This is a genomic window from Enterococcus sp. LJL99 (genome assembly GCF_054871725.1).
The window spans coordinates 1-115,343 of record NZ_JBTXLT010000001.1; the positions used below are offsets into that span (position 1 = coordinate 1).

Annotated in this window: 104 protein-coding genes and 3 tRNA genes (1 of these 107 running past the window's edge); 12 read left to right on the forward strand and 95 right to left on the reverse strand. The window is 34.0% G+C overall.

All coding sequences use genetic code 11. The features are described 5' to 3' along the window. Window positions 1–339 precede the first annotated feature (339 nt). The 14 genes from ACYSNW_RS00005 to tyrS all read right to left on the reverse strand — a co-directional run bounded on the left by ACYSNW_RS00005 (window position 340) and on the right by tyrS (window position 19,467). Complete coding sequence (locus ACYSNW_RS00005; RefSeq protein ID WP_461742165.1) at window positions 340–987, reverse strand: CPBP family intramembrane glutamic endopeptidase; 648 nt, start codon at window positions 985–987, stop codon at window positions 340–342. A gap of 259 nt (window positions 988–1,246) precedes the next feature. Beyond that, window positions 1,247–2,653: a dihydrolipoyl dehydrogenase gene (lpdA, locus tag ACYSNW_RS00010; RefSeq protein WP_461742166.1), complete on the reverse strand. Its 1,407-nt coding sequence runs from the start codon at window positions 2,651–2,653 to the stop codon at window positions 1,247–1,249. 7 nt (window positions 2,654–2,660) lie between these two features. Next, window positions 2,661–4,310 (reverse strand): dihydrolipoyllysine-residue acetyltransferase, encoded by a 1,650-nt coding sequence (locus ACYSNW_RS00015; protein WP_461742167.1) that lies wholly within the window; start codon window positions 4,308–4,310, stop codon window positions 2,661–2,663. A gap of 378 nt (window positions 4,311–4,688) precedes the next feature. Further along, window positions 4,689–5,666 (reverse strand): alpha-ketoacid dehydrogenase subunit beta, encoded by a 978-nt coding sequence (locus ACYSNW_RS00020; protein ID WP_461742168.1) that lies wholly within the window; start codon window positions 5,664–5,666, stop codon window positions 4,689–4,691. Between the two features lies 1 nt (window position 5,667). Continuing rightward, on the reverse strand, window positions 5,668–6,777 hold the full coding sequence (pdhA, locus tag ACYSNW_RS00025) for a pyruvate dehydrogenase (acetyl-transferring) E1 component subunit alpha (RefSeq protein WP_461742169.1): 1,110 nt from the start codon (window positions 6,775–6,777) through the stop codon (window positions 5,668–5,670). 390 nt (window positions 6,778–7,167) lie between these two features. Then, a complete protein-coding gene (gene mgtA / locus ACYSNW_RS00030; RefSeq protein WP_461742171.1) occupies window positions 7,168–9,780 on the reverse strand; it encodes a magnesium-translocating P-type ATPase in 2,613 nt (870 codons plus the stop codon). Between the two features lie 524 nt (window positions 9,781–10,304). Continuing rightward, complete coding sequence (locus ACYSNW_RS00035) at window positions 10,305–10,610, reverse strand: nucleoside triphosphate pyrophosphohydrolase family protein (protein WP_461742172.1); 306 nt, start codon at window positions 10,608–10,610, stop codon at window positions 10,305–10,307. 139 nt (window positions 10,611–10,749) lie between these two features. Next, complete coding sequence (locus ACYSNW_RS00040; protein WP_461742173.1) at window positions 10,750–11,466, reverse strand: potassium channel family protein; 717 nt, start codon at window positions 11,464–11,466, stop codon at window positions 10,750–10,752. A gap of 298 nt (window positions 11,467–11,764) precedes the next feature. Then, a complete protein-coding gene (trxB, locus tag ACYSNW_RS00045) occupies window positions 11,765–12,706 on the reverse strand; it encodes a thioredoxin-disulfide reductase (protein WP_461742980.1) in 942 nt (313 codons plus the stop codon). 131 nt (window positions 12,707–12,837) lie between these two features. Continuing rightward, a complete protein-coding gene (locus ACYSNW_RS00050) occupies window positions 12,838–14,619 on the reverse strand; it encodes an ABC transporter ATP-binding protein (RefSeq protein ID WP_461742175.1) in 1,782 nt (593 codons plus the stop codon). Next, on the reverse strand, window positions 14,619–16,370 hold the full coding sequence (locus ACYSNW_RS00055) for an ABC transporter ATP-binding protein (RefSeq protein WP_461742176.1): 1,752 nt from the start codon (window positions 16,368–16,370) through the stop codon (window positions 14,619–14,621). The genes ACYSNW_RS00050 and ACYSNW_RS00055 overlap by 1 nt, the downstream gene beginning before the upstream one ends. Window positions 16,371–16,519: 149 nt before the next feature. Beyond that, on the reverse strand, window positions 16,520–16,741 hold the full coding sequence (locus ACYSNW_RS00060; protein ID WP_461742178.1) for a YneF family protein: 222 nt from the start codon (window positions 16,739–16,741) through the stop codon (window positions 16,520–16,522). A 216-nt stretch (window positions 16,742–16,957) separates the two neighbouring features. Further along, the gene (locus ACYSNW_RS00065; protein ID WP_461742180.1) at window positions 16,958–17,848 is read right to left on the reverse strand and encodes a deoxyribonuclease IV; all 891 of its coding nucleotides are present in this window, start codon (window positions 17,846–17,848) and stop codon (window positions 16,958–16,960) included. Between the two features lie 356 nt (window positions 17,849–18,204). Next, window positions 18,205–19,467, reverse strand: coding sequence for a tyrosine--tRNA ligase (tyrS, locus tag ACYSNW_RS00070; protein WP_461742181.1), 1,263 nt, complete (start codon window positions 19,465–19,467; stop codon window positions 18,205–18,207). A gap of 212 nt (window positions 19,468–19,679) precedes the next feature. On the opposite strand from tyrS, the gene ACYSNW_RS00075 reads away from it, so the two are divergent. Next, window positions 19,680–22,181, forward strand: a complete 2,502-nt coding sequence (locus ACYSNW_RS00075; protein WP_461742182.1) for a transglycosylase domain-containing protein — start codon at window positions 19,680–19,682, stop codon at window positions 22,179–22,181. Window positions 22,182–22,259: 78 nt separating this feature from the next. On the opposite strand, the gene ccpA is transcribed toward ACYSNW_RS00075, so the two are convergent. Next, window positions 22,260–23,261 (reverse strand): catabolite control protein A, encoded by a 1,002-nt coding sequence (gene ccpA / locus ACYSNW_RS00080; protein ID WP_461742184.1) that lies wholly within the window; start codon window positions 23,259–23,261, stop codon window positions 22,260–22,262. Between the two features lie 534 nt (window positions 23,262–23,795). Here ccpA and ACYSNW_RS00085 point away from each other — a divergent pair. Continuing rightward, window positions 23,796–24,896 carry an aminopeptidase P family protein gene (locus tag ACYSNW_RS00085; RefSeq protein WP_461742186.1) on the forward strand — a complete coding sequence of 367 codons (1,101 nt, stop codon included), beginning with the start codon at window positions 23,796–23,798 and terminating at the stop codon, window positions 24,894–24,896. Between the two features lie 73 nt (window positions 24,897–24,969). Here ACYSNW_RS00085 and ACYSNW_RS00090 read toward each other — a convergent pair whose 3' ends face one another. The 6 genes from ACYSNW_RS00090 to hprK form a co-directional block, all read right to left on the reverse strand. Beyond that, window positions 24,970–25,560: a YtxH domain-containing protein gene (locus ACYSNW_RS00090; RefSeq protein ID WP_461742188.1), complete on the reverse strand. Its 591-nt coding sequence runs from the start codon at window positions 25,558–25,560 to the stop codon at window positions 24,970–24,972. 30 nt (window positions 25,561–25,590) lie between these two features. After that, window positions 25,591–26,019 carry a DUF948 domain-containing protein gene (locus tag ACYSNW_RS00095; RefSeq protein ID WP_461742189.1) on the reverse strand — a complete coding sequence of 143 codons (429 nt, stop codon included), beginning with the start codon at window positions 26,017–26,019 and terminating at the stop codon, window positions 25,591–25,593. A 320-nt stretch (window positions 26,020–26,339) separates the two neighbouring features. Then, entirely contained in the window at window positions 26,340–27,230 is an 891-nt protein-coding gene (gene galU / locus ACYSNW_RS00100; protein ID WP_461742190.1) for a UTP--glucose-1-phosphate uridylyltransferase GalU, read from the reverse strand. A 17-nt stretch (window positions 27,231–27,247) separates the two neighbouring features. After that, window positions 27,248–28,264 carry an NAD(P)H-dependent glycerol-3-phosphate dehydrogenase gene (locus ACYSNW_RS00105; protein WP_461742191.1) on the reverse strand — a complete coding sequence of 339 codons (1,017 nt, stop codon included), beginning with the start codon at window positions 28,262–28,264 and terminating at the stop codon, window positions 27,248–27,250. Between the two features lie 487 nt (window positions 28,265–28,751). After that, complete coding sequence (gene lgt, locus ACYSNW_RS00110) at window positions 28,752–29,573, reverse strand: prolipoprotein diacylglyceryl transferase (RefSeq protein ID WP_461742192.1); 822 nt, start codon at window positions 29,571–29,573, stop codon at window positions 28,752–28,754. Between the two features lie 12 nt (window positions 29,574–29,585). Next, window positions 29,586–30,521, reverse strand: a complete 936-nt coding sequence (hprK, locus tag ACYSNW_RS00115; RefSeq protein ID WP_461742194.1) for an HPr(Ser) kinase/phosphatase — start codon at window positions 30,519–30,521, stop codon at window positions 29,586–29,588. Window positions 30,522–30,844: 323 nt separating this feature from the next. On the opposite strand from hprK, the gene ACYSNW_RS00120 reads away from it, so the two are divergent. Next, window positions 30,845–31,810, forward strand: a complete 966-nt coding sequence (locus ACYSNW_RS00120; RefSeq protein ID WP_461742196.1) for a GIY-YIG nuclease family protein — start codon at window positions 30,845–30,847, stop codon at window positions 31,808–31,810. A gap of 174 nt (window positions 31,811–31,984) precedes the next feature. On the opposite strand, the gene ACYSNW_RS00125 is transcribed toward ACYSNW_RS00120, so the two are convergent. The 17 genes from ACYSNW_RS00125 to ACYSNW_RS00205 form a co-directional block, all read right to left on the reverse strand. Next, window positions 31,985–32,344: a phage holin family protein gene (locus tag ACYSNW_RS00125; protein WP_461742198.1), complete on the reverse strand. Its 360-nt coding sequence runs from the start codon at window positions 32,342–32,344 to the stop codon at window positions 31,985–31,987. Continuing rightward, window positions 32,344–32,664, reverse strand: coding sequence for a PspC domain-containing protein (locus ACYSNW_RS00130; RefSeq protein ID WP_461742199.1), 321 nt, complete (start codon window positions 32,662–32,664; stop codon window positions 32,344–32,346). The genes ACYSNW_RS00125 and ACYSNW_RS00130 overlap by 1 nt, the downstream gene beginning before the upstream one ends. Window positions 32,665–32,786: 122 nt before the next feature. After that, the gene (gene liaX, locus ACYSNW_RS00135) at window positions 32,787–34,373 is read right to left on the reverse strand and encodes a daptomycin-sensing surface protein LiaX (protein WP_461742201.1); all 1,587 of its coding nucleotides are present in this window, start codon (window positions 34,371–34,373) and stop codon (window positions 32,787–32,789) included. 218 nt (window positions 34,374–34,591) lie between these two features. Continuing rightward, window positions 34,592–35,269 carry a phosphate signaling complex protein PhoU gene (gene phoU, locus ACYSNW_RS00140; protein WP_461742203.1) on the reverse strand — a complete coding sequence of 226 codons (678 nt, stop codon included), beginning with the start codon at window positions 35,267–35,269 and terminating at the stop codon, window positions 34,592–34,594. 17 nt (window positions 35,270–35,286) lie between these two features. Next, window positions 35,287–36,045 carry a phosphate ABC transporter ATP-binding protein PstB gene (gene pstB / locus ACYSNW_RS00145; protein WP_461742205.1) on the reverse strand — a complete coding sequence of 253 codons (759 nt, stop codon included), beginning with the start codon at window positions 36,043–36,045 and terminating at the stop codon, window positions 35,287–35,289. A 16-nt stretch (window positions 36,046–36,061) separates the two neighbouring features. Next, window positions 36,062–36,862: a phosphate ABC transporter ATP-binding protein PstB gene (pstB, locus tag ACYSNW_RS00150; protein WP_461742207.1), complete on the reverse strand. Its 801-nt coding sequence runs from the start codon at window positions 36,860–36,862 to the stop codon at window positions 36,062–36,064. A 16-nt stretch (window positions 36,863–36,878) separates the two neighbouring features. After that, a complete protein-coding gene (pstA, locus tag ACYSNW_RS00155) occupies window positions 36,879–37,763 on the reverse strand; it encodes a phosphate ABC transporter permease PstA (protein ID WP_461742209.1) in 885 nt (294 codons plus the stop codon). Then, entirely contained in the window at window positions 37,763–38,683 is a 921-nt protein-coding gene (gene pstC, locus ACYSNW_RS00160) for a phosphate ABC transporter permease subunit PstC (RefSeq protein ID WP_461742211.1), read from the reverse strand. The genes pstA and pstC overlap by 1 nt, the downstream gene beginning before the upstream one ends. A 169-nt stretch (window positions 38,684–38,852) precedes the next feature. Beyond that, window positions 38,853–39,707, reverse strand: a complete 855-nt coding sequence (locus ACYSNW_RS00165) for a phosphate ABC transporter substrate-binding protein PstS (protein WP_461742213.1) — start codon at window positions 39,705–39,707, stop codon at window positions 38,853–38,855. A 339-nt stretch (window positions 39,708–40,046) separates the two neighbouring features. Next, complete coding sequence (gene cls, locus ACYSNW_RS00170; protein WP_461742215.1) at window positions 40,047–41,495, reverse strand: cardiolipin synthase; 1,449 nt, start codon at window positions 41,493–41,495, stop codon at window positions 40,047–40,049. A gap of 198 nt (window positions 41,496–41,693) precedes the next feature. Beyond that, a complete protein-coding gene (ftsX, locus tag ACYSNW_RS00175) occupies window positions 41,694–42,578 on the reverse strand; it encodes a permease-like cell division protein FtsX (RefSeq protein ID WP_461742217.1) in 885 nt (294 codons plus the stop codon). Further along, window positions 42,571–43,257, reverse strand: coding sequence for a cell division ATP-binding protein FtsE (gene ftsE, locus ACYSNW_RS00180; protein ID WP_461742219.1), 687 nt, complete (start codon window positions 43,255–43,257; stop codon window positions 42,571–42,573). The genes ftsX and ftsE overlap by 8 nt, the downstream gene beginning before the upstream one ends. Before the next feature lie 107 nt (window positions 43,258–43,364). Beyond that, a protein-coding gene (prfB, locus tag ACYSNW_RS00185) for a peptide chain release factor 2 (protein WP_461742221.1) occupies window positions 43,365–44,466 on the reverse strand; the annotation gives its coding sequence in 2 pieces (ribosomal slippage) (window positions 43,365–44,393 and window positions 44,395–44,466; 1,101 coding nt in all). A gap of 265 nt (window positions 44,467–44,731) precedes the next feature. Beyond that, entirely contained in the window at window positions 44,732–47,248 is a 2,517-nt protein-coding gene (secA, locus tag ACYSNW_RS00190; RefSeq protein WP_461742223.1) for a preprotein translocase subunit SecA, read from the reverse strand. A gap of 228 nt (window positions 47,249–47,476) precedes the next feature. Then, entirely contained in the window at window positions 47,477–48,031 is a 555-nt protein-coding gene (gene hpf, locus ACYSNW_RS00195) for a ribosome hibernation-promoting factor, HPF/YfiA family (RefSeq protein WP_461742225.1), read from the reverse strand. A gap of 138 nt (window positions 48,032–48,169) precedes the next feature. Further along, entirely contained in the window at window positions 48,170–48,856 is a 687-nt protein-coding gene (locus tag ACYSNW_RS00200; protein ID WP_461742227.1) for a ComF family protein, read from the reverse strand. Continuing rightward, entirely contained in the window at window positions 48,846–50,171 is a 1,326-nt protein-coding gene (locus ACYSNW_RS00205) for a DEAD/DEAH box helicase (protein WP_461742229.1), read from the reverse strand. Before ACYSNW_RS00205 ends, ACYSNW_RS00200 begins: the two co-directional genes overlap by 11 nt. 308 nt (window positions 50,172–50,479) lie before the next feature. Between ACYSNW_RS00205 and ACYSNW_RS00210 the strand changes: the two genes are divergently transcribed. Beyond that, window positions 50,480–51,121, forward strand: coding sequence for a YigZ family protein (locus tag ACYSNW_RS00210; protein ID WP_461742230.1), 642 nt, complete (start codon window positions 50,480–50,482; stop codon window positions 51,119–51,121). Window positions 51,122–51,237: 116 nt separating this feature from the next. Here ACYSNW_RS00210 and ACYSNW_RS00215 read toward each other — a convergent pair whose 3' ends face one another. From ACYSNW_RS00215 to ACYSNW_RS00335, 25 genes are all read right to left on the reverse strand, one after another. Then, a complete protein-coding gene (locus ACYSNW_RS00215; protein WP_461742231.1) occupies window positions 51,238–51,969 on the reverse strand; it encodes a hypothetical protein in 732 nt (243 codons plus the stop codon). Then, complete coding sequence (locus ACYSNW_RS00220) at window positions 51,969–52,931, reverse strand: DUF5067 domain-containing protein (protein ID WP_461742232.1); 963 nt, start codon at window positions 52,929–52,931, stop codon at window positions 51,969–51,971. Before ACYSNW_RS00220 ends, ACYSNW_RS00215 begins: the two co-directional genes overlap by 1 nt. Continuing rightward, complete coding sequence (locus ACYSNW_RS00225) at window positions 52,928–55,516, reverse strand: YfhO family protein (protein ID WP_461742233.1); 2,589 nt, start codon at window positions 55,514–55,516, stop codon at window positions 52,928–52,930. The genes ACYSNW_RS00220 and ACYSNW_RS00225 overlap by 4 nt, the downstream gene beginning before the upstream one ends. A 24-nt stretch (window positions 55,517–55,540) precedes the next feature. Continuing rightward, a complete protein-coding gene (gene lepB / locus ACYSNW_RS00230) occupies window positions 55,541–56,107 on the reverse strand; it encodes a signal peptidase I (RefSeq protein ID WP_461742234.1) in 567 nt (188 codons plus the stop codon). A gap of 17 nt (window positions 56,108–56,124) precedes the next feature. Further along, window positions 56,125–56,886 carry a signal peptidase I gene (lepB, locus tag ACYSNW_RS00235; protein WP_461742235.1) on the reverse strand — a complete coding sequence of 254 codons (762 nt, stop codon included), beginning with the start codon at window positions 56,884–56,886 and terminating at the stop codon, window positions 56,125–56,127. 9 nt (window positions 56,887–56,895) lie between these two features. Beyond that, a complete protein-coding gene (locus ACYSNW_RS00240; protein ID WP_461742236.1) occupies window positions 56,896–57,567 on the reverse strand; it encodes a hypothetical protein in 672 nt (223 codons plus the stop codon). Between the two features lie 15 nt (window positions 57,568–57,582). Next, complete coding sequence (locus ACYSNW_RS00245; RefSeq protein ID WP_461742237.1) at window positions 57,583–58,626, reverse strand: DUF916 and DUF3324 domain-containing protein; 1,044 nt, start codon at window positions 58,624–58,626, stop codon at window positions 57,583–57,585. A gap of 113 nt (window positions 58,627–58,739) precedes the next feature. After that, window positions 58,740–59,540, reverse strand: a complete 801-nt coding sequence (locus tag ACYSNW_RS00250; RefSeq protein WP_461742238.1) for a WxL domain-containing protein — start codon at window positions 59,538–59,540, stop codon at window positions 58,740–58,742. Between the two features lie 33 nt (window positions 59,541–59,573). Then, a complete protein-coding gene (locus ACYSNW_RS00255) occupies window positions 59,574–60,374 on the reverse strand; it encodes a WxL domain-containing protein (RefSeq protein ID WP_461742240.1) in 801 nt (266 codons plus the stop codon). Window positions 60,375–60,381: 7 nt separating this feature from the next. Then, window positions 60,382–60,741, reverse strand: a complete 360-nt coding sequence (locus tag ACYSNW_RS00260; protein WP_461742242.1) for an LPXTG cell wall anchor domain-containing protein — start codon at window positions 60,739–60,741, stop codon at window positions 60,382–60,384. A 21-nt stretch (window positions 60,742–60,762) separates the two neighbouring features. Next, the gene (locus tag ACYSNW_RS00265) at window positions 60,763–64,827 is read right to left on the reverse strand and encodes a hypothetical protein (protein ID WP_461742244.1); all 4,065 of its coding nucleotides are present in this window, start codon (window positions 64,825–64,827) and stop codon (window positions 60,763–60,765) included. A gap of 1,071 nt (window positions 64,828–65,898) precedes the next feature. Further along, on the reverse strand, window positions 65,899–67,050 hold the full coding sequence (locus ACYSNW_RS00270) for a mannitol-1-phosphate 5-dehydrogenase (RefSeq protein ID WP_461742246.1): 1,152 nt from the start codon (window positions 67,048–67,050) through the stop codon (window positions 65,899–65,901). Between the two features lie 10 nt (window positions 67,051–67,060). Continuing rightward, window positions 67,061–67,498 carry a PTS sugar transporter subunit IIA gene (locus ACYSNW_RS00275; RefSeq protein WP_461742248.1) on the reverse strand — a complete coding sequence of 146 codons (438 nt, stop codon included), beginning with the start codon at window positions 67,496–67,498 and terminating at the stop codon, window positions 67,061–67,063. A gap of 22 nt (window positions 67,499–67,520) precedes the next feature. After that, the gene (locus ACYSNW_RS00280) at window positions 67,521–69,281 is read right to left on the reverse strand and encodes a PTS mannitol transporter subunit IICBA (protein WP_461742250.1); all 1,761 of its coding nucleotides are present in this window, start codon (window positions 69,279–69,281) and stop codon (window positions 67,521–67,523) included. A 355-nt stretch (window positions 69,282–69,636) separates the two neighbouring features. Next, on the reverse strand, window positions 69,637–71,325 hold the full coding sequence (locus ACYSNW_RS00285; RefSeq protein WP_461742252.1) for a SpaH/EbpB family LPXTG-anchored major pilin: 1,689 nt from the start codon (window positions 71,323–71,325) through the stop codon (window positions 69,637–69,639). Window positions 71,326–71,345: 20 nt separating this feature from the next. Further along, window positions 71,346–72,191 (reverse strand): Cna B-type domain-containing protein, encoded by an 846-nt coding sequence (locus ACYSNW_RS00290; RefSeq protein WP_461742981.1) that lies wholly within the window; start codon window positions 72,189–72,191, stop codon window positions 71,346–71,348. 27 nt (window positions 72,192–72,218) lie between these two features. Then, complete coding sequence (locus ACYSNW_RS00295; RefSeq protein WP_461742254.1) at window positions 72,219–72,428, reverse strand: Cna B-type domain-containing protein; 210 nt, start codon at window positions 72,426–72,428, stop codon at window positions 72,219–72,221. Between the two features lie 15 nt (window positions 72,429–72,443). Beyond that, complete coding sequence (locus ACYSNW_RS00300) at window positions 72,444–72,629, reverse strand: hypothetical protein (RefSeq protein WP_461742256.1); 186 nt, start codon at window positions 72,627–72,629, stop codon at window positions 72,444–72,446. Between the two features lie 58 nt (window positions 72,630–72,687). After that, window positions 72,688–72,840 (reverse strand): hypothetical protein, encoded by a 153-nt coding sequence (locus ACYSNW_RS00305; protein ID WP_461742258.1) that lies wholly within the window; start codon window positions 72,838–72,840, stop codon window positions 72,688–72,690. A 245-nt stretch (window positions 72,841–73,085) separates the two neighbouring features. Next, window positions 73,086–73,229: a hypothetical protein gene (locus tag ACYSNW_RS00310; protein WP_461742259.1), complete on the reverse strand. Its 144-nt coding sequence runs from the start codon at window positions 73,227–73,229 to the stop codon at window positions 73,086–73,088. Window positions 73,230–74,077: 848 nt separating this feature from the next. Then, window positions 74,078–74,509: a PTS sugar transporter subunit IIA gene (locus ACYSNW_RS00315; RefSeq protein WP_461742261.1), complete on the reverse strand. Its 432-nt coding sequence runs from the start codon at window positions 74,507–74,509 to the stop codon at window positions 74,078–74,080. A gap of 4 nt (window positions 74,510–74,513) precedes the next feature. Further along, on the reverse strand, window positions 74,514–76,541 hold the full coding sequence (locus ACYSNW_RS00320) for a BglG family transcription antiterminator (protein ID WP_461742263.1): 2,028 nt from the start codon (window positions 76,539–76,541) through the stop codon (window positions 74,514–74,516). Further along, window positions 76,522–78,213 carry a PTS sugar transporter gene (locus tag ACYSNW_RS00325; RefSeq protein WP_461742265.1) on the reverse strand — a complete coding sequence of 564 codons (1,692 nt, stop codon included), beginning with the start codon at window positions 78,211–78,213 and terminating at the stop codon, window positions 76,522–76,524. Before ACYSNW_RS00325 ends, ACYSNW_RS00320 begins: the two co-directional genes overlap by 20 nt. Before the next feature lie 73 nt (window positions 78,214–78,286). Then, window positions 78,287–78,994, reverse strand: a complete 708-nt coding sequence (locus ACYSNW_RS00330; RefSeq protein ID WP_461742266.1) for a GntR family transcriptional regulator — start codon at window positions 78,992–78,994, stop codon at window positions 78,287–78,289. 200 nt (window positions 78,995–79,194) lie between these two features. Continuing rightward, complete coding sequence (locus ACYSNW_RS00335) at window positions 79,195–83,442, reverse strand: acyl-CoA dehydratase activase-related protein (protein ID WP_461742268.1); 4,248 nt, start codon at window positions 83,440–83,442, stop codon at window positions 79,195–79,197. 189 nt (window positions 83,443–83,631) lie between these two features. Between ACYSNW_RS00335 and ACYSNW_RS00340 the strand changes: the two genes are divergently transcribed. After that, the gene (locus tag ACYSNW_RS00340; RefSeq protein ID WP_461742269.1) at window positions 83,632–84,240 is read left to right on the forward strand and encodes a TetR/AcrR family transcriptional regulator; all 609 of its coding nucleotides are present in this window, start codon (window positions 83,632–83,634) and stop codon (window positions 84,238–84,240) included. Window positions 84,241–84,332: 92 nt separating this feature from the next. Here the strand turns inward: ACYSNW_RS00340 and ACYSNW_RS00345 are convergent, their stop codons facing one another. The 16 genes from ACYSNW_RS00345 to yidD form a co-directional block, all read right to left on the reverse strand. Beyond that, window positions 84,333–84,962, reverse strand: a complete 630-nt coding sequence (locus ACYSNW_RS00345) for an SEC-C metal-binding domain-containing protein (protein ID WP_461742270.1) — start codon at window positions 84,960–84,962, stop codon at window positions 84,333–84,335. 333 nt (window positions 84,963–85,295) lie between these two features. Next, window positions 85,296–85,463, reverse strand: a complete 168-nt coding sequence (locus tag ACYSNW_RS00350) for a hypothetical protein (protein WP_461742272.1) — start codon at window positions 85,461–85,463, stop codon at window positions 85,296–85,298. 116 nt (window positions 85,464–85,579) lie between these two features. Next, window positions 85,580–85,651: transfer RNA gene (locus tag ACYSNW_RS00355), tRNA-Gln, on the reverse strand. 9 nt (window positions 85,652–85,660) lie between these two features. Continuing rightward, window positions 85,661–85,741, reverse strand: a tRNA-Tyr gene (locus ACYSNW_RS00360). Between the two features lie 93 nt (window positions 85,742–85,834). Continuing rightward, on the reverse strand, window positions 85,835–86,065 hold the full coding sequence (locus tag ACYSNW_RS00365; RefSeq protein WP_461742273.1) for a DUF2969 domain-containing protein: 231 nt from the start codon (window positions 86,063–86,065) through the stop codon (window positions 85,835–85,837). A gap of 86 nt (window positions 86,066–86,151) precedes the next feature. Further along, window positions 86,152–87,006, reverse strand: coding sequence for a hypothetical protein (locus tag ACYSNW_RS00370; RefSeq protein ID WP_461742275.1), 855 nt, complete (start codon window positions 87,004–87,006; stop codon window positions 86,152–86,154). Between the two features lie 20 nt (window positions 87,007–87,026). After that, window positions 87,027–87,761 (reverse strand): class D sortase, encoded by a 735-nt coding sequence (locus ACYSNW_RS00375; protein ID WP_461742276.1) that lies wholly within the window; start codon window positions 87,759–87,761, stop codon window positions 87,027–87,029. Then, entirely contained in the window at window positions 87,762–88,340 is a 579-nt protein-coding gene (locus tag ACYSNW_RS00380; protein ID WP_461742278.1) for a hypothetical protein, read from the reverse strand. A 232-nt stretch (window positions 88,341–88,572) separates the two neighbouring features. Further along, window positions 88,573–89,226: a CBS domain-containing protein gene (locus tag ACYSNW_RS00385; protein WP_461742280.1), complete on the reverse strand. Its 654-nt coding sequence runs from the start codon at window positions 89,224–89,226 to the stop codon at window positions 88,573–88,575. A gap of 4 nt (window positions 89,227–89,230) precedes the next feature. Further along, complete coding sequence (locus ACYSNW_RS00390; RefSeq protein ID WP_461742281.1) at window positions 89,231–89,932, reverse strand: ABC transporter ATP-binding protein; 702 nt, start codon at window positions 89,930–89,932, stop codon at window positions 89,231–89,233. Beyond that, on the reverse strand, window positions 89,932–90,708 hold the full coding sequence (locus ACYSNW_RS00395; RefSeq protein WP_461742282.1) for an ABC transporter ATP-binding protein: 777 nt from the start codon (window positions 90,706–90,708) through the stop codon (window positions 89,932–89,934). Before ACYSNW_RS00395 ends, ACYSNW_RS00390 begins: the two co-directional genes overlap by 1 nt. After that, window positions 90,689–91,666 carry a branched-chain amino acid ABC transporter permease gene (locus tag ACYSNW_RS00400; protein ID WP_461742283.1) on the reverse strand — a complete coding sequence of 326 codons (978 nt, stop codon included), beginning with the start codon at window positions 91,664–91,666 and terminating at the stop codon, window positions 90,689–90,691. Before ACYSNW_RS00400 ends, ACYSNW_RS00395 begins: the two co-directional genes overlap by 20 nt. A 9-nt stretch (window positions 91,667–91,675) precedes the next feature. Continuing rightward, complete coding sequence (locus ACYSNW_RS00405) at window positions 91,676–92,554, reverse strand: branched-chain amino acid ABC transporter permease (RefSeq protein WP_461742284.1); 879 nt, start codon at window positions 92,552–92,554, stop codon at window positions 91,676–91,678. Between the two features lie 111 nt (window positions 92,555–92,665). Further along, entirely contained in the window at window positions 92,666–93,829 is a 1,164-nt protein-coding gene (locus ACYSNW_RS00410) for an ABC transporter substrate-binding protein (protein WP_461742285.1), read from the reverse strand. Window positions 93,830–94,017: 188 nt separating this feature from the next. Continuing rightward, complete coding sequence (locus ACYSNW_RS00415) at window positions 94,018–94,884, reverse strand: ROK family protein (RefSeq protein ID WP_461742286.1); 867 nt, start codon at window positions 94,882–94,884, stop codon at window positions 94,018–94,020. Window positions 94,885–94,898: 14 nt separating this feature from the next. Continuing rightward, the gene (gene yidD / locus ACYSNW_RS00420) at window positions 94,899–95,183 is read right to left on the reverse strand and encodes a membrane protein insertion efficiency factor YidD (RefSeq protein WP_461742287.1); all 285 of its coding nucleotides are present in this window, start codon (window positions 95,181–95,183) and stop codon (window positions 94,899–94,901) included. A gap of 279 nt (window positions 95,184–95,462) precedes the next feature. Here yidD and ACYSNW_RS00425 point away from each other — a divergent pair, with 279 nt between their 5' ends. Next, on the forward strand, window positions 95,463–95,612 hold the full coding sequence (locus ACYSNW_RS00425) for an SPJ_0845 family protein (protein WP_461742289.1): 150 nt from the start codon (window positions 95,463–95,465) through the stop codon (window positions 95,610–95,612). Window positions 95,613–95,815: 203 nt separating this feature from the next. Here ACYSNW_RS00425 and yihA read toward each other — a convergent pair whose 3' ends face one another. After that, window positions 95,816–96,397 (reverse strand): ribosome biogenesis GTP-binding protein YihA/YsxC, encoded by a 582-nt coding sequence (gene yihA / locus ACYSNW_RS00430; protein ID WP_461742291.1) that lies wholly within the window; start codon window positions 96,395–96,397, stop codon window positions 95,816–95,818. A 104-nt stretch (window positions 96,398–96,501) separates the two neighbouring features. After that, window positions 96,502–97,752 carry an ATP-dependent Clp protease ATP-binding subunit ClpX gene (clpX, locus tag ACYSNW_RS00435; protein WP_461742292.1) on the reverse strand — a complete coding sequence of 417 codons (1,251 nt, stop codon included), beginning with the start codon at window positions 97,750–97,752 and terminating at the stop codon, window positions 96,502–96,504. A gap of 187 nt (window positions 97,753–97,939) precedes the next feature. Here clpX and ACYSNW_RS00440 point away from each other — a divergent pair, with 187 nt between their 5' ends. Continuing rightward, window positions 97,940–98,968 carry a lactonase family protein gene (locus tag ACYSNW_RS00440; protein ID WP_461742293.1) on the forward strand — a complete coding sequence of 343 codons (1,029 nt, stop codon included), beginning with the start codon at window positions 97,940–97,942 and terminating at the stop codon, window positions 98,966–98,968. Window positions 98,969–99,221: 253 nt separating this feature from the next. Next, window positions 99,222–99,722 carry a P-loop NTPase family protein gene (locus tag ACYSNW_RS00445; protein WP_461742982.1) on the forward strand — a complete coding sequence of 167 codons (501 nt, stop codon included), beginning with the start codon at window positions 99,222–99,224 and terminating at the stop codon, window positions 99,720–99,722. A 299-nt stretch (window positions 99,723–100,021) separates the two neighbouring features. Here ACYSNW_RS00445 and ACYSNW_RS00450 read toward each other — a convergent pair whose 3' ends face one another. From ACYSNW_RS00450 to ACYSNW_RS00460, 3 genes are all read right to left on the reverse strand, one after another. After that, window positions 100,022–100,528 carry a Cna B-type domain-containing protein gene (locus ACYSNW_RS00450; protein WP_461742294.1) on the reverse strand — a complete coding sequence of 169 codons (507 nt, stop codon included), beginning with the start codon at window positions 100,526–100,528 and terminating at the stop codon, window positions 100,022–100,024. Window positions 100,529–101,638: 1,110 nt separating this feature from the next. Further along, a complete protein-coding gene (locus tag ACYSNW_RS00455; RefSeq protein WP_461742295.1) occupies window positions 101,639–102,142 on the reverse strand; it encodes a hypothetical protein in 504 nt (167 codons plus the stop codon). A gap of 22 nt (window positions 102,143–102,164) precedes the next feature. Then, window positions 102,165–103,028 carry a hypothetical protein gene (locus tag ACYSNW_RS00460; protein ID WP_461742296.1) on the reverse strand — a complete coding sequence of 288 codons (864 nt, stop codon included), beginning with the start codon at window positions 103,026–103,028 and terminating at the stop codon, window positions 102,165–102,167. A gap of 265 nt (window positions 103,029–103,293) precedes the next feature. Here ACYSNW_RS00460 and ACYSNW_RS00465 point away from each other — a divergent pair, with 265 nt between their 5' ends. Next, on the forward strand, window positions 103,294–103,836 hold the full coding sequence (locus ACYSNW_RS00465; protein ID WP_461742298.1) for a DUF3267 domain-containing protein: 543 nt from the start codon (window positions 103,294–103,296) through the stop codon (window positions 103,834–103,836). A gap of 130 nt (window positions 103,837–103,966) precedes the next feature. Here ACYSNW_RS00465 and ACYSNW_RS00470 read toward each other — a convergent pair whose 3' ends face one another. From ACYSNW_RS00470 to ACYSNW_RS00480, 3 genes are all read right to left on the reverse strand, one after another. Continuing rightward, on the reverse strand, window positions 103,967–104,158 hold the full coding sequence (locus ACYSNW_RS00470) for a hypothetical protein (RefSeq protein ID WP_461742299.1): 192 nt from the start codon (window positions 104,156–104,158) through the stop codon (window positions 103,967–103,969). Window positions 104,159–104,306: 148 nt separating this feature from the next. Beyond that, window positions 104,307–104,528, reverse strand: coding sequence for a DUF6483 family protein (locus ACYSNW_RS00475; protein WP_461742300.1), 222 nt, complete (start codon window positions 104,526–104,528; stop codon window positions 104,307–104,309). Window positions 104,529–104,615: 87 nt separating this feature from the next. Beyond that, the gene (locus ACYSNW_RS00480; RefSeq protein WP_461742301.1) at window positions 104,616–105,431 is read right to left on the reverse strand and encodes a YwqG family protein; all 816 of its coding nucleotides are present in this window, start codon (window positions 105,429–105,431) and stop codon (window positions 104,616–104,618) included. Window positions 105,432–105,662: 231 nt separating this feature from the next. Here ACYSNW_RS00480 and ACYSNW_RS00485 point away from each other — a divergent pair, with 231 nt between their 5' ends. Then, entirely contained in the window at window positions 105,663–106,127 is a 465-nt protein-coding gene (locus ACYSNW_RS00485) for a DUF1307 domain-containing protein (protein ID WP_461742302.1), read from the forward strand. Between the two features lie 585 nt (window positions 106,128–106,712). On the opposite strand, the gene ACYSNW_RS00490 is transcribed toward ACYSNW_RS00485, so the two are convergent. Both ACYSNW_RS00490 and ACYSNW_RS00495 read right to left on the reverse strand, forming a co-directional pair. Next, window positions 106,713–106,886: a DUF6440 family protein gene (locus ACYSNW_RS00490; RefSeq protein ID WP_461742303.1), complete on the reverse strand. Its 174-nt coding sequence runs from the start codon at window positions 106,884–106,886 to the stop codon at window positions 106,713–106,715. A 713-nt stretch (window positions 106,887–107,599) separates the two neighbouring features. Continuing rightward, on the reverse strand, window positions 107,600–108,139 hold the full coding sequence (locus tag ACYSNW_RS00495; protein ID WP_461742304.1) for a hypothetical protein: 540 nt from the start codon (window positions 108,137–108,139) through the stop codon (window positions 107,600–107,602). A 211-nt stretch (window positions 108,140–108,350) separates the two neighbouring features. Between ACYSNW_RS00495 and ACYSNW_RS00500 the strand changes: the two genes are divergently transcribed. Further along, entirely contained in the window at window positions 108,351–108,893 is a 543-nt protein-coding gene (locus tag ACYSNW_RS00500; protein ID WP_461742305.1) for a CDP-alcohol phosphatidyltransferase family protein, read from the forward strand. A gap of 114 nt (window positions 108,894–109,007) precedes the next feature. Here ACYSNW_RS00500 and ACYSNW_RS00505 read toward each other — a convergent pair. Together ACYSNW_RS00505 and ACYSNW_RS00510 are read right to left on the reverse strand one after the other, a co-directional pair. After that, window positions 109,008–109,079, reverse strand: a tRNA-Arg gene (locus ACYSNW_RS00505). A 125-nt stretch (window positions 109,080–109,204) separates the two neighbouring features. Continuing rightward, window positions 109,205–109,663 carry a hypothetical protein gene (locus ACYSNW_RS00510; protein ID WP_461742306.1) on the reverse strand — a complete coding sequence of 153 codons (459 nt, stop codon included), beginning with the start codon at window positions 109,661–109,663 and terminating at the stop codon, window positions 109,205–109,207. A 497-nt stretch (window positions 109,664–110,160) separates the two neighbouring features. On the opposite strand from ACYSNW_RS00510, the gene ACYSNW_RS00515 reads away from it, so the two are divergent. Next, window positions 110,161–110,304 (forward strand): hypothetical protein, encoded by a 144-nt coding sequence (locus ACYSNW_RS00515; RefSeq protein ID WP_461742307.1) that lies wholly within the window; start codon window positions 110,161–110,163, stop codon window positions 110,302–110,304. A gap of 47 nt (window positions 110,305–110,351) precedes the next feature. Here ACYSNW_RS00515 and ACYSNW_RS00520 read toward each other — a convergent pair whose 3' ends face one another. The 4 genes from ACYSNW_RS00520 to ACYSNW_RS00535 form a co-directional block, all read right to left on the reverse strand. Next, window positions 110,352–111,548 carry a GNAT family N-acetyltransferase gene (locus ACYSNW_RS00520; protein ID WP_461742309.1) on the reverse strand — a complete coding sequence of 399 codons (1,197 nt, stop codon included), beginning with the start codon at window positions 111,546–111,548 and terminating at the stop codon, window positions 110,352–110,354. Window positions 111,549–111,809: 261 nt separating this feature from the next. After that, window positions 111,810–112,130, reverse strand: coding sequence for a PTS lactose/cellobiose transporter subunit IIA (locus tag ACYSNW_RS00525; RefSeq protein WP_461742311.1), 321 nt, complete (start codon window positions 112,128–112,130; stop codon window positions 111,810–111,812). 36 nt (window positions 112,131–112,166) lie between these two features. Continuing rightward, entirely contained in the window at window positions 112,167–112,487 is a 321-nt protein-coding gene (locus ACYSNW_RS00530) for a PTS sugar transporter subunit IIB (RefSeq protein WP_461742312.1), read from the reverse strand. A gap of 279 nt (window positions 112,488–112,766) precedes the next feature. Continuing rightward, on the reverse strand, window positions 112,767–115,343 hold the 3' portion of the coding sequence (locus ACYSNW_RS00535; RefSeq protein WP_461742314.1) for a sigma 54-interacting transcriptional regulator. It continues 144 nt past the right edge of the window; the window shows 2,577 of its 2,721 coding nt (coding positions 145–2,721); its start codon lies beyond the right edge, outside the window; its stop codon occupies window positions 112,767–112,769.

The following is a 115,343-nucleotide window of genomic DNA, read 5'->3' on the forward strand; positions in this document are numbered from 1 at the left end:
AATTTTCTGGTATTCTTATCCATAGGGAACAACCTTTCTGATAATTTGTGGTTTTGGTCGATTTCATTTTATCAGTTTGTTGTTCCTTTTTTGTGTTTGAACACTCAAAAAAGTGTTGATGGGTTTTTCTTTAGGAATATCCACCAACACAAATTATTATAGAGCCATAAATAATAGTAATACAAAAATAGGCACGAATTTACAAAGATAAAAAATCTACTTTTATCTTTGTAAATTCGTGCCTATTATCTTTTAAGATTATTTCTACTTTCACAATTTTAAAAGATAGTTCAAAGAAAGTTTTTTTCAACTCTGTAATTAAGTATATCGTCACTTTTACTATGAAAAAAGAGTCGGAATAACAATTGGAATATTTATTAAAAAATGCAATAAAATCGTTGACCATAAGTTTCTACGCCACACATATAAAACATAAAGCAAACTACTTCCAAAGGCATGATAGATAAGCCACTCATAACCAAAAACTTGAATATGAGGGATAATAAAAATGACAAAACTAATACTAGCACCTAGCCATATATATCCCGTTAATTCATAGATTCTTTCCATTAGGAAACCTCGCCAAATCACTTCTTCACAAAAAGCTGTGGTTATAACCAAAAGAAGGACTAGCGGAAGTGTTAGGCTTGTTATGGTTGATATCCCCTCATTTAATTCAGATTGTGGAAAGAAAAAATTCAATACTACGTACCAAACATTTGACATTCCCCAGAAATAGAAAGCCCATTTCAAATCATCACCAGTAGGCTTTTTTAATCCAATTGATGCCACAGTTCTTTTCTCAACTCGAAAAATATAAAAAAATAGTAGCGCTACAATAAACCAATTCCAGATTATATTACCAATCATTCCGTTAATGAGTGGGGGTACATTAATAATCGTTAGAAAATCATTAAAAAAAGACAAAACTAAAATTACTAACACACCTAAAAATGACTTAATTTTCTCCTTACGTTTTTTCGCCATAAAAATCCCCTTTCACATTACATTTATATAATTTATCTTAACATATTTAACGCTTAATAAAAAAATGTGACAAAAGAAAAAGTGAAAATCATTTTTCTCCTAAACTTATTCATTGTTTTTAATTGAATAGTACCTTCCATTATTTTTCTAACTAAATACTAAAAATTCTGAATCATCTATAAAGTAAAATAGTAACAAATTCAAAACAAAAGACCGAGCTTGGCTAGCTCGGTCTTCCTTTGTGTGACAAAACATGCTATTAGATATGAATTGGCAAACCTAAAGCCAATTCAGAAGCATCCATCGTAATTTCTCCTAGAGAAGGATGTGGGTGGATTGTTAAAGCAATATCTTCGGCATTCATACCAGATTCAATCGCAAGTGCTAATTCTGAAATCATATCACTTGCACCAACTCCAGCAATTTGAGCGCCAATAATTACGTTATCTTCTTTAGTTGTTACTAGACGAACAAAGCCTTCTGTTTTACCTAAAGAAATCGCACGTCCATTTCCAGCGAATGGGAATTTATATCCTGTTGCTTCTAATCCAGCTTCTTTTGCTTCTGCAACAGTCATTCCTACACTAGCTAATTCTGGATCAGTAAAAGCAACTGCAGGCATTGCCTTATAATCGACTTCTACTTTTTTACCAGAAATTGCTTCTGCAGCAATTTTCGCTTCGTAGCTTGCTTTATGAGCCAAAGCAGCACCAGGAACGATATCACCGATAGCGAAAATATTCGATACGTTGGTTCTACCTTGTTTATCCACTGGTACTAAGCCACGTTCCCCAACTTCTACACCTGCTTGTTCTAAGCCAAGATCATCAGTATTTGGACGACGACCAACTGTTACCATTACATAATCAGCAGTCACAGATTCTTCTTTCCCATCCACTTCATACTTAACTGTAATGCTGTTCCCATTGTCGATGGCTTCTTTTGCCATTGCTTTTGTCACAACAGTTACATTTTTCTTCGCAAAGTCATCTGTAACTAATTTAACCATATCTTTTTCATATGTTGGTAAAATTGAAGGTGAACCTTCTAAAATGGTTACTTCTGAGCCAAGATTCGCATACGCTCCACCAAGTTCAGCACCGATGACACCGCCACCGATAATAACAAATTTTTTCGGTACTTCTTTCAAGTTTAAACCACCAGTAGAATCTAAGACACGTCCACCAAATTTAAACCCTGGGATTTCAATTGGTCGAGAACCAGTTGCTACGATTGCATTATTGAATGAGTATGTTTGAGCAGAATCTGGATGAATTACACGCAACGTGTTTTCATCAACAAAAAATGCTTCTCCTTCTATAATTTCAACTTTGTGTTTTTTAAGCAGCATTCCTACGCCGCCAGTCAACGTTTTAACAACTTTATTGTCTTTCCAATCTTGGGTTTTACTAAAATCTAATTCTACTTCTTTCGTTGTCACACCAAACATTGTTGAATCTAAAGCTTCTTGATAGTGATGTCCTGCAGCGATTAATGCTTTCGAAGGAATACAACCAACGTTTAAACAAACACCGCCGATAAATTCACGTTCAATGATGGCAACTTTTTGACCCATTTCCGCAGCACGAATCGCTGCAACATAGCCACCAGGGCCTGAACCAATAACTACTGTATCTAATTCAATGGCGAAATCTCCTACTACCATTTGATAATCATCCTTCCATTAATAATAATTCTGGATCAGCTAATAAACGTTTGATGTTGTTCATTGCTTTTTGAGCAGTCGCGCCATCAACAATACGATGATCAAAGCTTAATGAAAGCTTCATAACGCGGCCTACAACGATTTCACCATCTTCGTTTACAACTGGTTGTTGAGCAATTGTCCCTACACCTAAAATCGCAACTTCAGGGTAATTGATAACTGGTGTAAACCAGCCGCCACCAACTGAACCAATATTACTAATTGTAATTGAGCCATCACGCATATCTTGAGCACTCAATTTTCCTTCTACTGCAAGCGCTGCTTTTTCATTGATTTCATCCGCAATCGCAAACATGCTCTTCGTATTCGCATTTTTAACATTTGGTACATATAAACCATGATCTGTATCAGTTGCAATACCAATGTTATAGTAATTTTTATAAACAATTTCTTGTGCTGCATCATCAATAGACGCATTCAAGATTGGGAATTTTTGAACAGTTGTCGTTAATGCTTTAACAACATATGGTAAGAAAGTCAATTTTGTTCCATTAGCTGCCGCAACATCTTTAAATTTCTTACGGTGATCCCATAATTTAGAAACTTCAACTTCATCATGCAATGTAACATGTGGTGCAGTATGTTTACTATTAACCATTGCTTTAGCAATTGCTTTACGTGTTGGTGTCATTTTTTCACGTGTTTCAGCTTCACCTAAGTCAGAGATAAATGGTTTAGCTGGTGCTTTAGGAGCTGCTGGTTCATTTGTTTGAGTTGAAGCTGCTACTTCACTTACTTGTTCTGTTGCTGTTGAAGTTGCTACTTGACCTCCACCAGAAATAAATGTTTCAATATCAGCTTTTGTTACACGACCGCCTTTTCCAGATGGTGTTACTTGTGTAATATCAACATCTTTTTCACGAGCAAATTGACGAACAGAAGGCATAGCTAATACTCGTTTATTTGGATCAGCCGCTACCACTACTCCTGTTGACGCTTGTGGTGCTGGAGCAGCTTGTTCTGTTTGAGCTGGTGTACTTTCTGGAGCTGAAGCAGCTGAATCATTATGACCCGGTGCATCAATTTCAATTAGCACATCACCTACATTAGCAACTGTCCCTTCTGGAACCACAATATTTTTTACAGTTCCTGTTACTGGTGATGGAATTTCTTCTACTGATTTATCGTTTTGAACTTCCAATAATGTATCATCTTCGTTGATTGTATCGCCAGCTTTAACAAACCATTTTACGATTTCACCTTCTGCAATACCTTCACCGATATCTGGTAATTTAAATTGGAATACACCGCCATCAGAAGCAGCTGGTGTTGCTGCAGGTTGTGCTGGTGTTGCTGCAGGTTGTGCTGGTGTTTGCTCTTGTGCAGCTACACCTGAGTCACCTTCATTTCCTTCATGTCCTGGTGCATCGATTTCAATCAACACATCACCTACATTAGCAACTGTTCCTTCTGGAACCACAATGCTTTTCACAGTTCCTGTTACTGGTGATGGAATTTCTTCTACTGATTTATCATTTTGAACTTCTAATAATGTATCGTCTTCATTAATTGTATCGCCAGGCTTAACAAACCATTTTACGATTTCACCTTCTGCAATACCTTCACCAATATCTGGTAATTTAAATTGATAGGCCATTTTTTAGTCTTCCCTTCCCATAAATAATATCTTTGTTTCATTTGATAGTTACTATTTCAGTAATCGATTTTCAGATAAATACCTAATGTTAATTGAACGAATAGTTGAAGAAATCAGCTAAAGTTGAACTTCAAACTTTTCTTAATAAAGAGGTTGGTACAAAAGTGGTTAGCTCTGAGAAATAAGAAGGAATTTCCGAAAATTGTTCTTCAAATTTTTGGTGAATTTCGGCTTATTTCCGAAAGAGCTACTTTTGCACCACCGTTTGTTCGATTTTGAGAGATAAAACAAAAGTAGTCTTTACTTTTGTCTCACCCACGATTTCTTTATCTATTCTCTCTTTTTTATCTAATCCATACTCACTAAATAGTTCTATATTTAAAATCCTGCGATTTCTCTAGCTTTTGCTTCGATATCCTTAGCATTTGGCAACCAAATGTTTTCTGCTTGACCAAATGGGAAGATAGTATCTGGCGCAGATACACGACCAATTGGTGCTTCTAATGATAAAACAGCACGTTCAGAAATTTCTGAAACAACCATGGCTCCTACACCTGCTTGTTTTTGCGCTTCTTGGACTACAACTACGCGTCCTGTTTTTTCTACCGATTTAATGATTGTTTCTACATCTAAAGGAGCAACTGTACGCAAGTCAATAATTTCTGCTGAAATATTATCTTTCGCTAAATTGTCTGCTGCTTTGATTGCTTCACGAACCATTGCACCATAAGTAATGATTGAAATATCCGTTCCTTCACGAGTAACAGCTGCTTTATCTAACGGTACTTCATAAGACTCATCTGGCACTTCCTCACGGAATGAACGATATAATTTCATATGTTCTAAAAAGACTACTGGATCATTACTTCTAATAGATGAAATCAATAATCCTTTTGCATCATAAGGATTTGAAGGAATTACGACACGAATACCTGGTGATTGCGCAATTAATCCTTCTAAATTATCTGAGTGAAGTTCTGGTGTATGAACCCCACCACCAAATGGCGCACGAACAGTAATCGGCATATTGCGTGTTCCACCCATACGGTAACGAGTACGAGCCATTTGACCAACGATTTCGTCAAACACTTCAAAGACGAAGCCAAAGAATTGAATTTCAGGAACTGGACGATATCCTTCTAATGCTAACCCAAAAGCTAAACCGCCAATTCCAGATTCTGCTAAAGGAGTATCGAAGACGCGATCTTCGCCATATTTTTCTTGTAAACCTTCTGTCGCACGGAACACACCACCGTTTTTACCAACATCTTCACCGAAGACTAAGACATTTTCATCTTGCCCTAATTCAAGAGCTAAGGCATCTGTAATTGCTTGGATCATTGTTTTTTGTGCCATCTTATTTCGACTCCTTTGCTTCATAGAATGCAATTTGTTCTTTGATATTTTGTGGTTGTACTTCAAACATATTCTTTAAGAAATCAGAAACTTTTTGCTTAGGCGCTTTATCCGCTGCAGCAATTGCTACTTTAATTTCTTCTTTTGTTTTTTCGATAACTTCATTTTCTTTTTCTTCAGACCATAAACCTTTATCTTCTAGGTATTTACGGAAACGAATCAATGGATCTTTTAATGTCCATTCGTCATCCATGTCTTTAGAACGGTAACGAGTTGGATCATCACCAGATAATGTATGTGGACCATAACGGTAAGTCAATGTCTCGATTAAAACAGGACCATTTCCTGCCGCAGACCATTCACGAGCTTCTTTAGCAATAGCATAAACTGCCAATGGATCCATTCCATCTACTTGAATTCCAGGAATTCCAGCTGCAACTGCTTTTTGTGCTAACGTTTTAGCCGCTGTTTGTTTTTCACGTGGAGTTGAAATCGCAAAACCATTATTTTGAATGATAAATACACCGTTTGCTTTATAGGCTCCAGCAAAGTTGATTGCTTCATAGAAATCACCTTGTGAAGAACCACCATCACCTGTATAAGTGAAGACAACGTTCTTTTTACCACGTTTTTTCATTCCTAAAGCAACACCTGCTGCTTGAATGAACTGAGCACCAATTATGATTTGAGGTGGTAATGCATTAAGTTCTGGTGCATAATAATTCCCTGCTACATGTCCACGAGACCATAAAAATGCTTCAGCTAACGGTAAACCATGTTGAACTAATTGAGGTACATCACGGTAACCAGGTAATAAGTAATCTTCTTTATCCATCGCAAATTGACTTGCTAATTGACTTGCTTCTTGTCCTGCTGTTGGAGCGAAAAAGCCAAGGCGTCCTTGACGATTTAATGCTGTTGAACGTTGATCCAAAACACGTGACCAAACCATACGAGTCATCAAATCAACTAATTCTTCATCTGATAAATCTGGTACAGCATCTTTGTTTACAATTTTTCCATCTTGATCCAAAACTTGGAATGTTGGAAAATCAGCGTCGATTTTTTCCATAAGTGCGTTAAAATCAATAGGTTTTTTCTTCTTTGCCATTTTGTCACACAATCCTCTCTATTACTCTTCTTTAAATTTCAACTAAAAATAAAACAGCAACTGAAACTGTATTACTTTTTATTGACTACACTAACAAATTATCATTTCTCACGTAAAAGAGCAAGTAAAAAGTTTTAAATTTATATTTTTTCTCATAAACTTGGAAAACCTACTAAAACAAAGATTCGTGATTAAAATCACAAATAAGAAAACGTTTTATTTTCCAAATAAGAAAAGGATTTCAAAAGAACTACCAGCTGTTATACTACGTAATAAGCAATTTCTATTACAGATAATTTAATTTTGACATAAAAAAAGAAAGGTCTTTAGGATAGAAAACACGAAGAATTCCACCTTAAAGATCTTTCTATAATTTTAACTACTTTTTACTTAAATCCATTCTTTAGTTATACGGATATACAGACGTTTAGCAACTTCTACCGTAATCAAATACAAGACGATGATCAAAATAAACCAGGGCCAATAATTAGCAGGAAGTTTCACAAAGTCGAAATATCCGCGGATTGGTGTCAAGACAATAATCAAGCCCATAATCACAGCTCCAGCACTTGAAAGTAAAACTTGAGGAGAAGCTATACTTTGAATAAATGGTATTTTTCGTGTTCGAACCATTTGAACAACTAAAGTTTGACTAACTAAACCGACAACAAACCAACCTGTTTGGAAAAGTGCTTGTGAGCCTACTGTATTCGCATGAAATACAAACCACATGACTAGATAGGTCATGATATCAAAAATACTACTAACAGGACCGATGCAAACAGTAAACTTCGTTAAACCACTGGTTTCCCAATGAACAGGTTTGATTAAATCCTCTTCATCAACATTATCCCAAGGAATAGCTAATTGAGCAATATCGTAAATCAAATTTTGAATCAACAATTGAATCGAAAGCATTGGTAAGAAAGGTAAAAAGGCACTTGCCACTAAAATTGAAAAAACATTCCCAAAATTTGAACTGATTGTAATTTTAATATATTTCATCATATTACTAAATACTTTACGTCCTTCGATTACACCAGCTTCCAACACATTCAAACTTTTCTCTAACAAAATAATTGAGCTAGCATCTTTGGTGATATCGGCTGCTGTATCAACAGAGATTCCAACATCAGCTTTTCTAAGCGCTGGTGCGTCATTAATTCCATCTCCCATAAACCCAACAGTATGTCCGTTTTTCTGTAAAGTTTCGATAATACGAGATTTTTGCATCGGATTTAATTTAGCAAATAGATTTGTTTGCTCTACTTCTTTCGCCATTTGTTCATCTGTCATCTGTTCAATTTGTGAGCCTAATAACACATTATCGACTTCGATTCCAACATCTGCACAAACTTTTTTCGCCACGATATCATTATCACCTGTCAAAACTTTTACATTAACACCATGTTCGTGCAACGATTTAATCGCTGTAATTGCAGACTCTTTTGCGGGATCTAAGAAGCCCATAAAACCGATTAAAGTCATTTCTTGTTCATCAGCAATTGAATAAATTGCATCACTATGAACATCTTTTTTGACAGCTACAGCCAAAGCACGCATTCCTTGTTGATTCATTTTCACGTTAACTTCACGCATTTTTTGTTGGAGTTCTGGGGTTAACGGAACAATTTCGCCATTAATTTCCGCATGGGTACAGACTGCTTCCATTTCTTCTACGGCACCTTTTGTAATCATAAATTGATGTCCATCTGCATTTACCACGACAGTTAATCGTCTACGAGAAAAATCAAAAGGAATTTCATCTAATTTGGTTACTTGTTTAAACGGACTTTTTGTTTTACTTTCTTCATAAAAATTAATCACAGCAATATCCATCAGGTTTTTCCAACCAGTTTGATAGTGAGAATTTAAGAACGCCATATCTAAAACTTGATCATTCACTTCGCCTAACGGATTTAAATGTTGAACTAGTACAACTCGATCTTCTGTAATAGTTCCTGTTTTATCTGTACATAATACGTCCATACTTCCTAGATTTTGAATTGAGGGTAGCTCTTTAACGATTACTTTATGTTTTGATAAAGATAACGCTCCCTTAGCTAAGTTACTAGTCACAATCATAGGTAACATTTCAGGTGTTAAACCAACCGCTACAGCGATTGCAAAGAAGAATGCATCTGCCCAGTCCCCTTTTGTCAAGCCATTAATCAAGAATACAACTGGAAATAAGATCATTACCATCCGCAATAAAAGCTTACTTACCCTTGTCAAGCCAATATCAAAAGAGGTTTTCCCACGTTGTGTTGTCGCATTTTTAGCAATATCTCCAAAGAAAGTATTTTGACCTGTTTTTAAAATAATTGCTTTTCCTTGACCACTTAAAACATCTGTCCCCATAAAAACTAAATCTTGCATATCGATAGCAGAGACATTTTTTTGATCACGATCCACACCAGCATCTACAAATTTTTCTACCGGCATTGATTCACCTGTCAAAGAAGATTGATTAATAAATAAATCTTTCGTCCAAACTAAAACGGCATCCGCTGGAATCATATCTCCTGTCGCAAGAGTTACGATATCCCCTGGAACAATTTCATCCATTGGGATTTCTTTTGTGATTCCCTCTCTCGTTACAGCAGAAGTATTTTCAATTAATTCTTTTAAACTTAAACTCGCTTTTTGAGAACGATATTCTTGAATAAAGGCAATAATAACACTAGCCAAAATCATTACACTCATTACAACAGCGGCTTCATAATCTTTTGTCGCAGCAGAAACTACCATTAACAATGCCAACACATAGACAAAGGGATCTTTAAAGGCTTCTAAAAACATAATAATTGCAGGAGTTGGTTTTTGGGCGGAAACCTCATTGGGGCCATATTCCTCTAATCGTTGCGCGGCATCTTCTTCAGATAACCCTTTTTCTGATGTCCGCAATTCCATCATCAATTCTCTTTCTGATAATAAAGCGAGTTTTTTTAATTCTTGATCTTTGGAAGCTTTTTTCATTTCGACTGTTCGTTTATTCATCATACTTAATTTCCTCCTACTATCATCCGCTCATGATTTTTCTAATAAAATTGCTCCATTCACCACTAACCACTCTCCAAATTATAGCTGATACTATCAAAGTTCCAGCAAGCTAATTCATGACTCAGTCAGTCTTTATTTGACAAAAAATAACATTTGGATACTGCATTCCAAACAATGGTTCGCAAAAAAATAGCCCGTGACAAAACTAATATGCAGTTTTGTTTCGGGTCCTAAATCCGAGCTTAGTGTCTTAATGTATGCGTGCATTTTTTCATGAAATTTAGCTGTTTCGTTTTCTAACACCAGTCATAATTACAACGCAAACCAATTCTTATTGCGTCAATTGTCTAACGTGTCTTAATCATAGTTCAATTATTTCAAATTGTCAAAAGATACTTGTCTTTATCCATGTTATTTTATAGCGAAACAGAGTTGAAAACGATAGCAAGACATATTCCACAAATTTTCAAGATGGTTTCTCGTTAGTGGGTTTTAAATCATTTAGTAGCTATTGTTCAAAATCCCTAAATTTCGCTTAAACAATTTCTATCTGCAGAATATTCCATATACTGATAAACCTTTTTGATTTTAGCTACTTTAATTTGCTGAATTTCTCCTTCTGACAATCGAGTGACAATTTTTTGTTCTTGTAATTCTTCCATCATTGCAACTAATTGATAATATTCTTCTAATACTTGTTGTTCATTATTTTGGGCAATCTTTTCAGGATGATGGTCATCAAAACCAAATCGTAAAGATTTTGATAATGCCTGCTGTAATTCAGCACATTCTTCCATTGTAACGAGTGCAAGATATTCTTTTTTATTCATTTTTCATTTCTCCTTCTATTAATAGTAAAACAACTAATTTCAAATAACGATCTTTTAATCCAGTCTTAGTTTATCTAACGTACAAACTAATTTTCTTTCCTTGATTCACCTCAAGATTCTTCTATCCATTTCAAGATAACTAATCTGATTTTTCTTTTTCTTGTAATAAACGATCCATTTTCTTATTTAATTGCACTAGCTGTTGTCTTAACTCTTCGATTTCTAAATTGTTTTTGGTTTCTTCGGTGCTAGTATTTTTATCTTTTACATAATTGGTGATAGCTGAGGTCATAAACCCAATAAATCCAATTCCAAAAATCATCGTAACTGTTGCAATCAGTTTTCCGTAAACAGTTGTCGGGATAATTCCCCCATAACCAACCGTAGTGACTGTCACAATACTCCACCAAAGACTTTCACCATAGCTTTTATTTTCGGCGATACTAAATAGACCACTTCCAATAAAAACAATCATCGCACTAATATATACAGCATAAATAAAGCCATTTTTATACAAAATACTTTCTTTATTCTTTGCCAATTTTCCAAACAATCCAATAACTTTAAATAGACGATTTACACGAGTGAATGAACCAATTTTTAGCCAACCTAACGGAATAATCGCAATCAAATCAAAAATATTACTGGTAAAAAATTTCTTTTTATCCTTAGCATAAATAAAGCGTACAGTATAATCGATAATAAAAATGGACCACAAGAATATATCCAGCCAAATATACGGCACATGATCGATATTGATTAGTTTACTTAAATCAAGCAAAAATAAAGCAATCCAAGCCATAGTTAAAATCAAATTGATATGATTATACCACTGGGCAAATTTTTCTTTTTTCATTGTCTTCTATCCATTCTAAAAAATAGTTTTAATTCACTTTTGAATTAAAAAACACTAAACTTAAACGAATCCCGCAATTTTATTTAAAATGAAAAAGCAGTCATTTTTCTCGATTCTTAAAACTGAACATTGCCATTTTGTATTCTTTTTTTCAGCAACGACTGTTCCTAAATTATAACTTTTTTTTCTTCAACATGACAAATAAAAATAGCCTTAAAAGAACTTCGGTTAAAAAAACTTAAAAAAATCCCTAGACAAAACTGGTAACCTGTTTCATCTAGGGTTTCTTCTTTATCAATTAAGCATTTTCTTTTACAGCATCGGTCATATCTTCAATATATTTATAGACTTCTTGCCCAGCAATCCCGCCTTCACCAACAGCCGTTGTGATTTGACGTAATGTTTTTTCACGAACATCCCCAATCGCATAGATACCAGGAATTGATGTTTTCATCTCTTGATCGGTAATGATCCAACCTTCATCATTCGTAATGCCACTTGATTTAAATGGTTCTGTTAGTGGATCTAGTCCAACATAGATAAAGACACCATCTGCTTCAATTTCACTGATTTCGTTTGTTTTAACATTTCTTAATTGTCCACCAGTTACAACCATCTCATTGCCTGTAATCTCTTCTAGAACTGTATCCCAGATAAATGAAATTTTCTCATTAGCAAAGGCACGATCTTGAATGATTTTTTGTGCTCGTAATTCATCACGACGATGAACAATCACAACTTCAGAAGCAAACTGAGTCAAATAAATCGCTTCTTCCACAGCCGAATCACCGCCACCGATTACCATTAAGCGTTTATTACGGAAAAAGGCACCATCACACACCGCACAATAAGACACGCCGCGCCCTGCAAATTCTTCTTCCCCTTTTACACCTAATTTTCGATGTTCACAACCAGTAGCAATAATCACTGTTTTCGCTTGATAGGTTTGATCTTCACAAATCACTTCTTTATATGCGCCTTGATCTTTGATATCCATTACGATACCATACGCATTTTTAGTGCCAAATTTTTCTACATTTTCATACATTTTAAACGCTAATTCCGGTCCCATGATAGAATCAAAACCAGGATAATTTTCGACTTCCGCTGTATTATTCATTTGACCGCCCGGTGCTCCTCGTTCGATCATTAAAACAGATAAATTTGAGCGTGATGCGTATAACGCTGCTGTCATTCCAGCAGGTCCTGCACCAATAATAATCACATCATACATATTAATTTCCTCCGAATTTTTACAAGTACATTTACTTTACCTCTTAAGCTTTTATTTGTCTATCTTTCTGCCCAAATTTTAACTAGTTTTCAATTGAGTGGAACGATTTTCTTAAAAAATCACTCAGTAATTACTAACTAAACTTCACTGCTTTGTAATTTATACATATCTGCATACAAACCCTTTTTAGCAATCAAAGTTTCATGATTTCCACTTTCAACAATCGTCCCTTTATCCAACACTAAAATCAGATTAGCATCACGAATTGTTGATAAACGGTGAGCGATTGCAATCGTCGTTCTTCCTTGACGCATCTTAGCTAAAGCTTCTTGAATCAACCCTTCTGTTTCAGTATCGATATTAGCCGTTGCTTCATCCAAAATTAAAATCTTTGGATCGGTTACCATCGTTCGAGCAAATGAAATCAATTGACGTTGACCACTTGAATAACTAGCGCCACGTTCGATTACCTTCGCATGATATTTTTTCGGCAAAGTTTCAATAAATTTGTCTGCTTGTACAAATTTAGCTGCCGCTTCGATTTGCTCATCAGTAATGTCAGGATTTAGCATACGGATATTTCCTGCTATATCACCGTAAAACATAAAAGAATCTTGTAAAACGAGACCCATTTTTTTACGTAGTTCATTTACCGAATAGTCCCGAATATCGCGATCATCAATTAAAACTTGCCCTTCATAAAATTCATAAAAACGCATTAACACATTGATAATCGAACTTTTTCCACTACCTGTATGACCAATCAATGCGACAGTTTCGCCAGGATTCGCAATAAAACTAATATCATTCAAGACGTTTGTTTTACCATCATAAGAGAAACTTACATGACGAAATTCAATTTTACCAATTGTTATTTCAGCATGTGCATCCTTATTTTGTTGTGGCGTATATTCTTCATGATCCATAATTTTTAAAATGCGACTTCCCGCAACCATTCCATCGGTAAAAACACTTAGGAAATCCATCATTTGAGTCATCGGATTAAAGAAAGCTTGAACATACGTCACAAAGGCATAAATCATTCCTGCTTCAACAGGAGATTTAAGTGCATCAAATCCAAATAAAGTCAAAACTAAACCGATTGCTACAGTATATAAAAGATTGATGATTGGTCCTAATAAGAGCGAGTTGGTTTTAATCATTGAAAAACGAGTTTGTAAATAATCTTCATTGGTCGCTTCAAACTCTTTTTCTAATCTTTTTTGTTGACGAAATTGTTGAACAATTGACATTCCCGATATATATTCATTTAATTTTGTATTTAATTGACTTAGTTTTTCGCGCATACTTCGATAGATACGAGAACTAAATTTTTGATAATACCAGATGATTACTAATAAAATCGGTAAGAATAGCGCAATAACGATAGCTATTTTTACATTTATTTGAATCATGGCTACTAAGGAAGAAACAACAGCAAAAATACCTGTTAAAACCATTAAAAAGACATACCAAAATTCAAATAACGTCTCTGTATCATTCGTCACTCGGGATACAATAGACCCTGCTGGCGTTTGATCGAAATAACGCATCCCCAACGTTTGTAATTTTTCAAATAATTTTATCCGAATGTATTGATAGGTTTTCAATGAAGCACTTGAATACAAATACCATTGAAAGAACCAAACAATACTTTTCACAATCACACCAAATAAATACAACCCTGCAAATAAAAGAATAATTTGATTCGTCGCTGTTTTTGGCGTTAAATAATTATCCATAAAATTTTCGATGATTTTTGGTAATAGTACATTGATAATCGATAGGACAAATGCTAGAAAAATTGCTGAAAAGAATGTTTTTCTAAAAGGTTTAGCAAATTTAAATAAGCGTTTGATAATCGTTACTTGCTCTCTTACTGGAACCGATTTTGTCCACTCAGATTGATATTCTTCCATTAGTCCTCACCTCCTTCTATTTTGGCTTCTAATTGTTGTTTATCCCACATACGTTTGTACCAGCCATTGATTTGCAGCAATTCACTGTGCGTTCCTCGTTCAATGATATGTCCTTCATCTAATACTAAAATTTCTTTGGCATGCATCACGCTACTTAATCGATGTGCTGAAATAATTGTTGTTTTTTCCTTACGATCTCGTTTAAGATTGGTTAAAATTGCCTCTTCTGTTTTTGCATCGACAGCTGATAATGCATCATCTAGGATTAACAATTCAGGATCTACAATCAATGCACGAGCGATAGAAATCCGTTGCTTTTGTCCACCCGATAAAGATACTCCTCGTTCACCAACCATTGTGTCATAACCATTCGGAAATGCTTTGATTTCTTGATTGATAAAGGCCATCTCAGCCGCTTCTTCAACTTTAGCTTCAGTAAATGCAGGATTTGCAAAACGAATATTATCGCGTACAGTCATGGAAAAAAGAAAATGATCTTGTGGAACATAACCGATTGATTGCATAACTGCATCTAGAGAGTAATCTTTGATTGAATGATTTCCAAAAATAATTTTTCCAGTATAATGATCATATTCTCGCATAATCAATTTTAATAGTGTTGTTTTTCCTGAACCTGTTTTCCCAACAATTCCTAGTGTTTCTCCTTCATCAATAGTAAAATCGATTGAACCTAGAACTGCTTGTTTTTCCTTTGGATAAGTAAATTCTTTGATATCCATTACGATTTTACCTTTCGCAGGAGTTTGAATCGCATTTTTCTTCTCAATGATATGTGTTTTTTCATGCAATAATTCATTTACACGATCATAGCTAGCGTTCCCACGCTCCAATACATTGAACAAACGTCCAATCGCAAACATCGGCCAAACTAACATCCCGATATAGCTAATAAAAGAAATCAATTGTCCCATCGTAATTGTATCCGTCATTACAAAACGCCCACCGATAATAATCGTTAATACGTAAGAGATTCCAATAATGATGGTAATAAATGGATCAAATAATGCATCTAGAAAATTGACCCGACGATTTTTTTTAACCGCATCCGCAATTTTTCCCGAAAAATCTTGAATATCTTCTTGCTCTTGCCCAAAGGTTTTAATGACTTTTATCCCTGTGATACTTTCTTGCGTTTTATCATTAATCGTTGAAAATGCAGCCTGTGAATCACGGAAAGCATCGTGTAACTTAGAGCCTAAAACTCTTGAAGTTACCGCCAAAAGCGGCAATGGGATTAACGCAATTAGCGTCAAACGTAAATCAACAAATAAAATCATGGCAATAATCGTCGCTCCACCAGTTATCAAAGAATCCGCAAAGGTCAATATCCCTGCACCTGCGACATTTTGAATTGCATTCAAATCATTCGTAGCATGTGCCATTAAATCACCTGTTCGATATTTTTGATAAAAAACGGCATCCATTGTTGTAAAGTGATGGAATAATTTCTTTCTTAAATCTTTTTCCAATTTCGCTGCGCTTCCCCAGATATGTTTTCGCCAAATATAACGAAAAATATATTGTGCAAGCGCAGCAGCTAAAAGTAACTCAACCCAATACAAAATAGCCTTTATTTTGATATTTTTCGCGGCTATTTCATCTACAACAATCCCAATTACTTTAGGCGGTATTAACTGAACAATCGCAACAATAATTAAAGAAATAATACCAATCAGATAACTCTTTTTCTCTTTTTTAAAAAACCAGCCTAATTTTTTAAAGATGGACATAAAATCCCTCCTCTATCCTTTTCAATTTTTGGTTGTTTTGTTACTGCTCTATTGCTCTGTCTACTTTCAATCAAGAAAAATAGACACAAAAAAACAGGCTAAAAAATCAGCCCGTTCGTTTTAAGAATTCAGATTTACAAATTAAAACCTTACTTATCGCCTTGGTTTTTCATTTGTTGCATCATTTGACGTATCTTCTTCTCAGAAGGTTTTTGTCCCATTGACATCATCATCATTCGTAACATATCCTCATTAACGGGAGGATTCTTTTTAAAATAATCTTGCATATATTTGCGCGCAAGGAAAAATCCTCCTACTGCACCTAACAATAAAGCAATAATGGCAATTAAAATTACGACACCTGTTGACATAAAAATCTCTCCTTTCTATATGAGAAAAGCTAAATCAAAGACTAATCAGTTTTTGATAAAGCGACTATATTTGTTTTTTTATTCATTCAATCATGGTAAATTCCAGTGAATTACTCTCAAGAAATCATTTTACTAGAAAGCAAGCGAAAAGAAAAGGTATTTTATCATTTTCTTCGTAAGAAATTAAAAAAACACCTTTATATTCGTTTTTTTTTATTATTGTGCTTCGATTTTTTCTAATAATGCTGGATCAAATGTTTTGCTCTTAAGCATAGCGATTTCGTAGCCGTAAGGTGCTTTACTTGTTTTTTTATCTGGACCAACATACGGCGTTTCCAAAATTTTAGGCAATTCCATCAGCTTCTCATGATGAACTACACCATTTAAAGCATCAAAACCAATCGTACCAAAACCAATATTGGCATGACGATCTTTATGAGAACCCATTGGATTTTTGGAATCATTGACATGAACCACTTTCAATCGATCCAAGCCAACTATTTTATCAAATTCAGTTAAGACACCATCAAAATCTTCTTTAACATTATATCCTGCATCATTGATATGGCAAGTATCCATAGTTACAGAGAGTTTATCATTCAATGTAACTCCATCAATAATAGTGGCTAATTCTTCAAAGGTGCGTCCTAATTCAGTTCCTTTTCCAGCCATTGTTTCTAACGCGATTTGCGGAATTTGTTCCTTCCAAAGTACTTCATTTAATCCTTTAATGATTTGCTGTAACCCTGCATCGACACCAGCACCAACATGAGCCCCTGGATGTAAGGTAATCTGAGTTGCGCCTAACGCTTGCGCACGTTCAATTTCCTGACGCAAAAAATCAGTCGCAAAACCAAAATTCTCTGGTTTAATCGTATTTCCTAAATTAATAATATAAGGTGCATGAACAACGATATTACTTAACCCATTTTCTGCCATAAACGCTTGCCCTGATTCGATATTCATCTCTTCGATTGGCTTTCTACGGGTATTTTGAGGTGCACCAGTATAAATCATAAACGTTGAAGCTTGATAGCCTGCCGCTTCTTCTGCAGCTCCTAATAGCATTTTCTTACCGCTCATACTTACATGAGAACCAATTAACATATTATATTCTTCCTCCTAGATACAAAACTTTCTCTTATAAAACCATACTTGAAAAAAAAGAAATAAACAATCTATTTGCTTTATTCCTTACAAACGAATAAAAAATCATAGTAGGAACATTTCAATAAACAAAAGATACATCATAAAAGACTTAAAAAATTCAGTGCTTTTTTTATTTTTTAAAAGAAAAATGATTGTTTTTATTGATTATTTGAAACTCCACAGAATCAATCACCACTTTTGCAATTTCATTTGAACGGTGATACCCTTATTTCATAAATGGTGCATCTTAAAAAAAACACTAACGGTCTGCCTAGTCTTGGGGAAGTCAGCAACCGTTGGTGTTTTTATTGTTTTTAGAATTTTAATAAGAAATATTTCTTCTTGCCTCTACGAATTACAGTAAACTGACCCTCAATTTTATGTTCATCGGATAATTCAATCGCTGTATCCTCTAAACGTTCACCATTGACATAAATCGCACCATTTTGAATATCTTCACGTGCTTGACGTTTTGACGCTTCGATTCCTGAAGCAACCAGAATGTTAACAATATTTAAAGAATCTTCTGCCGTAACAGTGTAAGAAGGAACTGTTTTAAATCCTTGAATGATTTCTGCTGAACTTAATCCTTTTATATTTCCGCTAAACAATGCTTCTGAAATTCGAACTGCTTGATCATAAGCTTCTGCTCCGTGAACTAAACTTGTCACTTCTTTAGCTAAAGCTTTTTGTGCCAAACGTTTTTCTGGTGCTTCATTAAATTCCTGTTCGATTTTAGCAATTTCTTCTACTGAAAGAAACGTAAAATATTTCAAAAATTTAATGGCATCACGATCATCCGTATTAATCCAGAATTGGTAAAATTCATAAGGTGATGTTTTTTCAGCATCTAACCATACAGCATTTCCTTCAGTTTTCCCGAATTTAGTCCCATCAGCTTTTGTGATTAATGGCATCGTCAACCCGAATCCTTGAACTTCTTGTTCACGACGAAGTAATTCAATCCCTGAAGTAATATTCCCCCACTGATCACTACCACCTAATTGTAATAAACAGCCTTGCGTTTCGTATAATTTTAAAAAGTCGTAGGCTTGTAATAATTGGTAAGCAAATTCTGTATAAGAAATCCCTGTTTCAATTCTACGTTTTACACTCTCTTTACTCATCATATAATTAATTGTGAAATTTTTACCGACATCACGTAAAAAGTCGATTAAAGAAATTTCCCCTAACCAATCATAGTTGTTCGCAAGAATTGCTGGATTTGTTTGATCTTCAAAATCAATGAAGCGAGACAATTGATTTTTAATACTTAATGACCACTCTTTAACTGTATCCAATGTATTTAAGCTACGTTCTGCGTCTTTGAACGAAGGGTCACCAATCATACCTGTTCCCCCACCAACTAGTGCAATCGGCACATGTCCATTTAATTGGAAACGACGTAACATTAATATTGGCAGTAAGTGTCCAATGTGTAAACTATCAGCTGTTGGGTCAAATCCTATATATAATTTGACAGACTCTTCATTTAATTGTTTAGTCAAAGCAGCTTCATCTGTTACTTGATGAATTAAGCCACGTTCTTTCAGCTCGTTAAAAAAGTCTGAACTCATTTTTATTCCTCCCAAACCTTATCATTCATAATTTTTATTATCATATTTTATCTTACCTGATTCTGCGGGTAAATAAAAGGGAATAAAAAATATATCCCGTATTTTTTTAACTTTTTTTGATAAAACACTGAGAAATAGCTGAACACCTGTTCATTCGTCTATTTTTTTGCTATAATATCACGGAATGTATCATTTGTATCGAGGTGAAGCTTTTGGATAATCAGGATAATCCTAACAAAACAAAACAACATTCCCACAAAAGTCTATTAAAACGAAGTAAAGTTTCTTTAATATTAAACGTAACTGTACGTGTATTTCAGTCGCTTTTTATCTTTGGTGTCGTCGTGATTCTTTTAGGCGGGGCTTTAGGTATGGGTATCGGAGTAGGTTATTTCGCCTTTCTAGTAGGCGATACGCAACCACCAACAAAAGAAGAGCTACAAAAAGAAATCAGTGATATCACTGAAGTCTCTCATATGACGTATGCGGACGGTACACCAATCGCTACAATAAAGTCAGATCTCATTCGGACCCGTGTGAATAGCGATCATATTTCCCCGCTCTTAAAAACGGCGATTATTTCTACTGAGGATGAATATTTTGAAGAACACAATGGAGTCGTTCCTAAAGCAGTAATTCGAGCATTGATTTCAGATGCAACAGGTATTGGTGGTACTTCTGGTGGTTCAACCTTAACCCAACAATTAGTTAAGCAACAAATCTTAACCGATGAAACGACTTTTAAACGAAAAGCCAATGAAATATTATTAGCTTTTCGAATCGAAAAGTATTTTTCCAAGGATGAGATTGTTACAACTTATTTAAATGTTTCCCCCTTTGGACGTAACAATAAAGGAGAAAATATCGCTGGAGTCGAAGAAGCAGCGAAAGGACTATTTGGAAAATCAGCCAATGATTTGACGTTACCACAAGCCGCTTTTATTGCTGGTTTGCCTCAAAGTCCAATTTACTACTCACCTTATACAAATACAGGTGAACTAAAAGAAGATATTTCAGCTGGAATGAAACGAAAAGACTTTGTACTATTCAGTATGTATCGAGCAAAAGCAATTACTAAAGAAGAGTATGAAGCAGCTAAAAGCTATGACTTAAAACAAGACTTTTTACCACAAGAAGAAGCCAATACAAATACAGAAGGTTTCTTGTACTATACCCTGCTTGATGAAGCAGTAGCGATTATTGCAGATAAAAATATTGAAAAAGCAGGCATCAAAAAAAATGATTTAGATGAATTAGGAATCGAGCAATATCAAGAACAAGCGAAAAAAGAAATCCAAAATCGTGGCTATACAATCCATTCAACGATTGACCAAAACGTCTATAATACGATGCAAGATGCTGTAGCAAATTATGGCTATTTGTTAGATGATGGTTATAGCACAGATTCCGTTGAAACCGGAAATGTCTTAATGGACAATAAGACAGGAAGAGTGATTGGTTTTGTAGCTGGACGTGACTATAATCAAAGTCAAAATAATCATATTCATTTACCTAGACAAATCGGTTCATCCATTAAACCATTATCTGTTTATGGACCAGCTATCGATCAAGGATTTATTGGTTCAGAAAGCCGTTTAGCGAATTATCCAACTACCTTCAAATCTGATGGGCAACCGTTGGTAAATGCGACAAATCCAGGTACAAATACATTTGATACTGTTCGTACTTCTCTTGAGTGGTCATATAATATTCCTGTATTTAATTTAAATAATGCAATGAAAGTAGAAATGGGTGATGATAATTACTCGTATAATAACTATTTGAGTAAAATGAATTACCCGGCATCTGATGAATGGACCTATGAATCTGCACCAATGGGATCCGTTGGAGTTGATGTATTAACACAAACCAATGCATTTCAAACTTTAGCCAATGGTGGACAATACAATGAAGCGTATATGATTGATAAGATTACTGACTCCAATGGTGCGGTCATCTATGAACATAAAGCAGCACCTGTGCAAGTTTATTCAAATGCGACAGCTTCTATAATGAATGATTTAATGCGTTCTGTTATCACATCAAAAATAACGACACAGTTTGGTCCCACAGTAGCAGGGCTCAACCCTGAGCTAGGAACAGCTGACTGGGTTGGGAAAACAGGTACAACTAATGATTTTAGAGATTCTTGGTTAATTGTTTCAACGCCAACAGTCACATTAAGTTCTTGGACAGGATATGATCAATCATTTGCAATGAGCGAAAATAGTGGTGATCGAAATGCAAATTATATGGCAAATCTAGCAAATGCTATTTATTACGCCCAACCTGAACTATTCGGAATTGGACAAAAATTTACTTTAGCTGATGACGTCATCAAATCTCAAGTTTCTAGTTTTACTGGCGAAAAACCAGGTAGTTTTAATTATAATGGTGGTGTATATAAAGTTTCTGGTGATAATACAGTCTCCTTATATGCTAAAAATGGCGCACCACAAAGTCAGTATAAATTTGGTATTGGCGGTACAGATGCAAATTATAGCTCTTATTGGGGCAAATATGCAGGGCAAAAGAGTTCTACTCCATCTTCTTCTGGATCTGGATCAAATTCTGGCTCTAGCTCTGGATCGAACTCAGGTTCTAATTCTGGGTCAAACTCTGGATCAGGTTCTGGATCAAATGATAAAAAAGATGAGAATAAAGAAGAAGAAAAAGAACCAACTCAAGAAATCCAACAGAATAGATCCAATTAAAATCAATGATAGAAAAATAGGGATTGTAGAAATAGCCGTGATGACTATTTCTACAATCCCTTAAATTTATAGTAAAAATTATTTGGTCGAGCCTTTTTCTTCAACTCCATGCGGTAAAATAATTGATTTATCTTCCACATCTTCTTTATTCATCATTTTAGTTAACAAACGCATAGCTACGGCACCGATATCATATAGTGGTTGAGTCACACTAGATAAACGTGGACGAGCTACCTCTGTCAGTAATGAATTATTACTAGTAATTAGTTCAAACTCTTCTGGTACTTTAACGCCTGCATCAAGCATACCATCTAATAAACCAATTGCTAATTCATCGTCTGTAACATACGCCGCTGTTGCACCACTATTTCTGATTCGTTCGGCTAAATTGATGCCATCTTTAAATTTATACTCTGATTCAAAAATCAAGCCTTCGTTATATGATAATCCATTATCAGCTAATGCTTCTTTATATCCTTTAATACGATTTTGTCCGTTAATAGGATCAATCAAAGCCCCACTAACAAAAGCAATTTTTTGATTGCCATTTTTAGCTAATAGATCTGTTGCATGTTTAGTTGCTTCAGTATAATCGATATTTACGCTCCCAACTTGATCATCAGGATCAATTGAACCAGCTAATACAACTGGTGTTTTAGAACGAGAAAACTCACCACGAATTTCATCTGTGATATGGTGACCCATAAAGATGATTCCATCCACTTGTTTTGCTAAAAGGTTATTTAATACGTTTACTTCTTTTTGATCGTTTCCATCAGAGTTGGCTAGGATAATGTTATATTTATACATCGTTGCCACATCATCAATACCACGTGCTAAGGAAGCAAAAAAGATGTTACTCACATCTGGAATAATTACACCGACTGTTGTTGTTTTCTTACTTGCTAAACCTCTAGCGACAGCATTAGGACGATAATCTAAACGATCAATTACTTCTAAAACTTTTTTTCTTGTTGCAGGTTTCACATTTGGGTTCCCATTGACAACTCGAGAGACTGTGGCCATTGACACATTCGCTTCACGAGCAACATCATAAATGGTGATTGTTTGTTTTTCCATCATTTTTCTCCTACTATTGTTATTTTTTCTATTTTCAGAAAATCTCATTTACATTTCTCAACATAGAATAGCAGAAGTTTATGCGTATTGCAACCGTTTTACCTTTATTTTCATGAAAATTTATTTTTAATTTCAAAAAGCGTTTTATTGCTTTTCGTGGTATTATACTAAGTAAGGAAATTCCTTTATTGAACGAATATTTTTCCTCTTCAAATCAATGTAGGATGAATACACACTGAGGTTGGGATCTCTGAGATACGATGCATCATCGAATCACTACGTTCTTCGTGATTTATCACAATAAGAAGGAATTTCCTAAAATGACAAGAAACACGAAAGCTTTTCTTTCGATGTTGAATGATTCCTACTTGGTACTCTTCAAATTTTCGGTAACCGATTAGGTATTGTGCAACATCAGCTTATTTCATTTGCTGTGTTTTACAACAATTTCGGCTTACTTATTGGAGCTAACCGCTTTTATCCCAACCTCCTAGCCCACACAATTAATTATAACTAGTAGAAAGAAGGATTTTAATGAATCGAGAAAAGATAAATGAATTAAGAAAATGGATGGCAAATGAAGCAATCGATTTGACTTATATCAGTGATCCAGGACATATCGCTTATTTTTCAGGATATAAAAGTGAACCTCACGAACGAGTTTTAGCTTTGTTTATTCCTTTAGAAAACGAACCATTTCTATTTACTCCTGCACTTGAAGTCGAAGATGCTGAAAACAGCTCTTGGACATATCCCGTTTATGGTTATTTAGATAGTGAAAACCCTTGGGGAAAGATTGCTAATCTCTTAAATGAATTAAACAACTTTAAGCGTATCGCAACCGAAAAAGATGCATTAACTGTCGCGCGCTTCGATCAATTACGTCATTATTTTCCTAGTGCAGATTTTTCAGCAAATGCAACTCAAATCATTGAACGACTACAATTAATCAAAACCTCTGCAGAAAAAGAAAAACTAATGGATGCTGGAAAATGGGCTGATGTCGCTTTAGAAATTGGTTTTCGAGCAATCCAAGAAGGCGTGACTGAACAAGAAATCCTTGCGGAAATCGAGTATCAAATCAAAAAACAAGGTGTCAGTAAAATGAGTTTCGATACACTCGTTTTAACTGGTAAAAACGCTGCTAGTCCGCATGGGCATCCAGGAACTACAACGGTAGCAAAACAAGATCTTGTACTATTTGATTTAGGAGTTGTTTGGAATGGATATTGTAGCGATGTGACTCGAACAGTTGCTTTCAAAACACCAACTGATTTTCAAAAAGACATCTATCAAATCGTTCTTGAAGCTCAATTAAAAGCAATTGAAGCCGTTCGACCAGGAGTGACGGCCAGTCAATTAGACGGTGTTGCACGAGAAGTTATCGAAAGCTATGGATATGGAGAATACTTTAATCATCGATTAGGCCATGGTATCGGTACAACGGTTCATGAGTTCCCTTCTTTAGTTTCTGGCAATGATTTAGTCATAGAAGAAGGGATGTGTTTCTCAATCGAACCTGGAATTTACATCCCAGAAAAAGTAGGTGTGAGGATTGAAGATTGTTTGTATGTGACGAAAAATGGGTGCGAATTATTTACCAAAACACCAAAAGATTTATTAATCATCAACTAACAAATAGAGGCTGGAACAAACAACTATTCATCACGTTGTTTGTTCCAGCCTCTATTTATTATTTTGTAGAAGTTTATTTCGGTTTTACATCTTCAGCTGTTTCTTTTGCGATTTCTTTCAAATCACTTTTTGCTTCTGCCGCTTTTTCAGGTACGTCTTTAGTCGCTTCTTTGGCTTCTTCGACTCCTTCATTTACTGTTTCTTTTGCTTTCTTTGCCGAGTCTTTCACATCGATATAAATATCTTCAGTCGCTTCCTCAGCGATATCTTGCATTTCAGCAGCTTGTTCATTCAGATCAGCAGAAGCCTTTTTAAAGCGATTAGATAAGTCACTGGTTTGATTTTTTAAAGATTCTAATACTTGTTCAGAATTACCTTGTACTTTTTCAAAAGATTCTTTTGTTTTATCTTTGACATTCCCTGCTAAATCAGCAGCTTGTCCGCTTAATGAATCAACGGTTTCTTTTGCAATAGACGTCAAATCAGAACTTTTCTGTTTCGCATAATCTGTATAGTCTGACGTTTTATCTTTTAAATCCTCTTTACGATCTGCTAAGTCTTTACGAAGTTCTTCACCTGATTTTGGTGCAAGTAATAATGCAGCGACTGCCGCAGCTGTTCCTCCGATAATTGCACCTAATAAAAATCCACCTTTTTTCGCCATAGTTCTTTCCTCCAGTTTCTTTCGTTTATTTTAATCTTTTACTTTATTTTTAGAGCGGAAAGCATGAAAAGCAGCACTGCCGACTTTACCTACCATGCCAACCTTCCCTGTTGATTTACCTACAGAAGTCACTTTACTTACCAAATCTTTACTGGCAAAATTTAATTCAGAAACACTCACACTCAAGTCAGCAACTGCTTCAAATAATGGATCAATCGTCGCTACTTTTTGATTAACATCATCTAAAAGCTCGTTCCCTTTTTCTAAAAGTCCTTCAACTTGCCGCGATAAAAGATCTACATCTGAAGTAATAACCTCAATCGTTTTATTCGTTTCCGCAATTGTTGTATTGATTTTTTCAACCACTTGAGTGATTTTGTTTATAAGTAAGATAATAAATACTACTAAAACAGCAAATGCTACTGCTGCAATTATAGCTGCAATTCCTCCACCTGTCATTTATAGCTCCTCCTTCAATTTTTATCATAAATTTAGAATACCACCAACTGCGTTATTTCTCAAATCATTCCCATATCATAAGAATAAGATAAAAGTAATTAATTTCAAGAGAAATAAAAATATTTACTAAAATCCACCTTAAAAAGTCAATATATTTCATTTCATCTCAATAATACATCCATCAAACTATGTTTTAATCATTTTTTATTTTTAGAGGATAAATTAAAAGAATTTTTACTTTCTCATACATATATTAAAAAAACAAAAAAAACTATCAAGACAAAGAATTACATTTAGTTGTCTTAATAGTTCTTCTTAAGTTATTTGGTTTTATCTTCTTTTGATAATTCCGCACCCAATTCGATAATGTATTCTCTTAAATTCTCTTTTACTTCTGGATGTTCTAAACCATATTCAATACTTGTTTTCATAAAGCCAAATTTATCGCCAACATCGTAACGTTTGCCTTTAAATTCTCTTGCAAAAACGCGTTGTGTTTTATTTAATGTATCAATCGCATCTGTTAATTGAATTTCATTTCCTGCACCTGGTTGTTGTTTTTCAAGCACATCAAAAATTTCTGGAGTCAGAAGGTAACGACCAATAATCGCTAAATCGCTTGGCGCCTCCTCAGGTTTTGGCTTTTCAACAAAACTATTTACACTATACAATCCGTTTGATACTTCAGCTTCTGGATTAATAATTCCATATTTTGATGTTTCTTCGTGCGGAACTTCCATAACCGCAATCGTTGATGCATGTGTTGCTTCATAATCGTTCATTAATTGTTTTGAAAGAGGGACTTTATCTTCCATGATATCATCGCCTAACATAACCACAAAAGGCTCATTACCGACAAAAGCTTTTGCTTGTAAAACAGCATGTCCTAATCCCTTCGGATGAGATTGACGGATAAAGTGAAGATTTACATCGGTTGTTTCTTCAACTAATTTTAACAAGTCCGTTTTATTTTTTTCTTTTAAATTACTTTCTAATTCAAAATTAGCATCAAAATGATCTTCAATTGGACGTTTTGCTTTTCCTGTTACGATTAAGATATCCTCGATGCCAGAAGCCAAAGCCTCTTCTACGATAAATTGAATGGTTGGTTTATCAACGATAGGTAACATTTCTTTCGCCATTGCTTTGGTTGCTGGTAAAAATCTAGTTCCTAAACCTGCTGCTGGTATTACAGCTTTTTTTACTTTCATTTTATAATCCTCCTGATTTATATTGTGAATTCATTTTCTACTTTTCCATCACGCAGCATAATTTCTTTCGCTGCAGTTTCAATTGCTTGTCCTTCGTATAATACGCCATAGATTGTTTCAGTGATTGGCATTTCCACATTTAATTGTTGTGAGAGTTCATAAGCCGCTTTGGTTGTTGAAACTCCTTCAACGATCATTCCCATATTTTCTAAAACTTCGTCCAAGCTATGACCTTTGCCTAATAAATTACCTGCTCGCCAATTTCTGGAATGAATACTCGTACAGGTAACAATCAAATCGCCTACACCACTTAAACCAATAAACGTAAGCGGATTAGCGCCCATAGCAACACCTAAACGACTAATTTCAGCTAAACCTCTTGTCATAATAGCCGCTTTTGCATTATCACCAAAGCCCAGCCCGTGAATAGCACCGGCACCTAAAGCAATAATATTTTTTAATGCTGCACCAGTTTCAACACCGATTACATCATCGTTCGTATATATTCTAAAGTAATCATTCATAAATAGTTTTTGAACGTATGTTGCTTCAGAAAGTAGCTCACTTGCTGCTGTAATCGTAGTAATATCATGAACAGCAACTTCTTCTGCATGACTTGGTCCCGATAAGACAACAATTCCACGACGTTTCTCTGCTGGAATTTCTTCAAAAAGAACTTCTGAAATTCTTTTATGGCTTCCTTGTTCTAATCCTTTACTGGCATGAATAATCAATGGCTGATTCTGGCACTTTTCAGTAAATTCCTTTGCAACAGCACGTATTGCTTTCGTCGGAACAACGAATAAAACCGCATCTGCGCCTTCAATACATTTCTCTAAAGAACTTTCACCTATTATCGTTTCTGGAAGAACCAAATCAGGTAAGTAATTTTTGTTTGTATGGTATGTGTTTATTTCATCAATTTGAGCTTTATTATTTCCCCAGATATGAACCTCATGTCCATTTTCTGACAAAACTTGAGCCAAAGCAGTACCCCAAGATCCTGGACCTAAGACGGCAACTTTTTGCTTCATTGGTGAACGACTCCTTTCAAGAGGGTATAATAAAATAATACACCTCTAAAAAACAAGCAATGGTTGTATCCATTGACTCATTGAAGCGACAATAGGATACAATCATTTCAACTTGTTTCTATACGTATTTTTTATTTTTTTTTAATTTTATGATTCCAAGCTGTCCTTATAGTAGGTGAGACAAAAGTAACTCCTTCGGAAACAATTAGCCAGTTGTACAACTGGCAATCCCAACTAAGAAAGTGAATCGCTCACTTTCTTATAAAATAAGCCGAAATTCACCCAAAATTTGAAGAACATCAAGTAGGAATCATTCAACATCGAAAGGAAACCTTTCGTGTTTCTTGTCATTTTCGGAAATTCCTTCTTATTGCGATAAGCCACGAAGAACGTAGTGATTCGATGATGCATCGTACCTACTTGGTTCTCGGAGCTAACCGCTTTTGTCCCAACCTCTTCTAAAAAAGCTTTTAAAGTCAGCTCCATCTCACGTTTGTTTATGATGACTGCGATCATAAAATTTTAAGTTTTTATTTCTGCGTCGAATCACAATCACTACAATCGCACCAAAGAACAACAATAATGATACTACTTGTGAAGCTCGGATATTTCCGAATAGATATAAGCTATCTGTCCGCAATCCTTCAACGAAGAAACGACCAAAAGCATACCAAATAACATAGCCTAGGAAAACTTCCCCTTGTTTAAGAAAATTCTTTCTTCTTCGTAATAAAAGCAATAAAATAAATCCTAAAACATTCCATGCGGATTCATATAAAAACGTTGGTTGGCGATAGATGCCATCAATATACATATTGTCGATAATAAAATTGGGCAAGTGTAAACTTTCTAAAAAGCCACGAGTCGTGTCAGGCCCATAAGCTTCATGATTCATAAAATTACCCCAGCGCCCTATTGCTTGCGCTATAATAACGCTTGGTGCGGCAATATCTAAGAAAGTCCATGGTGAGATAAAACGATGTCTACTAAATAGTAACAACGCAATTCCGCCACCAATCAACCCACCATAAATAGCTAAACCGCCATTCCTTGTATAAAAGATTTCAATTGGATTATTAATATAATCTTTCCACTCAAAAATCACATAATAGAGACGCGCACCAATAATTGCACTGGGCAATCCCCAAAGCATAAAATCAATAACATCATCCTCTTTCATTCCAACACGAACTGCTTCACGGCTACTTAACCAAACCGCCAAAATAATTCCTGAAACAATGATGATCGCATACCAGTATACGGCAATTCCAAATAAGTTGAACGCCACTGGATTAGTGAATCCTAACATCCAATTTGCTCCTTACATTCCTGAATTTTCTTCAATTAATTGAGATAATCGATCTTCAAATGCTTTTGTCGCATCATACCCCATAGTTTTCGCTCTAAAGTTCATAGCAGCAACTTCAATGATGATGGCTACATTTCGCCCTGTTTTAACTGGAATTTTGATTTGTGGCACATCAACATTCGCAATTTCCACCATCGTATCGTCAGAACCTAAACGATCATATTTTTTATTTTTTGCCCACGCTTCAAGATAAACGACTAATTGGACTTGCATAAAACCACGAACCGCACTGGCACCAAATAGATTCATAACATCAATAATTCCAATTCCTCGAATTTCAATCAAATGTTGTAAAATTTTTGGTGGTTCTCCAACAACAGTTAATTCATCTTGTTGATAAACATCCACGCGATCGTCGGCAATCAAACGATGTCCTCTTTTAATCAATTCTAATGCTGTTTCACTTTTCCCGATACCGCTATCTCCTTGAATCAGTACACCTAAACCATATACATCCACCAAAACACCATGGACACTCGTTCTTGTCGCTAAACGACCATCAAGATAGCTTGAAATTTCACCAGATAGTCTTGAAGTCGTTATTGGTGAGCGTAAAATAGAAACTCCCGCTTCTTTTGCCGCTTGAAGCATTTCCTCTGGAACTTCAAGTCCTCTTGAAACAATAAAAGCTGGCGTATCTTTTTCACACAAACGTCTCATCACTAGTAATCTTTCTTCAGGTATCATTCGTTGCGCAAAGGTGATTTCTTTACTGCCAAACAACTGTAAGCGATCATGAGAATAATAATTAAAATAACCTGTCAATTCCAAACCTGGACGAGAAATATCACTCGTTTGAATGACTCTATTTAAACTCTCTTCATTTCCATAAACAACTTCTAAAGAAAGCTTCTTGACTAATTGATGAATCTTAACAACCTCTTCCATAAATGATCTCCCATTCCTTTCCAGTACTCGTTTTATTTTATCATTTCAGCTCCTAAGTTTCTACCTATTCATAAAAATGTAGTGAAATTTACACTATTTAAATAATTTATAGCCTATTTCTTGAGTCGATTTCTCAAAATAGTTCTACTATTCCAACAAAACTAAAATCACTCGCCTTTTTATGGTATGCTAAAAATAGACGAAGCTATGGTCATAGATTATAAGAAAAATTAGTTTATGCACCGTCATTCTAATTGACTTTTTTAGTTACATTCGTATACTAATTTTAAAGCAACGCTATTCCATACTAAGGAGATGAAGGCATGATTGATTATCTAAAACAAAAAGCAACCAATCTCCCTGCCTCTCCTGGTATTTATTTTATGAAAGATAAAAAAGATCACATTATTTATATTGGTAAAGCAAATAAGCTGAAAGAACGTGTGAAAAGTTATTTTATGCAAAATAAGCAACATTCAAATAAAACAAAACGAATGGTACAGCAAATTCATGATTTTAGTATCATAACAACGGATACTGAATTAGATGCACTATTATTAGAATGTCAAGAAATCCAAAAGCATCGCCCTATTTATAATCGGCAAATGAATCATTTTGAACGATACCACTATTTGGAAGTTAACATAAAACAAGAAAAACCACAAATTTTTATACGTTCTACGCCAACAGAACAAGCTTGTTTCGGTCCTTTTCCAACACGCTATCAATTAAAAAAAGTTAAATGGATTATCCAGTCTGTTTATGGACTAAATCAAAAAAACACTTGGCAACAATCCATTATTCCATACAAAGTTCCAGCTCTTTCTAACAAACAAATCACAACCGAGTTACTTGATACATTTAATGGGTGTTCTTCAATCATTCAAGAACGAATTGAACAAAATATGCAAGAAACTGCTGAAAATTATTTATATGAAAAAGCCATTCTACTAAGAGACGACTGGCAATTTATAACTCGTTTTTTCTCAAAACTACAAAAAACAACGACGGCACTCAAAACTTCTTGGCAAATTTGTTGGTGTTTTTTTAAGGATAAAGTAATTTGCTATTTACTCTTTCAAGGCTTAGTCGTTTCTCGAAAAATTTACTCTAAAAGAACGTTTCGCAATTATTCTTTGGACGAACTGGCAGTAAAAATCGCACCAAAAGAAAAGCCAGTTCAAATCAATTTTTTCGCTAAGGATCAAATCGACTTTATGCATATTTTCAATAATTTCATTGCCCGACAACCAGAATATCATCTTGTAAGTGTTGCTTCACCCTTTTGAAGTTGCTTTTAAAAAAAATTTATAAAAAATAAGACTCACAATAAAATCCAAAATGATTTCAGTGAGTCTCAGCTAAAAGCCGAATAAAACGGTGTGAAAAAGTAGATGTCCAAACACTTTCTTAAAAATTTTTTTAAGTACTTGCTCTAAACTGTCTTTTATCACAACCGTTTTTTATCTAGCATATTTATCCATATTATGATCACTGACAATCGCATTAACAATTGACATGACCACAGCCATTAGAATTGCTGCACCAAAACTAGAAAAGCCGAAGTTAGCATCGCCAACAAAAAATGATGTCATTCGAAGAATCGCAGCATTTACAACAAAACTAAATAATCCAAATGTCAGAAAAGTTAATGGCAGTGATAATAGCGAAAGTACTGGTTTTACTAACATATTTAAGATAGATAGTACAAACGCTGCAATAACTGCCATCCAAATACTTCTGACAAAAATCATATTGGGAAACATCACAGATAGTGAGACAAAAGTTAGCGTATTAACGACCAATCTTTGGAAATAGGTCATTAAAAGTCACTCCAATCATCATCATTAACTTTTTCAGCTTCTTTTCTTTTTTTAGTATTTTGTGCATATGGATTCGTTCTGTTTGAATTTCTATTGTAAGAACTATTATTTCCATAATAATCACGATTTCTATGTTTTCCTGAAGGAATCAATACAGCTAATAAAATGTATAAAAGGACTGGGCTGCCAAGTAGACCAAACGATGCAATGACATAAATCACCCGCACGATAGTTGGATCGATTCCAATCCATTCTGCTATTCCCCCAAGCGTTCCTGTTAAAACTACATTATTTGGAGATTTTGTTAATTTTCTTTTCATTTCGCTCACCTCTCATCTTTAAAGTATAAAGATTTTTATTCAATTTACAACTTTTTAGTTTTTTAGCTCATCAGCCTGCTCATTCCAACAGGCTAGATGAGTATTTCCAAGCCTCTAAATACTTATTTATCTGTATCTTTCAGATAAATATTTCCTGTTGTTGTAGAAGCATTGATTTGTGCCATTTTTTCTTCATTTACACGTCTGAATTGTAATAATTGGTTCGTACGTTCTTTCTTTTCACGCACTACTTCATAATCATTTAAACGGCTATTGATACTGCCAAGGCTTGTTTTTACTGTTCCTTCTAATCCAAGTGCAGTTGGCACAGCAATTTTTACATTTCCATTGACAGAACTTGCATCAATTTTTTGTAATACAGTTTCTTTTGCTGAAATTCTTACATCTCCATTAATCAATGAAACACCAATATTTTGTGGAGTTGCTGTCACAGTTACTGTTCCGTTTACAGTTTCAATAATATTATCTAAAATCTCACCATCAACGACTTTAATATCACCATTGACGCCTTCAATTTCAAGCATGGTCGCATGAATTGAGTCAACAACAATCGTACCATTCGTTGATTTCACATAAACATCTTTCGCTTGTAAAGATTCGATTGTCACATTTCCATTCAATAATTTGATTGAAACATGATCATACATCCGTGCTGGTAAATAAAAGACTAGATCTGCGCGAACACGTTTGTTTGGAATTTGGAATGAAATAGTTTCATCATCTACATCAATATGGCTTCTTTCCAAAAATGATTCAAGTGGTGTTGCTTCATCCATTTTGCCATATAATTTAATTTTACCTTCAACTTTAACATCTTCTTTGTCCCAAGATTTAAAAACAATATTTCCGTTTGCAACTTTCACATCAATCAAACTAGCTTTTGGTGATGGATAATTAAATTCATGATCGAATTTAGTTGTCGCAATTCCTGGAACTCTGAAACTAACATCTTTCCATTCCATATTTTCATTCATTGTTTCTGAGAACGTAGAGAATGTTTTCTTCAAGAATGAACCTAATTGCGAACCAGCTTCACTCATTTTTTCGCCGACTTGATTGATTGTATCTGTTGCTTGTTCTTTCCAATCATCTGGGATATCAAAGGAAGAAGCGACTTTTTCTTTCTTTCCAGACCACTGTTCTTTACGGATATTTTTCAATTCCGCTTCTAAAGCGACTTTTTCTTGGTTTCGATTATCTAATGAATCTTCAAGGGCTTTGATTTCAGCCTCTAAATCGGTTCTTTCATGTAATTCTTCTTCTGAAAGTTCACTTAATTCTTCTTTAGTGTTCAGCTCCATTAATCTTTCTTGAGCTACTCTCAATTCGTCTTTAAGACCATCGATTTCAACATTCACTTCATCTAATTCAGCTGAAGCGTGATTCGCTTGTGTTGCCAAATCATCTAAAATTTTTTCCAAACGGGCTAAATCTTCTTTTTCTTTATCTTTTACATCTTCATCTGTCACTTCAGGATCGACTTTTTCTTCATCGTTTTCCAAATTATTCAATAAATCTGCAACTCTATCATTTTCTTTAGTGTCAGTAGTTGTGTTCACTTTATTAGCAGCTTTTTCAATTTGTTGTTCATCTTTTTCTGTAGCCATATTTTCTAATAATACTAATGCTTCTTCTGACGACAGAATTCCTTTTTTCACTAAGTCTAATACTCGTTCTCTTTCTTTCATGGAAATTGCCTCCTTAGCAAATTTTTTCACCCGAAGGTGTTTTCCTTATATGCTTATTATGCCTTTTTTTTATTCTTTTGTCATAGGACTTAAGAATGAATTTTTCCTTGTACTTCGGTACAAGTCGATAAATTATAGAAAAAACACAGAAATCAGATGATTTCCGTGTTTTTTCTATAGTTCAAATGATTTTTCGTCTATCTAAAATTAATTTACTTTTACAAAACTTCATCATGATTCGTATTTAGCTCAGTAATTTTTCCTGTTGCAAGATAAACAATCCATTCACAAATATTGGTTACGTAATCACCAATTCGCTCCAAAAATGTCGCAACATGCAAGTAATCAGTTCCACTAATAACCGTTTCAGGATTATTTTGCATATATTTAATTGCATCATTATAAATGTTAGTGAAATATTCGTTGACATGATCATCCATTTTCGCAATCAAACGTGCATCTTTTTCATCCGTCTTGATGTAAGCAACCAAAACATTATCCACCATTTTTTTTACATAATCTGACATATCAGAAATATCTTTTTCAATTTCAGGAATTCTAGTTTCTCCTTTTAATCGAATAGTAGATTTAGCAATAGATACTGCATGGTCTGCCATTCTTTCCAAATCAGAACTAGCTTTCATTACCGTAATAATCATTCGTAAATCAGTCGTAACAGGTTGTTGCAAAGCAATCATTTCAAAACTTTTTTTCTCTAGCTTAACTTCCATATTATTAATTTCGACGTCTGATTCAATCACTTCATTGGCAATTTTTTTATCATGATCGATATAGGCGCGCACTGATTTATGTAATGCACTACTAACCATCATACCCATTTCGTAAAATTGATTGTGTAGATTTAATAGTTCTTCTTCAAATTGACTACGTAGCATATAATCTTCCTCCTTTTTTATCCAAATTTTCCTGAAATATAATCTTCAGTTTGTTGTTCTTTTGGATTTAAAAATATTTTTTTCGTATCATTAAACTCAATCAACTCTCCTTGTAAAAAGAAGGCTGTCTTATCTGATATCCGTGAAGCCTGAGACATATTATGCGTCACCATAATCATCGTATACTTTTCTTTTAATGTCAAAAGCATATTTTCAATTTTCCCGCTTGATACTGGATCTAAAGCACTCGTCGGTTCATCCAACAAAATAATCTCAGGATCAACAGCTAAGACACGAGCAATACAAACGCGTTGTTGTTGACCGCCTGATAATGATAAGGCACTTTTATGGAGCTTATCTTTAACATCGTCCCAAACTGCCGCAGCTTTCAAACTCGACTCAACCGCTTCATCTAGAACTTGTTTATTCTTCTCGCCTTTTAAGCGAAGACCATAAATCACATTTTCATACACTGAAAAAGGAAAAGGATTGGGTTGTTGGAAAACCATCCCGATTTCTTTACGAAGCTCTACAGTATCCGTTTTAGGTCCATAAATATCTCTTTTTTTATACATCACACTACCTGTAATCGTCACTCCTGGAATCAAATCGTTCATACGGTTTAACGAGCGCAGATAAGTTGATTTTCCACAGCCAGAGGGACCAATCATTGCCGTGATTTCTCCTTGACTGATTTCAAGGTCGATGCCTTTTAATGCTTCTTTTTTACCATAATATAAATGTAAGTCTTTTGACGAAATAATTGTATTTGACATGTTAGCCTTATCCCTCCTATCCAAAATGACCAGAAACGTAATCTTCTGTCGCTTGAATTTTTGGTCGTGTAAAGATTTTTCTTGTGTGATCGTATTCAATCACTTTACCAAGATAGAAAAATGCAGTATAGTCACTAATCCGTGCCGCTTGTTGCATATTATGGGTCACGATTACGATGGTATAATCGTCTTTTAAGTTAACCAACGTTTCTTCTACTTTTCCTGTCGAAATTGGATCTAGCGCACTTGCTGGCTCATCTAGTAATAAAATATCAGGTTTCATGGCGATTGCTCTAGCAATACACAACCGTTGTTGTTGTCCCCCTGATAATGCTAAGGCACTTTTTTGTAGATTATCTTTGACTTGATCCCAAAGAGCCGCTTGTTTGAGGCTAGTTTCAACAATCTCATCTAATTGTTTTGGATCTTTTAAGCCATGTTGTTTCAATGCAAAAGTTATATTTTCATAAATAGATTTACTGAACGGATTTGGACGTTGAAAAACCATTCCAATTCGTTTACGCATTTCATACACATCAACTTCCTTTGTGTTCACGTCAACATCTTTGTAAATAATTTTTCCAGTTATTTTGGTATTTGCGATTCCGTCATTCATACGATTCAGTGAACGTAAATAGGTTGATTTTCCACAACCAGAAGGACCAATCAGGGCTGTAATTTTATTTTTTTCAAATTGTAAATCGACTCCTTTGATTGCTTCGTTTTCACCATACCAAACATGTAAATCTTCAGTATGAAGCGCCACGGGTTCGTTTAACGTAATGATATTGGTTTCAGATAGATTATACTCTTTCATGCTAATTCTCCTAACATTAGGCTGATGTCATCTTTTTATGCAATTTTGTTCCAATGAATCGCGCACCAAAATTAAATAATAGTACCACTAAAATCAACACTGCAGATGCTCCGGCAGAGACAGCCGCACCATCAGGCATCGTGCCTTCTGTATTGATTTTCCAAATATGAACAGCTAATGTTTCTGCTTGTCTAAAAATACTGATTGGACTGGAAACACTCAACGGATTCCAATTCGTAAAGTCTAAAGCTGGTGCACTTTGACCAGCTGTATAGATTAACGCAGCCGCTTCACCAAAGATACGACCAGAACTTAAAATAACCCCCGTTAGAATCCCTGGCAAGGCTTCTGGTACAACAACCTTTGTCACTGTTTCCCAACGCGACAAACCTAAAGCTAGCCCCGCTTCTCGTTGTGTATAATGAACAGCCTTTAAGGATTCTTCTACATTTCTTGTCAATAAAGGTAAATTGAAAAAGGTTAAAGCCAATGCTCCAGAAAGAATCGAAAAACCGTATCCGATTTGAACAACAAATACTAGAAAACCAAAAAGACCAACAACGACTGAAGGTAAAGAACTTAAAATCTCAATCGACGTACGAATCACATCTGTGACCCAATTCTTTTTTGCATATTCGGATAAATAGATTCCTGCTCCTAAAGAAATAGGAAAACTAATTAGCATAGTAATAAACAATAAATAAATCGAGTTGAAAAGTTGAATCCCAATTCCGCCACCTTCTTGATATGCTTTAGATGGTTGAGTCAAAAATTCCCAAGAGATATGTGGAATCCCACGAACTAAAATATATAGTAAAAGGGCCGCTAAAATCATAACGATGATTCCAGCAATAAAATAGAGGACTCCTGTTGCAATTTTATCTATTTTCTTTGCATTCATTATTTCAGCACTCCTTTTTTACCAATGATACGGATTACAATGTTAAAGAATAATGACATCACTAATAGAATCAATGCTAGTGACCAAAGAACATTGTTTTCAACTGTTCCCATAATCGTATTTCCAATTCCCATGGTTAAAATACTTGTTAGTGTTGAAGCTGGCGTTGTCAAACTTGAAGGCATAATTGCTGCATTCCCAATAACCATTTGAATCGCTAATGCTTCACCAAATGCACGAGCCATTCCAAAAACAACAGCGGTTAAAATTCCCGGAACTGCTGCTCGTAATACTACTTTATATATCGTTTGCCATCTCGTTGCACCTAAAGCTAAAGAGGCTTCACGGTAATGTCTAGGGACTGATTTTAACGCATCCACTGTCATCGTTGTGACAGTTGGCAAAATCATAACAAACAAAACAAAAGTCCCAGCTAAAATCCCGAATCCTGTACCGCCAAAAATAGAACGGATAAACGGAACAATAACAGATAATCCAATAAAACCATAAACTACGGAAGGAATCCCGACAAGTAACTCAATAACTGGCTGTAGAATTTTTGACCCTTTTTTGGGAGAAATTTCGGTCATAAAAACAGCCGCACCAATTGCAAAAGGTGTTGCTACAATTGCAGATAAAAAAGTAACAATGAAAGAACCAGCTATCATCGGTAATGCCCCGACCATTGGTTTTCCATCGGCACCCATTTCGCTAGGGTTCCAATTCGTTCCAAATAAAAAATCTTTAAAGCTAATTTTATTGGTAAAAAAAGTTGCCAATCCTTTACTTGCAACAAAATAGAAGATTGATAATACAACTAAAACAATCAAAGCAATACATAGAAAACTAATAGCTTTTCCACGCTGCTCTATTTTTGCGCGCTTTGATTTTGTTACTAATTGTTTTTGTATGTCTTCCAAAAAATACTCCTCCTCTTATAAGAAAAACGATAAACTAGTTTCGGTTATTTTTATCTCATTCAATTTTTATTTAAATCCTCATAAAAATAAGTCTAACTTTTTAACATCAATTTACGTTTAATAACATGTAAAGCTTGTGTTAAGTTTGTAAATTTTGTGTAAAGGTCCGTTATTTGATAATATTTCCTTCCCAATCACGTTCAACTTTCATTTTCAAGATAGGGATATAACCTAATTCTCCAACGATTTTTTCTTGAACATCATCAGACAACATAAAATCTAAAAACTCTTTTGTTAATTCTTCAGGTTCTCCTAAAGTATACATATGTTCATAAGACCAAATATCCCACTTGTTATCAATCACATTCTCATCTGTCGGTTTAACGCCATCAATACTAAGCGTATCAACGTCCTCACTAACATATGAAAAAGCTGTATAACTGATAGCTCCTGGTGTATCCGCAACAATTGAGCGAACCATACCGCTTGAATCTTGTTCTTGGGCACGAATTGCTGTTTTACCATCTAATACCCATTTTTCAAAAGTTGCCCTTGTTCCGCTTCCTGTCGCACGGTTTAAAAGAACAATCTCTACATCATTTCCGCCGACTTCTTTCCAGTTCGTAATTTCGCCTAAAAAGATTTTTCTTAGATTTTCTAAGGAAATATCCGTTACGCCTACGCCTTTATTAACGATTGGAGTAATCCCAACTACAGCAACTTTATGATCCACAAGCTTAGCTGCATCAATCCCATTTTTTTCTTCTGCAAACACATCAGAATTCCCGATGTTTACTGCACCAGACTGGACTTGACTTAGCCCTGTCCCACTTCCGCCACCTTGTACATTAATAAAACGGCCGGGATGCAAACTTTGGTATTCTTCACTGGCAGTCTCCACCAGTGGTTGTAAGGCCGATGAACCCACTGCCGTAATCGATTCGCCACGATCAATCCACTTAGCACAGCCGGAAAGTCCCATCACCATTATTAGACTAAAAAATAAGAGCATCTTTTTTTTCATTTATCTACAAAACCTCCAAATTCAATTCAATCAATTTATTTTAACATTATCCTTCGACGTTGAAAATTATAAGTTTATCAAAAATCCTTTTTTCAGCATAAAATAACAACAGATGACTAAAAAAATGTTAACGCAAAATAAAAAGTCGTATAATCAGGGAAATTTGATTATACGACTTCGATAAAAAATTAACTATTTTTAATTTATTCAACTATTTTTTGAATTCAAAACAATAACAACTTTCTCATATATTTATTAACTAAAATATGAATTATGCTCAAACGATGTTAGAAAATGATGATACAGATTATTTTCAATATAATTCCTAATAAGAGTTTCTCATAATAGCGGCGAAATCAATCGAGCTAATCCTTCTTTCAATTTAATAATCAGTCCACGATTTTGATACTTTTCTTCCGTTAACAATTCTGAAACCTCAGAATCCTTATAAAAGGCTTCTCTTACTTCATAAGCGCATTTATCATCATAAATAATTGTATTTACTTCAAAATCAAGTTGAAAAGATCGCATGTCGATATTCGCAGATCCAACAGAAACAATGCCACTATCAATAATCATTGTTTTCGCGTGAATAAAGCCTTTTTCATATGTTTCAATAATCGCTCCATATTCTAATAGCTCCGCCGCAAATGAATAGGTTGCCCAATAAACCAACATATGATCTGGTTTATTGGGAATTTGAATTCGCACTTTAATTCCTGAAAGTAAAGCCAACTTGATTGCTTCATGAATCGAAGCATCAGGAATATAATACGGGGTTTGAATCAGAATCTCTCTTTTGGCAATCCCAATCATTTTCAAATAGGTCATTTTAATTTGCTCATGTTCTGAGTCTGGCCCACTTGTTACAACTTGAATCGCTTTATTGCCTTGTGAATGAATCTTAGGGAAAAAGGCTGAATCATGACCGAGTTCTTGTTTGTGTTGTGAATTCCAATCCATTAAAAAGCGATTTTGCAAACTATAAACAGCATCCCCCATAATGCGAATATGATTATCCCGCCAATAACCAAATTTTTTCACAGACCCTAAGTATTCATCCCCGACATTAAATCCACCTGTGTAACCAATTTGACCATCAATAACAACTATTTTACGATGATTTCGATAATTAATCCGAGGATTTAAATATGGAACAAATAACGGGAAGAAGAAAGACACTTCTCCTCCAAATTGTTTTAAACTTGCAAAAAATTTCATATTAACTTGCGTAGAACCCCATGCATCCAACAATAACCGAACTTTTACGCCACGTTTAGCAGCGGCTGTTAATTCGGTTCGTATCTCTTTTCCTAAAGAATCCCCACGATAAATGTAATATTCCATATGAATATGATGTTTAGCCTTACGTATATCGTTGATTAATGCGTTAAATTTTTCTCTACCATCTGTAAAAAGCACCACTTCATTATTCGTTGTATATAGTGAACTTTCAAAAACCGTTAACATATAAATAAGCTGCTTTGGATCAACCTGCCCAGTAGGCGGATGAGGAAATAGGCCTCTTAAAAGCGATTGTCGTTCTTTTTCTATTTCCGCATTCATTCCCATTTTTGCTTGCATTTTCATATCGAAAATTTTATCTTTTGAAATTCCTCGTCCAAGAAAAATATATAAGATGAACCCTAAAACAGGGATAAACATTAAAACTAATAGCCATGACCAAGTTTGAGCTGTTTGTTTTCGTTCCCTGAAAACAATGATCATTGATAAAAGCATATTCGCAATAAATATACTAACAAAAAAATTATCGTACAAAAATTTCATTTTTCCCACCCCAATTAACCATTCCACTACCCATTTATCTTCCAACTAAAGCTTAACGGACTTCAGAAGCGATGTAAAGTAAAAATGGTTAGAACAAAACCAAAAGGGCTGGCTTGTTCTAACCATTTAGTAGTTAAATTAACTATTTTTAAACGTTGATTGCTTGTTCATTAGTATTAAGTAAAAATCTTTGTTGCATTAGATTTTTAAGAAACGTCTCATTGAAATGATTGAACCTAATGAACCAATAACCATTCCTGTAGCAACCATCATTAAATCTAATTGCCAAACAAATGACTCAGGTTTTAATAATGAATAGTTTGATCGTAACAATTGAGGATTAAATAAACTGTAAAATTGTTGATAACCAAAAGTTAAAATCAAAATAGGAATGATGGATCCCAATAACCCAATCCATGCCCCTTCAATAAAGAACGGCCAACGGATAAATCCGTTTTTCGCTCCTACTAAACGCATGATTTGAATCTCTCTTTGTCTAGATAAAATCGTAATTCGAATCGTATTTGAAATCAAGAAGACTGCTACGAATAGTAATAAAACTGCAGCTCCAAGTCCCCAAGTTCTAACTGTTGCAGCAATTGAAAAAATCTTATCTGATGAAACGCCACCGTAGTCTGCTTTAAAAACATTTGGTAACTCCGCGGCTTTTTCTGAAATTTCTTTTGTATCAGCAGGTTCCTTAGCACTTACATAATAAACATCATATAAAGGATTACTATCACCTTCAAAAAGATTCCAAGCATCTCCCATTTGTTCTTGAATTTTCTTTAATTGTTTATCTTTGTTTGAATAAGAAATAGTCTCTACTTTAGGAATTTCATTCAATTCTTTTTCCAAAGTTTGCATATCTTCTGCCGAGGTATTAATATCAACAAAAACAGAAACGATAACATTTTCTTCAATATCTTTGGCTAATTTTGTTGCATTAAAAATAACAGCCATGAAAATTCCTACTAATACTAAAGTGATTGTTACAGCACTGGCAGAAGCAACAGTCATCCACCCATTACGTTTTAAACTTTTAATACTTTCTAATACGTGTGAAAAAAAAGATCTAATCATCGTAACCATATTCTCCTTCCGCTTGATCTCGAATAATTCGACCATTTTCAATCGCGATTACTCGATGACGGATTGTGTTTACTATATTACTATTATGTGTCGCCATTACAACAGTCGTACCTTGTGCATTAATTCTATCCAATAATTTCATGATTTCCCATGAATTTTCAGGATCCAAATTACCTGTAGGTTCATCTGCAATCAATACTTTAGGTGTGTTTACAATCGCTCGAGCAATAGAAACTCGTTGTTGTTCTCCCCCAGACAATTCACTTGGGAAGACGCGCACTTTATGCTTCAAACCAACTAAATCAAGGACTTCCATCACACGTTTTTTTACATCGCGTGGTTTACGGCCAATAACTTGCATCGCATAAGCAACATTTTCATACACCGTTTTCTTCGTCAATAACTTGTAATCCTGGAAAACTATTCCGATTTCTCTTCTTAAATAAGGAACTTCGCTATTTTTAATTTTGATTAAATCATGACCAGCAACATCTAAATATCCTTTAGTGGCTTTTTCTTCTCGATACATCAATTTGATAAATGTTGATTTACCAGCACCTGAAGGGCCTACAACATAAACAAACTCACCTTGATCTATTTTAACGGAAATATTTCGAATCGCAGTGGTTCCATTCGAATATTTTTTCATTACATCTTTCATTTCAATCATGGCTAATTCTCTCCATCTCTTTTATCTGAACTAACAATCATTATAGCATGACTTTATTTCAGTGTTCTTGCAGCAGTTTACAATTTTATTTCATTTTAATGAACCTGTCAACTTAGTTTCAATTTTAAGTACGCATCAATGAAACCATCTAAGTCTCCATCCATGACTGCTTGCACATTCCCGGTCTCATAATTGGTTCGATGATCTTTGACCATAGAGTACGGATGAAAAACATAAGAACGAATCTGAGAACCCCAACCGATTTCCATTTGTTCTCCTCGTAAGCTAGCAGCTTCCTGTGCCTTTTTTTCAACTTCTAGTTGATAAAGTTTAGCTTTTAACATTCCCATGGCTTGTTCTCTGTTTTTCAACTGAGAACGCTGTGCTTGGCTGGCAACGACTGTTCCTGTCGGGATATGAGTAATCCGAACGGCTGATTCTGTTTTATTGATATGTTGTCCACCAGCACCACTTGCGCGGTAGGTATCGATTTTCAAATCATCCGTATTAATATCCACTTCGACTGTTTCATCTAATTCAGGCATGATATCTACTGAACAAAAAGATGTATGACGACGTTTAGCAGAATCAAAAGGAGAAATTCGAACTAAACGATGCACCCCTTTTTCAGATTTTAGATACCCATACGCGTTATAACCTTTGATTAGGAGTGTTACACTCTTAATTCCCGCCTCATCACCTGCTTGATAGTCTAAGGTTTCCACCTGATAACCGTGTTGCTCAGACCAACGAGTATACATTCTCAATAACATACTACCCCAATCCTGAGATTCTGTCCCGCCAGCTCCTGGATGAAGTTCAATGATTACATTATTTTTATCATAAGGTTCATTTAAAAGTAAAGATAATTCATACGTTGTTAGTTTTTCTTTTAACAATTTTAATTTTTCTTCAAGTTCAAGTTGCGTTTCTTCATCGAACTCTTCTTGCTGCATTTCATTCATGATTTCTAGTTCTTCTAATTCATCCGCTAAGGTGTGGAATTGATTGTACTTCTCTTTATAAACATTAGATTCATTAATCAATTTTTGAGCTTCTTCTGAATTGTCCCAAAAACCTGGTTCAGCCATTTTACTTTCGATTTCAGCGATTGATTCTTCTAAGTGATCTAAGTCAAAGAGACCCCCTAAAACTAGTGATTGATTGATTCATTTCATCCAAAATACTACGAATTTCAGCATTTTCCATGGGCATATTATTCCTTTCGATAATCAATTTTTTTGAATAGAAAAATAGGGTATAAAACTAAAAACAGTTCTACACCACCTTTTATACTTAATAAAAAAGTTTCAGACTACTTTTATATGCTTATAATTTTTAAATCAGCAAAAAATAGAGCAAACATCTAAAAATAAGCTAGAAAGCACCAAAATTCAACTAAGAATTTTGGCAACTTTCAGCAATTTTATTCCTCATAGTCATAAAAAATCGTTCAAAGATTTTTTAATTACGACTAAGCATTTTTCCCATGACAATTTTTATATTTTTTACCACTTCCACATGGACAAAGATCATTACGTCCAACTTTTTCTACTTGAACTGGTCTTTTTTTACTTTCTGTGTTGCTTTCCACTTCTCCATGCTCAGCTTCGCCTTGAGCTACTTGCTCTCTTTGAACATTTTGGCGAATTTCTGATTTCATAAATAGTCGGCTTACTTCAAACTCAATTGCTCCAACCATTTCTTCAAACATATTAAATCCTTCAGTTTGATATTCAACAAGCGGATTATTTTGTCCATATGCACGCAAGCCAACAGATTGACGTAATTGATCCATCGCATCAATGTGATCCGTCCATTTAGTATCTACTACTCGTAGGATTACTACTTTTTGGAATTCAAGCATTTGCTCAGGTCCATTTAACTGTTCTGCTTTGGCATCAAATACTTCTTGGGTACGACCCACTAAATAATTTTTGATTTCTTCTGGTGTTTTATTTTCAAAATCTTTTACTGAAATTGTCTCTTCATGCACTAACGTTGAACTAGCAAAATCAACAATTCCTTCTAAATTCCAGTTTTCTTTTTCTAATTGTGTATGGCTATCCACGATACGAGAAATCGTACGTTTTACCATGTTCATTAATGTTTCTGTTAAATCAGTTTCTTCCATAATTACTTCTTGACGTTGCGCGTAAATTACTTCACGTTGTTCACGCATAACATCATCATATTGTAATACATTTTTACGTGTATCATAGTTGTTTCCTTCAACACGTTTTTGAGCAGATTCAACTTGACGACTAAACATTTTGCTTTGAATTACTGCATCTGATTCTTCAACATTCATACGATCTAAAAAGAGCTTGATACGTTCTGAACCAAATCGTTTCATCAAATCATCTTCAAGTGAAAGGTAGAATTGAGAAACCCCAGGATCTCCTTGACGTCCTGCACGACCACGTAATTGATTATCAATACGACGAGATTCATGACGTTCTGTCCCGATAACCGCTAAACCGCCTAGTTCAACAACACCTAGGCCAAGTTTGATATCTGTTCCACGTCCAGCCATATTGGTAGCGATTGTGACCGCTCCTTTTTGACCAGCGTTCATGATGATTTCAGCTTCTTTAAAATGGTTTTTCGCATTTAAAACTTCATGCGGTACTTTTTCTTTATTTAATAACTCTGATAATAATTCAGACGTTTCAACCGCTACGGTACCAACTAAGACAGGTTGTCCATTATGGTATCGTTCTTTGATATCTTGAACAACAGCTTTAAATTTACTATTTAAAGTTGGATATAATAAATCTGCACGGTCATCACGGATAATTGGACGATTTGTTGGAATTTGGAAAACTTGCATGTTATAGATTTCGCGGAATTCCTCTTCCTCTGTTTTAGCCGTACCTGTCATCCCTGCCAATTTTTTGTACATACGGAAATAGTTTTGGAACGTAATTGTCGCCATTGTTTTTGTTTCATCTTCGATTTCTACGCCTTCTTTGGCTTCAATAGCTTGATGTAATCCATCAGAATAACGACGTCCATCCATAATACGTCCAGTAAATTGGTCAACAATCAACACTTTACCTTCTTGAACAACGTAATCAATATCACGAATCATAATGAAATTAGCTCGTAAAGCTTGATCCAAATGGTGAGTCAATGCTGTATTTTCAATATCATATAAGTTTTCTAAACCAAAATTTTGTTCTGCTTTTTCAATCCCAGCTTCAGTTAAACCAATCGTTTTAGACTGAATATCAATCTTGTAATCTTCTTCGTCTTTTAGACGTTTGATAAAATTATCTGTACGAGTATATAAAGCTGTTGATTTTTCCGCTTGACCAGAAATAATTAATGGCGTACGTGCTTCATCAATCAAGATAGAATCGACCTCATCGACGATAGCATAGTTTAAAGGACGTTGAACCATTTGATTACGATAAACAACCATATTATCTCTTAAATAGTCAAAGCCCAATTCATTATTTGTACTGTAAGTAATATCACAATTGTAAGCATCTCTTTTTTCTTCTGATGTCTTAGAATTAATATTTAATCCTACCGTTAATCCTAGGAAATTATATAACTCACCCATTTCGTTTGAGTCACGTGTTGCTAGATATTCATTAACTGTAACTACGTGAACTCCTTCTCCAGATAGCGCATTTAAATAAACAGGCATTGTTGCTGTCAAAGTTTTACCTTCACCGGTTCTCATTTCAGGGATATTACCGTCATGTAAAACAATTCCTCCCATTAATTGGACGTGATAAGGATATAAACCTAAGACACGTTTTGCAGCTTCACGAACGACTGCAAATGCCTCTGGTAGTAATTGATCTAGTGTTTCCCCTTTTTGATAACGTGCTTTAAACTCTTCTGTCTTGCCACGTAAAGCTTCATCTGACAAAGCTTCCATTTCAGAAGCATGCGTTTCAACTTTCTTAGCAATACCATCTAAACGTTTTAATTCTTTTTTATCATTTTCAATCATCTTTTTTAAAAAATTAGCCATATTTTCAAGTGTTCCTTTCAATAAACCCTATTTATTTTTGCACCAAAAGTACATTCGTCCCTTTATTTTATCACTACTTGGAAAGAAATGAAATAACTTCTCTAAATATTCCTTCTATTATTATTGATTCTTACTTGATTTTACTATGTAATAAATATAAAAAGCAAAGAGATTGTAACAAAAATAAATTTTGCTCCAACCTCTTTGCTTGATGCTTTTAATTAAAAATTAGTCTGTTTCAATCAAACCATATTTACCATCTTTACGACGATAAACAATGCTAGTTCCATTTGTTTCAGAATCTTCGAAAATAAAGAAATTATGTCCTAACATGTTCATTTGTAAAACAGCTTCTTCACTGTCCATCGGTTTCAATGATAAGCGTTTTGTACGAACGATATCTAATTCTGGTACTTCTTCTGCTGCTGGCTCTTCTCCATTCAAGAAAATCGCTGCTTTTGCAGTATCCATTCCAGTTTCACGAGATTTACGATTAATTTTTGTTTTAAATTTACGGATTTGTCTTTCTAATTTATCGACAACTAAATCAACACTCGCATATAGGTCAGGTGATGTTTCCTCTGCGCGCAATACTAAGTATGGAAGAGGGATCGTTACCTCAACTTTAGCTGTTTTTTCAGTATATACTTTTAAATTTACATGAACTGTTGCTTCAGGAGAATCGCTAAAATAGCGTTCTAATTTTCCTACTTTTTTCTCAACATAATCACGGATTGCTTGCGTAACCTCAATGTTTTCTCCACGTACATTATATCTAAACATAACAATTACCCCTTTCATCTGACACTAAAGAAGAGACGCAAGGACCACTCTTTGGTTTCTTCTTCTTACATCCATTATAGCGAACTATACTTCTTTTGCCAACAATATTGCGATCAAAATCTTATTTTCTTGATTATTCTATCTAGCAAGAGAAAACGTATTCAATTTTGAAGGTTCATAACTTAAAATAATGTCAGCTGCGTGAAAAAGGGTTCGCCCCGTCGTATAAATATCATCCACTATAATAACTGATTGACCTTTTATTTGTTTCGTTTCTTTTTCTAAAATCGTAAAAGGCTGTTTTAGTAATAAGCGCTCTTTTCTATTTTTCAATACTTGAGCTTTGCTTGTTTGATCTCTGATTAAGAGTTCTGAAAAGGAAATGCCAGCTGCTTGTAACATCCCGATTACTTGATTAAATCCACGTTCAGTCATTCTTTTTTGCGAAATTGGAATTGGGATAATAAGGGCCTTCTTTTTTTGTTTGAAGTATTCTTTTAGTAACGGCGCAAAACTGTATCTTAATAAATAATTTCCTTTAAATTTATATTCTTGAAACCATTCTTGCATCGCTTGATCATATGAGAACAGCGCTTCATGATGAAAAGAATAATCTGGATAAAGTTTTTGCCATTTTAAACAATCAAGACAATATTTTTGCTCAGATATCCCAAAACAACCGAAGCAACGATTTTTATTCGGCAATTTCTGAAATTTTTGTAAACAAACTGTACATAGTTGTTCCGTTATTATTTTTTGCGGCCACCAGATTTCTCTTAAAGAAAGATTTCGAATAATTTTATTTTTACAGTAATTACACTCCATCAACTAAGCCTCTTTTCTCAGCTAAAGTATTCATCCACTTGATTTGCTTAACAGCTTCTTTCATTGCTTTATTTTGACCATCATGTAAAAACCAAATTTCTCCATCTGTATACTTCATTTTACGATCTACTCTTCCTGAAATTTGGACTAAAGCAGCTGATGCAAACACAGGATGATTCGCCCCTAGAACAATGACTGAAACTTTTTCAAATGTTACTCCGCGTTCTAAAATAGTCGATGTAATCAATATTCGGTATTTTTTTGTCCTCATATTCCTTACTTTTTCTAAACGCTGTGGATCTTGTGAATGCACATAAGTTAAGGGAAAATCTGGAAAAACACTCTTTATTGTTTTTTCCAACTGGCTCATTAAATAAATACTAGGACAAAAAATAAGGACATCATTTTTGCTTAATAATATTTTAAGAATACTTTTTAATTGTTTAGGACAACGGTTTTGCGAAAGTTTTTGTTGCCAATTGCCACACCATTTTAATTTAGGAACTGGTAATTTTCTGCGATGGTAACGAGCTGGTAAAATACTTGCGGCTAACTCTTTTCGATCAATTTTATTGGCTAATTCGGTCGTCGGCGTTGCCGTTAAATAAATCAAGGAACTAACTTTTTTCAAGGCGTTTGTGACTGCATAGTCCAATTGAGCATTGTTTACAAATGGAAACGCATCTACTTCATCAATAATTAACAAATCAAACGCTCGATAAAAACGTAGGAGCTGATGAGTCGTACATAAAAGTAATTTTGTATAACGATAGTCCTCTTCCATATTTCCGTGTAAAAGAATTACATCCTCTGCCGGGAAAACTTCTTTGATACGAGGATACAGCTCAATACAAACATCAACTCTAGGCGAGGCAAGCCCTACGCGATATCCTTGTTCTAAACAATAATGAAGGGTTTCAAAAAGCATTTCTGTTTTCCCAGCACCTGTGACTGCCCAAATAATTCTAGACTCAAATGTTTTCGCTGATTGCAATAATTCTTCTGAAACTTGTTTTTGCCCCGCAGTCAATTTCCCTTCCCAACCAAAATAGACAGATCGTTTACGCGCTTTTGGCTCAGTCAAATGATAAAACGATTGAAAACTATCAACTCGTCCCAATTGAATACAGTCAGGACAATAAAAACGCCCGTCCGCTAAAGTGACACGCTTTTTGTAATGCTTCATTCCGCAACGAAGACACTTGATTTCTGACTTAGATAATTCTTTCATCGTCAATAGTTTCTTTACTTTTTTCATCGGATGTTTTGTATGAATCTCACCCACCAGTACTTTTCTTCCAAATAATTCTCTCATTAGTTCCCCTCCATTAGGAAGTGTCAGAAAATGAATGGAAAATTCAAATTTTTCAAGAATCCTGTTGATAATTATAAAAATAGCAGAACTTCTGCGAGATACAAATTAGGATTTACGATGATGTGTTCCTACTACTTTAAGAAATTATTCATCATTATAAGCTTCTGACACTCTCTAAGATAAGATACGCATTTTTTGCTCGTTTTAGTTTTATTATTTATTTCGACGAAATTCAACAACTGTAGTTGCTTCATTATTAAAAATTCCCTATACTTAACTTACTATTAAAAGAAGAAAAGGATCAGACGATGCAAGAACAATACCTTACAATCAAAGAAGATGGCATTCATGAAATTGAAATCAAAAAATCACGCTTTATTTGTTCTTTAAAGCGTGTTACTACTGAAGAAGAAGCAAAAACTTTTATTGCTCAAATAAAAAAAGAACATTGGAAAGCCAGTCACAATTGTAGTGCTTTTATCATTGGATCACGAAGCGAAATCCAACGCAGTAGCGATGATGGAGAACCTAGCGGAACAGCTGGTATTCCAATGCTTGAAGTACTGAAAAAAAATGACTTGATTAATATTGTTGCCGTGGTTACTCGATATTTTGGCGGAACAAAACTAGGCGCAGGCGGATTGATTCGTGCTTATGGACAAAGTGTTTCTCAAGCACTTACAGAAATTGGTTTAGTTCAGGGGAAACAACAACAAGAATTAATTCTCACCATTGACTACACAAACTTAGGTAAAGCACAAAATTTTATTGAAAACAGTGACTATTTTTTAAAAGATATTCTATATGAAGAACGTGTAAAATTGATTTGTTTGATTGATGTACCACTGGTCAATCACTTTATTGAAGAAATGACCCAACAACTGAATGGGCAACTCACTGTTGAGGCAGGAGCAATTTCTTATCAAGAGCTTCCCTATGTAAAAAAATGAAAACAAAAAACCTTTTAGAATAAGTTAGGATTATCAAAAACTTTGTAGTTAACTATCCGGTAATTTTTTTTATTCTAAAAGATTTTTTTATTTTTATACGATAATAAAGATTCTGTTTACTCTGTATAATCCACTAAAGCAGCATAAATTTCGCGCATTTCGCGTTTGTCATTAAAACCAACACGCATGGATTGCGAGACTCCTTTTTTCTCTTTCATCTCTTCATCGTTACTGTACAATGTGATTTTTTCAGCTACAGGTCTCTGGTCTACTTCTCCATAGTCATTTTCAAAATTCGTTAAGGAGCGTTCAATCTCATCTTTTGGTAATTCGATTATTTGTGAGACACTTGTCAATAATTCACTAAAGTTATCTTTTGGATAGATTGCTTCCTCACCATAATTAGACATTGAAAAAGCTTGTGATTTTAAGCGTACAATTTTATTCTCTGAATCATAAGTGTACGTCAAATCAATGTAAGCAAAAACAGCGATTTCGCCATCGCGAGTAAACGGATAGTAGCCACGAACTTGAACTTGTTCCTCCAATACTGAAATAGAGTATTCTGGTGTCTCTGTTACTATCTTATTTGTCACAATATCCTTTCTAAACATAGCTTGCGCTTGTTTAATCATGGAAGGAACCTGCAACTGAAATTTATCCTCTAGTAAGTCCATCGCTTCTTTTTCTGATAATGATGGATAATCATAGATACCAAATCTTTTTTCACGTTTTTCATGCCAAATCAATGAGCTATAAGCTGGATTTGTTTTAACTTGTTTGGTACAACCACTAAATGTAGCTAGTATCATTAAACAAACAAGTACACTAAATAGACTCTTTTTCATCAATTTCCTCCTTCTGTTTCTTCGTTAGTTACAGTCACATAAACACTTTTTGTTTCTGAAAATGTTTCTTTGGAAGGAGATAATTCAATATTACTCGTATCTTGTAATTCATATAAAGAAATAGTATCGATTGTTTGACCCGTTGAAAGGTTCTCCTGTTTTTGATTTAATAATTCCGCTAAATCTAATTGCGTATTTTCCTCTGGTAATTGTCCTTTTTCTAATACCTGTCCATTTTGTTTAACCTGAATCTGTTGCTCCCAATAATCAGCTGAAATAGGTTCTGATCCTTTGTTTGTGATTTCATGTCGCAAAACAACTAGCTTTTTATTGTCTTTTCCATCTAGTTGCATAATCCCTACTAATTTCAACGCAACTGAATCATTTTCAAACGCAATTTCAGCCTCTTCTTGAGTTTCTACTCCAGAATCATTGATTTCTTTCAATGAACGCACAGATTCATCAATAATTTCAGCCCGTTTTTTATGCTTTCCATCATCTGCTGAATAAAAATCAAAACGAATCATGCCACTCTCCGTTTCCACATAATAGAGATGTAACCAAGATTTTTTATTATCAATCCGGGTTTGTACCGTATATTTATAGCCTTTTCCCCCATTCAACTCAAAACTATTCATATATACATCTTTAGCTTTTTTATAACCAAATAATAAGGCAACTTCTTCGCGCATTGTTTCCCCAAAATTTTCTAGTTCTACTTTTTCTTTTCGCTCAATTGTTATGAACACAGAAGAGTTACTTTTTTTATCGGCCGCACCAAAGACAGACTGTTCCTTATAAGCTGTTTTAAAATCATGTGTTGGCTCCCAATGACTTGGTAATCGGAACTCAAAGCTCAGCCCCTTTCCTTCAAAGGAATTCTGTTTATCTGCTAATTTTGGAGAACAACCACCTAAAAAAATAGTTAGCAATAATAGCAGAATACTCATTTTCTTTTTCATTGATTACACTCCCCTTTTATCGACTCGTATTTTTTTCGTTCTTGCCAGTAGTAAACAATGTGTACAGTAATACAACTAACAAATAGACCCGCTCCTAACTTAAATCCTTGTGGTAAGAAGACAAAACGGATTGTATGGTCACCTTTCGGGACAGATAATGTTAAAAAAGCATCTTTAAAAGTCGGTATCTCTACTTTTTTTCCATCAATATACGCTGACCAGCCTTTATCATAAGGAATTGTTGTCCAAATCACTTGATCTTCTGCTAATTTTACTTGTGCTTCAGCAGTTCTCCCAGTTGTTTCAAATTCAATTGCCTTTTTTTGTAGTTCATGAACAGCTTCTTCAAAATGATCAATAGCTAAAAACATTGCATTTGGTTTCGTCATCGTTACAACACGGTTGCCTCCCATTGAAATCTCTGCTTCGACCGTCGTTGCTTCCTCATAATAACCAAGATCATAGTATTGCCCAGTTGAATTCAAGTTCGTTGTATGTTCTATCCCATTAACTTTAAACGTTATATCAGTTCCTAATCCTTCACTATATAAACTTAAATAAGCTTGTGATCGAGCGGGTACTTTAATTGCATAGGTGACTTTAGCTAATTTGTTCGGGCTGGCTGGTGAATAGAAAACTTGCTGCTCTTTTTCTGCTACTTCAACATCTTTAGTTTTAATCGTTTCTACTTCTGAAAAATAAAAAAATGGTGTCGTCGTTTCAGATAAATAGTGCAAAAGTTCTGTTTGGTTTAGCACTGCTCCTTCTTTATAAATCCCCTTGTCTGTTGTTACTCCTAAAGGTAATGCAAATTGATTTTCATATAAATTGTAATCACCAATCGTTTCCTTTTTTACGTAGCCATATTTGTTGACATCACTTTTTGATAAATTATATTTTATTCCTAACAACGCATCCATCAGTAATGTATTATTTTCATATTGAATCGTTAAATTAGTCTGTTTTGAGCGAAAACCTAAATTATTTAAATAGGCCGATGAATGACGGTTGCGAATCGAAGAAAACATGGTAACGCCGCTGTATCCATGAACAAAGCTTTCATTTCTTGATACGCTATCGAGATTAGCCATTCGATAAAGTGTAGAATTGTCCATTTTGGTTTGCGAAACAAGTTGGTGAATATGCTCATAATTACTATCATAATGTTTACGTAGCGGATATCCCCATTCCTGATTAATACCAACTACAGTAAAATGAGCATTGACGCCCAATTCACCAAGAGCAAAAAAAACACAGAGAACAGTCCATAAATTTGAATAGCGAGGCCATTTTTTTCGACTAAAACCGATTCCTAGATAAATAAATAATAAAACAATCGTTAAAATCAGTGAAAGGCGGTCTAAATAATCGTACCGTTTTCGATCTACCAAAATGACGGTCACAACATATAATACAATCAATGAAAGAACGATATTCATTAATGTATTCAAATCTTCTTGTTCAAATTTTTCCAAAGCAAAACCAGCTAAAAGTAAACCAAAAAAAGAAAACAAAAAACTAAATCGAAATAAAAACATATTCGGTGCATGGAATCCGTGCCAAAAAAGATTCAACGGCTCAAGATAAACACTTGCAATCAATAAAATAAATAAACTACCAAATAATAATTTACTTCTTCTTGGAATTTTAAGTGTGACAAAATAAAACAAACAAAAAATCAAACCTAATAAACCGAAATAAAAAAATGGTGAACTTCCAAATTGACTTGTATCATAGGTTCCAACCATTGTTTTTACTGGCAGATCCCAAACCTTCATGTCTCTCTTTAAGATAGTAGAAATAACGGTCAAACTTTCGCCATTATCACGTAAATCTAAAACAGTTGGTAAAATGGTGATCATCGAGGCACCACCAGCCAAAAATGAGCTTAATACGTATGGTTTCCAACAAGTTTTATACTGCTTAGGATTTGTAAAAAAACAGCAAGAAAAATAAAGAAATGAAAATACGCCAATCATAAATGCGAGATAAAAATTGGATAAAAATAGTAATAAATAACTGATAAATAATACACTTGAGCTTTTTTTCGCTAAAATTCGATGAATGCCTAAAAAGACTAAAGGCAAATAGATCAATCCATCTAACCACATATATTGCGGAGAATAGGCAATAGCAAATCCATTTAATGCAAAACTAATGCTCAACAAAATTTTCGCAAATTGTGGAATTTTAAATAACTGATCACTCATAACCCAAAACGTAGCACCAATTGCACCAAATTTAAGAATGATAATCATATAAATGACGTCCGGGATTTGACTATTATCGAAAAAATAAACGAAAAAGCTAAAAAAGCTATTTAAGTAGTAAGCCATCAACGACCAGTAATTCAGGCCCAAAGAACCATACCAGCTATAGAAAAAAGATTGTTTTCCGTGCAACGCATTATTAAAACTAGCTAAAAAAGGAGCCCCTTGTGAAAGGTTATCACTTGCTAATACAGTCTTTTCACTTCCTGGATAAATTCCAAGCCAGAAATAAACCACTATCATAATCAACATCGGTAGTATACTGCTCAATAACAAGCCGTACCCCTTTTGTTTTATCCAATTACTTATTTTCATCTAGTGTTCCTCCTATGTATCGAATCATAAAAATGGATAGTATCGAAACAGGACGACACCTTCTATTTGCTCTTCTTTTATAAACCCTATGCTGCGACTATCTTTTGAAGCTTTTCGATTATCGCCTAAAACAAAATAACAATGGTTAGGAATCGTCTCAAAACCTTTCAAGTTTCTCGCCACCGATTCAGAAACAGTAACTTTTAAGGTACTATCTGGCAATTGATTCGTTTCGACAACTTCACGTCCTTTTGGGTTCCATTTTCCAGCTTCTTTCGGACGAAGATATACGGCTTCATCTTTAACCCAAATTTGATCTCCAGGTAAACCTATTAATCGCTTTACGTAGTTTAATTCAGTTGGAATTTCAGAATCAAAGGTAATTAAATCATACCGTTTCAATTTGGCATGCTTTTTCACTAAGATTAGATCGTTAGTATTTAAGGTAGGAGCCATTGAATCTCCACTGACTTGGTGTCGTTCAAATCCGAAAAAAAACAGACTATAAAAGGCGATAAATAAACAAATAGAACCGATTAAATAGATGCTATTTGATTTTTTGAGAACAAATTTTTTTTGCCAGCTAGTCATCTTCTAGCACTCCTTTTTTAAAATTGTGTCATTTTATGAAGTGGGAAAATTCTTGTTTTTACCACTCCAATAATATCTTTCTTTTCGATCAAACCATATTGACGACTATCAGCTGCATAAGGACGATTATCACCCAAAACAAAATAACTGCCTTCTGGAAGCGTACGCGAATTGGTTAATTCCGCCAAGTGAAAATTTTCAGTAAACAAATGATCATCCGCTTTTGCTTTCGCTACTTCTTGTTTTAAAAAACGTTCGATTACTAGTTGCTGATTGATAAATAACTCATCCTCTTCGTACTTGACTTCTTCACCGGGAAGACCAATCACTCGTCGAAACGTCAATTGATTTGTTGTTGCTTGACGAAAACAAACAATATCAAAACGGTTAATTTGTGCACGTTTATATAAAAATACTCGATCTCCTTCATCCAAAGCGCCAACCATTCCATAACCACTAACTTTTGGAAATAAAAAAAACAGACTTTGTAGCAATAGAAAAAGTCCTACCATAATAAAGAGACTAATCCCTATTTCTAACAAAAACTGTTTTAAACGTGCTTTTTTTTGTAATGATCGCTTGATTTTTTTTCTTTTTTTCAAACGAATCTTACTTGGCTGACCCTTTTTGTTTCCTTTTTTCTTGCTAGAAATAGATTTTTTAGATGTTCGTTTTTTTACCGAAGAAGTTTTTTTATTATAGGGATTTTTTTTAGAATGTGTTGCTGTTCTTTTTTTTTGTTGTTGTTTTTTTCGGGATCGACTCACTTTTTTTTCCATGTGTCTCTCCTAGTTCTTTTGTTTTAGTGCAGATTCATTCACTCTAAAGTAAGTAAAGACTCCTTTTTGTCGCTCTTTCAATTTGACAATATCTTTTAAATACTCGTCGATAAGTTCTTTATTTTCGAGATCACTTTTACTAACACTACATAAATTTGTCCCGATATCTTTCATTAATGCTCGATAGCGAGTTAAATAACGCGTTCCTTCAACTGAAAGACCGTTTGAAATTTGACGATTACTATAACTAACTAATAATGAACTGACATCATACAATTGTGGCTGTAATTTTTCGACACTTCCGCCTTCTTTGGCAGTTATTAATTTTTCCTCTATTTCCTCTGTTAGCAGATACCCTTGAACAACAACCTTGGCATCTTCTGTAGTTAAATTAGTTAATTGATAATATCGAGCATAAAAAGCACTTGCAGCAAAAATTACTACTATAAAAAGAAAAAGAAACGTATTGCGACCATATGCTCTTCCACGCGCCTGTACTTTTCGTTTTGCTCGTTTCCACTTTTTTCGTTTATTTTTATTTTTAGGCTCCTTCCGCCACTTTTGCTTCAATTCATTTTTTACTGCAAAAAAATACAGTAGGAAAAAAATCACCAGAAATAAACAAAAAACTGCAAATGAAAGCAAACCGACAAAGATCCAATCTAACAGACTCAAATTCATTTTATTTGCCCTCCCTTATGAGCGCTTTTTCTTTTTCTTCTTGCTTTTTTTCTTGTTAAAATAACGAATACAGAAGAAAATCATTAGGAAGACCACAAATACTAGTCCTGCAATCAAGACAATCAATTTCCAATCAATGCCGTTTTCTTGAATCAAAGAAACATCCTGTGAATTGTATTTATCCGCATCTTCCTTAGTAATTTTAAACTCTTTATCCCATTCCCATTTTTGTTCGCCACTCATAACTTTTATGTGCGCTTTATAATCGCCAGCTTCCATTTGATCTCCGTTCATAACTAGAGGAAAATCAATCATTGAATTCGGAGCCATGCGCATATCTGCACGTTTCGTATCATACAATACCGCATCTGAACCTTTTTTCATGACTTCCATTTCAACAGTCATTCCATTGACAAAATTCGCCTCAATGTTAGAGAAATTGGCAAAAATAGCATTTCTAAAATTAGATAATCCTGGATATACATCATTTAATGCTAATTCAGGTTTTACCTCTGCATCAGTTTCTTTTAAAACCATACCGATTACATACGCATATTCATTTAAAACACCAGATTCTTTCTTTTTTTGTTCCTCTTCTTCTTTAGTTGGCTTACTTTTCAAGTAAATTCCACCGACAATAATGCCATCATAACTCGTTTCTGGCATAGAAATATCTATGTTCAATGGAACTGTTTCATTGGGTTTTAGCGTAATCTCTGCTGGCGCACTAACAACATCCTTAAAATCATGTTTTAAAGAATTATCATTTTTCACCGTATTCGGACCATACTCAAGTACACCGTTTGAATTTGTTTTTGTGCTATTTAAAGCGACTTCAATCGTCTGCTCTTGATCCATTCGATTGGTTAACATAATTTGAACTGTCTGTTTTTGCCCTGGTTGCATCTGCAAATTAAAATATTGCGAATCACCAATTTGATTTTCGGGCTTTACTGCATCATAAGAAAACTGTAAATCTGCCCAAGCTGGACTAACAAAGCTCACTAATGACACTATGTACATTCCTATAATGATTCCTATTCGATACCTTTTTTTCATTTTTCGAGTCCTTTCTATAACTAGTAAAGAAGAAGGTGGGAGAGAACAAGTCAATGACTCATCCTCTCCTCCTTTCATGGCATTACTTATTTTCTCTTACGAAATAATCGTTCTTACTCTTTTCCGGCAGGTGCTTCTTGAGGTGTTTCTGCTAAAGTCCATGTAACTGTAGCAGAATATTGACCTACTTGAACTTCTTGTTCTTGGTTTGTAGGAATCATCAATGATACTGATTGTGCTGGGTCTTTATCTGCACTGCCTTTTTCACCAAAGTAAATAGCATAACGTCCTCTACCTTTGTCAGGTTGTACATTAGAAAATACTGTAGTTTCTTGATTATTAACTGCAGCTGTTGTTGCTAATCCCTTTAACTCGGTTGGTATTAGTGCTGCATTCTGTGCATCAGCGACTAAAATTGGATTAGTATAAGTAATTACTGCACCAGTCAGTGTTCTAGCTTTACCCTTGATTTCTCCTGAAAAGTCCTTTGTTATTTTTGCAGATAAAGTATAGCTATGATCATCTATCGAACGGTTATCTTTAAACTGTACCCAGTTCGGACGACCTGTTACTTCATCTTCTTTTTCTGCATTCGCAGTCACTGGTTTTGCAAAAGCTCTTACAACGCCAGTTGTTGCTTCGTGTTTTCCGAAATCTAATTTAGACACTCCTTGAACAACAAATGCACCATCTTTTAAATCTACATCTGTATCAACGATTGTATCTGTTGAATTTGGTACAATAACACCACCTGTATCTTTGTCACCATATGTCGCTTCAACAAATTCGATATCCGCTGCGCCTGTATTCGTATCTGTTTCTGCTGCTTTAGTGATTGTTGCTTTTGGTGTTGCTACCGCGATTCCAGCTACAGCTATTAAAATTGCCCCATATAACTTTGTTGTCTTTTTCATTTATTTCTCCTCCTAATTGTTCTTACTATTTATTTATGGCAACTCAGCGATTAGCCAAGTTAACACCGTTGAATACGCGCCTGCCTGTTTTTCAGTCGCACCTGGCACAGATAGCGTAATTGCTTGGTTACTGTACACAGCTTTTTCAAAAACCGGATCAATCAATTCTTGATCATTTTGATCTTTCCGAAGACTTAATGAGTTTGGGCGTTCATTCTTATTTTCCCCTGATGCCCCAAACACAACACTCCATGTTCCAGTACCCTTATCCATTGGAGCCACCGCTAAGTTATACGTTTCTCCAATATTATTCATTTGAATAATTTTTTTAGATACCGTTGGGGCAAAACGTACTTCTTTTTCAGAAGAAGTCCACGCTTGATCGAATGAGATCACTGCCCCTTTTAATTCTTCTCCTTCTTTTGTCGCATGCTTAAATTGATGTTCTTGACGAACTTGCAATGTCCAACCATTGGGATGATCCCGATAATCAGATACTTGAATAAAGTTTCCTCTAGCAGAGGTATCATCATGAAATAACTGAGCATTGACCGCAAACACGCTATCTTTATCAGAAAGTAACACTGTACTAAAGTTCAATTGCGGAACAAAGTCAATCCGTAAATCATCTGTTGTAAAAGGCGATTCTCCTGCATCTACTCGTTTACTCGGATCTTCAGGATCTCGAATGCTCCGATCCTTTTCTTTATATGGTGTTATTTCAATTTCTGCTCCACCCTGCTGTGATGATTCTTCTGCAAAAGAGGGTTGATTGGTTAGCTGTAAAAATAACCCCACAAGTAAGAGAGTTGTTCCAAGATAAAGTCGTTTCATAATTCACTTAGTCCCCCTTCTCACTTACAGATTTTTTTCGTTTAGTCCAACATAGAAATAGTCCGAATAGTAATACTAAGCTCCCACTAAATAGCAAGCTTTTTTTTACTAATTCACCCGTCGACGGAAAACGTCCGACTGGTTTAGCAACACTCTTATCAGGTGTACTTTCTTTTGGTTGACTCGATGTCGGTTGCGGTTTACTGACTTCTGTACTTTCTTTAGTTTCCTCATAAAAAATGATTTCACCATTCGTTTGTACCGCATTTTCCATGCCATACATAGAAGAAGGGCCTAAAGCCAGCCCACCAAAAAGCAATAGAGAAAATAGCAGGAGATAGGTTACTATATTTTTTTTCATCTTCATACTGTTTATTTCTCCTTTACTTTATGGTGTATTACTTAGCATAAATTCAATCGTTGCTTGATACTTGCCGACTTTCTTCACGTGATCTCCTGGAACCTCTAACTTGAATCCCATACCATTAACTTGCCATAAATCACTTACATCATAATCAACTTTTAATGAATCCGATGGATCAGATGTTTTTGAAAGTAATAGATGTGTCGTTCCAGCAGTAAAGATCTTTTCATTCGAAGTTCCGTCATTATAACGAAGAATCCCTGATAACGTTTTTTCTGAACCATCAATTGCTTTAAAATCTTCAATAACTTTTGCAGACAAGTACCATTCTTTTTTCGTTGCTCGAGTATCTGATACGATTAACGATTTATCTAATGTCACTTCATCCACACGAACGTTACTTGCACTAGAAGTTTCTAGACCAAAATCTAATTTATCCGGCGTAGATGATAAAAAGACAATCCCTTCAAATCGATATTCAACCACTGTGCCATCTTTTTCGATAATGACATTGGTTTCATTTTCAGGACGTGTTTTTAAAACAAAGTTTTCTTGTTTAATTAACTCGATCATTTTTTCGATGTCTTTATTTTTAGTCAAATCAATGCCGTCACCAATCATTCCCTCAAGAATAATTCCTGGTTTTAAATCTTTGCTCTGTTCATTCACAAATTTTACAGTCACATTCGAAATACTTTTTACAACAGTTATCATGATTTTTTTCGCAACTTTTGAGTCTCCAGTACCGTAATATAGCGTTACTTCATAGATTCCAGAAGGCGCAATCGTTGAGCCAGTGTTAGGCGCTGGTAATGTCTCTTTATCAATTTCAACTTCTGCCAAATCAAGTTTCTCGCCAGTGACCGTATCATAAAGAGCCGCCTCACTCTTTTCTAAGATCATCTGCGTAATCCCTTGTTCATCGGTTGGATAATCAATTGCAGCAACAGAAAAATCATTAGCACCTAAAACATTCAGATGTGTTTTGGACACTTCATCTTCTAACTCTTTTACAAAAATCGGTACGACAACTTCGCCGACATTACCTGCTTCATCGATTAGATTCAAGGTAAAACTACTTTTACCAACAACCGAAACGATTTGCGCAATATCTTGACCAGGCGCTAATGTGATTTTGATATCAGCCTTCTCTGTTACATTGTCACTCCACTCAGATAGAAAAACAGAATAGTCAGAAACATTTTCGATTGCTTCTTTGTCATTCAAATCAATAACAGTAATTTTTCCAATTCCTTCTGGTGGAAGCGTGTCTTTAAATGTTAGCGTAATCACCTTCTCAGCAGTCCCTGCCGTCAGGATGATTCTATAAGCCTGTACTTGCTTAGTTTCAACACTTGAAGTATCAATGTTAAATTCAGCGGCATTTGCTGTAATATCAATGGCTTTTTCGCCTGCAATATCGTAAGCAAGAACATTTCCATATGCAATCGTTAGTTCTCGTTCAGTCTCACTTGTCCACTCGATTTGATCCATCTCAAAATTTTGACCAGTAATGGCCGTATCTTTTGTAACGGTCCAACTATCGTCATAGACTAAGATTTCAGTCGTAAATATATCGGAATTTCCAGCTTCATCGGTCAACTTAATTTGTAATTCTTTAATTCCTGTTGTCGATACTAATTCCTCTATCTCCTGTCCGGTCACTAACTCTGCAAGAATTTTATCTACAGGAGTTACGTTATCTGAAACATCTGTCAAGAAGCTTTTCAAATCACCTTTTTTGATTGCATCACTATCATTTAGCGAAACAGATGTGACTTTACTTTTAGCCTTTGGTGGTTCAGTGTCTGTAAACGTAACGTAAATAGTTTTACTGGCATCTCCACAAGCTAAAGTGATAGGATATCGAACATTAATCTTATCTTTGACGGCAGTTGTCGTAATAGTAAATTTGTTCGCATCGTTTGTTACATCGGTAATAGTAGAAGCACTAAGAGAGTATCCTCTTGCTTCTCCTTTATCAATCACAATCGTACGAGCAGTTTCTGCCGACCACTCTCTAATATCTACTTCAAAATCGATTCCATGAACAGATCCTGTATTACCGATTGAATCATTTTCATCAATGACTAACAACGGAATCGTAAATTCTGCAACATTCCCTGCTTCATCTTTCAAACTAGCAACTAGTTTATCAGTCCCATTCGAGCCGTCTTTTAGTCCCACTGTTTCAACCAATTTATTTTTTTCGGCATCTGTGGTAACCCATTGGCTTACGATTTTGTTTTTAGCCGAAGTTTCATCTTCATACGAACTAAAAGCACTTGGAACATAAGAAGGAATCCCCGTTGTATCAGAAGCAGCTGCTATTTTCCCTTTGTAGGTTGTCAATTTTTTAACAATTGCTGTTGGTGGGGTTTTATCTACGATTTGAATACTGACTTTATCTGTACGTAAATCTGTATCAGTTAACACCAAAGTTCCTTTCGTTCCGCCAGCAATTTTGGATAGGTCTAAATTATCAAACGACCATTTTCCTTCAGCATCTGCGTTGGTTACATACCTTTTACTACCTAGAGTCAACACTAATTCCGCATCCTCTGCGACACGATTCTCTACATAAGAACCATCTGGTAATTTATAACGTGTTAAACCATCAAGTTTTTCATTATTCGGCATCACATAGTATTTTTCAGATTGATTAAAGGTTGCTTTATCTGTCATGATAAGTTCAGGAAGATCGATATCATTCGACCAGCGGCTATAGTTATTGATAGAAAAGTTTTTTGCCATATCTGCATTCGATGAATTTGAAGATCCATCTTTATTAACCGTCACTCCCTCTAGTGTAAATGTATCAACTGATTGCCAGATTCTTATTGGGTTTCCAATCCCCTTTGAACCTTTACTCCAAACCGCATGATTCATATTTTTAACATTAAAATCACTTTCGGAGTTCCAACCATTGTGTATTCGGAAAAAAGCCCCAGTACCAAAATATCGAAAATCAAATTTTCTAGGAGAATCCACATTTACATCTGTTCTATAGACTCCTATCATCCCATATTGAGCATATTTACTTGTTGTAGCAATTTCCGTTACAGAATCAGAATTCAGATTAATGCTGCCTCGTTTATCATTATCAACATTTCCCATATTCGATCTCAATACGTTACCAGAATTGAAACATTTCGCTTTAAAGACACCATTATTTTCAAAATGTCTAAAATGTAAAATGATACTATGATTGAGGGTTCCAGTATCAATTCCATTATTTTCGGCGTAAAGTTCAGCATTTTTTTTAATAAGAAACCTATGTTCATCTGCTTCTCGTCTATCTAAAATATCATAGCCTGGTTCAGTTGCTAATAAAAAGTTAGCTGGGCCATATCCTCGCCCAAAGCCAGCGTCGCCTCTATTAGTTCCCGTAGTAGAACGAACGACAGCATTATCAGGATCATTAGGATCATCTTCATTCCCATACAATGTTATGTTAGCGGCAATAACACCTTTAAACTCTGTATGAATACTTATTTTCCCTTTAAATACGACTTCCTTAGTCCACATTAGATATGTAAACTCATCTTTCGAATCCACTTTTATATTTTTAAATGTCACTACTAAATTAGAATTTTGACCATTATCACTTAAATTAGAATATTTATCGTTTTTACCATTACTATCTTTATCAGGTCGCGCATCACGGATAAATCCCATGAACGGATTAACATTAGGATCAGTAGTATCGTGCCCTGAAGATTTCAATACCCCTTGTTCTTTAGATGAACTAAAAATTGTAAAATCCGTATGCTTTTCATATCCAACCATCTTTACAGCAGATTTATCGCCAACAAAATTGACTGTATTACCATTTAGATCAATATGTTTATTTGTAGACACTTCCGAAGTAGTAGTAATTTTTAATTCAGGAACAGCCACATAATAATCCACACCAGTCGTATCTTTCATAGCATTGTTCCATTCTGTTGCTGTTTTTATCGGTGTCCCAACTGGCTGCCCTTCTTCGGCATAAGCTGAAATATCGGTCCATAACATAAACAAGAGAACAAACAATACGCTAAACGCTAGACCTACCTTCACTTTTTCAACTCTTTTTTCTTTTTTCATTTTTTCACCCCCTTCTTTTTATCCTTCAGTTCTCCTTTTCCAACAAACCACCCCCTTTACAGCTTACAACTCACAACTACTGTATGTATAACACTGATCCCTTATACAGGTATTTATTTCTATATAAGTAAGAATCTATCAATTGAAGTAAAATTATTCGTCCTATTTAATTTCCTAAACCAAACAATCAATTTGATTCAAATACAGAATCTATAAAAATCCAAAATGCCGAACTAACTAATCGGCGTCGAAATTAAAAACAAATTAAAATAAAAATAATTTTATAATCATTCGAAATAATATGCATATACTGTTATACATGTTAAACGAGCTAAACAGTTATGTCTATCATTATTACATTATTTTTTTACCATTTTTTTTTGATTAAATAAAAAAAAATGAGAAAATAGTTTTCGCAACCAGAAATCAATACCTTTTCTAACCATTTTTGATAAAACAAAAAGCAAACTATTTAAACTAATTAAAATTATAAATCATTTACAAAGATGAATATAACTAACTATAGAAAATCATAGAAAAAAGGGAAATAAAGTTCATTTATTTATTAACAGATAAATACTTTAAATTCAAACTATAAAAAAAGAATACTAATAAAGTCAATAAGAAACATTTATTTTTTTAAGACTAACTAGATAACCTTAATCATATTTTTAATTTATTAATTAAATTATTTTACAAAAACATAAAAACACAAATTATTATTATTATCTAATCCATATAATTATCAGATTAAGATTAATAACCTATATTTTCTAAAAATAGAACTATAAACAGACTAAAAAATTATAAATTCCATTAGAAAATTTCACGAATGTAAAAAAAAATAAGAACTAAGGATTTTTTTTCTTACTTATCCTTAATTCTTATTTTTATAATATAAAATCTATTTAAGCGTCATTTTTAAAATTAAAATGAATCATTTTAGATATTTTCCGATTAATTCTATTTATTAATTATGGTTATTGGAACCAAAATAACTCCAAAGAAAAATGACCGCCAATAAATGTTTCAGCTACGTGCTAACTTTAGCGATCGAGTTTCTTATATTTATTAAGCTGCTACATAAGCATATTTTTCAATATTTTCTTTAATCATATCAATCATTTGATCATTTTCAATGCCAGTAACTTCGATAATACTTTTTTCAAGATCTGCTGTTCCCATCAATTCCTTCAATTGACAACTTTGTTCATCTTCAGGATCATAGTAGTTAAAAATCATCCCAATTGTTTCAAATAAATGATAAGGAACTACATTATATTTACTTAATTCTAAAATAGGACGGACAAATCGTTCTTGATTGCCTAATTTGCGCATCGGCGTTCGTGCTACACGACTAATTGCATCTGAAATGTATTTATTTTGAAAACGACCAATGATTTTTTCCATATACTGCTCATGTTCAACTGGATCAAAGCCCCATTTCGCAATTAATAATTTCCCCGTTTCTTTCAAAACAGAACGTAATTGAACTAAAACTAAAGGATCTTCCATCGCTTCATCAATTGTATTATATCCTTGCAATGCACCTGTATAAGCAACTGTGGCATGACCTGTATTTACACTGAATAATTTTCGTTCAATATATGGCTCCAAATCACTGACATAATGAACATCCGTCAAACGTTCCGTTGATTTACATGTCGTTTTATCTACAACCCATTCACTAAATGGTTCTACTTGAACAAATAGAGGATCTTCATGATGTTGCAATGGAACAATTCTATCAACAGCTGCATCAGGAAAACCAATATAGCTTTCTAAATATTCTACATCTTGAATAAAAGAAAGTACTTGTTCTTTTAAATAAGTTGAGCCACCAATCATATTCTCACACGCAATAACATCAATTTTTTCAGTGTTCCCTTGTTCTTTTCTATAATCAATTCCCCGAGCGATTAATGAAGCAATTTTTGGTAAAACATTAGGACCAATCGCAGTCGTTACCATATCCGCTTCCGCAATCGCCGCCACAACTTGCTCCGCTTCTTCTACACTATTAAGACCTGTTACTTGGTCAATTTTTATTTGTTCATGAAATTCATCTGCTCTTTCTACTACATACTCGCTTTTGTCTTTTAACGCTTGAATAATTTCTTGATTGATATCTACAAATGTAATGAAATAATCATTCTTATGTAGAATTTCCCCAATAAATCCACGACCAATATTTCCAGCACCAAAATGTACAGCTTTTTTCATAATATCCTCCTTAAGCAATCGCCAAATTTTCTACAACTTCGTCTTTTGTTAAAGCATCCGCTAAATCAACTACATTATCCATATCGCTACAATACAAAGCAATTTGTTGTACTAATTCCAAATGTTCATCCCCTAAGCCGGCAATCCCAAATAAAACAGTGACAATTTTTTCTTCTTCTTCTGTTCCAAAATTAACGCCATCAGGAACTTGCACAATACAAATACCTGATTTTTTGACTTGTTTTTTTGATTCCTCAGTTCCGTGGGGAATTGCAATAAAATTCCCCATATAAACAGATAACATCTGATCTCTTTGAATCATCGCATCTACGTAAGAAGGTTCTACACAACCTGCCTCAACTAGCCTTTCACCACAAAATCGAATGGCCTCTTCTTTCGTTTCGAATGACTGATTTAAGACAATCATTTCTTTTGATAATTGTTTCATTTCGCTTCCTCCTTCACGTCTATCAAACGACGGCTTTCATTTGTGAAATAATTTGTTGGTATTTTGGTGAATGAATAAAACTAGCGACTGTCACATGCATGGCATTCGGGGCTGTTTGATTTACTTGTTCAGCCAATTCTTCTTTTGCAATGACCAACGTTTGCTCATCTGCTTCTAGTCGATCAATATGAACTTTTTTCAATGGTACGTTTAAATGTTCTTTTTCAAGTAACTCTTCAACAATTTTTTGTCCCATTGTTGCTGAACCTTTTCGATCATCATGTGCTAGAATAATCTGTTGAACCCTGCCAAGTGTTACATTTTCATCGGTTGGATATTCGTTGGTTACATCTTCTGATACCGTGGGGTTTTCCTGCTCATCTTTACCAGATAATGTGCGTACGATTTCATTATATTTAGGCGAATTTAAAAAGTTTTCAACTGCAACAAAATTCGCTTGTGGTACTTTTTGGCGCGCTCTTTCTTGTAGTTCTTCTTGTGTCACAACTAAGGTTTCACTACCTCCAGTTAGATTATTAATCGCTCGATTGGTCACTTCTTGCGATAATCCTGCTTCCTTCACTTTTTTACGTAAAATGGAAGCCCCCATAGCACTTGATCCCATACCTGCATCACAAGCAAATATAATTTGCTGAATCCCTTGCATTGCTGGTATATTTGCTGGCATTCCTTGTCCTTTAGCCTGCATTTTGGCATTTTGAGTGGCTTGAACCGTTGCTTCAAAATCTTCTTCTTTGGCATCTGCTTTTAAAATAACCACTGAAATAGCAAATGAAACAGCAGTTGCAGCAACAATTCCTAAAATAACGGGGATGTGCGCGCCCATTGGTGCCATCGCCATAATCGCGATAATCGAACCTGGTGAAGCCGGTGCTCTTAGCCCAGCATCCAATAGTTGGAATACAAAACTACCTGTAACACCTCCAGCAATTACTGATAAGAATAAGAACGGTTTCATCATGACATATGGAAAATAAATTTCATGAATTCCACCAAAGAAGTGAATAATCATCGCACCAGGTGCTGAAGCTTTTGCCGAACCTTTTCCAAATAAACTAAATGCTAGTAAAACGCCTAGTCCTGGTCCAGGATTTGCTTCTAGTAAAAATAGAATAGATCGACCAGCTTCACTAACTTGTTCTGTGCCTAATGGTGTTAATATGCCATGATTGATTGCATTGTTTAAGAAAAGAATTTTTGCTGGTTCAATAAAAATATTGGTTAACGGAATTAGATGTGCATTTAAAATCACTTCTACTCCAGTTGCCATCGCTTGTGTCAATCCATCAACGACAGGACCAATCGCAACAAAACCAAGTAATGCTAATCCAAAACCAATCAATCCAGCTGAAAAATTATTGACTAACATTTCAAAACCAGCTTTGATTTTATCTTGGAATAGACGATCAAATTGTTTCATTGCAAAACCTGCTAGAGGCCCCATAATCATTGCACCTAACATCATCGGTACGTCCGTACCAACAATCACACCCATTGTTGCAATTGCCCCTACAACTGCACCACGATCACCAGCTACTACTTTTGCACCTGTATAACCGATTAGTAATGGAATTAGATACGTTAACATCGGACCAACCATCGTTGCAAAAGCTTCATTTGGTAAATAACCGTCTGGAATAAATAGTGCTGTTAACACACCCCATGCTATTAAAGCGCCAATATTCGGCATTACCATACTTGACAATGTACTTCCGAGTTTTTGAACTTTCGCTTTCAACGATTTTTTATTTACTTGTTCCATTATTCATTCCTCCTCTTCTTTATGGTTTCATTGTATGCGCTAACACTTTCAGAAAATAGTCACACTTTGGCACGTTTCTTTGTGTCAAAACCGAAGTCTCTTTTTTACTAAACTAGATTGGTAATTGAAAAATGTAACTATTCGCATAAAACTTAGGTAATTCATCCACTTATGTATCGTTTGTACACTGCACCATTCCTAGATGTAAAAAATCGACTAACTATTGAAAAATAAATGATAGAACGTATTTTTTTAGTTTTTAGAGCACAAAAAAAGGCACAGAAGTTTAGAATAACTTCTGTACCTTTTTGTTATTATTTAGAATTTTGAGCAAGTATTCCCTTAATTTAAATTTTTAGACATGAGCGCTATTTCTTCTAGTTTTAACAAACCAGAAACCAGCACATGCTAATACGATAGCTCCAACTGCTAAGTAAGCATAAATGCCATTTCCACCAGTACTTGGTAAGAAACCTTTTTTTGTATTAGCAATTTTTACCGCTAAACTATCGGCACTTGTGCCAAAACTACCTTCGTTGATTGTAAATGCTGTTTCTGCATTAACGACTGCATAGCCTTCTGGTGCTTTTGTTTCCACCATTGCATACGCATTTTCATCTGCATACATTAACCCTTGTACTAAAAATTGTCCATTGGCATCTGAAGTGAAAACCGTCGCATCTTTTTGATCTGTTACATAGTTCATTCCTTTTGCGGTTGCTTGATCATACGCTGTTAACGCTGTGCCTTTGCCTTGTGCTTCTGTAGTGAATTGTACAAATTGACCAGCTATTGCAACAACTGTGCCATTTTCATCTTTAATATCTTTTACTACTTTAACAACGAATTCTGCTCCTGCTAAAGCACTGCCGTCGTTTCCGTCATATTTTTCAAAGTGCTTTCCACCAACAATTAGTTTTGGGGCTTTATCTGTTTTCGTTGAAACATCCCCTTTACGGTTGGTTGTTTCAGTCGCTGTATTTTGCATTGGTTGATCTGGAACCGCATTTTCGTTAATGACTACTGAATAGTAAATACGTAATTGTTGTCCAGCATAGGGTGCTAAGGCTTTCGCTGTTGCTTGACTTGTTGCATCATCAGTTGTTCCTTTTAAGTTGAATGAAACTGTAAAGCTTGATGGGTTTGTTCTATCTGGTTCACTTGTTAGTGTATAGTGAGAATTTAAAACTGATTCAATATTTGTGTTTACATCGGTTGTTGAAACAATTTTATCGATTCCGACAAATGTTGTACCGACTTTGTCCATTGCATCATGAATGTTCAATTCTTGATAAACTGTTTTTACACCATTGTCTTCATAGGTTTCACCAATCCCATTTGGAACAGTAAAATCAATGTAATACTCAATACGATCGCCAACATTGTGTGTGTATGTGTTTGTATCTGAGTCTGCGCCTTCATGACCGACCATTTCTTTTGTGAAGTCTTTTTTAACTTCATTTTTGGGGTATAATTGAATCGCTGTATTTTCTGTACCATCTGCTTTGTTCACAGGCAAAACAACTAGCATAGGTGTTGCTTTTTTTGTGGCATTTGCAGGCGATTTTGTTTCAAAGAATAAGTAAACTTGGTATGTTTTACCATTTTTACGATCAACAGTAAAGGTTGCTTGTCCTTTATCATTGGTTGTTTGTTCGCCAATTGATTGATTTGCTGTTGGATAAGAAGTAGCGTAAGTGTTCAATAATGATTGTTGTGCTGTTTTCATGGCAGCTGTTTGTTCCGCTTCTGTTGGTGTTGTTTTACCACTTAAAGCAGTGTTATAAGCTTGCCAAAATTCAGAGCTAACATTATAACCTGTAAATTCTACGCCTTGAATTGAATCGTATTGATCAAATTCACTCATGGCTTCCCCGGTATTTTGAATTTCAGTTGGGTAGGTGTCGACTGCTTTTTTATTTAGTGTAATTGAAACCGTATCTTCAGCGGCATAGGCTTTATCCATGCCAAATCCTACCATCGCAGTAATCATTGGTACGACCATCATAAGACTAACAAAAACTCGTTTTAATCGATTGCTCATTCGTTTGTTACCTCCATTAATTAATTGTTTTTTTGTGTTTCTTTTCTTCTATTGAAGTACCAAGTACTTCCAACTCCTACAATCAATAACAAGCCGAATGTAGATAGAGAAGACGTTGCTTCATTAGGATCTTCTTTCACTGTATATTTATAGGCATCACCAGCTGCGTCATATTTCGGTAAATCAATAAATTTATACAGCCATTGCCCATCATCGCCTGCGGTCACTTCGGTTTGGTCGATTTCTTCTCCATTTTGAAGCAAACGAACTGTAATTGATGTTGGACGAGCATGGTGTTGATCGTTATTATCTTGCCAAATTTTTTGGCCTAAAATATTTGTGACTTGCAAATGATTCGTAATCGTTGTTCCATCAATACTTGATTCGTAACCATTCACAGATTCTTCTTTCACAGTGCACGCATATTTATTCCCGTCAGCATCAACTTCTAACAAATTAGAAAATACATAGTTCCATTCATTATTAGAACCAGCTGTAATATCATGTTTAGCTAAAAAATTTCCATTCTGATACAAACTCACCGTGATTTTATCTGGTCGTAAATTGTATCTATTATTTTGGTCATCCCAAATTTTTTGTCCTTTTATCTCAGTAAGCTTTAATTTATTAGTAATTGTTGTTCCGTCAATGCTACTTTCATATCCATTTATTAGGTCTTCAGTAACTGTATATTTGTAGTCATTCCCATTACTATCAAACTTTGGTAAATCCATAAAGGAATATTTCCAGTCATCATTTGTTCCAGCAATTACTTCTTGCTTAGATAAGAAATTTCCATTTTGATATAAATTAACTGTGATTTTTTGAGGACGAAAATTCAACTTATTCTCTTGATCATCCCAAATTTTTTGGCCGTTTAGTTTTGTAGTTTGTTATTTATTTGTAATTGTCGTTCCATTTATTGTTGTATCATATCCATTAACTGGTTCTTCTTTAACAGTATGTACATATTCTTTTCCGTTACTATCTAATTTAGGTAAATCCTCAAAAGAATAACGCCAATCATTATCTACTGTCACTTCTTGCTTCATTAAGAAGTTGCCATTTTGATATAAATCGACAAGAATTTTATTTGGACGCAACTTATAATAATTATCTTAATCATCCCAATTTTTTTGCCCACTAACAGAAGTTAGAAATTCAATACGCTTAACAGGGATTTTAATTGTTTTTTTCTTAGTTGAGCCACCAAGTAAATTCTGAAATTTGGCTTTATAGCCATCTTCTTTTTTTATTTCTTCAGTTTTATAATAATAGGCATTTTCCAGTGCAATACCTGTCACCTCGATTTCACCACTACTAAATGCATTAGTAGCAATTACCTGATACTTTTTATTTGGTTCAATAAGTGTTGCTTTTTTTCCCCGAACTATCTAAAACAGTTAATCCATTTGGCAGACTAGATTTTTTTACAGGAAAATCATAACCTTGTATTGAAAATAATTGACTTTTATTCGTTGAATTATCAATACTTAATGGATTACTTCCATTCACTAATTCACCATCATTATTTATTATTTTGATTTTGTCTAATTGAGCTGCATCTAAGTTGATAGGATTTTTTTTGCATAGTTCAATAAATCTTTTAGATATTGAGAAAAATCAGACATTGTTTCATTTGTCATTATATTCCACACAACCATTTGAGTAACATTTATTTGATATTGTTCTTTTGTCAATTTGATTGATCATGGTTCATTATATGCTTTCCAAGAATTATTTAGACTGCTAAAAGTAGGCTAAATATCATTCGTTGGTGATCCAGCAAAAATTGCTGCCATAGCTTGTTTTAATTTAGTTAAATCTTTTTCAGAACTTAGTTCATTTGAAATATCAATTACTTGATAACTATTCCTATCCGGCATCCAACTATCAAATTCCAAACAATAGGTCCAGGATGTAAAACCATCTGGATTTACAACTTATGGTGTTAGTACAGTGTCATTCTTATATGCTTTAACTTCATTTTTTGTGGCAAAAACTTCTCGATTTCCAATGAAAAAAATAGATACGAAAAAAATTAAATAGAACAAAATTTGTGAAATACGCTTGTTACGATTAACTAAATTACTGTTTATTAGACATCCTCCCCTAAATCAAAAATATAAATAGTGGCATATTCTTTTACATAAATCGTATATTTTTGATGCACATGTTTCATATTTAACCCCTTCCAAAAATTTTTAAGATTTGATTCAAAAAATATAGAAAAGAAGATTAGTCTAATAATTTTTTCTATTTACTAATAATGTGTTTTTTACAAAACTAATTCTTCAATGAAGACATCTCATCTATATTTTTGTTGTCTAATTATTTTATCTAATAGTATATTATTTAATTCTCTCTCTACAAATAACAAATGTTATCCACCAACAATTTTGTGAGCAGATTGTCATTCCTAACACATTCCCCTAAATTAAACAAATTTACATACTTTTATAGACTCTCCACCTTGTACATCTACGTTATGTAAGATAACATATTTTTTTTTAAACATATTCTTTAATTTTCTGCTTTTTTTAAGTAATAAGTTATATTTTTTAAGAATACGCTTTGTTATCATTATTAATGATAGTAAAAAAGCACAGGTTATCAAAAAGAATAAATCAACTTTTGATAACCTGTGCTTTTTTTATGGTACAAACTAATTTTAATAAGAGTAGAAATAATGAAAGGTAATAAGTTTTTTCAAATCGTTTTTTAGAAAGTTCCATTTTATTGTTTGTCTTTTTTAATCAAGTAGTAGCTCTTGGATTTTGATTTCAGTTTGAGCATCACTAAGCTTCATAACTTTAGTTAAATCAGAACAATGAAAAGCAATATCTTGTAACAATTCCAACTGGTTTTCTTTCACAGCAACCCCAATTAGTAAAGTAGCGATTTGAGGAATGGCTTCATTTCCAAAATTAACACCATCTGGAACTTGAATAAAACAAATTCCTTCTTTTAAAATCGCTTGATTTAGCTGATTATCTCCATGAGGCAATGCAACAAAATTACCAATATAGACACTTACTTTTTGCTGTCGTTTAAGCATAGCTTGCGTATACTGGGGAGTTGTTAACCCTAATTGATTTAAGAGTTCGCCGACAGCTATAATTGCCTCATGCGCATTTTCATACGATTGGTTTAACAAAATATGCTCTTTTGGTAAGTCAATCATTGTATCACTCCTTAATCTCTTCAATCAACAACGTAGCCAACAATTGATAAATAATGGCTTGATTCCCGGAATTAAAAATTTCGGTATTTAAATCATTCATAATAATGGCTCCACTGATTTTACCAAAAATTTTACTGTAATTTGCTGTAATCGGATCTGGCGCCAACATAATAAGTACTCGGCGTAATTCCATTTCCTGATGATCCATTCCTAAAATCGTTACTGGTTCCTCTAAATCAAAAATACAGAAACAAGGTTTTTTAATCTCACTATGAGCGGTATGAAATAAAGCAAAATTAGTTTCAGGAATACCAATCGGTGCTTGTTGATATCGTTGTAACAATTTTTCAGCAACTTGTTCCGGATTTCCTATTATTTCATCTGAAAAAGTTTTAGTAACCATTAAAATCGTTTCAGAAATAGTTTTAGGATTTTTTATTTTCTCTAAGTAAAAGCGTAGCAATAATGAATGAATATCTTCAATAAAGCTCATGACTTCTTGATAATCTTCTTGGTGCTCTAACGTCTTTTTAGGAGCAGATTTTATCGGTTCTTTTTTACGGCTGATTTTTTTGAATTCTTCTCTAAGTTCCTTTAATTCATCTTCCGCTAAAAGAGGTGAAATCAATTTATATTTCCCTGTATATCCTAATAGTAGCGATGTAGAAATAATCAAATCATACTGTTCGGCTAAATTCAGACGATTCAAATCAGCAACACGATAAAAATCGATTCGATTGATAAAAGGAAAATACTTTCTTAAACGCATCTCAAGCATACTTGTCGAAGCTAAACCACTAGGCGAAATCCCGGCAATATCTACTTCCATCACTCGCGGGCTTCGTTCAAGAGCATTGGCAAAATGCAATAACATATAAGCAATCTCTTCTTCTGAAAAAGGTTGATTCGGGAAAATAAGCGGCAATTTCTTTTTTAGCGCTTGACCAATTTCTTCATATTGATTCATAATCCGCTCTAAAATAGGATTATTTAAACTTGCTTCTGGTACAATCGCTCGACTTAATGCAGCCGAAATATGTGTCAATAACATTTTGTATAAATTAGCATCTTCAAAAAAGTTGACTTCTGTCGCCGCACTAATTGCTTCAATTAACGATTTAACTTGATAAGCTAAATGGCTATTGAAAGTGTCTGAGAAAAAATCATCATCAAATGAATTCGCAAAATCACTTAAAAGATTCGCAAAAAAAATAATTTCACTGACTGCATAAAGCTGCTTGGTTAATCGACCGACTTTGGCAAATAATTGTTTTGAAATATCAAGCATTCCTTTATTCAGTTGATTTGGATACGTTTCTTCCATAATAGTAAAACCTATTGGGACTCGATCCATCGCAATCGTCAACATCAACGTCAAAAAAACTAATTTTCGATCACTTAAGGCTTGACTCGTAGGTTCGACAATTTCATGTATCAGCTCTTGAGCAAAACGCAAATGATCATGATTAACAAATTGCAAAGAGAAATTCTTTTCTGTCTCATAAGAAAAGTTGAAAAATTGATATTCATTAATTTCTTGTACCAAAATATTCGCCATTAGCAAACGACGATATTTTTCTGAGCCATTAATTTCGTATCCACGATTTCGTTCAATTTTTAGTGGTAAACGAGCAATTTGCTCTTCTAACTGCTTAATGTCCGCAAAAAAAGTTGTATTACTGATTAAGTAGCGATCTAAAAAGGATTGCATACTTATCGGTATATTTTTTGTTAACAATTCCAGTAAAATAGCATGTTGACGTTCTGTTGTTGATAATTGTGTCACACTTTCACCAATCTCCACGGCTATTTTAGTTAAGGTTGCATCATCCGCCACTAAGCGATATTGACCACGTCCAACTTTTTCTAATTGAGCATCGATACTAGCTAACGACTGCTCTAATTGTGTGATTTCCCGATAAACTGTGCGTCTACTGACCTTTAATAAAGATTTCATTCGTTCAATCGATACCGGTTCTGGCGCATCTACCAATTCTTTTAGTAAAATCAATTCACGAGGTGATAAAAACATGAGACTCCTCCCCTCTTATTAAACGTTGATACTTCTCCGTCATTACCAAATGTTCGACGACTAATAAGGGAACATTGTGAATAGATGCTTTTTGTTGAAATTCTTCCGTGATAATATAGAGATTCTTTGGGTTTAGCTCTCCAGCTAGGTCCTGTTTTTCTACCGGTATAAAAATTCCTGCTTCCGTAAACAACTGCTGCAATAAAGTAACTGCGATTGTTTGAGAACCACGGATACTGCCACTATATAAAAAAATGATTTTGTCATAGGATAATTGAGGACTTACCGTTTTATCCTCATTCTTGCACGTTTCGTTTATAAATAACAGGTGATCGACAATCCTCTGATAGGTTTGTTGATCCAAAAAATAGTCGATTGTTAATTTGTTAGCGGAAGGAGCTTTTTGCTCTACCATTTCAGCCAGTTCTTCTTGAGAGATAATCAAACAATTTGTACAATCAATTAATTGGTGAACAGAGCAGTAATTGACAGGGATTGTAAGCCCGGCTAAATCAAGCTGTTTCCTTAATAAACTAGCTCCCATTGCACTTGATCCCATGCCAGCATCACAAGCAAAAATAATTTCATCGATTTTCCCCATAGACAAAGAACCTTTCTCGCTTTCTATTTCCTTCTGCGTTTTTTTAAGAATGATGGCGGCACAAACGAATGTACAAATCATACTCACCAAAATACCGAAAATCACTCCCAGCATCATCTTGGTAGGTGTATTAGATAAAATCATAATCACTGAACCTGGTGATATTGGTGCTTTTAAACCCACATTCAATAATTGAAAAACACTGGTTCCAGCTACTCCGCCTATAATCACTGCTAAAAATAAATAAGGATTCAATAAAACGAAAGGAAAATAAACCTCATGAATCCCACCAAATAAATGAATAAATAAGGCACCAGTAGCATTTGTTTGCAATTCTTTTTTACCAAAGCATAGAAAAGCGAATAAAATCCCCATGCCAGGTCCAGGATTCGCTTCAATCAAAAATAAAATCGAAGAGCCCGTTATTTCAGCTTGCTCAAGTCCTAAAGGAGTCAATAATCCATGATTAATTGCATTATTAAAGAAGAAGACTTTGAACACTTCAAAAAAAACGTTGGTTAAAGGCAATAATCCATACGCAATCAAAAAAGATAATCCTTTATTGATAAGTAGTAAAATCGTTTCCATCCAAGAACTGAAAAAAAGCACGCTACAAATGCAAAGACCGCCACCTATTAGACCTGCTGAAAGATTTCGTACCAACATTTCGTAGCCAATCGGTACCTTCTTCAAAAATAGGCTATCAAAACTTCGCAATAAATAACCGCTTAAGGGTCCTAGAATCATCGCTCCAAATAACGGTGAGACAGAAGAACCAACAATGATACTAGTAACTGCTATCGCTCCAACTACTCCACCTCTGATTGGTTCAATCAACTTTCCACCTGTATAGCCAATCAAGAGTGGTAATAAATAGCGAATAAATAACTCATTGACTTGGATTAATGCATTTTGGAAATCTCCTTTGACAAAGGGAATAACGGTCTCTAAAATACCCCAAACAATAAAAATACTGACATTCGGCATAATCGTTGCACTGAGGTAATGTCCTATTTTTCTGGTACCTAAAGATAGCCGTTCAAGCCGTTGCTGTTTTAGCCTAAAAAACATATGCGCCCCTTTCTATTTCGATTCTATAAGTGAATCCCTTAGGAACAAGTGCCTATTGACATAAAAAAATTAGTTATTTTTCAAGATAAAATTCAAAACGCCCACCAACATATTGTGTGCGAACATACTCAAATGGTTGTCCATCTTCTAAATAAGAAATTTGACGTAATCGTAAAATAGCATCGCCACGCTTGATTTCAAGATAATCAGCAATTTTTTCTGATGCTAACATTGAAGAAATAGTTTGATTAGCATGTCCGATTTTATTACCGCCTTTTTCTTCTAATGTTTTATATAATGACTGCGTGATTTCAGCTTTACTGTATTGTTTAATCAGTGAGTACGGTACACTGGTAACTTCAAAACAAATCGGTAAATCATCTGCAAAACGAATTCGCTCCATACGCAAAATTTGGTCTTCTGAACTCAAGTTTAATTTTTCCATCTCACTTGAACTTGGTTTTGCAATATAATAAGAAATCGTGCGACTGGAAGGGTTACGATTTTGTGAAAGCATAATTTCTGTAAAACTCGTTGTTCCTGTCATTGTTTCTTGTACTTTTTTTCGTGCAACATACGTTCCTGAACCAATTTTTCGCTCCAAGATTCCTTCATCCGCTAATGTCTGAATCGCTTGTCTCAAGGTCATTCGGCTGACCTTAAAATGAGTCGCTAATTCTCGTTCAGATGGCAAGCGATCGCCAATTGACCATACGCCATTTTCAATATCAATTTTTATTTTATCGTGTATTTGAATATAAACTGGTATATTTGATCCCATTTTTACTCCTCCTTTTACTCTCTTTCATTATAACTGGTATATACCTAACAAACAACTGAAACTTCAAAAACTAAACAGTATTTATCCGCTCGTGAAGAAAGTTGGTCTATCTAGTTTTTACTTCCTCTATTTATTTCTAATGAAAATAAAGAGTCCTAGATCGAAAAAAACGATCCTGAGCTCTTTATTTACGAAATTATTTATTTAATTGTCATTTCTTCTGCCATCATTTTATTAGCAGTAGCCATCATCAAACGAATCCGGTTTAATTGATTTACGATGGATACACCTGGATCATAATCGATTGGTGCAATATTTGCTTTCGGATATTGGCGACGCAATTCTTTGATTACCCCTTTACCTACTACATGATTTGGTAAACAGCCAAACGGCTGCATACAAACAATGTTATTGACATTTGATTTTAATAATTCAATCATTTCCCCTGTCAAGAACCAACCTTCACCAGTATGATTTCCAATTGAAAGAATTTTACTAGCATCTTCAGCCAATTCATGGATTGAAGTAATTCCCTCAAAACGCTCAGAATTGCGTAAAGCTTTATCCATAGGTTTTTCAATGACTTCAATCATTCGAATGGCAAATTGAGCAAGATTTTTACTTTTTTTCGTCATGCCAAGATTTTCATATTTAAAAATTTGATTATATAGCGAATAATTCATAAAACCGACAATATCAGGAACAACCGCTTCTGCTCCTTCTGCTTCTAGAAGTCGAACAATATCATTATTGGCCGTTGGTGAATATTTCACTAAAATTTCTCCAACTACTCCAACTTTTGGCTTTTTAATATCTTTTAACGGAATCGTATCAAAATCACGAATAATTTTTTTCATATTACGATTAAAGCCAGTTAATGACCCGCTACGAACATTTCCTTCGATTTTCTTTAGCCAAGCCTCATGCAAAGCATCAACAGAACCTGCTTCAACTTCATACGGTCGAGTACGATAAACCACCCGTTCAAATAAATCACCATATAAAAAGGCTATTGCCACTCGTTTTAACATTGGTAAAGTAAATGAAAACCCAGGATTTGATTCAACACCTTTATTCCCCATCGAAACTGATACAACGGGAACTTGTGGGAACCCAGCATCATTTAGCGCTTTTCTTAGTAAAGGAATATAATTAGTTGCACGACACCCACCACCTGTTTGAGTCATCATCACACTTACATTATCTAAGTCATATTGCCCACTTTGTAGTGCTTCAACTAATTGACCTACCGAAATAATTGCAGGATAGCAAGAATCATTATTGACATATTTCAAGCCAACATTGATTGCCTCACGATCATCTGACGGTAAACAGACCACATTGTAGCCAGATGCTTGTAAAGCAACATCTACTAATCCAGATTGATGGATTGGACTAAGCATTGGTAAAAGTAGTGTATGTGTTTTTTTCATTTCTTTGGTAAAAATGATTTTTTCTGGTTCTTCGTGACGTAAAACAGGTTCAAAATTCGTTTTATCCCGTTCATTGACCGCTGCTTTTAGCGAACGCAAACGAATCCGAATCGCACCTAGATTAGCTCCTTCATCTATTTTCAGAACCGTATAGATTTTTCCATATTGATCCATGATTTCTTCCACTTGATCTGTCGTTACCGCATCTAAACCACAACCAAATGAATTCAATTGTACGAGTTCTAAATTTTTTGATTTAGCTACAACTCTGGCAGCCGCATATAGTCGAGAATGATAAACCCATTGATTCACAACACGTAGTTTGCCAACATCACCTAAATGAGAAACACTGTCTTCAGTTAACACATGAAAACCTTCTTGCGTGATAACTTCGGCAATCCCATGATTGATTTCTGGATCTAAATGATAAGGTCTACCCGATAAAACAATTCCTTTTTCACCTTTTTGAGTTAATTTTGCTAATAACTCTTCGCCTTTGGTTTGGATATCTGCTTTGAATGCATCTAATTCTTCATAACCATGACGTAAGGCTTGAACGATTTCTTCTTTTGTAACCCCTAAATCAGCAAATGTTTCACTTAACACTTTTGCTACAGATGCTTCATCTGCTAAATTTAAAAATGGATTACGATAATCAACTTTTCCATCACGAATATCATCCACATTATTACGAATCACATCAGGATAACTTTGAACAATTGGACAATTGAAATGATTATCTGCTTTGTCTGACTCTTGCCGCTCAAAGACGATTCCTGGATAGAAAATTCTTGGTACACCTGAATCAATCAAGGCTTGAATATGTCCATGAGCAATTTTTGCTGGATAACAAGCCGTATCACTAGGAATTGTTTCCATTCCTTGCTCATACAACTCTTTATTAGAACGTGGAGATAATTCTACACGAAAGCCCAAATCGGTAAAAAAAGTATGCCATAATGGATAATTCTCATATAAATTCAATACGCGCGGAATTCCAATGCTCCCGCGAACAGCATCTTTTTCTTTTAATGAACGATATTTGAATAATTTTCGGTATTTGTAATCGACTAAATTCGTGCGACGGTTTTCACGTTTTACCTTGATTTTTGCTCCTCGTTCACAACGATTTCCAGTAACAAATTGACGTCCATCTGAAAAGATCGTAACAGTCATCATGCAATTATTTTCACATAGTCCACAATGAGTAAATTCTTTTTCGGCAGTAAATTGATCTAACTCTTCCGCAGAAAGCAATGTCGTTTCTGTTCCAATTTCATAATTTTCCAGAGCAATTAACGCAGAACCATATGCACCCATCAAACCTGCAATCGATGGACGAACCACTTCACGTTCACTAATCATTTCAAATGCACGTAAAACTGCTTCATTGTAAAATGTACCGCCCTGACAAACAATTTTCTTACCTAATTCTTCAGGACGACGAACTTTGATTACTTTATAGATAGCATTTTTAATGACAGAGTAAGATAATCCTGCAGAGATTTCTCCAACAGAAGCGCCTTCTTTTTGAACTTGTTTTACTTTTGAATTCATAAATACGGTACAACGAGAACCTAAATCGACTGGTGCTTTTGCACTTAAAGCTTCTAATGCAAAGTTTTTCACATCATAATTAAGTGATTTAGCAAAAGTTTCAATAAACGAACCACAACCAGAAGAACAGGCTTCATTTAATTGGATGGAAGATAATACGCCGTCTTTGATAGTCATAGCTTTCATATCTTGACCACCGATATCTAATATGAAATCGACTCCTGGTTGAAAAAAGTCTGCCGCTTTATAATGCGCCATTGTTTCCACTTCGCCAATATCCACTTTCAACGCATTTTTAATTAAGTATTCTCCATATCCTGTTACTGCTGTCTTCCCAATAAACACATCTTCTGGGAGTTGACGATACAAATCTTTTAAGACAGTCATCGTTGTTTCTAATGGTTGCCCTTGATTATTTCCATAAAATGAAAAAAGTAAGCGTCCTTCTTCATCAATTAGCGTAACTTTTGTTGTTGTTGAACCTGCATCAATTCCTAAGAAAGCCACTCCATGATGCTCACTTAATTTTTTCTCAACAACTTGAGCTTGTCCATGACGTTCTCTAAATGCACGTAACTCTGCTTCATTTTTAAATAAAGGCTCAAGCGTGTCTGTTGGTTTCAACTGTTCTTGTTCGCCTGTAGTTAAACGTTCTAAAATTTGATCTAAAGTAGTAATTTTTCCGGCTTCAGAGTAAAGCGCAGCCCCCATCGCTACAAATAGTTGGGGATTTTCTGGAAAAATCACATCTTCTGGTTTCACATCTAAGGTTTCAATAAATCTCTTTCTCAATTCAGACATAAAAAAAAGTGGACCGCCTAAAAATGCAATTTTTCCTTTAATTTTTCGTCCCGCTGCTAAACCAGCAATCGTTTGATTAACTACAGCTTGAAAAATACTCGCTGCAATATCTTCTTTTGCCGCGCCTTCATTAATCAACGGTTGAACATCGGTCTTAGCAAAAACACCACATCGAGAAGCAATCGGATAAATGGTTTGATAGTTTTTAGCTAGTTCATTGACTCCATTAGCATCTGTTTTCAACAATACTGCCATTTGATCAATAAAAGCACCTGTTCCACCAGCACAACTGCCATTCATCCGTTGTTCTAAGGCACCTTCAAAGAAAGTAATTTTAGCATCTTCGCCACCCAGTTCAATAGCAACATCAGTTTCAGGAATAATTTCTTCAACTGTTTTCGTACACGCAATCACTTCTTGAACAAATGGAATCTCTAAAACCTCAGCTAGTCCCATCCCGCCAGATCCAGTAATTGTCATCGTAATTGATTGTCCTTGACCCATTTTCACTATCGCATCATTCAGTATTTTTTCAGTTGCTGCTTTAACATCAGAATAATGTCTTTCATATTTGGAAAACTGTGTTTGATTTTTTTCATCCAGTATTACTAATTTAACGGTTGTGGATCCTACATCTATCCCAACTTTTAAAGTCATTACACGGATCCTCCTTATCTAATCCTCATTTTAAGCAACAGTTTGTTGATTATCCTACGAGGTGTTTGATATACTATATATGTCTATTTTAGAAAGGTTCTCACAAAAATGCAACAGTCAAAACAACTCAATTTGTGAGATAAGCAACAAACTTATTAAAATTGTTGTTTATTTCGAAAGGAATTTATTATGTCTAAAAAAACTGATTTACGGATACAACGAACAAACAAAATGATTTTAGAAGCTTTTTTTAAGTTAGTTGAAGAAAAAGGGTATGATAGTGTCACTATTCAAGATATAGCAGATGAAGCAATGATTAATCGTGCTACGTTTTATGCTCATTTTAAAGATAAACAAGATCTTTATGAAAAAATTTTTGACTTAGCTGTTGAAGCTTTTACCTCTGTACTTGATTTAGAACAGTTAGTTATCGGCAGAAGAATAAAGGTAAAACAAATCGAATTTATACTGACCCAAATCTATATTAATATTCATAAAAATAAAAAATTCTTTTTGACCATTATGGATGGCAGTTCAAATGAACTTTTGCGAAAAAAATTAGCTTCAATTATCTATGAAAAATACAAAGATATTTTCTTGAAATTGCGAATCACAGAAAACGATATTGAAGTTCCTATGGATTTTATTATTGAATATATGACTTCCATTTTTGTTGGAACCCTTCACTGGTGGATTACGAGCGATACAGATATGGCTCCTAATGATTTAGCAAGATTAGTTATTAAGCTTGTTGGAAATGGCCACTTGACGGTATTAGGAATTGAGATTGAAAAGTAAGCTGATTATTTAAAAACTAAAAAAACGAACTAACTCCCAAAGAATTCACTAATTGAATTCTCGATAGTTAGCTCGTTTTTTATTGTAATCGATTATTTACCATGACATTTCTTGTATTTTTTCCCACTACCACAAGGACACGGTTCATTTCTACCGATTTTTTCCACTCTACGTTGTTGCGGTTTTGCTGATCCAGTCGCTACTTGATTTCGGAACGGACGCATTGGTCTAAGGTCCTCAGTTGTTTCCATAGTTCCCTCTGCTTGTTGTTCAATCGTCGTTTTAGTCACTATTTCTTCAACAGATTGTTCAACTTTTCCAGAAACTTCTGCACTTTCAATTACACTCGCGTTTTCAATAAGTTTAGCTTCCGCTTTTTCTACTCCCTTAATCAGCGTACTTGCATTTTTTAATCGTCCAATAAACTCTAGATAGTTAAAGAAGTTCGTCAAAACTGGAACTACTGATTGATAGAATGAGGCACTCCCAACTACTTCGCTTGGGAAATATTCACTTAATACAGAAATCGTATCTTTTTGAGTCCACTTTCCAAGTAGCCGATCTTGTTGTGTATACATTGCCTCAACGTAAGATTCAATAATACGGTTAGCATCCTCTTGCTGTTTATCAGTCAATTGTGTAAATAGTTGGTTTTGTTCAAATTCTTCTAACCAACTTTTTGTTTGATTCATTATTTTTTCTAAGCGGTCGTCAATAGCCATTGTTTATCTTTTACTCCTTTTAATTTGTACTTATGTATTTCAATTTTTTAAATAATATCTGAATAGAAAACACGCTCTTAATAATAGCAGAAATAAGTTCAATTTTCAGCTAAAATTTTCGATTTCTAACAAAGTTTTGGGTGAACAATTGGACAAAACATCAGTTATTACATCCTTTGCCATGAATGTTTGTTTGCAAATTACCGAGAGTCTGATTGTTTTATACCGTTTTATTCAGACTTAGAAAATAGAACAAAGGTGATTTTTACCTTTGTTCTATTTACCTTAACCTTACTCGTATTCATCTTCTCATCAGTATCTATGCGTGTATGATTAACGGTTTTTAGCACGCCACTTCTTCGTATGGTTCGTTTGTCTTGATGATGAAACAGAAACGCCTTTTTTCTTTTTAGAAAACAAGTTCACTTCTACATCATATTTTCCATCTTTTGCCAAATCATAAATTTTTTCAGCTGTTTCAGTTATTTTTTCTTTAATCATCTTTATATTCTCTCCTTTGAACTTTACTTTTACTTTATCATAATTCCCACTTTTACAAAACTCATATCCTTACTATAAAAAAAGAACATTTCTTCAATAGAAATGCTCTAACAAAACTGGGGTAGCTGGATTCGAACCAACGCATGACAGGATCAAAACCTGTTGCCTTACCGCTTGGCTATACCCCAAGATATAAATGGAGGAGAGTGGATTCGAACCACTGAACCCTAAGGAACGGATTTACAGTCCGTCGCGTTTAGCCACTTCGCTACTCCTCCGAAAAGTTTTTTTAGTAAAAAACCTGACTTAGTTATAATACAAAACTTTTTAATAAAATGCAAGCCTATTTTGAAAAAAAATGTTATTTATTTTTAGTCGTTCAAATTCCACTGACGAATAATGTATTCTACAGCCTCATCCAACGATTTTACTGTGGCTTCTTTTCGACCATCAATCTCAACAATCATCTTTTCAGCTTCTGGAATTACACAACCAATTTCTTTTTTGCCGATAATCAATTTACTTACAACAACATTTTGACCATTTACTTTTTTCGTTTCTTCTTCAATCCGAACTTCGATTTCTTTATTCTTCTTTGACATATAATCCCTCCGAAAGTCTATCTTAACATATTTTCGATAAAAAAGGGACAAAAATACGTCAAGGATTTATGTCCCTTAAAAAAAACTCAAGGAGAAAATAATTTTTTTCGTTTAATTTCACTAAGAATTGCAGAGATAATCCCTAAAGCAATTGTAAAAAGACCAATAATAATAAATAGCTTTAAAAAACTCGCTAAATAGGTTTGAATAAACTCATACATCGCTTGCGATTGAATTCCAATTCGTTTGAGCTGTCCACTTAGTAAAATTAACGCAGGAAAAACACTCATCATCAATCCACTACCAACAAAAATATATTCCCAAAATCGTAATAATCGATGGACATAGCCTCTTAAAGAATTTAGTAAGATAAAACTTAAACCAATCCATAAAACACCGCATATAATCAAAAATAAGACGATTTTGGATTTATAGTTCATTACCTTTCGTCCAAAAGAAATCAAAAATGGTAATTTAATATATCCTTTGTAAATCTCTACAGTATTATTAGCTAAATCTTTTACTGCTTTTTCCGATGTTTCTGTCGTTTCAATCTCATTTGCCTTCATATATTTTTCAATTGCACCTAAAGCCGATGTATAAATTTCATTTTTATCAGAAATTTCATATTGAATACCAGGATTATAAATGGCTTCATAGTAAGCTATTACATCTTTTCTCACCATTTTTTCACTAACAGTATTAGCTAAAACGCCTTCAGGTATATTACTTCCTAGTGCACTATCTTCAATTTGACGATTTATTTCATTTGTCAAATTTGAATAGTAGTCAGCATGTTCTGCTTGCTTTTGCATATAACTCTCATTAAACAAGGTGAATCTTAATGTGAGCAAAATTAAAAAGGCAAACAAAAATACTGAAGCTAAAAAGGCAAGAAAGAGTCGTGAAAACATCGTTACTTTATTACTTTGCTGCTTCATTTTAACTTTTACCTCTCTTTTTAGCTTTTTTCATCTATAATTGGCCCTGAAACTAAATCAGCAAAAACAAAAACACGTTCTGGAGTAAGACCAATTGCATCTAACGGATAGCAAGTATACAGAATCAATGAATGTTTCGAACGATCACCTAATTTCTCATTGATCAACGGATCTTTATAGTTTGCTATTTTTGATTCGGTCACTTTATATGTATATTCGCCATAGTGAGTCAATATGTTTATCTCATCCTCTGGCTCCAAATAGTAGATTTTCCCAAAAACTGGTTGATTATGAGCACCAATCAGTGTTGTCCCTATATCACCGGGAATCATACTACCAATATATTGACCAGCACCTAAACGTAAAATATCATCACTATCTCCATAATACAACGGTACATTAATATTTACTTTATCAATTACAACCTCTCCAAATTGATCCCCACTTGATGGATAGACGACTTTTGAAGAAGCTAATGATTCATTAGAAGAATCCTCTTTTGTATCTTCTTGATTTTTTTCAGAATCAGATGTCTTTTCCTTATCATTATGAGCAATCTTATTTTTGGACTGTTCATATAAATTAGTACTTTTTTGATCAAAGGAAGGCGCATCATTCAACAAAATTAAATCTACTGCAGAGGTAGCAAAATTAATGACAGGTGTACCAATTATGTATATGACAAGATAGCCTAAAAGCATAAAGAGAAGAGGCACATAAAACAGTGCCCCTAATCGTTTAAATCGCTTCTTCATTTAAGCTACTTTATTCTTTCTGCTCACGAATACTGCACCTGCTGCAGCTACGATTAATGAACCAAAAGTAATTCCGCTTAATGCGTAGTTCGAACCAGTATTTTTAACGGTTGAACCAGATTTGTAAACAGTCGATCCTTTAGCATCAGTCACTGTTACAGCAGAATAAGTACCATGCGCGCCAAAAGTAATCTTAACGCCTACTGCATTTCCAGCAGCAACAATATGTTGTTGTAACTTAGCAATCACATCATTTGGTAATAATCTTAAAGCATCCCATAATGTGTTTGCATTCGAAGTATCAACATTCACACCTTCAACTAACGCACGCGCTGCTTGAATATGTTTGACAGCTTCATCTACTTGAGCTTGTGTCAAATCAACACGTTTCAAGTGATTTTCAGCTGAGTTGATTTCGGCAGAACCAAAATAAAATTGTTTCCCACCGATTTTCGCACCTGCATTCAATTCATTTAAAATTGTTTGCTCTGATGCAGAGATTGCTCCATCAGCAGAAGCTGGTAACGCAAAAGATAAAACTGCGATCACAGCAACGATAACTCCAATAACTTTTTTCATTTCTTTTCCTCCAATCTAAAATATTTATAATTAAATACAGAAAAACTGTAAATAATATACCAACATATACCTATAAATTTAGATTCAACTTATCAAAAAAATTCCTTTACACAAAATAAATAACAACAAATCGCCTTTAGGTATATTTTATTATAACACAACAATAAAATTATCATACCTAAAGGCAATAGTCAATTATTTTATGAAAAGAAATACTTTTTTGTAATTTTTTCTATTTTCTTTCAGAAAGAAGTTCAATTTGGACCACATCATAACCAGCTTGAGTTAAAATAGTCGAAATCTTTTCACTATCTTTACTTTCTATCTGCAACTCAATAATTGTTTCAGTTTCTTTGTGGTTAACAATCACAGTTAAGATACTGTAATCATTTTCAGCCAAAAGTTTCGCTATATTTGCTAAAATTCCTTTATGATCTTCTAAAATACGAATTTGAATTCTTGTACCACCGTCATTGTAGCCGGCAATTTTTAAGAATGCATCAAAAATATCATTGTTCGTGATGATTCCAACTAATTTGTCCGCTTCATCAATAACAGGTAAAACTGCAATATTATTTTTTCTCATAACATAGATGCCGTCTTCTAAAGAAGCTGTCGGTAGAATCGTTTGGACATTTTTCACCATAATATCCTTAACTGTGGTTTTATTTAAAAGATAATTCACTTCATGCACACTTAAACTCGTCGCTTTAGAAGGCATTGCGGCTTGAATCGTTCCTTCAGTAATCAAGCCAACTAGATGATTGTTTTCCAATACAGGTAACCGATGAATATTATTTTTTTTCATTATATCTACAGCATCAAAAATTTTTGTTTCTGGAGCTACTACTACTAAATCTTGTGTCATAAAATCGCTAACGCTCATTGTACTAACCTCCCAAATATGCTTTTTTCACTTCTTCACTTGCCAATAACTCTTGACCCGTACCACTTAATACAATCTCGCCAGTTTCTAAAACATAGCCTCGATTAGCAATCGATAACGCCATTTTAGCATTCTGTTCGATCAATAATACTGTTGTTCCTTGTTTATTAATATCTTGGATAATATTAAATATTTCTTGAATGAAGATTGGTGCTAATCCCATAGAAGGCTCATCTAACAATAATAATTTAGGTTTGGACATCAATGCTCGCCCCATTGCTAACATCTGTTGCTCCCCACCAGACAAAGTTGAAGCATCTTGATTTCTTCTTTCCTTTAGAATCGGGAAACGATCAAAAATAGCTTCATACTCTTCTTTTAAATTTTTATCTTTTCTTAAAAAGGCACCCATTTCTAGATTTTCTTGAACGGTCATGCCTGAAAAAATATGACGACCTTCTGGAACTTGACTCAAGCCATTGGCAACAATTTTTTGTGGTACCATTTTTTGAATTTCTTGTCCTTCGAAAGAAACTGCTCCTGTTGAAGGGCGATTTAAACCAGAAATTGTTCTTAAAATGGTTGTTTTTCCGGCTCCATTCGCTCCAATCAACGAAACAATTTCACCTTGTTCGACATGAAAGTTTACTTCTCTAACTGCTTGAATCATTCCGTAATGTACTGATAGGTTTTCAATTTTTAACATCACAGTTCCCCCCCTAAGTAAGCTTCAATTACACGAGGATCATTCTTGATTATATCAGGCGTTCCTTCTGCGATAACTCTACCATATTCTAAAACATAAATTCTTTGACAAACATCCATAACAAGACTCATATCATGTTCGATTAAAAGAATCGTAATTTTAAATTCTCTTTGAATTTTACGAATTAATTCCGTTAAATCAGCTGTTTCCTGCGGATTCATCCCCGCTGCTGGTTCATCTAAAAATAATATTTTTGGCTCTGTAGCAAGGGCTCTTACAATTTCTAAACGACGTTGCTCTCCATAGGATAGATTTTTAGCCAAATGATTGATTTTATCTTCCAAACCAAAAATCGATAATAATTCAATTACTTTATGCTCCATGTCATCTTCCGTTTTATAAAAATGAGGCATACGCATGATACTAGACAACACGCCTTCTTTATTTTTACTATTCATCGCAATCAACACGTTGTCCATAACAGTTAAATCTTTGAATAAACGAATATTTTGGAAAGTTCTACCAAGTCCTAAATCCGCAATTTTATAAGGTTTCAAGCCATTTAAAACCTTTTTTTCTCCATCGGCTTCAAGAATCACTTCTCCTTCACTAGGTTCATAAACACCTGTCAAAAGGTTGAATAACGTTGTTTTTCCTGCTCCATTGGGACCAATCAAACCAATCAGTTCATTATTTTCTAAAGTCAAGTTCACATTAGATACAGCTGCTAAACCACCAAAATTTTTAGTTAAATCTTTAACGTTCAGTAGAGGCATTTGAATCATCCTCCTTATTTTTAATTTTTTGAACTAGCTGTTTTACAGAAAACTCTCTAGTTCCCAATAAACCACCTGGCTTAAAGATCATGATAATAATCAATGCTAATGAATAAATGATCATACGTAACGCACCTGCATCTTGTAAGAACATATTTAAAATACCTAAAACAATGGCTGAAATAAACGTTCCTGTAATACTACCGATGCCGCCAAATACAACGATAATTAGAATATCGATTGAACGCATAAAGTTAAAAGTATTTGGAACAATCGTTTGAACATAGCTTGCATAAATCGAGCCAGCTAAACTAGCTGTCACAGCCCCAATTACAAAGGCAATTACTTTATACTTCGTTGTATTAACGCCCATTGATTCAGCTGCAATTTCATCTTCTCTGATGGCCATCGTCGCACGACCTGGTCCACTATGAATATAATTAACAATAATCAATGTCACAATAACAACACAACCGAAAACCATTGCCCAGTTGACCATTGGCGGAATACTAAAAATTCCTGCTGGCCCATTGGTTAATTTTGGCATATTGATAATCACGATACGAATAATTTCTGAAATCCCTAAAGTTGCAATAGCTAAGTAGTCACCTTTTAAACGTAAAGTTGGAATCCCAACAATCAAAGCTACAATCCCAGACAAAAGAATCCCAATCAGCACTCCACTAAGGAAGCCGCCCATTGTCGGATATTTGATTGACATAATTGCCGCACTGTACGCACCAATTCCCATAAAACCAGCATGTCCTAAAGAAAATTGCCCCGAAAACCCAATAATCAAATTCAATCCAAGAGCAAGCATTATATTGATGCCAATTGTAATCAATGTATATTCTGTAAACGGAGTAATAATATTAGTTGCATACAAGAAATAAATTAAAGCATAGGCAACAGCAACAATCGAAAGCCAAACTAGATTATATTTAAGATTTTTTTTCATGAAGCTCACCTACACTTTCTCTTTCAAGTTTTTACCTAAGATTCCTGCTGGACGAATCAATAAGATAACAATCAATAATGCATAAACAACGGCATCTTTATAGTTAGAGAATCCTAAAGCAATCGTCACTGTTTCTAACAAGCCGATTACAAAGCCTCCTAAAGCAGCTCCAGGAATAATTCCGATTCCTCCTAAAACAGCCGCAACAAAAGATTTTAGCCCTGGTACAACACCCATCATCGGATCGATTGAATTATAGTATAAACCAATCAACATTCCTGCCGCTGCCGCAAGAGCAGAACCTAAGGCAAACGTAAATGAAATCGTTCTATTCACATTGATTCCCATTAATTGGGCAGCATCTGCATCAACAGAAACAGCTCTCATCGCTTTTCCCATTTTTGTTTTTTTAACGATTAATTGCAAAGCCAACATTAAAACAAGTGAAACAACTAAAATAAGCACTTGAATGTTTGATATTTGCAGAAATCCTATTTCGTATTTTTTATAGGCTATGGCCTGAGGAAACGATTGTTTTTCAGGACCAAAAAGATAAATCATGCCATTTTGTAGCAAAAAAGATACCCCAATCGCTGTAATTAGCGCCGCAACTCTTGTCGATTTGCGTAACGGTCGATACGCTAAAAATTCAATAATAACACCAATCACTGCCGCTCCAGCCATTGATAGAATCAGTGCAGAGAAAAATCCTAAATTTAATTTATTTATAAAAAAGTACCCCATAAAACCGCCCAACATGTAGATTTCACCATGGGCAAAGTTAATTAATTTGATAATTCCATAAACCATTGTATATCCTAACGCCAACAACGCATAAATACTCCCTAAAAAAAGACCATTAACTAACTGTTGTATGATTTGTTCCATCATGTATCACTTCCATTCTTTTTTATCCTTTTTTACCTTGCAGATAAAACAGAGCCCAAAAATTTCGATGCTCTGTTTTTTCATAGATTCCACTTAAATTAATTAAATCGTTTAAGGATTCACGATATCTGCTGAAGTTTCTTTTCCTTTAGTCAAACCTAATACAACACCAGTTTTCTCAGGATTATGATCTTTATCCATGTTCATTTTTCCAGTAACCCCTACAAAATCAGTCAACTCCGCTAACCCTTTAGTAATATCTTTAGAATCGGCTGAATTTTCGGTTTCAATTGCTTGTTTAATCATATAGACAGAATCATAACCTAATGCATTAAACGCAGAGGGTTGTCTATTATATTTTTTCTTGAATGCTTCAACAAATGGTTCAACTTTATCAGTTGCAGGAGCCTTTTCGGAGAAATGTCCAGTATAATAAACTTCGTTCACATTGTCTGGGCCTGCAATTTCTACTAATTTCTCATTCCCAAAACCATCTGCTCCTAAAATCGGCTGATTAATTCCCATTTCTCTTGCTTGTTTAATAATCAGACCTGCTTCTGCATAATAACCGGGAATATAAATTGCATCGAAATCTAAATCTTTGATTTTAGTTAATATGGCTTGGAAATCTTTATCTCCAGCAGTAAATGTTTCTTCTTTAACAATTTCACCCGTATATGTCTCTTTAAATGATTTGGTTAATCCTAACGCATAATCACTTGAATTATCTCCAATAATAACAACTTTTTTAGCATCTAAGTTTTTTTGCGCGAAATTCGCTAAAATAATTCCTTGGAATGAATCTTGGAAACAAGCTCTAAAAATATATTCTTGTACTTTTCCATTAAGAATCGTAATTGCATCATCTGTTCCAGAAGGTGTTACCACTGGAACTGCTGCTCTAGTCATATTGGGAATTGACGCTTTTACTGCCCCAGAAGTTGCAGGTCCAATCACAGCTACTACTTTTTCTTTATACGCTAAATTCGCAGCAACTGAGGTCGTCTCGCCAATATCGGACTTGTTATCTTTTTGGATTAACTGTAATTTTTTACCAAGTACGCCTCCATTTTCATTGATTTCTTCAATCGCTAATGCGACGCCTTCTTTTTCGGCTGTTCCATAGGCAGAAACATCACCGGATAGTTCCATATTTATGCCAATTTTAATTGTATCACCTTCAGCCTTGTTCCCATCACCTACTGCACCCCCAGCAGCTGGTCCACAAGCTGTTAACAATAATAATCCAGCACATAAAAAAACTAGTTTTTTCATTGCTTGTCCTCCTTAATCTCTTTTTTTCATAGATATTTATCCAAAAGAGTGTATATATAAATGTAATAAAAAAGACGTGGAATGTCAATGAATTTTCAGAAAATTTCTATAATTCAAATTATTACAACAACCCTATTTTTCCTCCTTCTATTTCGCACCAAAATAATTTTTTCTTTAAAAAGAACTAACTACTTTTGTTGAGTAAAGTTTGCAGCTGCTCCAATTAAGTTCGCATCATTTCTATGTTCACAAACGACGATTTCAGGAACAAAATCATTTAACTTAAAATGCTGCAGTTTCTCTTTCATTTTCTCATTTACTTTCACTAATAAATCTTCTTTAGCAGAAACGCCACCTCCCAAAACAATAATTTCTGGATCTAGAGAAAATTGAATATTAAATAATCCTTGAGCTAAATAGTCGTAAAAATGATTCACCTCTTCTATCGCAAGTTCATCCCCAGCTTCTGCAAACGCAAATACTTCTTCGCCAGAAAAAGTACTTTTAGGAACCCCTTTTCTGCGACAATAACGCCAAGCCATCTGTACAGCTGTTCCAAGTTGACTAAATGTTTTTCCTTCATTTAAAAACATCAAACCAAACTCGCCACCATAAAGATGCGCGCCTTTCGCAATTTCTCCATTATGAAAAATCGCTCCACCAATACCTGTTCCGATCACAACAAAAGCAACTTCTTTCTTCCCTTTAGCCGCACCTTCATAAATTTCAGCCATGCCTGCACAATTGGCATCATTTTCAATTGTAACCGGCAGCTGAAATAAACGCTCTAGCTCTGCAAAAATATCAAAATGATGAATGTAGGGAATAGCAGAAATACCATTGATTCTTTGTTTTTCAACATCCACAACACCTGGTGCACTTATCGCTACTCCTTCAAGTTCTTGTTCTGTTTCGTTTTTAACTAACAATAAACACGCTTTCATTTCTTCCCATGACTTTGGCGTTGGAAATTTCCCTTTATTTTTTAGTTGTTTGCCTTCCCAAACACCATGTTTTATTGCTGAACCACCAAAATCAAATACTAAAATTGCCATCTCTAAAACCACCTCTATTTATTTTTTCTTCTATAATTGTAAGGTCCATGATACTCTTGATCAGGATTCCTTTTTAAACTAAATTTTAAAGGTACATAATCGATTCCACCTTTTACAAATGGGTGACAGCGACACATGCGGGCCGTTCCCATGGTAACCCCTTTAATCGTCCCATGTGTCTGAATTGCATCAATCATATATTGAGAACAAGTTGGATAATAACGACATCTTGGCTGTAGGCCTGGTGAAATAAAGCGTTGGTATCCTCGAACCACTCCGATGAAAATATTTTTTGCCATTTAATCCCTCTTTTCTCTACTTGAAAAAACTATACCGTGTATCAGAAATCAATGCAAGAGTCGACTGTTATTTTCCTGATAATATTATAGTAAGAATGAACGCTTCCATCTCAATTTATATACTTTCCTAAATTGCGCAAAATTAATGAGAAAATTCAAATTTCTCTTTAGTTTTCAGCTATCACTTAGAGAAAGCTATTCAAAACAAGAAAAGGATGATAAACTATTAACAAAGTAATTGACTTTTTAAACTACTAATAGAAATGGAGTAATTCAATAATGGGCTTAAAATTTGAACGTTCAGATGATTTAGATAAATTATTTGATTCTTTTGCTGTTGATCCTAAAAAGGTCGAAATGCCAAAAGAAGAATTAGAGAAAGAAGCGGAAAAAGAGAAAAAAAGAGAAAAAGATTCAGAATCGAAATAGTTACCTATCTATTTTCGAGTAGAACTTCTTTAAAAATCACGAAAGTAAGTAACTAACCCAGTGATTTTTATTGATTTAGCCCTATAATAATTATAGTTTTTATGCTTAAATACCTTTCAAATAAAAAAGCCAAAACAAAAAGATACTCACTTTGTTTCGGCTTTTTTAAGTTGAATAAGATGGCTGGCATTTTCTGTAAGGATTTATAAATATTTTTCAATCGCTTGCCAGGCCTCTTCTTTTCCTTCTTTCGTTTGAGAAGAAAAAAGAATAAAATCATCTGATTTATCAAAATCCAAGGCTTTTTTGATAATACTTTCGTGTTTATTCCACTTTCCTCTAGGAATTTTATCTTTTTTTGTTGCTACAACGATTACTGGAATATTATAGTATTTCAAAAAATTATACATTTGAATATCTTCTTGGGTTGGTGGATGACGTAGGTCAATCAAAGAAACGACCGCTTTTAATTGCTTTCTTGAAGTCATATATGTTTCAATCATTTCGCCCCATTTTGCTCGTTCTGTCTTTGATACTTTCGCATAACCGTATCCTGGAACATCGACAAAATGCAACGCATCTTCAATTAAATAAAAATTCAAGGTTTGAGTCTTGCCAGGTTTACCAGATGTTCTAGCAAGATTTTTCCGATCAATCAACGTATTGATAAAAGATGATTTCCCTACATTCGATCTACCTGCCAAAGCTATTTCTGGCAAGTCTGTTTCAGGATATTGTTTTGGTGAAACTGCACTGATTACTATTTCAGCATTATGAACCTTCATAGGCTCCCCTCCTCTATATACTTTTTTCTATTGTTCGTCTTTCATTTACAACAAAGTTTAAGGACTGAAGCAAACTTAAACGTTTAGCCTCAGTCCTTGAAGTTTTAGCCAGCTTTTTGACCTTCTTTATCGTATACAATCACAGGTTTCCCTGTACCTTCAGCTGCAGTTTTCGTAATGATTACTTTTTTGATATTTTCATCCGATGGTACATCAAACATTACATCTAACATAATATCTTCAATAATTGAGCGTAAACCACGAGCGCCTGTATTGCGTTCAATCGCTTTTGCAGCAATCGCACGTAATGCTTCTGGCTCAAACTCAAGTTCAGTATCATCTAAAGAAAGTAATTTCTCATATTGTTTAACTAACGCATTTTTAGGTTCAGTCAAAATACGAACCAAATCATCGGTTGTTAGTTTTTCTAAAGCTGCAGTTACTGGTAATCGTCCAATAAATTCAGGAATCAAACCAAATTTTAGTAAATCTTCCGGTATGATTTGTTGCATAATACTTTCATCTTCCCCTAATTTACTATTATTTGTCCCAAAACCGATTGTTTTTTCACCTAAACGGTTCTTCACAATTGTTTCGACACCATCGAAAGCTCCTCCAACGATAAACAATACATTTGTTGTATCGATTTGGATAAATTCTTGATGAGGATGTTTACGTCCTCCTTGTGGTGGAACACTTGCTACTGTTCCCTCTAAGATTTTCAATAAGGCTTGTTGCACACCTTCACCAGAAACATCTCGCGTAATTGAAACATTTTCACTTTTACGTGCAATTTTATCGATCTCATCAATATAAATGATGCCTTTTTCAGCACGTTCTACATTATAGTCAGCAGATTGTAAAAGTTTCAATAGAATATTTTCCACATCTTCTCCCACATATCCAGCTTCTGTCAAACTCGTAGCATCTGCAATGGCAAATGGTACATTTAATGTTCTAGCTAATGTTTGTGCTAAAAATGTTTTTCCTGAACCAGTCGGTCCAATCAAACAAATATTACTTTTTTGTAATTCTACTTCATCACTTGTTGAATTTTCTGATTGATTAACACGTTTATAATGATTATAGACCGCTACAGATAACGCACGTTTTGCTTGGTCTTGTCCAATAACATATTCATTTAAGACGTCCAAAATCTCTTGAGGTTTAGGGACATCGGTCAATTCACGTACGGCTTCATCATAAAATTCTTCATCAATAATCTCTTTGCATAAGTCGATACATTCGTTACAAATGTAGACGCCAGGTCCAGCAACGATTTTCTTCACTTCTTCTTGCGTCTTACCACAAAAAGAACAGCGAACTGCATCATTATTATTTGTATTGTCGTACATGCATGTCACTCCTCTAAAAATCAAAAATGACTGCCTTAACAGTCTGACAATATGATAGCACATATTAAAAAAAAATGCGAATCCCTGATTCTCAATATTTCGATTATTGTATGCGGTTTATGGTATACTAAAAGACGCAATATAAATATGCTGATCCTTAAGTCAGCGCTAAAATGGAGGGAAATACATGCTGGAACAAATTTTATTAGGTACGTATACTCGAAGAGTGAGTAAGGGGATTTATCAAATTGAATTAGATACGACAAAAGAAGCCCTTTCTGAAGCAACTTTAGTCGTTGAAGAACTTAGCCCAACTTATTTAGCATTAGATAGCAAAGAAGATCTTTTTTGCGTATCCTCTGTGGATGGCGAAGGCGCGTTGGCCGCTTATAAAAACGCAAACAATCAATTCGATTTATTAAATAAAGTCAGTGAAGCTGGCGCACCACCTTGTTACGTTGCCATCGATGAAGACAAACAATTAGTCTTTGGTGCCAATTATCATCAAGGGATTGTTCATGTTTATCGTATTTTAGCAGATGGACGTATTGAAGATGCTGATAAAATTATCCATGACGAACCAACCGGACCACATGAAAATCAAAACAATGCTCATGTTCATTATACCGATTTAACACCAGACGGACGCTTAGCTGTATGTGATTTAGGAACAGATCGTGTCTATACTTATGATGTGAGTGCCTCAGGAAAACTAACTGAAGTAGCTCAATATGTTGCTGAACCAGGAACCGGGCCTCGTCATTTGGTCTTCCACCCTAATAACCAATTTGCCTATCTTTTTGGTGAATTAGATAGTACCATTACCGTTTTAGCTTATAATGAAGCTGATGGTTCTTTCAAACAAGTCCAAAAAGTATCAACTTTACCTGAAGGATTCGATGCGTTTAATGGAGGAGCAGCTATTCGAATTTCTGCAGACGGACGTTTTGTTTACGCTTCTAATCGTGGACATGATTCAATCGCTGTTTTCGCTGTAACAACTGAGGGTTCAACTATTGAACGCGTACAATTGATTTCAACCGAAGGAAATATTCCGCGTGATTTCGATTTAGATCCATCAGGAAAATTTGTCGTTGCAGCAAATCAAGATAGTGACAATTTAACTCTTTATCGTCGTGATGAAACAACTGGTTTGTTAGAAATGATTCAAAAAGATGTTTACGCACCAGAATGTGTTTGTGTTTATTTTAAATAAAAAATACTAGAGAGTGTCAGAAAACAATTGAGAAATTCGAAATTGTTGGAAATTTAGCTTGAAATCAAGAAAGAAAACGTGGCTTACGTGGGACATAAGCGAGGCTTTACGACGATGAGTTCCAGCTAAAGGTCGCCGTTATCGTTCTCAGACACTCCCTAACTACGATTAAACAGCTAAACAGCCACGGAGGAGAAATAACTTTCATGGCTGTTTTAGTTACATTTTAGAAGGAGGAAAACTAGTGGATAAAATGATTGTGATTGGATGTCCTGGTGCTGGGAAAAGTACTTTTTCACGAAAATTAAGAGAGTATACAAATTTACCGTTGTATTACCTTGATCTTTTATGGCATAAAAAAGATCAAACAACTATATCAAAAGAAACCTTTGATGAACGTTTAAAGCAGCTGTTAATAGAAGAAAAATGGATTATTGATGGGAATTATTTGCGTACGCTTGACATTCGCTTAGCAGCATGTGACACCGTTTTTTTGTTGGACTATCCGTTAGAAGTTTGTTTGGCTGGGGTCGAATCCCGTATTGGAAAAGCAAGAGAGGATATGCCTTGGATTGAGTCAGAGTTTGACCCAGAATTTAGGCAATGGATCATTGATTTCCACCAAAATCAACTCCCTACAATTTATAGACTGCTTGAAGAAAATCAGAATAATAAAAATATTTTTGTTTTTAATTCAAGAAGTGAAGCAAATCATTACTTTTCAAAACTAGCAAATCACGTATACTCAATCTAAAAATAGTTTTTTGAACCTTTTATAGATAATCTTTAAGTCCTCATAATTGTTTACTCTAGAGTTACAAGGACCTTTTCGATGCTGAATGCTTTCTACTTGGTGTTCATCAAATTTTTGATAACCGAGTAAGTATTTTGCATCAGCTATTCATTTCATTCCCTATATTTCACAACAATTTTAGCTTATTTTTCGGAGCTAACCACTATTGTCTCAAACTACTTCCCAACTTATTTTTATTTTTTTCAGTTTTAAAAAATAAAAAGGAGCTGGTCAATTCCCAACTCTTTTTAGCAATATTCTTACTTAAACACTGAATCTTTTTTACGATTGGATTTAAATAGATATAAGTATGCAAGTGCTATTGTTACAAGTAATAACTCACCAATAAAGTTGAAGCGATTATTTTTTTCTCCAGTATTTGGTAAGGGTTTATTTTTAGTTTGACTTGCTGTAGGTTTATTCCCTTCTGTTTTGTTGGTTGCTGATTGATTATTTGTCGTTTTATCACCTGATTTATTGATATTATTAGAGGTGTGAGTATTTGTAATGATTATGTTGCCTTTATCGGTATTATTTATAGTAACCGTGTACTCATTCAATGTATCCAATTCTTTTACCGTATAATCAATTGCTTTACCATTTTGTTTCTCCTCAAGTTCTGTCCAGTTGGTTGTCCAGTTATTATTTTTATTTAGTTCAACTGGATTTCCATGCGCAACGCCATCTGCATAAAGCTGCACTTGAATACTATTCAGGCGCAAAGCATCTTGATTATTTGAATCATTCCATGCTTTCGTCACTGTCACACTTGTTTTCCCAGGGGTATAATGATTCGTTATCTCTGTTCCTTTTTTAGATAATACACGCTAAATTTTTACTTGGGTTTACTTATTTCTTTAACAGGCTTAAGTTTAAGTTGGATAAGTGTAAGAAACTAGAATAGAAAGAACAAATTTTGAAAGAAAAAGATTTTGAAGATAAAATTGAGAGGTGGGCTATTATTTATTTAGAGAAAAGTATCACTAGTCACTGGGAGATAAAAACTATCGAGTCTATCATAATATTTTAGTTTTAATAGCTAGTAGTTCTTCAATCATTGCAGGTTATTTTAAAATTAATCAAAATAATAATATCGGTAAATCGTTGATAGGATTTGGAGGACTAAGCATAGCAGGCTGTCTAATCTCTCATAAAATAAATTTGTCACACCTACATAAATAACGAACATTATTGATTCATAGTTAAATCAAACTTTCTACTTATTTTGAGCGTAATAACTTTACTAAGTTAATATATTATGTTGAATAGGGCTTGAATATCTATATAACTAGGGGAGATATATTTTTCAGTCTTATCTATCGTGTATGAGGTGATTGAGACAAAAGTGGTTTGCTTCGAAAAGCAAGTAGATACAGTGCCTTATCAAATCATTTTGTTCTTCGTGATTGAATGTAACAAGTCGTTTTTTCCGATATTCTTATTGTTTTATAACGTCTATTAGGTTTTCGAAGATAAAAGTTTTTACTTTTGTCTCATCTTCCTCTAAAATCAAACAAATGGCACTCCTTACTAAGAAAGCAAATTACTTAATTTTTTTTTCCATTTTCCCACAAAAAAATCACTTAATAGGTTAACTTTTTTGGTTATTTCAAAAAAACAACTCCCATTCCCTTTTCAATCACAGCAAAATAAGCATTAACTTACAAATTACGTTTTGCAAGTTACTACTTATTTTTGTTATTCTTTTCAGAAACTAAAATCAGTATTTTGAAATCCTTTTAAGTTATAAATTTCATTAAATTAAACTTAGCTTCTAACTGGAACAAAAATGTCCCTTTATACTATCTTTAAATTCAATTTGAGAGCAAATAAACTAATTATTTTAGTCTAGACAAGGACTCGTTTTTAAAAGCAAGTTAGGAATCCACTTGTTTTATCCCTTCACTTAATAACTCAAATTCTACTTTGGGAAATTTGCCCCACGCTTCTTCATATAATTTAAAATTCACTCCTGAGCTATAATAAGAAAACTCAGTCTGTACATCTTTGATAAATAACGCACTAGGTATAGAAAACGTCAGAAAGCACTTATCTTTATTTTCATTACTTAATACGTCACCTTCATAAGGCAATTCAAATGACTCCTTAACTGCTGAAAAAAGAGAAATTATAAATGTTTCATGATCCTTATTTTTGATATTTATTATATTCGCACTTGGTTCATCATGCCAGCATAACCATATTTCATTTTCTTTTTTGGTCAACAAGTCTATAAGGCAACTCAATAAATTTTTTGGCGCATCACTACCCAAAAAATCAGAATTAGTCACTATTACTTCTTGATTTCCATCCGATAGTATAATTTCAAACCAGCCAGCATAAATATCAACGATTTTAAAAGAACTTTTTCTCTCTTTCATTTACAACTCCTATCAATATTTTCTATGTATTTAACGAATTAAAAATTAAATCGGTTATCCAAGGCGACTCTTTTCTTCGATTATCAAACGGAATATACCCATTGTATTTATAAATAAATTCATTTTTCCAACCTTGTTTTTTAGTCATTTTATTAGTAACTAATTCTTTTAAGTCTGTTGTTAATTCCGAAGTCCATAAGGAACGTTTCCCTGTGATATAAATGATATCGGTTAAAGATAAAACATAGCTTGGGGGAAACATATTCTCTGTGATATGCGCTGAGATAGGCTGCCCATTCGTTAAACGTTTATACATTTTTTGTTTTAACATATAGTTTGTCCCTTGGACTAAAAGAGCTTCGACTTCTTCATCATTTCCATCGACTAATTCTTGATAAGTGATCAAAGCTCTTATTGTTTTGCCAATCCCAATATAACAAGGAGTCTTTTTCAAACAGCCTCCATGTTTACAAATACCAGATTCTTGCCAATCAGTCCTTTTATTCCGCTCAAATAATTGATATTTTTTAATCCAGTTCAATGCAGTTTGTGCTTCTTTTGTTTTCCCTAACCCCAATCGACAGTAAGATTCCAAAAGCATAGCATTATAGCAAGGAACAATATCTTGAACTTTTCTTGTATAAGAAAACCCCTCACTTGTAGCAATTTGTTCATTAACAAAAACAACTAACTCTTTGGTTTTATCTAATTCACTGCTATACGATATCTCCGCTAATCCAATTAAAGCAAAGATTTTTCCTAAATCAGTTAAATTTTCTAACTCACAATACTTTTGAACAATCTCTGACTTTTCTAGAAAAGACATCGGCTGATCAATACCTTCTCCATTTTCAATCTTCGTTTTTAGTATAAATGCTGTATCCATTATTATTCTCCTTTTTTTCTTATTATAGGTGAAAAATATAGAGAAGACCACTCACTTTCAAAAATAGTCTCTTCAATAATAAAATAAGCTTCTTTTATCCTGTACTTTAAAAAAAATTATACATATAACCTGCTTCAAACAACTCATTAAAAGGAGGAAGTCAAAAGAAAAACACCTTTTAAAACCGAATAAATATCCCTAAGTAAAAAATATAAAGATTTTAATTATTAATTTTGATACTATTAATTTGAAAGGAGTTAAATTTATGAAATTAATCAAACGTATCAACCTAATTGAGAATAAGAAAGTCATTTATTTATTAAACTTTTTTTCAATCCTATTATTAATTATTTCTTTAGTTACTTTGTCCTATCTAACATTAAAATCAACTGGTAGTGAAAGCTTTGAAATAACAGGACCTCTAGAAATAATCTTATTTGGATTGTCTTGTCTTTTAATCATTCCTATTCACGAATTAATCCATGCACTTTTTTTTAAAGTATTTCATCCTCAAGGAAAGGTGCAATTTGGATTTAAAAACGGAATGGCCTATGCAACAAGTCCTAATTCTTATTATTCTAAATTTCAATTTTTTATCATTGGCATCGCTCCGTTTATTTTCATTGCAAGCTTTTTAATCATTCTGTTCATGCTAAAAATGATTTCTGCTTTCTTTTTTGTTTGCTTAGCTTCGATTCACACGGCTGGTTGTGTTGGTGATTTTTATTGGATCTACTTACTGGTTAAAGCCCCTAAAAATGCTTTAATAGAAGATACTGAGGTTGGTATAAATTTTTATGAAGCATAATTTTTTTAGTTAAACTTTTTTTAATCTGTTAAATAAAATAAATGAGACAATAGTCAGAAAACAGTTTTCTGACTATTGTCTCATTTATTATTTTAAAACTCTAGTAAAGCACAATAACTAGCTCGTCAACTTACTTAAAGACTGTATTAATAATACTCATCCAAAACTCTGATAGACTGCCAAAAACAATCGCTGTTATTGGAATCAACGCCCATATCCAAGCTTTACTAGAATTTTGTGTTTTTGCTTTCAATCTTAGATTTTCATTTTCTAGCTTCAATTTTTCAATTTCAATCTCTAACAACTCTTTTTCTTTATCCATTTTGTAACATCTCCTTTTCATCATTTTATCTTTATATTGATTCGTTGTATATCGGTCTTAAGGAGGAATTACAAAATAAAAAAATAGTTAGATTATTGCTAAAACCTTTAATTCGATGGGACAAAAGCAATTTTTTTGATGCTCCTTTTTAATTCTTTGATTCTGGAAATTCATCCCTTGTTGTTTCTGCTTCATTTTTAAACTTTTCTAATTCTGATGCAATCTGTTTATCCAATTCCTTTTTATGCTTGTCCTCTTTTTCATCTTGTTTCATGACTTCATCTGCTTTTTCTTTGCCTAAAAATTTAGCCAATCCTTCTGTCATTGCTTTTGTTTGACGTAAAATAAAGTCTTTTTCATAATCTGCCATACGTATTCCTCCTTTATTATTTAAAATAATAAACATTGTCTAGTTTAAAATGGTATCTGCGTCTATTTTTCATAGCAAAAAAATGACTTAATAACAATCCCAATTAAATAAAACGTGAGAAAAATCTTTCTCTAATAGTTTTTCTCGATTGATAAAAAAATTCCCAACCCCACAATCTCCCCACATAATATTTTGATCATCTGAATCTAATTGAAATAATAACTCATTAAATTCATCCGCCAAAGCTTGATCATATTCGCGTGGATCAGATTGTGTAAAAAATGGATAGCCGCCAATCGATGAAGTAGGAGTAATCATCTCATTAACTGTATCTTCTAATTCTGGATTATTGATTTCCTCTTCAAGAAATTCATAATAAGGTTGACCTACTAAAGAAGTAAACTCTACAATATCGTTCATTGGAATTGATTCGTCTAATGCGCCATAAAGTTTCATTTCCTTTTCGACCACAGGATAACATTCAATCTTTTCAAAAGGTGAAAATATGGTTCTTTGTTGAGATTCAGTATACGATTCTTCAGTAATACTTGGAAAATAAAATACTTTAAACCGCTCCTGGTTAGTTGGAGAATCAAAATCTAGTCCCATTAAATCATCAAAATAATCAACATAGAACGCTAAAATTCCTTGTTCAGGAAATAATTTCAGTTTAGGCATTTCTGAAAAATTGATTTGCGCTAGTAAAGATAATGGTTGGTTATCTGTATTTAATGGATAAGCTATTTTTTTCGGAAGATATCCATATCCGCCAACTTTACTACTAATCAACGATGTATCTTCTTCCTTAGTGAATAACGATATAAACTGCTTCTTATGTTTCAAAATTTTCTCAGCGCTTTCTGCCGAGAAGTACTTATACAAATTTTGTGCTAAATTAAGCATATCTTTTCTCTCCTCTAAATTTATTTTAATTGGTGAAAATGATTTATACGAAGCTACTTGCACTATTGATTGTATTAATTATATCATTTTCTATCAGTATTTCTTGATCAAAAATAGTTTTCTATTGCTTACTTCTAATTATTATTACGACAAACAACTAATTATCTGATTGACATTAATTCAACTATAGTTGAAAATTAGCTTTGTTTACAATACATAAAGGAGGATCCAATGAAAAAATTAATTACGATTACTTTAATCCCAATGCTATTTTTTTCACTGATTGCTTGCAGTAAACAAAGTGATAAAAAGAAGACTGAAAAAGCTGATACGCAAACCTTTATTCTTGAAAAAGAAGGGGTGAAAAGTGAAGCTATTTTAACTATCGAAGGAGAGGCAATAAAAAAAGAAGCAGTCATCATCACATCCTCGTTTGAAACTGCAGGAGTAACAACAAAACAAGAAGCAGAAACATTAGCAGAAAATTTTAAAAATCAAAAAAGCGGTATTGAAGGAATTGAGGTATCAGCAAAAATAACCGATAATGAAATTATTTTATCTAGTACAACTGACTATTCTAAAGTCGATTTGACTCAATTAGGTATTCAAAAAGATATGATGGCTAAGGATAGTAACTTACCTTCCGCAAAAGTAAGGATACAAGATTATAAAGGGATGGGTTACATTGAAAAATAATAAGGTTTAATTAAATACTTGAATAAAAATTAGCGATATGAATTTCAATTTAAATGCCAATAGAATAGAACTAGCATATACAGAATGATATATTTCAACTCCGTATATGCTAGTTTAATCTTTTATTGAAGTAAGATTCAGAAAATTTGCCTAACGTTCTTATGTATATACTACTATTTTACGAATGTGAAAAAAATTAGCTTCAATAGCTATTCAGAATTAAAGCTCCGCATAAATGATGAGACAAAAAAAGCGCAATTACCCACGAATTACTTTGATAATATTTCATTTTTGGAAAATACTTTGACCATAAATTTCAAAAAAATACAGATTATTGCAAACGAGATTCAACAATACAAAGAGATTGTTGGAATGCGTTTTGGCGCTTCGGCCAGATTATGTAAATATGAGACAAAACTATTTCGTAAACACTCAAAAAGTCGATTTCGTGATTGAAGCCCCTTATTTTCAAAGCAATAAAACCTGTTTGATTTTTTATTAAACTTAGTAAATAAACGCTGGATCAGACGTTTTTTTAACAACAAAGCCTCTGATCCAGAATTTTTTATTTGCTATTCTGAAATACTAATTTTCTTCAACCTTTGTTACAATTAATGTGCCATCAGAGTTGTACAAAGGGCAGACACCTCCATTAACAATCATTAGATAATTAACCCCTGTTTCTTGGTCGATAAGAACTGTCCCATGGCCAATCATTTTTTTCTCACCCAAAATAAAGCGTGGTTCTTTTTTACTCATTTTTTTCTCCTTTTATTAGTAACTTCCAACTAAATTTCTAAAAATTTCCACGAATAGCGCTATAGTTGTTAATCACTTCTTATTCAATTAAATAAAAAACTTTTCTTTTACATAATAAAGTTCTTTCCATAATTATAACAATCTATGAGAGAAAAAAGACAAAAATTACTTAAACAGTCAATTTATCTCCCTAGTTGGCTAATTATTTATTTTAGGATAAATTAGGTCAGTTGCAGATCCCCCCCTAGTGACGGTATATATAAGCGAAACTAGTCTATTTCTTATCTTTCTTGTATAACAGACATTATTGTTTCACAATAATAGTTAAATTTACATGTTTTCTTCATAATAAATTGGTATTTACCAATTATACTGTTTATAGCCAAGAGAATAATTTGGGAAGTTTATTCTCTTGCTTTCTTAGACTATTACTAAAGTCATTCCTCTATGTTATGTTCTAGTATCCATTCCTAGCATAAAAAATGGTCTAAGAAAAAATGATAATTAGTGCACATAGTTTTAAAAAAAGGAAAATAAAATGTCGTTGATTATAGATTTTTTTTACTAATTATCATAAAAGCTGACAACCTTTTGGTTGTCAGTTTTTTTCTATAAAAAAAGACAACTAGACGATTAAACAAAAGTGCTTTTTACTTTTGCCTCACTCAAGTTGTCTATTTTAACTCCATAGATACATTCTTTGACCTAAACGATTAATTCGTTCGCTCAAATACTTTCTTTTCTGGTAACACATAGTGTGATGGATCTTCTCCATCCGCAATCAATGCTTCTTTAAAATCCTCAATACTTAGATCTAGTTTTCTGGAAAGATCAAACACACTGTGCAACACATCATGAAAATACATAGAATTTCCTTGCTCAAAATATGCTTTATATTCCTTAGAAGTATTGCCATTCCCCGTTTCAGCCTGATATTTTTTCGCTTCCTCTAGGTATTCATTAAAATGAACATTCGTATAATCTACAAAATGATTAAAAATATTAATCGCTAATGATAAATCCTTATACCACGTAGTATAATTCTTTTTAGCTAAACCACCTTTTGCTTCAATTAATTGAAAATGGTCATCTCTTAAATATTGAGTAATCAACATTTCATTGTTTAAAGCAATTCCCGTATAAGAAATATCGTCAAACCTAAACTGCTTCAAGTCCTCCAATTCTGCAAGTAAACTTTCTGGAGTAAAATTACGATTTTCCATACTTTTATAAACTTTTTTTTGTTGAAACATTTCAGTATCCTCCAATAATTACGTTTTAGTATCTCTATTATAAATTAACACTGCTAATAAGGGAAAAGATACACCAGCTTCCAGAGATTTTTTTCAAATAATACTAACAGTTCAGCCTTTCCCTAGCTTCTAAAGCTATAAATTAACCTTTATCTATGTAATAATGTAAATGATAAATTTTACTGAAAAATCATTAGGGAGGGGCTTATTGATGAAACATATACCTAATTTTCTATCTGTTCTTAGAATCTTTCTTTCAATAACTTTATTAATGATTTCAGAATCAGAACCTCTGTGGTTTATTATTTATTTTATTTGTGGTCTAACTGATATGTTGGATGGGTGGATTGCAAGACGATTCAACCATACTAGTAAATTAGGCTCAACACTTGATAGCATAGGTGATTTCATATTTGTTGTGGTAGTATTAGTAAAATTTCTATTAACTCAACCCTTTACTTCTCTAATGATAATTGTTATTTGTCTGCTCTTCTTTATAAAATCAATATCAATAATCTACGGCTGGATAAAATTTAAATCCATACCATTACTACATACACTAGCAAACAAACTTGCAGGTTTTGCTGTTTTTCTATTCGTCCCCTTCTATCTTGTTTCTAATAATGTACAGCCATATCTAGTTCTACTCTTATCTGGAATAACTCTATTTTCATCATTGGAAGAATTGGCTTTACTGATTACCTCAAAGGAATTGAAGCTAGATATTAAAAGTATTTTTAAGTGTAATAAATAAGAGTCAATCAAAATTTCTTTTTTTCTCTATAAATGTAGCAAATCTTGGGAGTTTATATAAGACAAAAAAATCGAAATACTTGATAAACAGAGGATTCCGACGTAATTTTTATAACACCCCTGACCAGAATTGAACTGATAATTGACCCTTAGGAGGGGTCTGTTATATCCATTTAACTACAGGGGCATGTGATTTTTTATTAGAACTTAAAAATACAATTCATTATTCAAAATCAAACAATACGCATTCTATTCTAAAAGTCTTTTGTAATTGTGTCAATATAAAAATATAAGAAGTTTATTATTTATCAATTACTTTTTTAGCGCAATTTTTTCTGGTGCCTGTGGTAAATACATCACAGATACTTCTGTACCAGGTACAATAGATGGAAGGTCCGAATAAGAAATCACTTCTCTAGTCACTGATGTAAGCACCATTCCATTTGCTTTATAAGAAATTGTAAATTCAAGTTCGGGTTGATGATTGATTTGTGGCCCAGTATCCTTAGTCAAAACAATCATACCTACTGTTTCAATTCCTTGTTTCCTAATCTTAGGCTTAGAAGAACTATTGAAAAATTGCTCGCCTATCAAACTACCAAAAAGTAAAAACATTCCTATAAACATAATAACAAATAAATACTTCATATTTGTCCACTGGCTCATATCTTGAGCAAACGTATATGCCATAAATGCAAAGCCACCTAAAATAACAACATAACCTAAAATTTTTGTACATTTAACTATTTTCTTCTTTTTTTCTCCAATCATTTCTATACAACCAACAAAATAATTGTATCAAAAAAACATTCATATAGACAATTAAAATTTATATTATATGATTTTATTTTAAAAAAAGAATAAAATAAAAGATATAAAATTTGATTTATTAGTCAAAAAAGGCGCTATTCACAAATATTGTTTGTCAATTTTGTGAATAGGCACCTTAACCATATTTATGCAATTATTTTTTACTATCAAAAATTTAGTTTACTTCTTATTTTTTCTACCTTTTAACGTTTTTAGTAAATAAACACTACCAACGATTACTGCTAAAGTTTTACCGATATGATTATTTCTAGCTACTTTTTTCTTGTTTGTTTTTTTCATCTTAATTTCCTTCTTTCTTATTTTTATCGCTTTCTATACTTTCATTGTATTTATTTATTGCTTATAATACAAACAATTAAACTTGAAGCAAAATAGTCGAAAAATAGGTGCAAGGATGTTACCATTAAATTAAGTAAAATTGAAAAGGGGGAGCTTCCATGGCTGAGAAATCAAAAGAAAAAGTATTTGCTGAACGTCAAGATAATTACAAACAGAAAAAAGAAACGATTTTCAAAAAAGCTTTAAAAGAACATGAGGAACGGTCAACAGAAGAAACTAAAGCAGATGAAAAAACTGACTAATATAAAATAGGCGAAGATCGAAAAAATCGATTACTTCGCTTATTTTTTTAGAAATAATCTTCTAATATAGGTTTTCCTTCTGGTAAACGATTAGATAATGCTAGAATGGTTCCCTTTTCCCCTGATACTTCTTCAAAAAAGTGAAGTTCACTTCCTGTTCGATACCCCATAAATAACTGAGTGAATTTTTGAATAGAGCCACGAATAAGTCTCTCATCATCAAGGTCATTTGATTGCTCGTTTGCTCGTTCTATTTTCCCTTCACCTTTTTGATTGATTTTCAATGACCATAAACCGTCATTCCAATCGCCATAACTATCTTCTATTTCCAAATAATACTGTTCTTCCATCCCGACTTTGAATGGATAATTATTTAAAAATGTTTGTATTTCAACGATTCTTCCCATCATAAATGGCTTAACTTGCATATCGATCAAAGGAGCAGGCATTAGAAAACTCAAATTCTCTCCATCAAATCCTTTGTTATACGAAAATTCTTTAGAAGAGCCATTATGTGAACCAATAAATCTAACAAGAGCTTGAAAAGCATTCTTAGTCAGATAACCGAAATCATTAATTTCAAAACACTCCCACGCAGAAGTATAAACCAGATATCCTTCTGGCTTTCTGTTTGCGTTTAAATATACCGCAAATTTATATTTTTCCTGCATTCCATAAACATAATCTAACCACCATTCTTCTCGAATCAAGCCTCCTCGTTGATTTGATTCTATTTTAGAATATAAAGCTTCAATAATCGGACGTGCTTCTTCCCAATTCACGCGGCGAATCGAACCTTCAACTTTTTTGACATCTGGCCAATTTTCTGCTTTAATTCGATAATTGATTTGTTCAAATAATTGCTCAAATCCATATTTTCGATAGAACGGATAGGAAAAAGGCGCTAAATAAGCAAGCGCGGTTTTTTGATCGGCAAGCTTTTTTAAGAGAGCTTTCATTAAAATAGTAATCCCTCCTTCTCCACGATATTCTGGATAGGAAGAAACTGCTCCAATTCCACTTAATTCATACTCTACACCATGAAAATTGACTTTAAAATTAGTTGAGATCATTTGATTGGTCAAATTTCCCTCACTAAAATAACCATAATTCAGCGAATGGTTCAATAAAAAATTAAATCTAGTCCTCTTTTCTTCAGTCACTTCTGCATTAAATGCATAAGCTGCTAAGTCAAACATCTCATCTTGATGATTAACTGACATTTCTTTAATTTCATTTCCCAAACAATCAACTTCTTTCTAATTGTGATTTTGTCGTCCTTTATGCATTAATGCTTAAAACCTTAATATATTTATTATTATGGCGGAAAACTCTAGTGAGGTTGAGATCAAAGCATAGTGTAATTGCTGATTTTATCCTACCAAACACTACTAAAAAAAAACAGAATAACAGTTTCGTTCTTTTAAAAGCATAAAGTTTTTATGAAACTCTATTTTTTAAAATTGGAAGCTATTATCCTGCTCTTTTTATAAATAATTTTAGTTTTATTCGTTATCCATGCGACGATAAATGTCGATGATTTCTTTTGCTAAATCTGTAAACGCAATTGATGTCATCAAGTGGTCTTGGCTGTGTACTGTTAATAAAGTTACATCCATATGATTTCCTTGTGCTTCTTGCGTTAATAAACCTGTTTGAGAATGGTGCGCTTGAACAAGTGATTCTTCAGCATCTTTGATTTTTTGATCAGCTAATTCAAAATCACCTTTTTTCGCAGCTGCAATAGCTTCCATTGCATCACTTTTAGCATTTCCTCCAAACATGATTAATCCCATGATTGCTTCTAAATTTTGTTGTTCTTCCAATTGTCTAACCTCATTTATCTAATATTTTTTCTTTTTTTATTTATCCATTAAAGAAAGAGCTTGATCTAATACTTTTTCACCGTTCATCATTCCGTAATCAGCCATGTTGATTACATCAAATGGAATTCCTTTTGGTGCTAATTTTTGTTCGAATTGTGCTTTCATGAAACGAACTTGTGGGCCTAAAAGTAATACGTTCACGTCTTTAGCTTCTAAGTTATTATCTGCATCAGATGCAGATACGGCAAAGATATCCGCTTCCATTCCACGATCTTCTGCTGCTTTTTGCATTTTAGTTACTAATAGACTTGTACTCATTCCTGCTGAACATACTAACATAATTGTTTTTTTAGCCATTTTTTTCCACTCCCTGAGTTTTTAATTTTTACTCTTTTATATAAAGCAATTTCCGTGCCAAAAAATAATTGCTCCTTTTGTTGATTTATCAATGATTTACACTAAGAAAAACAACATACACACTATTCATTTTAATTACACACTATTTTTAGTATGTATATTTCCAATCCATAATAAAAAACAGCCCAAGAAGTCATACGAATTTCAGCAATCATTTAAAGATTTTCTTGTTGCTTAGTTTTCGTCAACTGCTAGCGGACTGTTTTTTTATTTTACTCGTTACTTATCTTTTTCATATGAATATTCCAGTGTTGTTTTAATTTTATTTTCTAAAAACATTTGCGTTAAGTGTGCAACTTCAGACTCTGGGATTGCGATACGATAATTCTTTTCAAGTATCATGATATTGGTTCGAACGACATCTGCTTCTAAGCGATTTTTCTTGATAAAATCAGATAAATTGGAAAATTCTCTCGTGCGTTCGCTCTTTAAAATTGCATCAATTAGAAAAGCTAAATGAATAACAATTCCGGCATCAATTCCTGGTTCAACGATGATATGCATATCCGCTTGGATCTGATGAACAATTTTTTGTAATGTCACAATTAGTTTTTGTAACGAATCTACCGTTGTAATTGTTCCATTTAAGGATTTTACGATTTTTTCAGTAGAAACTTCATCTCCAGCGATTCGTTTTAGCATATTTAGTTTTTCATCATCAAAAATATCATAGGCAGAGAAAAAAGGAATATTCTGATATTCTACATCAACAGTTCCTGCAATGGCTTTGATTTCATATTCTTCCATCAAGCTATCAATTCGCTTCTTAAAAGCTTCTCTTTCCAAAAATTGCATTTGAATGATTTCTACTTTATTTTCATCGATGATGGGTAGAATTCGTTGATATAGACGAGCTGCAACGCCTTCTCCAGTAAAACAAGTGACCACGACTGCTTTTTTAATTTCTTGCCGGTCGCGGGAGCTAATCCTGAATTGATCTCTAATAATCCCTTCAAAAGACATCTGAACATTTTGATAAATATCTTCTAAACTTCGGCCAATACTAGACATTCGAATCGCTTCTAAAACAATCATTGTGCTGGTCATTGTAATTGCTTTCGTCCGAATCCCTGTTTCTTCATAAATCAAATTGCCAAATGAATTTAACGAGCCCATATCTGTTAACAGCAACAAACCATTGGATAGATTTTCGCGATTATCGTGAACATATTTTTTTAACTGATCATACATCGTCTGAACTTCCATTTTTAAAGACATATTCATAGCAACACCGGTATCGATTCCTAGTAAATCTTGGGCTGTTTTCAACATACTAGAGGCTGTCGAATCTCCATGCATTAAAACAATAACGCCAACATTATTCACGTGGATTTTTTCTTTATTTCCCACATTTACTGATAAAAACATACTGATAAAGCCAATTTCATCAAAAGGAATTTCAATATTATTTTCTTCTTCAATAATGGCTGAGAGATCCATCGCTACTTGAAATTCTTTTTTCATTTTTTTGCGAACATCATTTAAATTAGGATGAACAATCATGTGCCCTTCTTTGATCCGTTCAATCGTACTTTGTAAATGCAACGCAAACGCAAAACGAACTTTTTCATTATAAATGCGGTCCAATTGTTTTTCCGCTAAATCGTATAAACGATTCGTCAAATGCCAAATTTTTTCAGGTAATAAATCTTTATGTACCGAATTTTGTGCTAGTTCTTCGACATAGGTTTGGAAATAAGCATCCATATCTGTCGAAATTAATTGTTCTAAATCAGCATTTTCTAGTTCTTTTAATGACAAATTAGCCACTTTTTCTTCGATTTCATTATAAACTTGCATGTCTCTTGTTGGATCTTGAGACCAAACTACCTCATTGGTTCCAGGTTCAAAACGCAGATAATTACTTTTACTATCTACAAAACGATCTAAACGTTCAGGTATTTCCTTGATTTTGAGTAGCCCTTTTTGAACTTGTAATGGGAGATCTCGTTTTCGAATGACTAAACTTGATTCATTATGTGTTCGATAATGAAGGAAGGCTTTGGCACAAACCAATTTTAGATCCCGTTTAACTTGTCCGATGTTCCCCTCGGCTTCATAAAGCATAAACGCTAAAACAGCTTCTCTTTTGACATCTATTCGTTGATTCAATCGATTCGCTTCTTGTTTGATAAACAATGAAATGATTTCATATCGCTCATCTAGCGAACGTGCTTCCAAAGACGGGAGAGTAATCGCCATTGGAATTCGTCGATTGAAGGTCGTTAAAAAGCGCTCTGACGACTCGGTTGTCGCACCAATTATTTGAACTGAAGCTTGATATGTTTTTTCACTTTCTCCTAATGGTCGATAACTACCTTTATCGATAAAAGTAAATAACATTTCTTGACCTTCAGGAGGTAATCGGTGAATCTCATCAAGAAAAAGAATGCCTTCATCCGCTTTTGAAATTAATCCAGGATTGTCTTCGACTGCGCCAGTATACGCACCTTTTTTGACACCAAAAATATGACCAAATAATAATTGAGGATTTTGAGCATAATCAGCACAGTTAAAAGAGATAAAAGGGGCATTTTTAGCTAAAATTTTTGAATCAACAGCAAAATGATACATACACTCAGCAAACAAAGATTTTCCCGTCCCAGTTTCACCAAAAATGATGGTGTGTAACCCTTTAGGCGGATATAAAATAGCTGCTTTTGCTTGTTGGATACTGACTTTTAATGAATCAGAAGAGCCAACTAAATTGTCAAAAGTAACTTCTGTTGAATGATCCACATGAATCGCTTCTTCTTGAGAAACAGAATAAACGACAGGTCTACTATCACTTTTGTC

Bases quoted from the DNA above. Each gene is read 5' to 3' on its own strand.
- ACYSNW_RS00400 (WP_461742283.1), bottom strand. From the start codon at position 91,666: ATGAAAAAAAATCTTAAATATAATCTAGTTTGGCTTTCGATTGTTGCT.
- ftsX (WP_461742217.1), bottom strand. From the start codon at position 42,578: ATGATTAGATCTTTTTTTTCACACGTATTAGAAAGTATTAAAAGTTTA.
- ACYSNW_RS00465 (WP_461742298.1), top strand. From the start codon at position 103,294: ATGAAATTAATCAAACGTATCAACCTAATTGAGAATAAGAAAGTCATT.
- lepB (WP_461742234.1), bottom strand. From the start codon at position 56,107: ATGACTAGCTGGCAAAAAAAATTTGTTCTCAAAAAATCAAATAGCATC.
- ACYSNW_RS00485 (WP_461742302.1), top strand. From the start codon at position 105,663: ATGAAAAAATTAATTACGATTACTTTAATCCCAATGCTATTTTTTTCA.
- ACYSNW_RS00220 (WP_461742232.1), bottom strand. From the start codon at position 52,931: ATGAAAAAGAAAATGAGTATTCTGCTATTATTGCTAACTATTTTTTTA.
- ACYSNW_RS00065 (WP_461742180.1), bottom strand. From the start codon at position 17,848: ATGTTAATTGGTTCTCATGTAAGTATGAGCGGTAAGAAAATGCTATTA.
- ACYSNW_RS00425 (WP_461742289.1), top strand. From the start codon at position 95,463: ATGGGCTTAAAATTTGAACGTTCAGATGATTTAGATAAATTATTTGAT.
- pstA (WP_461742209.1), bottom strand. From the start codon at position 37,763: ATGAATGCAAAGAAAATAGATAAAATTGCAACAGGAGTCCTCTATTTT.
- ftsE (WP_461742219.1), bottom strand. From the start codon at position 43,257: ATGATTGAAATGAAAGATGTAATGAAAAAATATTCGAATGGAACCACT.
- ACYSNW_RS00020 (WP_461742168.1), bottom strand. From the start codon at position 5,666: ATGGCACAAAAAACAATGATCCAAGCAATTACAGATGCCTTAGCTCTT.
- ACYSNW_RS00240 (WP_461742236.1), bottom strand. From the start codon at position 57,567: ATGAATTTGAGTCTGTTAGATTGGATCTTTGTCGGTTTGCTTTCATTT.
- ACYSNW_RS00215 (WP_461742231.1), bottom strand. From the start codon at position 51,969: ATGAAAAAGAGTCTATTTAGTGTACTTGTTTGTTTAATGATACTAGCT.
- ACYSNW_RS00380 (WP_461742278.1), bottom strand. From the start codon at position 88,340: ATGAAAAAAGTTATTGGAGTTATCGTTGCTGTGATCGCAGTTTTATCT.
- ACYSNW_RS00040 (WP_461742173.1), bottom strand. From the start codon at position 11,466: ATGAAAAAAGAAAAATTTGCCCAGTGGTATAATCATATCAATTTGATT.
- ACYSNW_RS00320 (WP_461742263.1), bottom strand. From the start codon at position 76,541: ATGTTTTTATCACCTCGTGAATTGATTTTACTAAAAGAATTGGTAGAT.
- ACYSNW_RS00500 (WP_461742305.1), top strand. From the start codon at position 108,351: ATGAAACATATACCTAATTTTCTATCTGTTCTTAGAATCTTTCTTTCA.
- ACYSNW_RS00530 (WP_461742312.1), bottom strand. From the start codon at position 112,487: ATGGCTAAAAAAACAATTATGTTAGTATGTTCAGCAGGAATGAGTACA.
- ACYSNW_RS00225 (WP_461742233.1), bottom strand. From the start codon at position 55,516: ATGAAAATAAGTAATTGGATAAAACAAAAGGGGTACGGCTTGTTATTG.
- ACYSNW_RS00265 (WP_461742244.1), bottom strand. From the start codon at position 64,827: ATGAAAAAAGAAAAAAGAGTTGAAAAAGTGAAGGTAGGTCTAGCGTTT.
- cls (WP_461742215.1), bottom strand. From the start codon at position 41,495: ATGAAATTTTTGTACGATAATTTTTTTGTTAGTATATTTATTGCGAAT.
- ACYSNW_RS00440 (WP_461742293.1), top strand. From the start codon at position 97,940: ATGCTGGAACAAATTTTATTAGGTACGTATACTCGAAGAGTGAGTAAG.
- lgt (WP_461742192.1), bottom strand. From the start codon at position 29,573: ATGTTAGGATTCACTAATCCAGTGGCGTTCAACTTATTTGGAATTGCC.
- lpdA (WP_461742166.1), bottom strand. From the start codon at position 2,653: ATGGTAGTAGGAGATTTCGCCATTGAATTAGATACAGTAGTTATTGGT.
- ACYSNW_RS00395 (WP_461742282.1), bottom strand. From the start codon at position 90,708: ATGCCTCTACTGAACGTTAAAGATTTAACTAAAAATTTTGGTGGTTTA.
- mgtA (WP_461742171.1), bottom strand. From the start codon at position 9,780: ATGATGAATAAACGAACAGTCGAAATGAAAAAAGCTTCCAAAGATCAA.
- ACYSNW_RS00275 (WP_461742248.1), bottom strand. From the start codon at position 67,498: ATGAAACAATTATCAAAAGAAATGATTGTCTTAAATCAGTCATTCGAA.
- pdhA (WP_461742169.1), bottom strand. From the start codon at position 6,777: ATGGCAAAGAAGAAAAAACCTATTGATTTTAACGCACTTATGGAAAAA.
- ACYSNW_RS00410 (WP_461742285.1), bottom strand. From the start codon at position 93,829: ATGAAAAAACTAGTTTTTTTATGTGCTGGATTATTATTGTTAACAGCT.
- ACYSNW_RS00495 (WP_461742304.1), bottom strand. From the start codon at position 108,139: ATGTTTCAACAAAAAAAAGTTTATAAAAGTATGGAAAATCGTAATTTT.
- ACYSNW_RS00385 (WP_461742280.1), bottom strand. From the start codon at position 89,226: ATGAGCGTTAGCGATTTTATGACACAAGATTTAGTAGTAGTAGCTCCA.
- hpf (WP_461742225.1), bottom strand. From the start codon at position 48,031: ATGTTTAGATATAATGTACGTGGAGAAAACATTGAGGTTACGCAAGCA.
- ACYSNW_RS00125 (WP_461742198.1), bottom strand. From the start codon at position 32,344: ATGACCTATTTCCAAAGATTGGTCGTTAATACGCTAACTTTTGTCTCA.
- ACYSNW_RS00455 (WP_461742295.1), bottom strand. From the start codon at position 102,142: ATGAAAGAGAGAAAAAGTTCTTTTAAAATCGTTGATATTTATGCTGGC.
- ACYSNW_RS00120 (WP_461742196.1), top strand. From the start codon at position 30,845: ATGATTGATTATCTAAAACAAAAAGCAACCAATCTCCCTGCCTCTCCT.
- ACYSNW_RS00330 (WP_461742266.1), bottom strand. From the start codon at position 78,994: ATGGGATCAAATATACCAGTTTATATTCAAATACACGATAAAATAAAA.
- pstB (WP_461742205.1), bottom strand. From the start codon at position 36,045: ATGTCAAATACAATTATTTCGTCAAAAGACTTACATTTATATTATGGT.
- secA (WP_461742223.1), bottom strand. From the start codon at position 47,248: ATGGCTAATTTTTTAAAAAAGATGATTGAAAATGATAAAAAAGAATTA.
- ACYSNW_RS00205 (WP_461742229.1), bottom strand. From the start codon at position 50,171: ATGAGAGAATTATTTGGAAGAAAAGTACTGGTGGGTGAGATTCATACA.
- ACYSNW_RS00315 (WP_461742261.1), bottom strand. From the start codon at position 74,509: ATGATTGACTTACCAAAAGAGCATATTTTGTTAAACCAATCGTATGAA.
- galU (WP_461742190.1), bottom strand. From the start codon at position 27,230: ATGAAAGTAAAAAAAGCTGTAATACCAGCAGCAGGTTTAGGAACTAGA.
- ACYSNW_RS00050 (WP_461742175.1), bottom strand. From the start codon at position 14,619: ATGGAAGAATATCAATCTGAGTGGACAAAATCGGTTCCAGTAAGAGAG.
- liaX (WP_461742201.1), bottom strand. From the start codon at position 34,373: ATGAAAGAAAGAGAACGAGTATTAGACTTAGTGAAAAAAGGAATTCTG.
- ACYSNW_RS00005 (WP_461742165.1), bottom strand. From the start codon at position 987: ATGGCGAAAAAACGTAAGGAGAAAATTAAGTCATTTTTAGGTGTGTTA.
- ACYSNW_RS00460 (WP_461742296.1), bottom strand. From the start codon at position 103,028: ATGGATACAGCATTTATACTAAAAACGAAGATTGAAAATGGAGAAGGT.
- ACYSNW_RS00490 (WP_461742303.1), bottom strand. From the start codon at position 106,886: ATGAGTAAAAAAGAACCACGCTTTATTTTGGGTGAGAAAAAAATGATT.
- yidD (WP_461742287.1), bottom strand. From the start codon at position 95,183: ATGGCAAAAAATATTTTCATCGGAGTGGTTCGAGGATACCAACGCTTT.
- ACYSNW_RS00085 (WP_461742186.1), top strand. From the start codon at position 23,796: ATGAATCGAGAAAAGATAAATGAATTAAGAAAATGGATGGCAAATGAA.
- ACYSNW_RS00445 (WP_461742982.1), top strand. From the start codon at position 99,222: ATGATTGTGATTGGATGTCCTGGTGCTGGGAAAAGTACTTTTTCACGA.
- ACYSNW_RS00345 (WP_461742270.1), bottom strand. From the start codon at position 84,962: ATGGCTATTGACGACCGCTTAGAAAAAATAATGAATCAAACAAAAAGT.
- ACYSNW_RS00090 (WP_461742188.1), bottom strand. From the start codon at position 25,560: ATGGCGAAAAAAGGTGGATTTTTATTAGGTGCAATTATCGGAGGAACA.
- ACYSNW_RS00200 (WP_461742227.1), bottom strand. From the start codon at position 48,856: ATGGAGTGTAATTACTGTAAAAATAAAATTATTCGAAATCTTTCTTTA.
- ACYSNW_RS00325 (WP_461742265.1), bottom strand. From the start codon at position 78,213: ATGTTTTTTAGGCTAAAACAGCAACGGCTTGAACGGCTATCTTTAGGT.
- ACYSNW_RS00250 (WP_461742238.1), bottom strand. From the start codon at position 59,540: ATGAAAAAGACAACAAAGTTATATGGGGCAATTTTAATAGCTGTAGCT.
- ACYSNW_RS00105 (WP_461742191.1), bottom strand. From the start codon at position 28,264: ATGAAGCAAAAAGTTGCCGTCTTAGGTCCAGGATCTTGGGGTACTGCT.
- lepB (WP_461742235.1), bottom strand. From the start codon at position 56,886: ATGGAAAAAAAAGTGAGTCGATCCCGAAAAAAACAACAACAAAAAAAA.
- pstB (WP_461742207.1), bottom strand. From the start codon at position 36,862: ATGAAAGAGTATAATCTATCTGAAACCAATATCATTACGTTAAACGAA.
- ACYSNW_RS00340 (WP_461742269.1), top strand. From the start codon at position 83,632: ATGTCTAAAAAAACTGATTTACGGATACAACGAACAAACAAAATGATT.
- ACYSNW_RS00260 (WP_461742242.1), bottom strand. From the start codon at position 60,741: ATGAAGATGAAAAAAAATATAGTAACCTATCTCCTGCTATTTTCTCTA.
- clpX (WP_461742292.1), bottom strand. From the start codon at position 97,752: ATGTACGACAATACAAATAATAATGATGCAGTTCGCTGTTCTTTTTGT.
- ACYSNW_RS00095 (WP_461742189.1), bottom strand. From the start codon at position 26,019: ATGACAGGTGGAGGAATTGCAGCTATAATTGCAGCAGTAGCATTTGCT.
- ACYSNW_RS00415 (WP_461742286.1), bottom strand. From the start codon at position 94,884: ATGGCAATTTTAGTATTTGATTTTGGTGGTTCAGCAATAAAACATGGT.
- ACYSNW_RS00480 (WP_461742301.1), bottom strand. From the start codon at position 105,431: ATGCTTAATTTAGCACAAAATTTGTATAAGTACTTCTCGGCAGAAAGC.
- ACYSNW_RS00350 (WP_461742272.1), bottom strand. From the start codon at position 85,463: ATGATTAAAGAAAAAATAACTGAAACAGCTGAAAAAATTTATGATTTG.
- tyrS (WP_461742181.1), bottom strand. From the start codon at position 19,467: ATGAGTTCAGACTTTTTTAACGAGCTGAAAGAACGTGGCTTAATTCAT.
- yihA (WP_461742291.1), bottom strand. From the start codon at position 96,397: ATGAAGGTTCATAATGCTGAAATAGTAATCAGTGCAGTTTCACCAAAA.
- ACYSNW_RS00365 (WP_461742273.1), bottom strand. From the start codon at position 86,065: ATGTCAAAGAAGAATAAAGAAATCGAAGTTCGGATTGAAGAAGAAACG.
- ACYSNW_RS00245 (WP_461742237.1), bottom strand. From the start codon at position 58,626: ATGAAAAAAAGGTATCGAATAGGAATCATTATAGGAATGTACATAGTG.
- ccpA (WP_461742184.1), bottom strand. From the start codon at position 23,261: ATGGAAAAACAAACAATCACCATTTATGATGTTGCTCGTGAAGCGAAT.
- ACYSNW_RS00055 (WP_461742176.1), bottom strand. From the start codon at position 16,370: ATGTCCATCTTTAAAAAATTAGGCTGGTTTTTTAAAAAAGAGAAAAAG.
- ACYSNW_RS00375 (WP_461742276.1), bottom strand. From the start codon at position 87,761: ATGAAGAAGCGATTTAAACGATTAGGGGCACTGTTTTATGTGCCTCTT.
- ACYSNW_RS00060 (WP_461742178.1), bottom strand. From the start codon at position 16,741: ATGTCAACAGGTGTCGTAATTTTAATTGCCATTATTGCTTTATTGTTA.
- ACYSNW_RS00510 (WP_461742306.1), bottom strand. From the start codon at position 109,663: ATGATTGGAGAAAAAAAGAAGAAAATAGTTAAATGTACAAAAATTTTA.
- ACYSNW_RS00035 (WP_461742172.1), bottom strand. From the start codon at position 10,610: ATGAATAAAAAAGAATATCTTGCACTCGTTACAATGGAAGAATGTGCT.
- ACYSNW_RS00280 (WP_461742250.1), bottom strand. From the start codon at position 69,281: ATGGAACAAGTAAATAAAAAATCGTTGAAAGCGAAAGTTCAAAAACTC.
- ACYSNW_RS00405 (WP_461742284.1), bottom strand. From the start codon at position 92,554: ATGGAACAAATCATACAACAGTTAGTTAATGGTCTTTTTTTAGGGAGT.
- ACYSNW_RS00130 (WP_461742199.1), bottom strand. From the start codon at position 32,664: ATGAAAAGAAAATTAACAAAATCTCCAAATAATGTAGTTTTAACAGGA.
- ACYSNW_RS00515 (WP_461742307.1), top strand. From the start codon at position 110,161: ATGGCTGAGAAATCAAAAGAAAAAGTATTTGCTGAACGTCAAGATAAT.
- ACYSNW_RS00165 (WP_461742213.1), bottom strand. From the start codon at position 39,707: ATGAAAAAAAAGATGCTCTTATTTTTTAGTCTAATAATGGTGATGGGA.
- ACYSNW_RS00335 (WP_461742268.1), bottom strand. From the start codon at position 83,442: ATGACTTTAAAAGTTGGGATAGATGTAGGATCCACAACCGTTAAATTA.
- ACYSNW_RS00285 (WP_461742252.1), bottom strand. From the start codon at position 71,325: ATGAGCAATCGATTAAAACGAGTTTTTGTTAGTCTTATGATGGTCGTA.
- ACYSNW_RS00210 (WP_461742230.1), top strand. From the start codon at position 50,480: ATGCAAGAACAATACCTTACAATCAAAGAAGATGGCATTCATGAAATT.
- ACYSNW_RS00475 (WP_461742300.1), bottom strand. From the start codon at position 104,528: ATGGCAGATTATGAAAAAGACTTTATTTTACGTCAAACAAAAGCAATG.
- ACYSNW_RS00015 (WP_461742167.1), bottom strand. From the start codon at position 4,310: ATGGCCTATCAATTTAAATTACCAGATATTGGTGAAGGTATTGCAGAA.
- ACYSNW_RS00255 (WP_461742240.1), bottom strand. From the start codon at position 60,374: ATGAAACGACTTTATCTTGGAACAACTCTCTTACTTGTGGGGTTATTT.
- ACYSNW_RS00370 (WP_461742275.1), bottom strand. From the start codon at position 87,006: ATGAAGCAGCAAAGTAATAAAGTAACGATGTTTTCACGACTCTTTCTT.
- ACYSNW_RS00470 (WP_461742299.1), bottom strand. From the start codon at position 104,158: ATGGATAAAGAAAAAGAGTTGTTAGAGATTGAAATTGAAAAATTGAAG.
- phoU (WP_461742203.1), bottom strand. From the start codon at position 35,269: ATGCTACGTAGTCAATTTGAAGAAGAACTATTAAATCTACACAATCAA.
- ACYSNW_RS00270 (WP_461742246.1), bottom strand. From the start codon at position 67,050: ATGAAAAAAGCTGTACATTTTGGTGCTGGAAATATTGGTCGTGGATTT.
- hprK (WP_461742194.1), bottom strand. From the start codon at position 30,521: ATGGAAGAGGTTGTTAAGATTCATCAATTAGTCAAGAAGCTTTCTTTA.
- ACYSNW_RS00390 (WP_461742281.1), bottom strand. From the start codon at position 89,932: ATGTTAAAAATTGAAAACCTATCAGTACATTACGGAATGATTCAAGCA.